The 115,343-nt window shown below is 34.8% G+C and carries 105 protein-coding genes, 1 tRNA gene, 1 other RNA gene, 1 pseudogene and 1 CRISPR repeat array (2 of these 109 running past the window's edge); of the genes and pseudogenes, 65 read left to right on the top strand and 43 right to left on the bottom strand.

The window, feature by feature from the left end; all coding sequences use genetic code 11:
* On the top strand, positions 1-95 hold the end of the coding sequence (locus KGI96_RS04290) for an IS256 family transposase (RefSeq protein ID WP_211598189.1). It extends 1,114 nt beyond the left edge of the window; the window shows 95 of its 1,209 coding nt (coding positions 1,115-1,209); its start codon lies off the left edge, out of view; the stop codon is at positions 93-95.
* A 104-nt stretch (positions 96-199) separates the two neighbouring features.
* Here KGI96_RS04290 and KGI96_RS04285 read toward each other — a convergent pair whose 3' ends face one another.
* The 3 genes from KGI96_RS04285 to gyrB form a co-directional block, all read right to left on the bottom strand.
* The gene (locus KGI96_RS04285) at positions 200-565 is read right to left on the bottom strand and encodes a hypothetical protein (protein WP_211598187.1); all 366 of its coding nucleotides are present in this window, start codon (positions 563-565) and stop codon (positions 200-202) included.
* Between the two features lie 63 nt (positions 566-628).
* Entirely contained in the window at positions 629-1,357 is a 729-nt protein-coding gene (locus KGI96_RS04280) for a hypothetical protein (RefSeq protein ID WP_211598184.1), read from the bottom strand.
* An 80-nt stretch (positions 1,358-1,437) separates the two neighbouring features.
* Positions 1,438-3,867, bottom strand: coding sequence for a DNA topoisomerase (ATP-hydrolyzing) subunit B (gyrB, locus tag KGI96_RS04275; RefSeq protein ID WP_211598180.1), 2,430 nt, complete (start codon positions 3,865-3,867; stop codon positions 1,438-1,440).
* A 337-nt stretch (positions 3,868-4,204) separates the two neighbouring features.
* Here gyrB and KGI96_RS04270 point away from each other — a divergent pair, with 337 nt between their 5' ends.
* The 3 genes from KGI96_RS04270 to KGI96_RS04260 all read left to right on the top strand — a co-directional run bounded on the left by KGI96_RS04270 (position 4,205) and on the right by KGI96_RS04260 (position 6,600).
* Positions 4,205-4,432 (top strand): hypothetical protein, encoded by a 228-nt coding sequence (locus KGI96_RS04270; protein WP_211598177.1) that lies wholly within the window; start codon positions 4,205-4,207, stop codon positions 4,430-4,432.
* Between the two features lie 215 nt (positions 4,433-4,647).
* A complete protein-coding gene (gene mazG, locus KGI96_RS04265) occupies positions 4,648-5,430 on the top strand; it encodes a nucleoside triphosphate pyrophosphohydrolase (RefSeq protein ID WP_211598175.1) in 783 nt (260 codons plus the stop codon).
* A gap of 36 nt (positions 5,431-5,466) precedes the next feature.
* Entirely contained in the window at positions 5,467-6,600 is a 1,134-nt protein-coding gene (locus KGI96_RS04260; protein ID WP_211598172.1) for an RNA-guided endonuclease InsQ/TnpB family protein, read from the top strand.
* A gap of 146 nt (positions 6,601-6,746) precedes the next feature.
* Here KGI96_RS04260 and KGI96_RS04255 read toward each other — a convergent pair whose 3' ends face one another.
* From KGI96_RS04255 to yjgA, 7 genes are all read right to left on the bottom strand, one after another.
* Positions 6,747-7,982 (bottom strand): multifunctional CCA addition/repair protein, encoded by a 1,236-nt coding sequence (locus KGI96_RS04255; protein WP_211598169.1) that lies wholly within the window; start codon positions 7,980-7,982, stop codon positions 6,747-6,749.
* Positions 7,983-8,074: 92 nt separating this feature from the next.
* A complete protein-coding gene (locus KGI96_RS04250) occupies positions 8,075-8,566 on the bottom strand; it encodes a peptidylprolyl isomerase (RefSeq protein ID WP_090921019.1) in 492 nt (163 codons plus the stop codon).
* A gap of 88 nt (positions 8,567-8,654) precedes the next feature.
* Positions 8,655-9,182: a primosomal replication protein PriC gene (priC, locus tag KGI96_RS04245; protein ID WP_211598166.1), complete on the bottom strand. Its 528-nt coding sequence runs from the start codon at positions 9,180-9,182 to the stop codon at positions 8,655-8,657.
* A gap of 124 nt (positions 9,183-9,306) precedes the next feature.
* On the bottom strand, positions 9,307-10,101 hold the full coding sequence (locus tag KGI96_RS04240) for a YdcF family protein (protein WP_211598163.1): 795 nt from the start codon (positions 10,099-10,101) through the stop codon (positions 9,307-9,309).
* Between the two features lie 177 nt (positions 10,102-10,278).
* A complete protein-coding gene (pta, locus tag KGI96_RS04235; protein WP_211598160.1) occupies positions 10,279-12,423 on the bottom strand; it encodes a phosphate acetyltransferase in 2,145 nt (714 codons plus the stop codon).
* 63 nt (positions 12,424-12,486) lie between these two features.
* Positions 12,487-13,686, bottom strand: a complete 1,200-nt coding sequence (locus KGI96_RS04230) for an acetate kinase (RefSeq protein ID WP_211598158.1) — start codon at positions 13,684-13,686, stop codon at positions 12,487-12,489.
* 275 nt (positions 13,687-13,961) lie between these two features.
* Positions 13,962-14,489 carry a ribosome biogenesis factor YjgA gene (gene yjgA, locus KGI96_RS04225; RefSeq protein ID WP_211598155.1) on the bottom strand — a complete coding sequence of 176 codons (528 nt, stop codon included), beginning with the start codon at positions 14,487-14,489 and terminating at the stop codon, positions 13,962-13,964.
* Between the two features lie 255 nt (positions 14,490-14,744).
* Here yjgA and KGI96_RS04220 point away from each other — a divergent pair, with 255 nt between their 5' ends.
* The 6 genes from KGI96_RS04220 to KGI96_RS04195 all read left to right on the top strand — a co-directional run bounded on the left by KGI96_RS04220 (position 14,745) and on the right by KGI96_RS04195 (position 20,888).
* The gene (locus KGI96_RS04220) at positions 14,745-15,047 is read left to right on the top strand and encodes a type II toxin-antitoxin system RelE/ParE family toxin (protein WP_211598152.1); all 303 of its coding nucleotides are present in this window, start codon (positions 14,745-14,747) and stop codon (positions 15,045-15,047) included.
* A gap of 2 nt (positions 15,048-15,049) precedes the next feature.
* A complete protein-coding gene (locus KGI96_RS04215) occupies positions 15,050-15,346 on the top strand; it encodes an addiction module antidote protein (RefSeq protein ID WP_211598149.1) in 297 nt (98 codons plus the stop codon).
* 15 nt (positions 15,347-15,361) lie between these two features.
* Positions 15,362-16,711, top strand: a complete 1,350-nt coding sequence (pmbA, locus tag KGI96_RS04210) for a metalloprotease PmbA (protein ID WP_211598147.1) — start codon at positions 15,362-15,364, stop codon at positions 16,709-16,711.
* A 141-nt stretch (positions 16,712-16,852) separates the two neighbouring features.
* Positions 16,853-17,515, top strand: a complete 663-nt coding sequence (locus KGI96_RS04205; RefSeq protein WP_211598120.1) for a Fic family protein — start codon at positions 16,853-16,855, stop codon at positions 17,513-17,515.
* Positions 17,516-17,739: 224 nt separating this feature from the next.
* On the top strand, positions 17,740-20,385 hold the full coding sequence (topA, locus tag KGI96_RS04200) for a type I DNA topoisomerase (RefSeq protein ID WP_211598118.1): 2,646 nt from the start codon (positions 17,740-17,742) through the stop codon (positions 20,383-20,385).
* Positions 20,386-20,462: 77 nt separating this feature from the next.
* Positions 20,463-20,888: a GAF domain-containing protein gene (locus tag KGI96_RS04195; protein ID WP_211598116.1), complete on the top strand. Its 426-nt coding sequence runs from the start codon at positions 20,463-20,465 to the stop codon at positions 20,886-20,888.
* Between the two features lie 145 nt (positions 20,889-21,033).
* Here the strand turns inward: KGI96_RS04195 and KGI96_RS04190 are convergent, their stop codons facing one another.
* On the bottom strand, positions 21,034-22,224 hold the full coding sequence (locus tag KGI96_RS04190) for an amino acid aminotransferase (RefSeq protein WP_211598113.1): 1,191 nt from the start codon (positions 22,222-22,224) through the stop codon (positions 21,034-21,036).
* Positions 22,225-22,574: 350 nt separating this feature from the next.
* Here KGI96_RS04190 and KGI96_RS04185 point away from each other — a divergent pair, with 350 nt between their 5' ends.
* From KGI96_RS04185 to KGI96_RS04150, 8 genes are all read left to right on the top strand, one after another.
* Positions 22,575-23,090, top strand: a complete 516-nt coding sequence (locus tag KGI96_RS04185) for an isoprenylcysteine carboxyl methyltransferase family protein (RefSeq protein ID WP_211598111.1) — start codon at positions 22,575-22,577, stop codon at positions 23,088-23,090.
* 454 nt (positions 23,091-23,544) lie between these two features.
* On the top strand, positions 23,545-28,587 hold the full coding sequence (locus KGI96_RS04180; protein ID WP_211598109.1) for a YadA-like family protein: 5,043 nt from the start codon (positions 23,545-23,547) through the stop codon (positions 28,585-28,587).
* Positions 28,588-29,018: 431 nt separating this feature from the next.
* Positions 29,019-29,427: RNase P RNA component class A (gene rnpB / locus KGI96_RS04175), an RNA gene on the top strand.
* Between the two features lie 79 nt (positions 29,428-29,506).
* Positions 29,507-30,406 carry a 4-hydroxy-tetrahydrodipicolinate synthase gene (gene dapA / locus KGI96_RS04170; RefSeq protein ID WP_211598244.1) on the top strand — a complete coding sequence of 300 codons (900 nt, stop codon included), beginning with the start codon at positions 29,507-29,509 and terminating at the stop codon, positions 30,404-30,406.
* A 504-nt stretch (positions 30,407-30,910) separates the two neighbouring features.
* Positions 30,911-32,167, top strand: a complete 1,257-nt coding sequence (locus KGI96_RS04165; protein ID WP_211599440.1) for an ATP-binding protein — start codon at positions 30,911-30,913, stop codon at positions 32,165-32,167.
* 49 nt (positions 32,168-32,216) lie between these two features.
* Positions 32,217-32,417: a hypothetical protein gene (locus KGI96_RS04160; RefSeq protein WP_211599439.1), complete on the top strand. Its 201-nt coding sequence runs from the start codon at positions 32,217-32,219 to the stop codon at positions 32,415-32,417.
* Positions 32,418-32,477: 60 nt separating this feature from the next.
* Positions 32,478-33,065: a histidine phosphatase family protein gene (locus KGI96_RS04155; protein WP_211599438.1), complete on the top strand. Its 588-nt coding sequence runs from the start codon at positions 32,478-32,480 to the stop codon at positions 33,063-33,065.
* Positions 33,066-33,086: 21 nt separating this feature from the next.
* Positions 33,087-33,506, top strand: coding sequence for a hypothetical protein (locus tag KGI96_RS04150; protein WP_211599437.1), 420 nt, complete (start codon positions 33,087-33,089; stop codon positions 33,504-33,506).
* Positions 33,507-33,657: 151 nt separating this feature from the next.
* On the opposite strand, the gene ptsG is transcribed toward KGI96_RS04150, so the two are convergent.
* Positions 33,658-35,094 carry a PTS glucose transporter subunit IIBC gene (ptsG, locus tag KGI96_RS04145; protein WP_211599436.1) on the bottom strand — a complete coding sequence of 479 codons (1,437 nt, stop codon included), beginning with the start codon at positions 35,092-35,094 and terminating at the stop codon, positions 33,658-33,660.
* 251 nt (positions 35,095-35,345) lie between these two features.
* Positions 35,346-35,570 (bottom strand): annotated as a pseudogene (locus tag KGI96_RS04140) (ISAs1 family transposase); the annotation flags it as partial.
* Between the two features lie 504 nt (positions 35,571-36,074).
* On the opposite strand from KGI96_RS04140, the gene KGI96_RS04135 reads away from it, so the two are divergent.
* The 7 genes from KGI96_RS04135 (at position 36,075) to KGI96_RS04105 (ending at position 45,914) form a co-directional block, all read left to right on the top strand.
* On the top strand, positions 36,075-38,084 hold the full coding sequence (locus KGI96_RS04135; protein ID WP_213156397.1) for an autotransporter domain-containing protein: 2,010 nt from the start codon (positions 36,075-36,077) through the stop codon (positions 38,082-38,084).
* Between the two features lie 308 nt (positions 38,085-38,392).
* Complete coding sequence (locus tag KGI96_RS04130) at positions 38,393-39,517, top strand: anhydro-N-acetylmuramic acid kinase (RefSeq protein WP_211599449.1); 1,125 nt, start codon at positions 38,393-38,395, stop codon at positions 39,515-39,517.
* 145 nt (positions 39,518-39,662) lie between these two features.
* The gene (locus tag KGI96_RS04125; protein ID WP_211599448.1) at positions 39,663-40,514 is read left to right on the top strand and encodes a BRO family protein; all 852 of its coding nucleotides are present in this window, start codon (positions 39,663-39,665) and stop codon (positions 40,512-40,514) included.
* Between the two features lie 54 nt (positions 40,515-40,568).
* Positions 40,569-41,486 (top strand): N-acetylmuramic acid 6-phosphate etherase, encoded by a 918-nt coding sequence (murQ, locus tag KGI96_RS04120; protein ID WP_211599447.1) that lies wholly within the window; start codon positions 40,569-40,571, stop codon positions 41,484-41,486.
* A 71-nt stretch (positions 41,487-41,557) separates the two neighbouring features.
* Positions 41,558-42,766, top strand: a complete 1,209-nt coding sequence (locus KGI96_RS04115; RefSeq protein WP_213156564.1) for an IS256 family transposase — start codon at positions 41,558-41,560, stop codon at positions 42,764-42,766.
* Positions 42,767-43,191: 425 nt separating this feature from the next.
* Positions 43,192-44,610 carry a tryptophanase gene (gene tnaA / locus KGI96_RS04110; RefSeq protein WP_211597003.1) on the top strand — a complete coding sequence of 473 codons (1,419 nt, stop codon included), beginning with the start codon at positions 43,192-43,194 and terminating at the stop codon, positions 44,608-44,610.
* A gap of 74 nt (positions 44,611-44,684) precedes the next feature.
* The gene (locus KGI96_RS04105) at positions 44,685-45,914 is read left to right on the top strand and encodes an aromatic amino acid transporter (RefSeq protein ID WP_211597002.1); all 1,230 of its coding nucleotides are present in this window, start codon (positions 44,685-44,687) and stop codon (positions 45,912-45,914) included.
* Positions 45,915-46,060: 146 nt separating this feature from the next.
* Here the strand turns inward: KGI96_RS04105 and nth are convergent, their stop codons facing one another.
* Positions 46,061-46,696: an endonuclease III gene (gene nth, locus KGI96_RS04100; RefSeq protein WP_090921343.1), complete on the bottom strand. Its 636-nt coding sequence runs from the start codon at positions 46,694-46,696 to the stop codon at positions 46,061-46,063.
* 9 nt (positions 46,697-46,705) lie between these two features.
* Positions 46,706-47,470, bottom strand: a complete 765-nt coding sequence (locus tag KGI96_RS04095) for a TSUP family transporter (RefSeq protein ID WP_211597001.1) — start codon at positions 47,468-47,470, stop codon at positions 46,706-46,708.
* 142 nt (positions 47,471-47,612) lie between these two features.
* On the opposite strand from KGI96_RS04095, the gene folA reads away from it, so the two are divergent.
* From folA to serC, 3 genes are all read left to right on the top strand, one after another.
* Positions 47,613-48,098 (top strand): type 3 dihydrofolate reductase, encoded by a 486-nt coding sequence (folA, locus tag KGI96_RS04090; protein WP_211597000.1) that lies wholly within the window; start codon positions 47,613-47,615, stop codon positions 48,096-48,098.
* 18 nt (positions 48,099-48,116) lie between these two features.
* Positions 48,117-49,481: an L-serine ammonia-lyase gene (locus KGI96_RS04085; protein ID WP_211596999.1), complete on the top strand. Its 1,365-nt coding sequence runs from the start codon at positions 48,117-48,119 to the stop codon at positions 49,479-49,481.
* Positions 49,482-49,876: 395 nt separating this feature from the next.
* A complete protein-coding gene (gene serC, locus KGI96_RS04080; protein ID WP_211596998.1) occupies positions 49,877-50,959 on the top strand; it encodes a 3-phosphoserine/phosphohydroxythreonine transaminase in 1,083 nt (360 codons plus the stop codon).
* Positions 50,960-51,233: 274 nt separating this feature from the next.
* On the opposite strand, the gene KGI96_RS04075 is transcribed toward serC, so the two are convergent.
* The gene (locus KGI96_RS04075) at positions 51,234-52,016 is read right to left on the bottom strand and encodes a 2OG-Fe(II) oxygenase (RefSeq protein ID WP_211596997.1); all 783 of its coding nucleotides are present in this window, start codon (positions 52,014-52,016) and stop codon (positions 51,234-51,236) included.
* Between the two features lie 172 nt (positions 52,017-52,188).
* Here KGI96_RS04075 and KGI96_RS04070 point away from each other — a divergent pair, with 172 nt between their 5' ends.
* The 10 genes from KGI96_RS04070 to KGI96_RS04025 all read left to right on the top strand — a co-directional run bounded on the left by KGI96_RS04070 (position 52,189) and on the right by KGI96_RS04025 (position 63,958).
* On the top strand, positions 52,189-52,446 hold the full coding sequence (locus tag KGI96_RS04070; protein WP_211596996.1) for a hypothetical protein: 258 nt from the start codon (positions 52,189-52,191) through the stop codon (positions 52,444-52,446).
* 32 nt (positions 52,447-52,478) lie between these two features.
* Positions 52,479-52,904, top strand: a complete 426-nt coding sequence (locus KGI96_RS04065) for a hypothetical protein (RefSeq protein WP_213156563.1) — start codon at positions 52,479-52,481, stop codon at positions 52,902-52,904.
* Between the two features lie 219 nt (positions 52,905-53,123).
* Positions 53,124-54,329, top strand: a complete 1,206-nt coding sequence (locus KGI96_RS04060) for an ATP-binding protein (protein WP_211596994.1) — start codon at positions 53,124-53,126, stop codon at positions 54,327-54,329.
* Between the two features lie 728 nt (positions 54,330-55,057).
* Positions 55,058-55,762 carry a Sir2 family NAD+-dependent deacetylase gene (gene cobB, locus KGI96_RS04055; RefSeq protein WP_211596993.1) on the top strand — a complete coding sequence of 235 codons (705 nt, stop codon included), beginning with the start codon at positions 55,058-55,060 and terminating at the stop codon, positions 55,760-55,762.
* A 511-nt stretch (positions 55,763-56,273) separates the two neighbouring features.
* Positions 56,274-57,494: a serine/threonine transporter SstT gene (gene sstT / locus KGI96_RS04050; RefSeq protein ID WP_211596992.1), complete on the top strand. Its 1,221-nt coding sequence runs from the start codon at positions 56,274-56,276 to the stop codon at positions 57,492-57,494.
* 436 nt (positions 57,495-57,930) lie between these two features.
* The gene (locus KGI96_RS04045) at positions 57,931-59,556 is read left to right on the top strand and encodes a phospho-sugar mutase (protein ID WP_211596991.1); all 1,626 of its coding nucleotides are present in this window, start codon (positions 57,931-57,933) and stop codon (positions 59,554-59,556) included.
* Between the two features lie 451 nt (positions 59,557-60,007).
* Positions 60,008-61,075, top strand: coding sequence for a rod shape-determining protein (locus tag KGI96_RS04040; protein WP_211596990.1), 1,068 nt, complete (start codon positions 60,008-60,010; stop codon positions 61,073-61,075).
* 75 nt (positions 61,076-61,150) lie between these two features.
* Positions 61,151-62,143 (top strand): rod shape-determining protein MreC, encoded by a 993-nt coding sequence (mreC, locus tag KGI96_RS04035; protein WP_211596989.1) that lies wholly within the window; start codon positions 61,151-61,153, stop codon positions 62,141-62,143.
* Positions 62,133-62,624 carry a rod shape-determining protein MreD gene (mreD, locus tag KGI96_RS04030; RefSeq protein ID WP_211596988.1) on the top strand — a complete coding sequence of 164 codons (492 nt, stop codon included), beginning with the start codon at positions 62,133-62,135 and terminating at the stop codon, positions 62,622-62,624. The genes mreC and mreD overlap by 11 nt, the downstream gene beginning before the upstream one ends.
* A complete protein-coding gene (locus KGI96_RS04025) occupies positions 62,621-63,958 on the top strand; it encodes a replication-associated recombination protein A (protein WP_211596987.1) in 1,338 nt (445 codons plus the stop codon). Before mreD ends, KGI96_RS04025 begins: the two co-directional genes overlap by 4 nt.
* A 96-nt stretch (positions 63,959-64,054) precedes the next feature.
* On the opposite strand, the gene plsB is transcribed toward KGI96_RS04025, so the two are convergent.
* Complete coding sequence (plsB, locus tag KGI96_RS04020) at positions 64,055-66,472, bottom strand: glycerol-3-phosphate 1-O-acyltransferase PlsB (protein WP_211596986.1); 2,418 nt, start codon at positions 66,470-66,472, stop codon at positions 64,055-64,057.
* 147 nt (positions 66,473-66,619) lie between these two features.
* Between plsB and lexA the strand changes: the two genes are divergently transcribed.
* Positions 66,620-67,252 carry a transcriptional repressor LexA gene (lexA, locus tag KGI96_RS04015; protein WP_211596985.1) on the top strand — a complete coding sequence of 211 codons (633 nt, stop codon included), beginning with the start codon at positions 66,620-66,622 and terminating at the stop codon, positions 67,250-67,252.
* Between the two features lie 79 nt (positions 67,253-67,331).
* Here the strand turns inward: lexA and rpe are convergent, their stop codons facing one another.
* The 3 genes from rpe to KGI96_RS04000 are packed head-to-tail and all read right to left on the bottom strand — an operon-like array spanning position 67,332 to position 69,058.
* The gene (gene rpe, locus KGI96_RS04010) at positions 67,332-68,006 is read right to left on the bottom strand and encodes a ribulose-phosphate 3-epimerase (protein WP_211596984.1); all 675 of its coding nucleotides are present in this window, start codon (positions 68,004-68,006) and stop codon (positions 67,332-67,334) included.
* A gap of 55 nt (positions 68,007-68,061) precedes the next feature.
* Positions 68,062-68,535 (bottom strand): transcription elongation factor GreB, encoded by a 474-nt coding sequence (gene greB / locus KGI96_RS04005; protein ID WP_211596983.1) that lies wholly within the window; start codon positions 68,533-68,535, stop codon positions 68,062-68,064.
* Complete coding sequence (locus tag KGI96_RS04000) at positions 68,507-69,058, bottom strand: hypothetical protein (protein ID WP_213156562.1); 552 nt, start codon at positions 69,056-69,058, stop codon at positions 68,507-68,509. Before KGI96_RS04000 ends, greB begins: the two co-directional genes overlap by 29 nt.
* Positions 69,059-69,285: 227 nt before the next feature.
* On the opposite strand from KGI96_RS04000, the gene KGI96_RS03995 reads away from it, so the two are divergent.
* On the top strand, positions 69,286-69,681 hold the full coding sequence (locus KGI96_RS03995) for a DUF2251 domain-containing protein (RefSeq protein ID WP_211596981.1): 396 nt from the start codon (positions 69,286-69,288) through the stop codon (positions 69,679-69,681).
* Here KGI96_RS03995 and rsmA read toward each other — a convergent pair.
* The 7 genes from rsmA to KGI96_RS03960 all read right to left on the bottom strand — a co-directional run bounded on the left by rsmA (position 69,671) and on the right by KGI96_RS03960 (position 75,783).
* Positions 69,671-70,510, bottom strand: coding sequence for a 16S rRNA (adenine(1518)-N(6)/adenine(1519)-N(6))-dimethyltransferase RsmA (rsmA, locus tag KGI96_RS03990; protein WP_213156585.1), 840 nt, complete (start codon positions 70,508-70,510; stop codon positions 69,671-69,673). The genes KGI96_RS03995 and rsmA overlap by 11 nt on opposite strands.
* Before the next feature lie 162 nt (positions 70,511-70,672).
* Positions 70,673-70,963 carry an HU family DNA-binding protein gene (locus tag KGI96_RS03985; protein ID WP_306344741.1) on the bottom strand — a complete coding sequence of 97 codons (291 nt, stop codon included), beginning with the start codon at positions 70,961-70,963 and terminating at the stop codon, positions 70,673-70,675.
* Between the two features lie 132 nt (positions 70,964-71,095).
* Positions 71,096-71,701 (bottom strand): YjaG family protein, encoded by a 606-nt coding sequence (locus tag KGI96_RS03980; protein ID WP_211596979.1) that lies wholly within the window; start codon positions 71,699-71,701, stop codon positions 71,096-71,098.
* A gap of 16 nt (positions 71,702-71,717) precedes the next feature.
* Positions 71,718-72,782 (bottom strand): uroporphyrinogen decarboxylase, encoded by a 1,065-nt coding sequence (gene hemE, locus KGI96_RS03975; RefSeq protein WP_211596978.1) that lies wholly within the window; start codon positions 72,780-72,782, stop codon positions 71,718-71,720.
* Positions 72,783-72,804: 22 nt separating this feature from the next.
* Positions 72,805-73,761 carry a thioredoxin-disulfide reductase gene (gene trxB / locus KGI96_RS03970; protein ID WP_211596977.1) on the bottom strand — a complete coding sequence of 319 codons (957 nt, stop codon included), beginning with the start codon at positions 73,759-73,761 and terminating at the stop codon, positions 72,805-72,807.
* A gap of 183 nt (positions 73,762-73,944) precedes the next feature.
* Positions 73,945-74,997 carry an AI-2E family transporter gene (locus KGI96_RS03965; RefSeq protein WP_211596976.1) on the bottom strand — a complete coding sequence of 351 codons (1,053 nt, stop codon included), beginning with the start codon at positions 74,995-74,997 and terminating at the stop codon, positions 73,945-73,947.
* 21 nt (positions 74,998-75,018) lie between these two features.
* A complete protein-coding gene (locus KGI96_RS03960) occupies positions 75,019-75,783 on the bottom strand; it encodes a class I SAM-dependent methyltransferase (protein ID WP_211596975.1) in 765 nt (254 codons plus the stop codon).
* 300 nt (positions 75,784-76,083) lie between these two features.
* Between KGI96_RS03960 and KGI96_RS03955 the strand changes: the two genes are divergently transcribed.
* Positions 76,084-76,299: a ribosome alternative rescue factor ArfA gene (locus KGI96_RS03955; RefSeq protein ID WP_211596974.1), complete on the top strand. Its 216-nt coding sequence runs from the start codon at positions 76,084-76,086 to the stop codon at positions 76,297-76,299.
* Positions 76,300-76,313: 14 nt separating this feature from the next.
* Here the strand turns inward: KGI96_RS03955 and KGI96_RS03950 are convergent, their stop codons facing one another.
* On the bottom strand, positions 76,314-77,075 hold the full coding sequence (locus KGI96_RS03950) for a class I SAM-dependent methyltransferase (RefSeq protein ID WP_211596973.1): 762 nt from the start codon (positions 77,073-77,075) through the stop codon (positions 76,314-76,316).
* A gap of 232 nt (positions 77,076-77,307) precedes the next feature.
* Here KGI96_RS03950 and rdgB point away from each other — a divergent pair, with 232 nt between their 5' ends.
* The 4 genes from rdgB (at position 77,308) to mutS (ending at position 81,482) form a co-directional block, all read left to right on the top strand.
* A complete protein-coding gene (gene rdgB, locus KGI96_RS03945; protein WP_211596972.1) occupies positions 77,308-77,907 on the top strand; it encodes an RdgB/HAM1 family non-canonical purine NTP pyrophosphatase in 600 nt (199 codons plus the stop codon).
* A gap of 59 nt (positions 77,908-77,966) precedes the next feature.
* The gene (locus KGI96_RS03940) at positions 77,967-78,410 is read left to right on the top strand and encodes a YcgN family cysteine cluster protein (RefSeq protein ID WP_306344740.1); all 444 of its coding nucleotides are present in this window, start codon (positions 77,967-77,969) and stop codon (positions 78,408-78,410) included.
* A gap of 20 nt (positions 78,411-78,430) precedes the next feature.
* Positions 78,431-78,676, top strand: coding sequence for a YrhK family protein (locus KGI96_RS03935; protein ID WP_211596970.1), 246 nt, complete (start codon positions 78,431-78,433; stop codon positions 78,674-78,676).
* A 235-nt stretch (positions 78,677-78,911) separates the two neighbouring features.
* Positions 78,912-81,482 carry a DNA mismatch repair protein MutS gene (mutS, locus tag KGI96_RS03930; protein WP_211596969.1) on the top strand — a complete coding sequence of 857 codons (2,571 nt, stop codon included), beginning with the start codon at positions 78,912-78,914 and terminating at the stop codon, positions 81,480-81,482.
* 55 nt (positions 81,483-81,537) lie between these two features.
* On the opposite strand, the gene KGI96_RS03925 is transcribed toward mutS, so the two are convergent.
* Genes KGI96_RS03925 through prmB form a run of 3 tightly spaced genes read right to left on the bottom strand, consistent with a single transcriptional unit; the run spans position 81,538 to position 83,914 of the window.
* Positions 81,538-82,356 carry an SDR family NAD(P)-dependent oxidoreductase gene (locus KGI96_RS03925; protein ID WP_211597023.1) on the bottom strand — a complete coding sequence of 273 codons (819 nt, stop codon included), beginning with the start codon at positions 82,354-82,356 and terminating at the stop codon, positions 81,538-81,540.
* The gene (locus tag KGI96_RS03920; protein ID WP_211596968.1) at positions 82,356-82,919 is read right to left on the bottom strand and encodes a nitroreductase family protein; all 564 of its coding nucleotides are present in this window, start codon (positions 82,917-82,919) and stop codon (positions 82,356-82,358) included. The genes KGI96_RS03925 and KGI96_RS03920 overlap by 1 nt, the downstream gene beginning before the upstream one ends.
* Before the next feature lie 41 nt (positions 82,920-82,960).
* Positions 82,961-83,914 (bottom strand): 50S ribosomal protein L3 N(5)-glutamine methyltransferase, encoded by a 954-nt coding sequence (prmB, locus tag KGI96_RS03915; protein WP_211596967.1) that lies wholly within the window; start codon positions 83,912-83,914, stop codon positions 82,961-82,963.
* Between the two features lie 87 nt (positions 83,915-84,001).
* On the opposite strand from prmB, the gene smrB reads away from it, so the two are divergent.
* The 5 genes from smrB to KGI96_RS03890 all read left to right on the top strand — a co-directional run bounded on the left by smrB (position 84,002) and on the right by KGI96_RS03890 (position 88,309).
* Positions 84,002-84,544 carry an endonuclease SmrB gene (gene smrB, locus KGI96_RS03910; RefSeq protein ID WP_211596966.1) on the top strand — a complete coding sequence of 181 codons (543 nt, stop codon included), beginning with the start codon at positions 84,002-84,004 and terminating at the stop codon, positions 84,542-84,544.
* Positions 84,545-84,603: 59 nt separating this feature from the next.
* Positions 84,604-85,824, top strand: a complete 1,221-nt coding sequence (locus tag KGI96_RS03905; protein ID WP_211596965.1) for a DUF711 family protein — start codon at positions 84,604-84,606, stop codon at positions 85,822-85,824.
* A gap of 166 nt (positions 85,825-85,990) precedes the next feature.
* Positions 85,991-86,662 (top strand): pyrimidine 5'-nucleotidase, encoded by a 672-nt coding sequence (gene yjjG / locus KGI96_RS03900; RefSeq protein WP_211596964.1) that lies wholly within the window; start codon positions 85,991-85,993, stop codon positions 86,660-86,662.
* A 15-nt stretch (positions 86,663-86,677) separates the two neighbouring features.
* Positions 86,678-87,661 (top strand): HTH-type transcriptional regulator CysB, encoded by a 984-nt coding sequence (cysB, locus tag KGI96_RS03895; RefSeq protein WP_211596963.1) that lies wholly within the window; start codon positions 86,678-86,680, stop codon positions 87,659-87,661.
* Positions 87,662-88,309, top strand: coding sequence for a hypothetical protein (locus tag KGI96_RS03890; RefSeq protein ID WP_211596962.1), 648 nt, complete (start codon positions 87,662-87,664; stop codon positions 88,307-88,309). It abuts the gene before it with no gap.
* Positions 88,310-88,393: 84 nt separating this feature from the next.
* Here the strand turns inward: KGI96_RS03890 and KGI96_RS03885 are convergent, their stop codons facing one another.
* From KGI96_RS03885 to icd, 5 genes are all read right to left on the bottom strand, one after another.
* Positions 88,394-89,158 carry a glycosyltransferase family 2 protein gene (locus tag KGI96_RS03885; protein WP_211596961.1) on the bottom strand — a complete coding sequence of 255 codons (765 nt, stop codon included), beginning with the start codon at positions 89,156-89,158 and terminating at the stop codon, positions 88,394-88,396.
* Between the two features lie 37 nt (positions 89,159-89,195).
* Positions 89,196-89,816 (bottom strand): guanylate kinase, encoded by a 621-nt coding sequence (gene gmk / locus KGI96_RS03880; protein WP_211596960.1) that lies wholly within the window; start codon positions 89,814-89,816, stop codon positions 89,196-89,198.
* 75 nt (positions 89,817-89,891) lie between these two features.
* Positions 89,892-90,356 carry a xanthine phosphoribosyltransferase gene (gene gpt, locus KGI96_RS03875; protein WP_211596959.1) on the bottom strand — a complete coding sequence of 155 codons (465 nt, stop codon included), beginning with the start codon at positions 90,354-90,356 and terminating at the stop codon, positions 89,892-89,894.
* 235 nt (positions 90,357-90,591) lie between these two features.
* A CRISPR array of direct repeats spans positions 90,592-90,860; the repeat unit is 29 nt; unit sequence ATTTCTAAGCCATCTACACGATGGTTAAC.
* A gap of 249 nt (positions 90,861-91,109) precedes the next feature.
* A complete protein-coding gene (gene acnB, locus KGI96_RS03870) occupies positions 91,110-93,716 on the bottom strand; it encodes a bifunctional aconitate hydratase 2/2-methylisocitrate dehydratase (protein ID WP_213156561.1) in 2,607 nt (868 codons plus the stop codon).
* Between the two features lie 107 nt (positions 93,717-93,823).
* Positions 93,824-95,074: an NADP-dependent isocitrate dehydrogenase gene (gene icd, locus KGI96_RS03865; RefSeq protein ID WP_211596957.1), complete on the bottom strand. Its 1,251-nt coding sequence runs from the start codon at positions 95,072-95,074 to the stop codon at positions 93,824-93,826.
* 235 nt (positions 95,075-95,309) lie between these two features.
* Between icd and KGI96_RS03860 the strand changes: the two genes are divergently transcribed.
* Complete coding sequence (locus KGI96_RS03860) at positions 95,310-96,602, top strand: citrate synthase (RefSeq protein WP_211596956.1); 1,293 nt, start codon at positions 95,310-95,312, stop codon at positions 96,600-96,602.
* Between the two features lie 443 nt (positions 96,603-97,045).
* Here the strand turns inward: KGI96_RS03860 and leuD are convergent, their stop codons facing one another.
* The 6 genes from leuD to mltA form a co-directional block, all read right to left on the bottom strand.
* Entirely contained in the window at positions 97,046-97,651 is a 606-nt protein-coding gene (gene leuD / locus KGI96_RS03855) for a 3-isopropylmalate dehydratase small subunit (RefSeq protein WP_211596955.1), read from the bottom strand.
* A gap of 32 nt (positions 97,652-97,683) precedes the next feature.
* A complete protein-coding gene (gene leuC, locus KGI96_RS03850; protein ID WP_211596954.1) occupies positions 97,684-99,102 on the bottom strand; it encodes a 3-isopropylmalate dehydratase large subunit in 1,419 nt (472 codons plus the stop codon).
* Between the two features lie 42 nt (positions 99,103-99,144).
* Entirely contained in the window at positions 99,145-100,224 is a 1,080-nt protein-coding gene (gene leuB, locus KGI96_RS03845; protein WP_213156560.1) for a 3-isopropylmalate dehydrogenase, read from the bottom strand.
* Between the two features lie 2 nt (positions 100,225-100,226).
* Positions 100,227-101,789, bottom strand: coding sequence for a 2-isopropylmalate synthase (gene leuA / locus KGI96_RS03840; protein WP_213156559.1), 1,563 nt, complete (start codon positions 101,787-101,789; stop codon positions 100,227-100,229).
* A 360-nt stretch (positions 101,790-102,149) separates the two neighbouring features.
* Positions 102,150-102,821, bottom strand: a complete 672-nt coding sequence (gene can, locus KGI96_RS03835; RefSeq protein ID WP_211596951.1) for a carbonate dehydratase — start codon at positions 102,819-102,821, stop codon at positions 102,150-102,152.
* A gap of 172 nt (positions 102,822-102,993) precedes the next feature.
* A complete protein-coding gene (mltA, locus tag KGI96_RS03830; RefSeq protein ID WP_211596950.1) occupies positions 102,994-104,091 on the bottom strand; it encodes a murein transglycosylase A in 1,098 nt (365 codons plus the stop codon).
* A gap of 178 nt (positions 104,092-104,269) precedes the next feature.
* On the opposite strand from mltA, the gene KGI96_RS03825 reads away from it, so the two are divergent.
* The 6 genes from KGI96_RS03825 (at position 104,270) to rlmM (ending at position 108,332) form a co-directional block, all read left to right on the top strand.
* Positions 104,270-104,346 (top strand) — tRNA-Met (locus KGI96_RS03825).
* Between the two features lie 204 nt (positions 104,347-104,550).
* Positions 104,551-105,420, top strand: coding sequence for a VirK/YbjX family protein (locus KGI96_RS03820; RefSeq protein WP_211596949.1), 870 nt, complete (start codon positions 104,551-104,553; stop codon positions 105,418-105,420).
* 10 nt (positions 105,421-105,430) lie between these two features.
* A complete protein-coding gene (locus KGI96_RS03815; RefSeq protein WP_211597025.1) occupies positions 105,431-105,568 on the top strand; it encodes a hypothetical protein in 138 nt (45 codons plus the stop codon).
* 58 nt (positions 105,569-105,626) lie between these two features.
* Positions 105,627-106,775, top strand: coding sequence for a tRNA guanosine(34) transglycosylase Tgt (gene tgt / locus KGI96_RS03810; RefSeq protein WP_211596948.1), 1,149 nt, complete (start codon positions 105,627-105,629; stop codon positions 106,773-106,775).
* Positions 106,776-106,832: 57 nt separating this feature from the next.
* Complete coding sequence (locus KGI96_RS03805) at positions 106,833-107,057, top strand: hypothetical protein (protein ID WP_090922220.1); 225 nt, start codon at positions 106,833-106,835, stop codon at positions 107,055-107,057.
* Between the two features lie 159 nt (positions 107,058-107,216).
* Positions 107,217-108,332: a 23S rRNA (cytidine(2498)-2'-O)-methyltransferase RlmM gene (gene rlmM / locus KGI96_RS03800; protein WP_211596947.1), complete on the top strand. Its 1,116-nt coding sequence runs from the start codon at positions 107,217-107,219 to the stop codon at positions 108,330-108,332.
* A 129-nt stretch (positions 108,333-108,461) separates the two neighbouring features.
* Here the strand turns inward: rlmM and KGI96_RS03795 are convergent, their stop codons facing one another.
* Positions 108,462-109,334, bottom strand: a complete 873-nt coding sequence (locus tag KGI96_RS03795) for a LysR family transcriptional regulator (RefSeq protein WP_211596946.1) — start codon at positions 109,332-109,334, stop codon at positions 108,462-108,464.
* Between the two features lie 187 nt (positions 109,335-109,521).
* Between KGI96_RS03795 and KGI96_RS03790 the strand changes: the two genes are divergently transcribed.
* The 8 genes from KGI96_RS03790 to KGI96_RS03755 all read left to right on the top strand — a co-directional run.
* Entirely contained in the window at positions 109,522-110,631 is a 1,110-nt protein-coding gene (locus KGI96_RS03790) for an S-(hydroxymethyl)glutathione dehydrogenase/class III alcohol dehydrogenase (RefSeq protein WP_213156558.1), read from the top strand.
* Positions 110,632-110,739: 108 nt separating this feature from the next.
* On the top strand, positions 110,740-111,579 hold the full coding sequence (fghA, locus tag KGI96_RS03785; RefSeq protein WP_211596944.1) for an S-formylglutathione hydrolase: 840 nt from the start codon (positions 110,740-110,742) through the stop codon (positions 111,577-111,579).
* Positions 111,580-111,801: 222 nt separating this feature from the next.
* Positions 111,802-112,110 carry a MazG nucleotide pyrophosphohydrolase domain-containing protein gene (locus KGI96_RS03780; RefSeq protein ID WP_211596943.1) on the top strand — a complete coding sequence of 103 codons (309 nt, stop codon included), beginning with the start codon at positions 111,802-111,804 and terminating at the stop codon, positions 112,108-112,110.
* 3 nt (positions 112,111-112,113) lie between these two features.
* Positions 112,114-112,677 carry an LOG family protein gene (locus KGI96_RS03775; protein WP_211596942.1) on the top strand — a complete coding sequence of 188 codons (564 nt, stop codon included), beginning with the start codon at positions 112,114-112,116 and terminating at the stop codon, positions 112,675-112,677.
* A gap of 101 nt (positions 112,678-112,778) precedes the next feature.
* Complete coding sequence (locus tag KGI96_RS03770; RefSeq protein ID WP_211596941.1) at positions 112,779-113,411, top strand: hypothetical protein; 633 nt, start codon at positions 112,779-112,781, stop codon at positions 113,409-113,411.
* 20 nt (positions 113,412-113,431) lie between these two features.
* Positions 113,432-113,905 (top strand): hypothetical protein, encoded by a 474-nt coding sequence (locus KGI96_RS03765; RefSeq protein WP_211596940.1) that lies wholly within the window; start codon positions 113,432-113,434, stop codon positions 113,903-113,905.
* Positions 113,906-114,019: 114 nt separating this feature from the next.
* Positions 114,020-114,469 (top strand): hypothetical protein, encoded by a 450-nt coding sequence (locus KGI96_RS03760; protein ID WP_211596939.1) that lies wholly within the window; start codon positions 114,020-114,022, stop codon positions 114,467-114,469.
* Positions 114,470-114,511: 42 nt separating this feature from the next.
* Positions 114,512-115,343: the 5' portion of a hypothetical protein gene (locus KGI96_RS03755; protein ID WP_211596938.1), read on the top strand. The gene runs 14 nt beyond the window's last position; 832 of the gene's 846 nt are visible here — the first part of the coding sequence; its start codon is at positions 114,512-114,514; its stop codon lies beyond the right edge, outside the window.

Genomic DNA, 115,343 nt, shown 5'->3' with positions numbered 1-115,343 from the left:
CCTCTAAAAAATGGACAATGCCAATTAGGGACTGGAAATTAGCACTCAATAAGTTTATGATTGAGTTTGATGATCGCTTAGCTGATTATCTTTAACTAAAGTGCAGTTACACAGTTTAAGAGACAGTCTCGAGAAAGGAAATAATGAAGCAGATACACAGTTATTTTTATAGTCTCAGTCTCCGCTATAATCATCCTTATTATTTTAAATTTACTGCTTTATCCTTAAATTGTAGTTTTTCAATACCTGATAATGTATTTGAGCCATCTCTAGCTGAAACTTTATCCTCAACAATAATTTTACTTTTATTTTTAATAATTTTATATTCTGCAAATTTTCCTGAAAAAATGACTACATTATTTCCAGCATTGCCAGTAATATCATTATCTAATTCATTTACAGTAACACTATTATCATTCTTACCTAATAAAGTAACATCTTTTAAGTATCTTGAATGGTGTGTATAAGGTTTTGAAGGATCAAATTTTAATGAAAAATTCCCCTTTAAATTTTCATCTATACGAGCATTATAAGTTAAATAAGGGTGGAAAAATTGCTTATTCATTAACGCATAGCCCATTGGATCTTTTGATTTAATATCTTCTCGTGTTTTTGCAGTATAAATTCCCTACATTCCACCTTTACCCTCTTTCCAAGCACCCCATAAACCATAATAACTATCCACAATTGAAGCTAAATATTCCTGAGTTAAACTATTTTCATTCGCTAATTCTTTCACCCAATTTTTATTTTCTGATCCTCTTCCCCATAAGTTTTTCGCTAATCCATTTTTTTGTGCTGTTCTAATGTTAGCTTGATACTTTGGTAACACTCCTAAAAAGTCATCATTGCCATCAACACCGATACCATTATCGTGTATAAAATGTAAAATTTCTTCAAAGGTGGCATCTCTATGATCATAATTTTGGTTCATATACCAATCGCTACCTTCAACTTGTATTTCATTTTGATATAAAGGTTGCCCTGTTACTTCTTTACCAACAGGATTACTACCATCATCTTGCCCATTTAACAGTACTAAAATCGCATTATTTTCTGCCATTTTATTAGCTACTGCTGATTTATCTGAACCATATTTTGAGCCTTTATAATCTGTTAAATAATGCTGTAATACATTTCGACAGCGAATAATCTGCTCATCAGTTAAATGAGACTGTGCAACAATATGAATGCTTCCACCATTTGGGGTGGTGACTTTTGTATAACGATTAAAGTTTTTTGAGTTATAAATATTGCCCAAATTATCAGGAATAGTTGTTGTTATTCCATTATTGGCAAAAATGCTGGTTGATATCATTAATACAAATAAACTAAGTGATAATGTAAATTTATTCATAGTTTCTCCAATTTAGTTTTATAAAAAAAACCACAGATCATATTGTTACAATCTGTGGTCTTATTCATTACTTAATAAGGTTAAATATCGATATTCGCATTTAACGCATTATCTTCAATAAACTTACGACGTGGTTCTACGTCATCGCCCATCAAAGTGGTAAAGAGTTTATCTGCTGCAATGGCATCTGTTACTGAAACTTGTAACATTTTACGTGCCACAGGATCCATTGTAGTTTCCCATAATTGTTCTGGATTCATCTCTCCTAACCCTTTGTAACGCTGAACTGTTAAGCCTTTGCGAGATTCTTTTACTAACCAATCAATGGCTTGTTCAAAGGTTTCAACTGGCATTTTACGCTCACCACGTTGGACATAAGCCGTCGGCTCTAATAAATCTCTTAACTGACGACCTAATTTCATAATACGGTTATATTCTGTACCTGAAATAAAATTGAAATCGAGAGTATAGGTTGTATCCATTCCGTGTGTTGTTACAATGATTTGCGGTTCATAAATTTTACGCTCAGGATTATAAACCACTGTTGCACTGTAACTACTACCATCCGTTCCTTTTTCAAAAATGACTTCAATTAATTTATTCACCCAAGCGGTCACATTTGCTTCATTTTTTGCAAATTCTTCCGTTAAATCTGGTTGATAAATTAACTCATCTAAAATAGCTTTTGGATAACGTCTTGCTAAACGCCCAATCATTCCTTGAACATTATTAAATTCTTTAATTAAACTTTCTAATGCCACACCATTAATAGCTGGCGCATTTTCACTTACATAAACAGCGGCACCACTTAATGCAAGCTCTAATTCATATTGTGTCATTTCACCATCATCTTGAATATAGGTTTCTTGTTTACCTTTTTTCACTTTATACAATGGTGGTTGAGCAATATAGATATAACCATTTTCAATTAAATCTGGCATTTGACGATAGAAAAAGGTTAATAATAAGGTACGAATATGTGCACCATCGACGTCCGCATCGGTCATTATGATAATTTTATGATAACGTAATTTTTCAAGATTATAATCATCACGACCAATCCCTGTTCCTAATGCCGTAATCAGGGTTGCCACTTCTTGTGAAGATAACATTTTATCAAAACGTGCTTTTTCTACGTTTAAGATTTTACCTTTAAGGGGTAAGATGGCTTGATTTTTACGATCACGCCCCTGTTTTGCTGATCCACCCGCAGAGTCTCCCTCCACAAGGTATAATTCAGATAACGCAGGATCTTTTTCTTGGCAATCGGCTAATTTACCCGGTAATCCACCTAAATCCATTGCTCCTTTACGACGTGTCATTTCACGAGCTTTACGAGCTGCATCTCTGGCACGTGCAGCATCAACAATTTTAGTGACAATATTTTGGGCGTCTTGTGGATTTTCTAATAAGTATTCGGCTAAACGTTCATTCATTGAACTTTCAACCGCACTTCTTACTTCTGATGAAACTAATTTATCTTTAGTTTGTGATGAGAATTTAGGGTCTGGCACTTTTACAGAAATAACAGCCACTAACCCTTCACGAGCATCATCACCAGAAGCATCAACATTGGCATTTTTCTTACTTTTAACATTCTTTTCCATATAGTTTTTCAAGGCACGAGTTAAAGCACCACGAAAACCGGCTAAGTGAGTACCACCATCACGTTGCGGAATATTATTGGTAAAACAGAACACATTTTCACTATAACTATCATTCCACTGCATTGAGACTTCTACACCAATACCATCTTTCTCAGTGGTTAAATAGAAAGGGGTTGAGTGAATAGGATTTTTAGCTTCACTTAAATATTCCACATAGGCTTGAATACCGCCTTCATATTTAAAGTGATCTTCCTTACCATCACGCTCATCAATCAATTTAATTGAAACACCTGAATTTAAGAAAGAAAGTTCACGTAAACGTTTTGATAGGATCGCATATTCAAAATCCGTTTTATTTTTAAATACTTCATAACTTGGCCAAAAACGAACCATTGTCCCTGTTTTTTCTGTATCACCAATTACAGCTAAAGGTGCTTGTGGCACACCCATTGAGTAAAATTGTTCGTGAACATGACCATCACGGCGAATCGTTAATTGTAATTTTTCTGATAATGCATTTACAACCGACACACCCACACCGTGTAAACCACCTGATACTTTATAAGAGTTATCATCAAATTTACCGCCAGCGTGAAGTACTGTCATAATGACTTCTGCGGCTGAAACGCCTTCTTCATCGTGAATGCCCACAGGGATACCACGACCATCATCTTGCACCGACACTGAATTATCAGAATGGATGGTGACAATAATATCATTACAGTAATTTGCTAATGCTTCATCGATCGCATTATCCACAACTTCAAACACCATATGATGCAACCCTGTACCATCATCTGTATCACCAATATACATACCTGGGCGTTTACGCACCGCATCTAATCCACGTAACACTCGGATACTGGAAGAATCATAACTGTTTGTTTGACTTTGTTCAGACATTGTTATTCCTTTGTTTCTCTACATAAAAACGGCTTATTAAAAGCCGATAAAATTAATATAATTATACCAGAAAAAGTTAAAAAAGTATTATAAAATAAAGCCGGATTTAACATATTAAGTAAGGTCAAATTATACTTGGGTAAAAATCAATCAAACCGCTTTAACTTAATATATGAATACATTGATAGTATCTCTAACAGAAATATGGTAAATATCAAAATATGATTTTACCCAGATATGTTAAAAAACTTACTGATATTTTATAGAAAAGCCTTGTTTAAAGAACTTGTTTTTTTCCTTTCCAAACACTATAATTAAAAAAATTAAGAGAGAAAAAATGTCAGAATTAGATGAAGCAAAAGAAAGGTTAGCTTACAAAAAGTTTTGGTTAGGTGTTGTTATAGCAATATTTGTTTCTGTCGGTGGTTGGTTTGTTACAAACCTTGATAGCGAGCGTCATTTTTTACTTATAGCATCTATTTTTATAGAAATTATTATGATAATCAGTATTTATTGGCTGAATAATAGAATTATCAAATTAATAAAACATATTAAAAAACTTTAAAAGCATACAGGAGGATATATGATTGAATTTATTGGAACGGTAGTCATATTATTTGGCTTTTTATTTATTGGCTATACAGCGATTAAACAGGATTAAAATATGAAAAGGAGGCTTATAAACAGCCTCCTTTTTTCTTTTTCGGATTAAGCAGTTTTTGTAGAATAAATTGCTATAAGTTATAAATAATTTTGATTGAATCATTGAAAGGAAGAAAAATGCCAAATATTAAACGACTTATTGAAATTACCGCCCAACTCCGCCACCCTGAAACAGGTTGCCCTTGGGATATTAAACAAAACTTTGAGACAATGCTCCCTTGTTTACTTGAAGAAACCTATGAAGTAGCAGAGGCAATCCATACCAAAGATAAAATTTCTCTACGAGAAGAATTGGGGGACTTGCTCCTTCAAGTGGTTTTTTTAAGTCGTTTAGCGGAAGAAGAAGGCTCCTTTGATTTTAATGATGTACTAAATGATCTAATTGAAAAACTAGTTTTTCGTCACCCTCACGTTTTTGGTGATAAACTAGCTCAAAGTAGTGATGATGCTTTAAAACATTGGGATGAAATGAAAGCCCAACAAAAACAAGCCAAACAACATACCTCAATTTTAGACGATCTTCCTTTTGCTCTCCCTGCCCTTACTCGAGCCAATAAGCTCCAAAAACGTTGTGCCAAAGTGGGTTTTGATTGGGATAATCCAACTGATGTATTTAATAAAGTGAAAGAAGAAGTACTAGAAGTAGAACAAGAGCTTAATCACCAACCACAAAATCACGATAAAATTGCAGAAGAACTAGGAGATTTATTATTTGCGACTGTCAATATTTGTCGCCATCAGAAGCTCGATCCTGAAACCGTATTACGCAATGCAAACCTAAAATTTGAAAACCGATTTAGACAAGTAGAAAAAATCGTACTAAAACAGCGTAAAAAACTAGAAGAATGTACCCTTAAAGAGTTAGACAAAATTTGGGATAATATAAAAGAAAAAGAGTAGTTTTACGGCGAAACAGCGAAGTTGTATAATTTTCCCATGATAATCCGCAAAGCCTTTAAATATAGAATTAAACCAAATGGCGAACAACAGCGTAAAATTAAGCAATTTTGTGGTTGTTCTCGTTTTGTATTTAATCGCGGATTAGCTTGGCAAAATGAACAATATGAAGAGGATAATAATTTTAAATTTAGCTATACCAAAATCGCAAATTTACTTCCAAGCTGGAAAAAAGAGCTGACTTGGCTTAAAGAATGCCACTCACAAGTTTTACAGCAATCCTTAAAAGATTTAGATAAAGCCTTTAAAAACTTTTTTGCCAAGCGGTCAGATTTTCCTAAGTTTAAGCGAAAAGGAGTAAAAGAAAGTTTTCGTTTTCCACAAGGTTGCAAAATTGAGCAAGAAAATAACCGCCTGTATTTGCCTAAAATAGGTTGGATAAAATATATCAATTCTCGCCCACTTTTAGGTGAGATAAAGAATGTCACAGTCAATGAAAAATGCGGACAATTTTTTGTGAGTATTCAAACAGAATTTGAACAAGAAATCCCTCAACATCAAGGTGATGAAATAGGTATTGATATGGGGGTCGTGCGTTTTGCCACGCTTTCAAATGGGCAATATTTTGAACCTCTTAACGCATTTAAAACCTATAAAGGTAAACTGGCGAAGTTACAACGTCAGCTGAAAAATAAAGTGAAATTCAGTAAAAATTGGCAGAAACTGAAATACAGAATATCAAAACTTCATCATAAAATCGCTAATTGTCGCAAAGACTACTTACATAAAGTTTCAACAGAAATATGCAAAAACCACGCTTACATCTATGTTGAAGACTTGCAAGTAGCGAATATGTCAAAATCAGCCAAAGGCACAGCAGAAAAACACGGTAAAATGGTTAAACAAAAATCAGGATTAAACCGTGCGATTTTAGACCAAAGTTGGTTTGAGTTTAAACGTCAGTTGGAATACAAATCGGCGTGGCTTGGTGGGTTTGTACAAGCAGTACCACCAAAAAACACGAGCCGAACGTGTCCCTGTTGTAATTACATAGCTAAAAAAAATCGTCAAACACAGGCAAATTTTGAGTGTGTAGAATGTGGTTACACAGAAAATGCAGACGTGGTTGGAGCGATTAATGTATTAACTCGTGGACGAGAGGTTCATGCATAAATAAATCAGGGCAGGGCTTGTCCGTAGCGCTTGTGAAGTGAATGACATTAGTCGTCAGCAACAAGAACCCACCGAGAGTAACTGACCGCAAGGTAGGAGCTAGTAGGAATCCCCACACTTTAGGGTGGGGAGGATGTCAAAGAAAACTACTGGCAATTTTTATATTCAAAAATTGCCCTTTGACGTCTTTTATTTAATTCTTCACGAATAGCTTGTTTTTCAAAACCATCAGTAATGACTTGTTGAACATTCACTTGGTTTGCTATTAAATAAAGCTGTTTGGCATAGTCTCGTTGAGGGTATTCTCTATCCTCAAAGCCTAGACGTCCTTTGCTGTCAGCTTCACAAACCAGTAAAAAATCAAAAAAACGTTCTGGTTTTCGCCATACATCAAATTTATTAAACACTTTCATTACCGTTTTAGGTTTTAATTCCATTATTTTATGGCAATGAGTGTGGTATTCGGCAGTTAATTTAGCAAAATCTTTTAAATGGGTTGGGACTTTTAGACGATTAGCGAGAGCCATTGAAAGTCCTACACCTCGTTTTTCGTGTCCGTAATGATGGGGTAAAATTGCCTTATCTGTGGTGCCTTTGCCGAGATCGTGACATAACGCACCAAATAACATCATTTCAGGCTCATTGGCTTGTGTACTTAATTTTTTAGCTTGTTCTAACACCATTAAAGCGTGAATGCCGCAGTCGATTTCAGGGTGATGTTTCTCAGGTTGAATAATGCCAAAGAGTTGATTAATTTCAGGAAATAATACTTTTAATGCACCCACCTCTTTTAATACGTTAAAATAGATATGTGGTGATGGGGTATTAAATGCTTTGCGGGTTTCTAACCAAACTCGTTCAGGAGTGAGATGATCTAATTCACCACAAGCGGTAAGATCTTTCATTAAATTTACCGTTTCTTCTGCAATGCTAAAGCCTAAATGATGGAATCGAGCAGCAAAACGAGCCACTCGAAGTACTCTCAAAGGATCTTCTGCAAAAGCAGGGGAGATATGACGGAGAATTTTGTTGTTTAAATCTGCGATACCATTAAACGGGTCAAATAATTTGCCATTGAGATCTTGTGCAATCGCATTAATGGTTAAATCTCGACGGATTAAATCTTGTTCTAATGTGATTTCAGGAGAGAAATCACAAATAAACCCATTATAGCCCTTACCACTTTTGCGTTCTGTACGAGCTAATGCGTACTCTTCATTAGTTTTGGGGTGTAAAAAAACAGGAAAATCATTTCCTACTTGTTGAAAACCTTGCTCTAATAGGCGTTCAGGTGTTTCACCCACCACAAGCCAATCACGATCTTTAACAGAGAGGTTTAATAATTGATCACGGATTGCACCGCCGACAAGGTAAATTTGCATAGATAATATACGTAGAAACAAGGTATGCCTTGTTTATTAAAATAAAAATAACATAAGACAGGGTATGCCCTGTCTCTACGGTATTCGAATGATTATTCAACAGTGACTGATGTAATCACCACTTCTTCTTTTGGTACATCTTGGTGGAAACCACGATTACCCGTTTTTACACCTTTGATTTTATCCACAACATCCATACCTTCAACCACTTCAGCAAATACCGCATAGCCCCAGCCTTGCATTGTTTCCGACTTATGATCTAAGAAAGTGTTATCTGCGACGTTGATAAAAAATTGTGCAGAAGCAGAGTGTGGTTCTGAAGTACGAGCCATTGCTAGCGTACCACGTTTATTACTTAAACCATTATTTGCTTCATTTTTGATGGTTGCTTTGGTTTGCTTCTCAATAAAACCACTTTCCATTCCACCGCCTTGAATCATAAAGCCATCAATAACACGGTGAAAGATGGTGTTATCATAAAAACCTTCTTTACAATAATCTTCAAAGTTTTTAGCTGAGATAGGTGCTTTGTCAAAATTTAATTCAACTTTGATATCGCCAAAGTTTGTATGTAATATAATCATTTTGTATCCTTTTATTAAAATATATAAGCGGTATTATTCTCTCATTTTTTTGCAAAAAGTGAAAGTAATGTTACCGCTTGTGATTATCTTATCTACTTTTTAATAACTCTTCTTCTGTTTTTTCAATGGCATCTAAACATTTTTGTTTGCGAAAATCGGTTTCTTGTAATTTAATCTGCCAGTAAGTTTTATCATCCATTGTTTGAGCATCATAGCCTTGTTCAATAATCCAACTGATTTTATCATTAAGTAAACGCAATGCTTTTTTATATTCTTCTAAACGTTTTGACGGTCGCATTGCGTGAATATTTTTAGGGAAGCGGTATGATGATTGAAACTTTTTACGCATTTTTTCATTTTGATGAGTTTTATTTTTTAATCGTTCAATCCCTTTCTGTAAGGTACGATATTGTAAAATAAGCCTATCTGAATAAAATTCAGCCATATCATTTTGAGTGAGTTTAGAGAGTATTTGAGCGGTTTGTTCAATCTCGTTTACAAACTGTTGGACAGTTTGTGTTTGTTGTGAAAAACAATGAGTATAGATCGTTATAGATTGTGCCAAGTAAGGCTCAAAAATTGCTAACTCGTGATGAATTGAATTGTTGAATGTCATAGTTTTAATATATCGCTAAAAAATGGTAAATTTTAAGCAAAATCTTACCGCTTATACTCTTAATTTACAACTGGTTATCTTTATAAAAGCAACTTACAATAAATGTCTTATTTATACCAGGTTTTTAATATTCTCTGAGTAGCCAACCACTAATAAATGCAAAATATTCCCGAAACCACGCATTAAAACGAATAGATAAAGGGGTAGTGCTTGCTACGGTAATAACATTATTATAGCCTTGCTTTTGGGCAATAGCTTTTGCTCGAATAGTATGGAAATCATTAGTCACAATAGCAATTTTATCTGTATTTGGACTAATCCCTTTGTTTATTAAAATCGGCTGGCTAAATAATAAATTTTCCTCAGTACTTTGGCTTTTGTTTTCTTGATTAATCACTTTTATGGGAATACGATGCTGTTCCTGTAGGTATTTTGCCATAACGTATGCTTCACTCACATCACGTCCAAAATCAACACCTCCTGCTGTAATAATTGTAGGCAGAGTAGGTTGTTGATGAATAATTTGTACAGCCTTATCTAATCGACTAGCAAGAGTTGGGGTTGGTTTATCACCGTTTACACCAGCACCTAAAATAATCACTGCTTGTATCTTTGTTGCAGGAGGTTGTGAGTTAATTTGTTTCACAAGAGCGAGTACAAAAATCACGAAACTAATCAACCAAATAATAAACAAGCTCCACAGTAGATACCACACTCTTTTTTTCCATTTATTTTGAGTGATAAAAGCCTGAATTTTTTCCCAAAAAATAGCGTGAGTAACAAAAATTACGCCAATTAAAAAAGGAACAACTGTGCCAAAATTGAATTTTAGAAATAAAAATAATATAGAGCAGTCAATTACCAGTATCATACCGATAATGAGCAAAATGATACGTCCAGTTTTAAGAAATAAACTCATTATATTTTATAAATTTGTGGGATTATCTTAATGAGTATTCAGTATAACAAATAAATAGGTAGGAAGGGATATTATTAACCCTTTTTAAACTCAAAAACAGGGTAATGCCCCCTCCCTAGCCCTCCCTCCGCTTGTGGTACATACCATTGCGGGGGGAGGTTAGGAGGGGGGAAAAAACTAACCTTGTGTTGCTTGAATTGCAGTTAATGCGATTGTATAAACAATATCATCAACTAATGCTCCACGAGATAAGTCGTTCACTGGTTTACGCATACCTTGTAACATTGGACCAATAGAAATAAGATCCGCAGAACGTTGTACCGCTTTATAAGTTGTATTACCTGTATTTAAGTCAGGGAATACAAAGACGGTTGCCTTACCCGCTACAGGTGAATTTGGTGCTTTTGAGCGAGCCACATCTTCCATAATCGCTGCATCGTATTGTAATGGACCATCGATGATTAAATCAGGGCGTTTTTCTTGTGCGATACGGGTTGCTTCTTTCACTTTTTCAACATCTGCACCAGACCCTGATGTACCTGTTGAGTAAGAGATCATCGCAACACGAGGTTCAACACCGAATGCTTTTGCTGATTCCGCAGATTGAATAGCAATTTCGGCTAATTGTTCTGCATTTGGATCTGGGTTTACTGCACAGTCACCATAAACCAATACTTGATCTGGCAATAACATAAAGAAGATTGAAGAAACAATTGAGCTACCCGGTGCAGTTTTGATAATTTGCATAGGTGGACGGATTGTATTTGCTGTAGTGTGTACGGCACCTGATACTAAACCATCTACTTCTTCTGCTTCTAACATCATTGTACCAAGAACAACATTATCTAATAATTGCTCACGAGCAACAACTTCAGTCATTCCTTTGTTTTTACGCAGTTCAACTAAACGATCGACATAGTTGTCACGGATAGTCGCAGGATCAATAATCGTTACACCTTTACCAAGTTGAACCCCTTGAGCTTCAGCGACTCGTTGTACATCTGCAGCTGGTGCTAATAAAATACAGTCTGCAATACCACGTTCAGCACATAATGCTGCTGCTTTTACAGTACGAGGTTCATCACCTTCTGGTAGTACAATACGTTTTTTAGCTGCACGAGCAAATTCAGTTAATTGATAACGGAATGCGGCAGGGGAAAGATGTCTAGTACGTGCTGTATCGTTAGTAATCTGAGTAATAAACTCACTAGAAAGTTGTTCTGATACATATTGTTTGATTTTTTCAATACGCACTTTATCATCAATAGGAACTTCTAAACTGAAACTTTGTAAACTAAGGGCTGTTTGCCACGTATTTCCTTCGATACGGAAAATAGGCACACCTTTTTCAAAAGCTTGTTGACACAGATTTCTTACACCTAAATCTAATTTGTATCCACCTGTAAGTAGAATTGCACCAATTTCGATACCGTTCATAATAGAAAGTGCGGCGGCAATAATCACATCAGGACGATCGGCAGAAGTCACTAATAATGACCCCGCTTTCATATGTTCGATCATATTTGGTAAGCTTCTTGCACAGAAAGTAACACCACGAATACGACGAGTATGTAATTCACCCTCTTGAATAATGGTTGCACTTAAGTGTTTTGCAATATCAATAGCACGTGTTTCAATTAATTCAGGTTTCCACTCTACACAAGCGAGTAGTTTCACTTGGCTTTTTGCAAATAAACGATGTAATTCTTTTATATTTATATTGCGATTTAAATGTTGGAATGAATCAAAAATTTCTGTTAAATCAGGACGAGTTCGTCCCGTTTCATCAACAGGCGCATTAAATTTATTAATAATTACCCCTAATAAATTAGGATTATTACGTCCACCAAACTCAGAGGCAGCGACATCAACACGTTCTTTTAATTGTTCTGGAGTATCTGTTCCAGGGGTTGCCACTAAAATAATTTCAGCATCTAAGGTTTGTGCAATCTCATAATTGATATGGTTTGCATAAGCACTTCTACGTGTAGGAATGACCCCTTCAACCACAATAATTTCATTATCTTTAGCAATTTTTTGATGATGTTCAACAATTTTTTCTAGTAACACATCGGTTTGGTTTTCACCAATTAATGTTTCTGCATCACTTAACATTATTGAAGCACCCACCTCAACGGTTTGTGATGTTCTGATGATGCTAGTTGAACGATCTAATTCGTCATTTCCATTTGATGGTTGAGAAATAGGTTTTAAAAAACCCACTTTAGCCCCTTTTTGTTCAAGAGAATGAACAAATCCTAAACTCACACTGGTTAAACCCACTCCAGCAGTAGTTGGAATAAGGATAATAGTTCTAGACATTGTATAGTTCCTATGGTCAATAAAAAGAAAAAACCTACTTCTAGGTAGGTTTTAATAATTAAATTATGCGGTTAGTTTAGCCGTATCTCTTGCAATCACAAGTTCTTCATTTGTTGGAAGAACAATAGATACTGGAGTACCTTCTTTTGTGATGACACCAGCTTTACCAAAACGTGCTGCTAGGTTTTTCTCTTCATCTATTTGATAACCAAATAGTTTCAAATGATTTAAGGTTAATTCACGAACTAATGAAGAGTTTTCACCAATTCCACCTGTAAAGACAATTGCATCTAAACGATCACCAATTACCGCCATATAAGAACCAATATATTTCGCTAGTTTATAACAAAATACATCTAATGCACGTTTGGCTGGTGCTTCTTTATCATAATTATCTTCTGCGTAACGACAATCACTAGTAACTTCAGTTAAACCTAACAATCCAGATTTTTTGGTTAATGTTTCATCAATCTCTGCCATACTCATACCTAAAGTATTGTACATATAGAAAAGAATAGCAGGATCTAAATCACCACTACGGGTACCCATCACTAAACCTTCTAAAGGTGTTAAACCCATTGATGTGTCAATACATTTACCATCACGAACAACGGCAACAGATGCCCCATTACCTAAATGGCAAGTAATCACATTAATTTTGTCTTCAGCAATATTTAATGTTTTTGCTGCTTCACGGCTCACAAAATAGTGGCTTGTACCGTGAGCACCGTAACGACGAACACCATTTTCTTTATACATTGCATAAGGAATAGCATATAAATAAGCTTCTTCTGGCATTGTTTGGTGGAATGCTGTATCAAAAACAGCAACGTTATGTTCTTTTAATTCAGGGAAAATTCTAAATGCTTCTTTAATTCCAATTAAATGAGCAGGGTTGTGAAGAGGTGCAAATTCAACCGCATCTTCAATACCTTTGATAACTTCATCGGTGATAACAGCAGATTCAGTGAATTTTTCTCCACCGTGAACAATACGATGACCGATCGCTGCAATACTCTGTTTTAATTCATCGGTTAAAATATTTTTTGCAAGGAAATCCAACGCTTGTGTGTGTGCAGCACCTGCACCTAAATCAGCACTTCCTTTTTCACCATTTAACTTCCATTTAATGCGAGCATCTTCAAGATGAAACGCTTCAGCAAGACCTGATAAGGTTTCATCACCCGTAACAGGATCAAGTACTGCAAATTTTAAAGATGAACTACCGCAGTTAAGGATAAGAATTAAATTTTTATTAGACATAAAATAGACCTATTTTAATTATTTATAAGTGGATAAAATTACACAATAAAATGTGCATTATAAATTCTTGCATAGGATACACTTTTTAGCAGTCAAAATAAATTGTTATATCTTGATTATTATCAAAATTTTCAAAAAAAGTTTATTTTTTAAAATAAAGTTGAGTGTTACTACTTTAATGATGAATAGATCATAGCGGTAACTTGTATTAAAAAATTTGCAAATTTTTCATATAATGTCACCGCTTGTTTTTATAATATATTGTTTTATAAGAATTAATTTAACATTATTCCTTTCAGATATTGGTAGATTTCACGAAAATTCTTTGGTGGTTTATTATTTTCTCTTTCTTTTAGAACACCACGAATCAAGCTACGTAATTTTTGACGATCTAGCGTAGGGTAGTCCGTCATTAAATGATTAATTGTAGCATCACCCTGTTCGATTAATTGTTCACGGATAATTTCAATTTTGTGTAATATTGCTTGCTGTTGTTTATGGGTATTATTCAGTTTGTCTAGGGCGTCTTGAATGGGTTCAATATCACATTGACGCAACAGTTTTCCAATATATTGAATTTGACGGCGACGAGCCTCCATTTTTAAACGTTGTGCTAATGTAATCGCCTCTTTTAATTTTTCACTAAGAGGTACAGTATCTAGTTTAGGGATTGATAATTCAACCAGTTCAGCGCCCAGTTTTTTTAAATCTTCCGCATCTCGTTTTATCTCACTTTTACTGACCCAGATGATCTCTTCTTCATCATCTGTCCAATCTATTTCATTATGCTTTTTCTTAGCCATATTCATTCTCTATATCTATTAAATAGAGATAGTGTAACAAAATTTGCAAAAAATAGGGAAAATTGTACTACTTATTTTTATAATACCACTTCACTTTTATAGTAATTATGTAACTAAAGGGAGTTTTATTGCTTGGTTAATAAGACTTCGAATAATTGTGTCTAACTTTTTAAAGAATACGCCATAAAATAAAACTTGTTTTTGTGTTACTTAAGGGTTACACTTTTATCAAATCTACCAAAACAAACTTTAGAAATGAAAAAAATCAGTGTTAGAACCACTCCTATTTTTGATAAGTGGCTAGATAGCTTAAAAGATTTTAGAGCAGTAGCAAGAATATCAGCACGAATTGATCGTTTAAAAATGGGTAATTTAGGTGATCATAAATCAGTTGGTCGTGGTATATTTGAATTACGTATTCCTGAAGGAAAAGGCTACAGAGTATATTTTAAAAATTATAATGGTGTATTAGTTATTTTACTATGTGGTGGAGATAAAACAACGCAATCTAAAGACATTAAACAGGCAAATAAAATAGCGAAAGAATTAGGAGTTTAAAGATGAAGCTTGATGATTTAAAAGAATTTGATGCATCTAAATATTTAGTGGATGAAGAATCTATTGCAATTTATGTAAATGAAATGCTTGAAAGTGGTGATTTAAAAGCGTTACCACTTGCATTAGGGACTGTTTCAAAAGCACGTAATATGAGTGAACTTTCTCGTAAAACAGGGATTAGTCGTAAAGGGTTATATCAAGCATTATCAGAAGATGGCAACCCTAGTTTTGATACCGTTTTAAAAGTAATGCAAGCGTTAAATTTGACTTTTGAAATTAAACAAAAACAAGTTATATAAAGATTAGGAAAAATAATGGCACTAAATAAAAAAGAAGAATTACAACAACAAAAAGAAACATTACAACAAGCGGTTAGTTTTGCATTAAATATTGCAAAAAAAGCAGGAGCAGAGGCAGAAGTTGCGGTCACTAAGGTAACAGGACTATCAATTTCTACTCGTTTAGAACAAACAGAAAATATCGAATTTAACAACGATGGGTCACTTGGAATTTCGGTTTATCTGGGCAAAAGAAAAGGCAACGCTTCTACCTCAGATTTACAACCAAACGCTATACAACAAGCGGTGGAATCTGCGTTGGCTATTGCAAAATATACCTCAGAAGATGAATGTGCAGGTTTAGCAGATAAAGAATTATTAGCCTTTGATCCCCCTGATTTAGAGTTATATCATCAAGCAGACATCAATGTGGATCAAGCTGTTGAAATGGCAATTCAAGCTGAACATAGTGCGTTAAATTTTGATAAACGAATTGTAAACAGTGAAGGAGCCAGCTTTAATTCACACAGTGGTGTGAGAATGTATGGTAATACACACGGAATGTTGCAAGGTTATCTTTCAAGCCGCTATTCACTTTCTACCAGTGTGATTGCCGCTTATAACGATCAATTAGAGCGTGATTATGCTTATACGATTTCACGTGAATTTAATCAGTTACAATCACCACAGTGGGTAGGTGAACAGTCAGCAATGAGAGCCGTAAAATGCTTAAATCCTCAAAAATTAAGTACTAGAGAAGTCCCTGTGATTTTTGCCAATGAAGTGGCAACGGGTTTAATTAGTCATTTAGCAACGGCGATCAGCGGCGGTACGTTATATCGTAAAGCGAGCTTTATGCAAGATAAACTCGGTGAACAAATCTTACCAAACTGGTTTGAGATTTCAGAACACCCACATTTATTACGCCAATTAGCTTCATCACCATTTGATAGCGAAGGAGTACGCACCCAAGATCGAGAAATTATTAAAGCAGGTATTTTAGAAACCTACCTTGTTACCAGTTATAGTGGACGCAAATTAGGATTAAAATCCACAGGACACGCAGGTGGCATTCATAACTGGATCGTGAAACCAAATCGAACAGGCGGATTAGAAACTTTACTCAAAGAAATGGGAACGGGTTTACTTGTAACGGAAATGATGGGCAGTGCCATTAACGGTGTAACAGGGGAATATTCTCGTGGTGCATCAGGTTTTTGGGTAGAAAACGGCGAAATTCAATATCCTGTTGCGGAAATTACTATTGCAGGTCGATTACAAGATATGTACCAAAATGTAGTGGCAGTGAGTGATGATATGGAGTTGCGATCGAATATTCAAACAGGAGCGATTTTGTTGGAAGGATTGAAAGTTTCTGGGGAGTAGGCGGTCACATTTTAATAGAATTTGCAAAATAATATATAGTGTAGAGACGTAGTATACGTCTCCACAAATATATTTTAAAGCTCAAACTATTTTAATTTAAAGCTCAAATATGCCATAAAAACTTAGCTAATGAGCTTAAAAATGGTAAATCCAAAAGAGCAACAAATAATAGACTTTATTAGTCAGCATACAGAATGCTCATCAAAAGAGATTTTTGATGGGCTTTCTTTATCTGTAAGTTATGCGACGTTAAAACGTACCTTATCAACGCTGATTTCAAATCATTATCTTATTGCTGTTGGAAAAGGTCGAGCAAAAAAATATAGCGTATCACCTGTTTTTAAACTTATTCAGCCTATTGATTTAAAAGAGTATTATAATAAAGATATTGATGAAAGAGATATTAAAGAGCAGTTTGATTTTTCAGTTATTAATGAAGTACTTGCAAAATATTGTGTATTTACAGCACAGGAATTATCTGTATTAAATAGATTGCAGGAAACCTTTATCAATAATATTTCTCAACTTTCTGAATTTCAATATAAAAAAGAGTTTGAACGTTTAGCTATTGATCTGAGCTGGAAATCATCACAAATTGAGGGAAATACCTATTCTTTACTAGAAACAGAGCGATTATTAAAAGAAAGAGAAACCGCATCTGGCAAGACACAAGAAGAAGCGATGATGTTATTAAACCATAAGGAAACCCTTGATTTTATTTTGGATAATTCTACTTATTTAGATAACTTAACTGTCGCTAAAATTAAAAATATTCATAGTATTAGAGATATTTATCAATCTTAAATAAAGGAATAATTGTTCTCATCCTTAATGATTAATTATTCAAACGAAAGTAGGCAATATTAGAACATATAGCTCATTTTTTTAAGAAAAACACGATCTTATCCTGATATTTTTATTGTATTTTTTAAAAAGCCTTGCTATCTTAAAATAATAATTATAGACCATAGGAAGAAAAATGCTTTTTTCCTATGGTTTTTCAGATATTTTAACTTTAGGTATATTTAATGGCAAAATCATTAGTAATTGTGGAGTCTCCAGCAAAAGCCAAAACAATCAATAAATATTTAGGCAAAGACTACGTGGTGAAATCAAGTGTAGGGCATATTCGTGATTTACCCACCACTGGCAGTAGCTCTGGTGAAAAAGCAAAAGCGATTTCAACGAAAGGAATGACCGCCGAGCAGAAAGCAAAAATTAAAGCAGAAAAAGACCGTAAAGCATTAGTCAAACGAATGGGGATTGACCCTTATCACGATTGGGAACCGAATTATCAGGTTTTACCGGGTAAAGAAAAGGTCGTTTCAGATTTACAAGCCCAAGCCAAAAAAGCCGATCATATCTATCTCGCAACCGATTTGGATAGAGAAGGGGAAGCCATTGCGTGGCATTTACGTGAAGTGATCGGCGGTGATGATAGTCGTTTTAGTCGAGTGGTGTTTAATGAAATTACACGTAATGCTATTCAGAAAGCCTTTGAGACCCCTAAACATTTAAATATGGATCGCGTCTATGCACAACAAACAAGACGTTTCTTAGACCGTGTGGTGGGCTTTATGGTGTCTCCATTACTATGGAAAAAAGTCGCCAGAGGATTATCGGCTGGACGAGTGCAATCTGTTGCCGTAAAACTTTTAGTTGAGCGTGAACGTGAAATTAAAGCCTTTTTACCTGAAGAATTTTGGGAAGTGGCTACACAAAATACCGCAAAAAATGGGGCAATCACTTTAGATTTAACCCATTTTAAAGGTAAAAAATGGTCAGCGAAGAATAAACAAGAAGCAGACCAAACGGTTAAAGCATTACAATCTAGTGCTTTTGTGGTGAGTAAAGTGGATAAAAAGCCGACTTCATCAAAAGCAAAACCGCCTTTTATTACGTCAACCTTACAACAAAGTGCCAGTACACGTTTAGGTTTTGGGGTAAAGAAAACAATGATGTTAGCTCAGCGTTTATATGAAGCAGGGTATATCACCTATATGCGTACCGACTCCACGAGTTTAAGTCAAGATGCGTTAACGATGGCTCGTGGTTATATTGAAAGTAAATTTGGTACGGATTATTTGCCTGAAAAACCAAATATTTATTCCAGTAAAGGCAATGCTCAAGAGGCTCACGAAGCGATACGTCCGTCAAATGTAGCAACAAAATCCAGTGACCTAGTGGCAATAGATAAAGATGCAGTACGTTTATATGAGTTAATTTGGCGACAATTTTTAGCCTGTCAAATGACAGCAGCAAAATATGATTCTACAAGCTTAACCATTACTGCAGGGGAGTATGAACTAAAAGCCAAAGGACGAGTATTACGTTTTGATGGTTGGACAAAAGTACAACCTTTATTAGGTAAATCAGCAGAAGATCAAGTTTTACCCGAATTAACCCTAAATGAAGTATTAACTTTAAACAAAGTCATACCAACACAACATTTTACCAAACCGCCTGCACGTTTTAGCGAGGCAGCATTAGTAAAAGAATTAGAGAAAAAAGGGATTGGTCGTCCTTCAACTTACGCAGCGATTATTTCCACCATTCAAGAGCGTGGTTATGTTCGTGTAGAAAATCGTCGTTTTTATGCAGAGAAAATGGGCGAAATTGTGATTGATCGTTTAGATGAATCATTCAGCGAATTGATGAATTATGATTTTACGGCAAATATGGAAGATACCCTTGATCAAATTGCCTCAGGAAATAGCAATTGGAAGCAGGAATTAGACCGTTTCTTTAAAGATTTTTCAGAAAAACTCACTAAAGCAGAACTAGATGAATTAGAAGGCGGAATGCGTCCGAATAATATCGTCGAAATTGATGTGGCTTGCCCTGATTGTCAGCGTAATATGTCTATTCGTACCGCAAGTACAGGGGTTTTCTTAGGTTGTACAGGTTATGCATTGCCACCGAAAGAGCGTTGTAAAAAAACAATCAATTTAATTCCAGAAGCGGAATTATTGAACGTATTAGATGAAGATTCAGAAACTAACGCATTATTACACCGTAAACGTTGCCCGAAATGTGATACCGCAATGGATAGCTACTTAGTGGATCCTGAACGTAAATTACATATTTGTGGTAATAATCCCAATTGTGATGGTTATATGATTGAACAAGGTTCATTTAAAATTAAAGGCTATGAGGGTCCGATTGTTGAGTGTGATAAGTGTGATGCGGAAATGCACCTAAAATTAGGGCGTTTTGGTAAATATATGGCGTGTACCAAATGTGAAAATACCCGTAAAATTCTTAAAAATGGTGAAGTGGCGCCTCCTCGTGAAGAACCAACCCATTTCCCAGAATTAAAATGTGAAAAATCGGATGCGTATTTTGTACTGCGTGATGGGGCGAGTGGTGTATTTATGTCGGCACATAATTTCCCTAAATCTCGTGAAAGTCGCTCACCAAAGGTGGCAGAATTAGCACAGTTTAAAGATCGATTACCTGAAAAATTACGTTATCTAGCAGACGCACCTCAAAAAGATCCTGAGGGTAACGAAGCCATTATTCGCTTCAGCCGTAAAGAAAAACGTCAATATGTGACTTCTGAAAAAGAGGGCAAAGCCACTAAATGGCTGGTGGACTATATTGACGGTAAGTGGGTGGAAAGAGTAACTAAAACAAAAGCTAAAGTAAAAACTACCACGAAGAAAAAGAAATAATTTTTTATCAATATTCCTCGTAAATTTCACGATTTACGAGGTTTTTTTACATTAAAATTAGTTAATGAGGAATTAGAATGGATATTAAACAATTAGAAGCAATTCTTGGTGATGAAGAAGATATTATTTCCAGAATGGCAAATATTAGTGCATTTTTATATGAAACTGTTCCCAATATTAATTGGGTAGGATTTTATATTGTACGTGGTGATGTATTAAAAGTAGGACCTTTTCAAGGAAAAGTTGCTTGTTCTAATATTCCAAAAGGGAAAGGGGTTTGTGGTACGGCGTGGGAGCGTTTGGAAACTATTGTTGTACCTGACACTCATCAATTTGAAGGACATATTGCTTGTGATGTAGCCTCTCGTTCTGAAGTAGTTATTCCTATCCTAGATGAAAAGGGTGAAATGGTTGCAGAGCTTGATGTTGATAGCCCATTGTTAGATCGTTTTTCGGATAAAGATGTGGAATTTCTAACCGCTTGTGCGGCTCTTGTCTTATAAGATACAGTTTACACCGTAGGGTCAGGGTATGCCCTGACCCTAATGATACGAGAATAGGGTAAATAAACAAAGCAAATAGACAAAGCAAATAGACAAGGCATGCCTTGTCTCTACAGTATTCTGACCAGCCCCTCTTTATAATAAATTAGAGAACTTTTACAATCGCTTCACACAAATCATCAATATTCGCAGCCGTGATACCCGCCACATTGATACGTCCTGAACGTACAGCATAAACCGCAAATTCATCTTTAAGGCGATCAACTTGTTCTGCGGTTAAGCCACTAAAAGAGAACATACCATTTTGTTCAAGGATAAAATCAAAGTTTTGAGTAACCCCTTTTTGCTTTAATCGAGCAACAAATTGATGACGCATTTCTTTAATACGTTCACGCATTTCTGTGAGTTCAGCAATCCAACTCGCTTTTAATTCACTGTCGGCTAATACTGTTGCAACAGTGCTTGCACCGTGTGAAGCTGGGTTAGAGTAGAGCACTCGAATAATCTGTTTGATCTGACTAAGTGCATTGTTGGCAATGGTTTCATTTTCCGCAACTAAAGTGAATGCCCCTACACGCTCTTTATATAAACCAAAGTTTTTAGAATATGAACTGGCAACCAGTAATTCATTATGGTTTTTCGCAAAAGTACGTAACGCATAGGCATCTTCTTCTAAGCCATTTGCAAAACCTTGATAAGCAAAGTCAAAGAGTGGTAGCCATTTTTTCTCTTGTGACATTTTGGCTAAAGCATCCCATTGTTCAGGGGTTGGGTCAATACCTGTTGGGTTATGACAACAACCGTGAAATAACACCACATCACCAGCATTTGCTTGGTCTAAATCAGCAATTAAATTATCCCAGTCTAGTCCTTTAGTCTCTTCATTGTAATAACGATAATGTTTAATATTAAGCCCAACATTACTAAAAATGGCATTGTGATTTGGCCACGTTGGTGCAGAGATCCAAATATTTTGTGCAGAAGTTTGTGATTTAATAAACTCACCCGCAACACGTAATGCACCTGTACCCCCCAACGTTTGAGCTGTTTTTGCTCGTTTTTGCGTAATCACTTCTGCATTTTCACCAAAGAGCAATTGTTGAGTATAAGCGTTATATTCTGCTACTCCGTCGATAGGTAAATAATTTTTATTGTTTTCAGTTTCAAATAAACGACGCTCAGCCTCTTTTACCGCTTTAATAATCGGCGTTTTTCCTTCAGCATTGGCATAAACGCCAATACCTAAATTAATTTTATTAGTACGAGTTTCTGTTTTAAAAGCTTCGCCCAACCCTAAAATAGGATCAGCAGGTGCGACTTGGATATGTTTAAACATAGTTTTTCCTTTTAATATTGTGTTGCAAAACCACGATTATACGAGGATTTTTTTAAATTGATAAGAGCAAGCGGGTAGATTTGTGAAGTTTTTTGCAAATTTGTAAAATTTTTGGCTTTTTCAAATAATAAAGAAAATATTATTTGAGAAAGGGTAATAACTCAGCGAAAAAACTTAAAGGGAAAGTATTATGTGACTCCCATTGGTATTTTAATTCTGATTTTACTTAAATTTGCTATTTTTTATAATAATGTGACCGCTAATAAAATAGACATTGAGTATTGAATTTTAGCTAAAGTAATTTGTCATAAGGGGGCTATTTTAGCAATTTATTATACATAAGGAACAATATGTTTATCATTAATTTAATTTTTATCTCTATTTTAGGGATTCGTTTTTACAGTCTATTTATTTCAATTCAACACGAAAAATACTTAATTAAAAGAGGAGCAATACAATACGGTAAAAAAAACTCACTATTGTTATCTGTCACTCATATTGTTTTTTATATTGCGTCCATCATAGAAAGTAACATTAATAATACTGCTTTCAACGGAGTTTCACAAATTGGGTTAGCTATTTTAGTTTTTTCGATTGTAATGTTGTTTTATGTTATTTATGAGTTGAAAGAGATTTGGACAGTTAAAATCTATGTGTTACCCGATCATCAAATCAATCACTCTTTTCTATTTAAATATATTAAACATCCTAATTATTTTCTAAATATCATTCCAGAACTTGTTGGCTTAAGTTTACTATGTCAATCTAAATATACTGCAATAATTGGGATACCCATTTATTTGGCAATTTTAACCGTGCGAATTAAGCAAGAAGAGAGAGCAATGCAACATTTGTTTAAGTCTTAATTCGGTTCAAAAAAGCCGACAAATTCTGTCGGCTTTAATCGGGGGGCATTTTCTCGATAAATTCTTGATTCATCTTCTTTAAAAATTACATCAAACACCCAGTGTGAACTGTTTTCAATACTCCAATGACTTCTTATTGCTTTTGCTCCCCTCTCAGGTGCAACAGGCAAAAAACGTATATAATCAGGACAAGATCACACTTTTATTTTTACAAATTTAATTCACTATAAATCCCTCCTATTTCCATCATAAAAAAAGCCATAAAAACCTCAGTAACGTCTGTTTTTTAGTCAAATCATTTCTAGTGTAAAAATTAACCTGTTGTTTTTTTTTATTTATTTTATACTAGAGTCAGTTTATTTCTAATAAATTAAAATTTCAAATGACAATAAATGGATTTATTATCTCAACACCTCTAGGATGGATATACTAATTAAATTAAGAGAAGTATATTATGAATAAAGTTTACAAAGTTGTATTTAACCGCAGTCTCCAAGTCTTTACTGTGGTATCAGAACTAGCCAAAGGCAGAACAAAAAACCAATCAACTATCCTTAGTTCTCAAAACAAACACAAAAAACACGCCTCTATTTTCTGTTTATCAAAAATAGCATTAATTTTATCGACTATTTTTAGTTATGGTACTGCAATGGCTGCTTTTCAGGTATCGGGAGGAGGAGATTGTGCTTTTCATGAGGATGTACACGGAAATAAAACTATACTTATTTGTGGTGATTCCACAACAAAAGTAAAGGTGGGAAGTTCTGGTGATGCTGCTCAACATTCAATTGCTGTAGGGAGGGGAACTGTGGCAGTGGGAACCGGAGCAATTGCGATGGGGTCGGCTGCTAAAGCCTTAAACTCAGGAGCAATTGCAATGGGGATGCAAGCAACAGCAGGTGAATGGGGAACGGCAATCGGAGGGAACGCAAATTCAGGAGAATTTGGAGTTGCAGCTGGGGCTGGTGCAAGGGCAATACAAAATGGTGTTGCATTGGGGAAAGAAACAATGGCAGGAGAAAACGGTATTGCACTGGGGCCGTCAGCAAATTCAGATTATTTTGCTATTGCAGTGGGTTCTGGAGCATCAGCCGCGCACAAAGGGGTGGCAATGGGGAATGAAGCAAGTGCAGAGAGCTTTGGTATTGCACTGGGTAGTAACGCATCTGCCGCAGGGGGTTCAGTGGCACTGGGGGAAAACGCAAGTGCAGTGAAGCAAGGTGTTGCGCTGGGTGTTGGCTCACGCGCTGGCGGTCAACTTGGAAAGGCATTGGGACCTGGTGCAAGCGCAACGGGGGGCTGGTCAGTGTCTATAGGGACGGGGGAAGTTACCGGTTTGAATGCTGTGGGTTTGGGGCATAATGTTTCTGCTAGCGGGATATCCTCGACATCAATAGGGGAATGGACAAACTCTTCGGAAAGATTCTCATTAGCAATGGGAGTGGGGACAAAATCTTCGGGAGAATCTTCATTTGCAGTAGGGGCATTAGCAACAGCATCAGGTACTACATCAGTAGCAATGGGAGGGGGCTCAAAAGCTTTAGGTGTGGGTTCATTCGCTGTGGGGGGAGCTCAGCTTTATGATGCATCAATTTGGATGGGTGTAGGTGGAATAAAAGGCGGTTTCAGCTCTTTACTAGAGGGTGCAACGGCACATTCAAGAGGTTCAATTGCTATTGGTAGTGCAACAGTAGCAGGTCAAAGTGGTGGTGAACAACAAGCGGCAGCAATCGGTTATGGAGCAAGGGCTACGGAAAATAACACGTTAGCACTTGGTTTTGACGCTGTTGCCAATCACGAAAACTCCGTTGCCTTAGGCTCAGAAGCAGAAACCAGAGAGGATGCACAAGTCAATGAAACAGCGGTGATAAATGGTCTTAAATACAAGGAGTTTTCAGGTTTTGCAGATGGTGTCGTGTCGGTGGGTAAAGCCTATCACGAAAAACAAATTATTAATGTTGCTCCGGGTGAAATTGCTCAAACTTCAACGGATGCCATTAACGGCTCACAACTGTTTGCCACTAATACCGTGTTAGGTAATGTTGCGCAATCAGTTAAAAACAACTTTGGTGGTAATGCGGCAATAGATGAAGATGGGAATATTACTTTCACTAATATTGGTGGTACAGGTAAAAATACTATTAATGAAGCAATTGCGAAAATAAAAACGCTCAATTCTGGTGCAAAAGCAGATAAAAATGCAGATAATTTAGGAACAACAGAAGTAAATGCTTGGACAACCAAGTTAAATACAGGTGCAAATATCACCACGCCAACAGGCAAGTTAGTGACTGATACACAAGTCAACACTGCACTTAACACAAAACTGGATGCGGATGACATCATCAGCACAGATAAGACTGTAGGTATTACAACGGCGGCAGGCAAAGTTGACTTAAAAGTGAACCTTAATGAGGCGTCTTTTGGTACAACCGTAGATGGAAAAATTACCCTAATAGATGACGCGGTGAGAGAGCATAATATTTTAAACGGTAGTGTGACAAAAGCGAAGTTAGCAGGAGATGTCACTAATATTCTGGATAAAGTTGGAACAGGTGCAGTTGAAACAGGTAATCAAAAAACTGTGACAGGTGGAGCCGTTAAAACTTACGTTGATACAGCAACAGCAGGCAAACTGAACAAAGCTGACCTAAATGTGATTGAAAGTGAGGATATCACAGTAAGTAACAGTGGAGATTTAACCAAAGGTAAAGTTAAATTAAGCCTTAAAGCGGATAAAGTAAAAGCGTTAGCAGGTACAACAAACCTTGCGACCACGTATTTAAAAGCAGACGGTACAAATATTGCAGGTAATAAAGTGACCTTTGGAGGCAATGTTGGTACAGCAACTTTAGCGAATACGACTGAGTTAGCACAAATCAAAGCGGTGAAAGCGGTAGATGATAAAGTGGCAGTTAATACTCAAAGTATTACTAACTTAGGAGACCAAATCACTAACGTAGGCAAAACCTCGAAAGAAGAAGTGGCGATTGTTCAAAACAGTGGTTTAACACTGGCGAAAACAGTGGAAACGGCGAATAAAGGAGCGGTGTATACGTTAGGCTTAGATGCGGTGAAAGTGAAAGAGGTTGCAGGAACGACAACTCTTGCAGCAGATTTAGCAGCGAAAGCGAATAAAGATGCGAGTAATTTAACAGACCCTGCAGATGTAGGTAAATGGAAGAAAAAACTGGGCATTGATGGTTTAGCGACTAACGCGAATATTGCCAGCAAGCTTGAAGCGGATGACATCATCAGCACAGATAAGACTGTAGGTATTGATACAGCTACGACGGCAGGCAAAGTTGACTTAAAAGTGAACCTTGATGGAACGACTTTAACTAAAGACGGAAATGGAGTAATCAGTCTAGCAGACAACGCAGTGACAAAAGCGAAGTTAGCGGGAGAGGTGACAACGATTCTGAATAAAGTTGGAACAGGCGCAGTTGAAACAGGTAATCAAAAAACTGTGACAGGTGGAGCCGTTAAAACTTACGTTGATACAGCAACAGCAGGCAAACTGAACAAAGCTGACCTAAATGTGATTGAAAGTGAGGATATCACAGTAAGTAACAGTGGAGATTTAACCAAAGGTAAAGTTAAATTAAGCCTTAAAGCGGATAAAGTAAAAGCGTTAGCAGGTACAACAAACCTTGCGACCACGTACTTAAAAGCAGACGGTACAAATATTGCAGGTAATAAAGTGACCTTTGGAGGCAATGTTGGTACAGCAACTTTAGCGAATACGACTGAGTTAGCACAAATCAAAGCGGTGAAAGCGGTAGATGATAAAGTGGCAGGTAATACTCAAAGTATTACTAACTTAGGAGGTCAAATCACCAATTTAGGTAACACTATCACTAACGTAGGCAAGACCTCGAAAGAAGAAGTGGCGATTGTTCAAAACAGTGGTTTAACACTGGCGAAAACAGTGGCAACGGCGAATAAAGGAGCGGTGTATACGTTAGGCTTAGATGCGGTGAAAGTGAAAGAGGTTGCAGGAACGACAACCCTTGCAGCAGATTTAGCGGCGAAAGCGAACAAAGATGCAAGTAACTTAACAGACCCTGCAGATGTAGGTAAATGGAAGAAAAAACTGGGCATTGATGGTTTAGCGACTAACGCGAATATTGCAAGTAAACTGGAAGTGGATGACATCATCAGCACAGATAAGACTGTAGGTATTGATACAACTACGACGGCAGGTAAAGTTGACTTAAAAGTGAATCTTGATGGAACGACTTTAACTAAAGACGGAAATGGAGTAATCAGTCTAGCAGACAACGCAGTGACAAAAGCGAAGTTAGCGGGAGAGGTGACAACGATTCTGAATAAAGTTGGAACAGGCACAATTACAGATGGTAATAACAATACCGTAACAGGTGGAGCCGTTAAAATCTATGTTGATGCCGTTGATACTAAAGTGATTAATCTAGCAGGAAAAGCAGAAGGAATTAATGTAACTGTTTGGCAAAACCAATTGTTACCAACTATTTCTTTCTTAAGTGGAGGGCAAGATGCGGGGAAAATTAAACTCTCTGATGACTTTGCCTTTGATTTTGGAGATGGATTAAAAGTACAAACTAAAGGGGATAAAGCCATTGTTTCACTTGATAAAGACGCGATAAAAAATGACCCTGATTTTAAATTAAATAGTGGTACTGCAGGTACAAAAGGAAAAGATGGACAATCCGCCTTTGATCTTTGGAAAGAGCAACCTGGAAATACAGGAAAATCAAAAGGTGATTTCCTTGCATCATTAAAGGGTGAAAGAGGAAAAGATGGAACTAACATTAAATTTGACTTAGTAGACAATGACACAGATGCAAGCAAACTGGAAAATGGAGAAACAGCTGTTGGAAACAGTGGAAAAATTCAACCAGATGCAAATGGCAACTTAAAACTCAACTTTGGTAAAAACCTAGATGCAAAAGTGGAGACAGATGGAAGCTTAACACTCTCTGCAGCAACGGTTGCGAAAGTTGATCTTAAGGATGCAGATAAGATTGAAATCAACAATACCACAATCGACAACAAAGGTATCACCATTAATAAAGGTGCTAATATTAATGTAAATAATGGTTCAGAAATTAGCATTAATAAAGGCGGAAATCTCCACCTCCAAGAAGGATCTAAGGTAACGGTTGAGAAAAATGTTGACATCAATATGGGTGGAAACCAAATCCATGGTATCGCAGCAGGAACAAAACCAACGGATGCGGTTAATCTTGCTCAGTTAAATAAAGGATTAAAGGGAGTCAGAAAAGAGGCGAACAGTGGCACATCAAGTGCGATGGCGGCAGCAAGCTTACCACAGGCTTATAAACCGGGACATAGTATGGTCTCTTTAGCTGGAGCTAACTATGATAAAGCTGTTTCAATTGCAATTGGACTTTCATCGATTTTTGATAATGGTAAATGGATTATCAAAGGAAATCTGAATGCAAACACGGAAGGAAAAGTTGGCGTTGGCATAGGTGCAGGCTATCAGTGGTAAGATTAAGATTTAAGAATAGAAATTAAAGATTAATCTAAAATAAAATGCCCTCTTCATTTGAAGAGGGCATTTTTTATTATTAGGTATGGAATTTGTAAATTTCTGAATAAATGCAACCGCTATGTTTTATAGATAGCGGGTAGATTAAATCAAAAATTAACGAATTTAATTCTTTACGTAGCGATAAGGAATGATTATTCGATGCAATATGTTTATATATCAATGAGTTATATCAAGCATTGATAAAGTATAGCGGTGGCGTCCAGTTCAAAATTTACTATTTTTATGCTCGTTTTTCTTAATGGTATCTACATAATAATTCTTAATTTCTAAAAATCAATAGGTAAAAGTTTACGGTTGCTTTGTATTTCTCCAGCTTTTCCCCTGATTTTTATTTGCAAAAACATAAAAATCTTTTATACTCCCTAACCTGAGTTGGTCAGACAATCGCTGGTTTATTGAAGCCCTAAAGTGTTTTATTTAGTAATAAATAAAACGACCTAGTGGGACAAATAGACGAGAGGAAAGTCCGGGCTACAAAGGGCAGAGTGCCAGATAACATCTGGGAGGCGTGAGCTTACGACAAGTGCAGCAGAGAGAAGACCGCCGATGGCTTTCTTTTTAAGAAAGATCAGGTAAGGGTGAAAGGGTGTGGTAAGAGCATACCGTATGTATGGTAACATTTCATAGCAAGGTAAACTCCACTCGTAGCAAGACCAAATAGGAACTCAATGGGTGGCCCGCTCAGAGTTCGGGTAGGTTGCTTGAGCGTATGTGTGAATATACGCCTAGAGGAATGATTGTCCACGACAGAACTCGGCTTATCGACCAACTCAGACTTTTTCCCTTCATAAATTACAAATCATTCGTAGAAATAGGGCATTCCCTGTCTCTGCAATATATGAAAAAAGCAGGAGTAGTGATAATGAACACCCCTTTATTTTATGGAAGCATTGTAGCATTAGTAACACCAATGACAGCAGATGGTGAAATTGATTTTGATAATTTACAAAGATTAGTTGAATATCATATTAAATCAGGAACAGATGCAATTGTTGCTGTTGGTACAACAGGTGAATCCCCAACTTTAAATATAAATGAACACATTGAAGTTATAAAGAAAACCGTTGAGTTTGCCAATGGACGAATTCCTGTTATTGCAGGATCTGGTTCAAACTGTACTAGAGATGCAATTAAAACCACAAAATTACTGGAAAATTTAGATATAGCAGGTTGTTTGAGTGTGGTACCTTATTATAACAAGCCAACCCAAGAAGGGATGTATCAACATTACAAAGCAATTGCACAAAGTACCGCATTTCCTCAAATTTTATATAACGTACCAGGTAGAACAAGTAGTGATCTTTTGCCTGAAACTGTAGGGCGTTTAGCTGAAATACCGAATATCGTGGGAATAAAAGAGGCTTCTGGTGATATCACAAGAGTTGCACAAATTAAAGAAGCAGCAGGGCAAGATTTTATTTTCCTAAGTGGGGATGACGCTACAGGGTTTGAAACAATGAAACTCGGTGGACAAGGCGTGATTTCAGTTACAAATAATGTGGCAGCAAAAGATATGGCAGTGATGTGTGAATTAGTTCGTCAAGGACGAATTGCAGAAGCAGAAGTTATTAATCAACGTTTAATGCCATTACATAAAAATCTTTTTATTGAATCAAATCCAGTACCCGTAAAATGGGCTGCTTATAAGCTTGGGTTAATTGATGATCCTAGCTTACGTTTACCATTGACCTCTCTATCAAAAGAGGGGCAGACCATTGTGTTAAACTCTCTTAAACAATCAGGATTAATTAGTTAGGTTATTCATCATTGTGTATTTATTTTAGAACCATTACATATAGTATGTAGTGGTTTTTTTATTTAGAATTTGTAAAAATTAGTGTAGTAAACAAAAATGTTACCACTTTAATTATTTGCAACAGATAAGCCAGTCTATTTGGATTATGATAAGGTGAATATTCAGTACAAAACGGCGCTTATCCGTGTTAATAAGGGTTATAAGACAGGTTTTATAGATAAACAAGGTAATAGGATAATTTATGATATCGCAACGGGTAAGGCGTTATATACTAATGAGAAATTACAAGATCAAAACCTAAATCCATAAATTATTAATTATGGATTATTTGGAATATATTTATGGATAATATGGAATATATTTATGGATAATATGGAATATATTTATGGATAATATGGAATATATTTATGGATAATATGGAATATATTTATGGATAATATGGAAAAAAGTGTTGGATAATTCGGAAAAAGGCAGTATGATTTAACTTTATAAGGGAGAAATCATATGATAAATAGAAAGATTGAAGAGACAATTTTAAGTATGTTAAAAATATTTAGAATTGTTGCAATTAATGGACCTAGACAATCTGGAAAAACGACGTTACAGAAAGAAATTGCAAAAAAATTAAATATGCAATATTACACTTTTGATCAGGCAAAAACCTATGATATTGCCAGTGCAAATCCAGAGGATTTTATTGAATATATTAGTGAAGATAAAAATGTAGCAATAGATGAAGTACAAATGATTCCTGAAATTGTACCTGCGATAAAAATGAGTGCTGATGAGTTAAATAGAAAAGGAATGTTTTTGCTCACAGGCTCATCAGATATGTTTAAAAATTCTAAAATAAAAGAATCATTAGCAGGCAGAATGGTGAGTTTTAATCTTTTTCCTTTATCTTATGCTGAAATCAATAATAAAAATATCAATATTATTGATAAATTATTTAGTGATGATTTTTATAAATTCAACACAGATTTTTCTGTAATTCCAAGAGAAGACTTGATTAATGCAGTCGTTAATGGCGGTTATCCTGAAGTTTATCAGTTAGGCTCAAAAGAAAGGGGATTTTGGTTTGATTTTTATATAAAAGCAAGAATTACTAAAGATATCGCAAATTTTGAAAATGTACATTTGGATAAAATCTCACAGCTGGATAAACTCCTTAAAATTTTAGCTACTCAAACAAGTTCATTGGTTAATTTCTCAAATATTGCGAAAAATATGGGCAATATAGATGCTAAAACGGTACAAAAATATATACAGATATTAGAAGCTTTATACATCATTAAATTAGTGCCCGCTTATTCAAACAATGGACTTAAACGCGTAGTTAAAACACCAAAAGTACACTTTATTGATACTGGACTTGTGAGCCATCTATTAAATATCAATGCTAAAAATTTATTAGAGAAAAAAAGTGAGTATATCGGTAATTTAGTGGAATGCTTTGTTTATACTGAGCTCATTAAACATCAGAGCTACGCACAAATTGATACCCAAATTTACCATTTTAGAGATCCATATCAAAAAGAAGTAGATTTTGTGCTGGAGTCAAAAGAGGGTGATATATTAGCCTTAGAAATTAAATCAGGTTCAACGATAAAAAAAGAACATTTTAATGGTTTGATCGCTCTTGCAAAAACGATGAAAAATAGAAATTTTAAAGGTGTTATTCTATATGGTGGAAACGAGATTTTACCTTATTCCATTGATGAATTTAGATTTTGGTTAATTCCTTTAAAAATTTTTATATAAATATGCTATTCCTAAAATGCAATGGTAAGAGTGTCACGCTGGATTATGTGTGCTAAGTACCTCGAGTTATTCAGATGTAGATTTACCTGCAGAAAAAATAGAAAAATTGCATAAATTGGATAAGGAAAATCTAGGATTAGGTTTAAGTTTTGATATGTCAGGCATTTATGATTATTTAGGTAAAACTATCAAGCAACAAGAGTATATCAAAAATTTTAAAGTAGAAATTGCTATTACACAAAGTCCTTGATATTAATGTAAAAAACAAGCGGTAACATATTATCAAAAATTTGCAAAAGGATAATGTTTTATGATTATTTTAGTCAGACACGCAACGCCTTTAATTGATTATGGTAGGTGTCCGTATAGAATTGCAAAGGAAAGGTTAATTGACTATAACAGGACGACAAATATACAACAAAATGAAATCGATCTTCTTTTAAAAAGTCCGCTTTCTAAAGAAATTATAGCCAACAAAGAAAAGTATATAGGGCTGGTCTCCTCTCTGCCTCGAGCGAGAAAAACAGCACAAATAATTTTTGGTTTTTATGCTCTTTCTTATCAAGAAAGTGATTTATTTCGAGAGTTTGAATTATCAATAGTGAATATTCCTCTTATTAAATTAAAAACAAAAAACTGGTTTGTTATTTCACGAATTTTATGGTTTTTAGGCTTTAATAAAGGCGTTGAATTATTTAAAACCTCCAAATTAAGAGTGAATAAAATTATTACACTATTAAATAACCATCACAAGAAAGAGCAATCTACGATTTTAGTTGCCCACGGATTATTAAATAAATTTCTAGAAAAACAGTTAGTTAAAGATAATTGGGTAATGATAGACAAACAGAAAAAAGGTTGTTTTGAGTATGTGGTGTACGATAAATATAAGGGTTAATTTGATATAGAGAAGTTAAAAATGATAAATATAGAGATTATAGAAAATAGCCCAAAAGAGCATAATGATTTATTGTTTGAAATACCAGAATTGATAGGAAAGAAAATATTAGATAGCTATTATTTGATCTTAGCTTCTGAGGGAAAACGAAAAAGAGGGAATGTAAAATACACTCTCGTTCAATTATTGACGTTCTGGTATCAAAAAATTACCCAATTAAAAGAAGGACAAATTATTTATCTCCCCATTGATTTTAATGATGAATATACTGCTGGGTTAAAAGTAGAGAAAGATCAGGATTTAATTTTAAGTTACGGCTATAGCCTAAAAATGTGTGGATATAATGTTAATCCTTTAGATCCTAGTGATTATTATAATAAAGCCACTGATTTCCAAGCAGAAAATGAAAATATTCTGATTGTTAAACAACAAGATTTTTAAGAGGGGTTGAAAGAGTTGATTGATAGATTGGAAAGGTGAAATTGTATTGTAAGCTTTTAATCGGTAGTAGCCACAGAGTATAACGTTATATTATTGCTAATAAAAAGCCGATAACTTTTCAGCTATCAGCTTTTTCAATTATAGAACGAGATTAGTGTGCTTTAATCCAATCATCCATTTCAGTTTTAAGAATATCTGATTTTGTACCAAAGATAGCTTGAACACCACCTTTAACCACAATAACACCTGCTGCACCTAGCTCTTTTAAGCGAGCTTGATCAACAGTTTCAATATCTTTTACAGAAACACGTAAACGAGTAATACACGCATCTAGGTTAGCAATATTATCTTTACCACCAAAGGCTTTAACAAGCTCTTGAGCCATTAAAGAATGCTCAACGTGTTCAACTTTAGCTTCATCAGCTTCGTCTTCACGACCAGGTGTTTTTAAGTTTAATGCTTTGATTAATACTCTGAATACAGTGTAGTAAATAGCGGCATAAATTAAACCAACACCTACTAATAATAAGATTTTGTGTGAGTTTGAAGATAGTACCGTAAAGTCAATGAAACCGTGTGAGAATGTCATTCCGTGTACGATGCCTAAAGCATTAGTAACAAAATATGCACTTGCTGCAAGGAAAGCGTGAACCACATAAAGAACTGGAGCAACGAATAAGAATGCAAATTCAATTGGTTCAGTAATACCAGTTAAAAATGAAGTTAATGCAGCTGAAAGCATTAAACCACCGACTTTAACACGATTTTCAGGTTTGGCGCTGTGCCAAATTGCAATTGCTGCTGCAGGAAGACCAAACATTTTAAATAGATAACCACCTGCCATTTGGCCAAAATAGCTCATTTCAGCGGTACGACTTGCTGCATCCGCAGAAACAAAACAAGTAACAATACCATTTTGCACTGCACCAGCGTTATCTACACAAGTTCCAGCTTCAAAGAAGAATGGTACATTCCAAATATGATGTAAACCAAATGGAATTAATGAACGTTCAACAAAGCCATAGATAGCAAATGCTGTTTCAGGGTTTTGTACCGCAGCCCAATGAGAAAATGATTCAATACCATTACCAATTGGTGGCCAGATGAATGCAAGAGCAACACCTAAAAAGATAGTTAAGAACCCTGTAATAATTGGAACTGCACGTTTACCAGCAAAGAAACCGAGATATGCAGGTAATTGAATACGGAAGAAACGATTGAAAGACCACGCAGCTATAGAACCTGATAAAATACCACCCAATACACCAGTATCGATACCTTCAATGCCTATAAAACCTGCCATTACTTTAAGAGTTGCAACATAAATACCATAACCAACAACAGCAGCTAGTGCAGATACACCATCATTATTAGTAAAACCAAGTGCCACACCAATAGCAAAAAGAAGTGGCATTTGGCCAAATACTGAACCACCAGCCTGCTCCATCAAATTTGAAATAATTTCTGGCATCCAAGAGAAGTGTGCGGCACCAACACCGAGTAAAATACCTGCAACAGGTAATACTGATACAGGTAGCATCAGTGCTTTACCAATTTTTTGTAAATTGGCAAAAAGATTGTTAAACATACGATTTTCCTTACTTTAACTTTAAAAATAACTGATAAACTGTTTAACGTTTTGTTAAACAATTACAATAATATGTTAAAAAATGGTCGCTTGCAAAGTATTATTACTTTTTTTAGTGTAACTATTAAAATAATTTAAAATCAAAAGTAATAAAATGTATATCAAATTGAAATACTAAAAACTGAAAACATCCAAACTCATTTTCTAAATAGAGCAAAATCATACTTGAACAATAATTAACCAAACATAAGTTACTCTCTTATTTTATCTGACCATCCAGCTCGTTGTAGTTTACTCTTCATACTATCTTTGATTGGGCTTAAACGAGCTAAATTTATTGCAAATCGCCTAAATGTTGCCATATTTTCAGGTGCATTTTCTCGACGAATTCTTGATTCATCTTCTTTAAATATTACATCAAGCACTTAGTGTAAGCTATTTTCGATACTCCAGTGACTTATTATTGCCTTCGCCACCATCTCAGTTGCAACAGGTCCTTGTATTGTCTTATTGCAAGCAGTCGTATTTATTATTGTTTTAGTAGTAACTAAGATTAAAGCGTCAACAGTTGAAAAACAAGTAACACAATAAATAGTACAGGTACACTTATGAAGTTTATATAAGAATTTAATTAGAACAAGATAGCACTTAAAACCTAATAAAAATTTTTACAAAATATTATGGGTATAAATCTAGCGGGTAGATTAAATCGAAAATTTACAAAATTCAATTCCTTATTTTGTAAATTTCTGTTTCTTTTTTGAGTCATAAGGCGATATAATGTAAACAGTTAGATTGAATTTTAACTAGTTTTTTTTATTTTTTTCTTCTTGCTATAAGGAAACTTGCAATGAATACTCTAAACAAACAAACAAACAAACAAACAAACAAATAAACAAACAAACAAATAAACAAACAAACAAATAAACAAACAAACAAACAAACAAACAAAGCTAAAATTTGCCTATCTTAGTTCCTTTGTGCTTTTCTCTTTAAATCCTTTTTTCTTTTCACCAGCTTTTGCAGATGCTCAACCTATTATTGCTCAAAAAATAAATTTAGGAGTGAATCTAGCTGGAAGGTCTAAGGTTGATTGTTTTAGTGGTGATAACACTGTTGTGGGGGTTACGGTTTATAACTCTAGTACTAGGCTTTTAAAATCCTTTATTTTATCAGGTCCAAATTGGACAAAACAAACTAAATTAGGGACATTTAACCCAGATAATAGTGGATTATCTAAAGTCCACTATTTAAATGATGATGGCACTGTTGCGACGGGTGTTGCGAAGAATGATAATGAACGAGATCCTAGAGGGCGAGGCATCATTTGGTCAGGTCCAAATTGGGCAACTAAAACAGAGTTAGGTTCATTAAGAGCAGATAATACGGGAATTTCTGATGTTGCGGGCTTAAGCAGTGATGGTACTATTGCGGTGGGGGATACTAAAAAAGATGGTGAGAATAAATTTAGGGCGATCGTTTGGTCAGGACCAAACTGGGCAACAAAAACAGATTTAGGAACATTAAAAAGAGATAATAGAGGATACTCAGGTGCCACTGGTTTAAGTCGTGATGGTACTATTATAGCGGGTTCTGCTTTCAATGATAATAATAAAGAAAGAGGCATTGTTTGGTCGGGACCAAGTTGGGGTACAAAAACGGACTTAGGCACATTAAAAACCGATAATAGTGGAGAATCTTGGGTAAGTACTTTGATTGGTGATGGTATGGTTGTAGGTGGAGCGGCTCTAAATGATAATAATGAAAAGAGAGCCATCCTTTGGTCAGGACCGAATTGGACTACCAAAACTGACTTAGGTACATTAAAAGCCGATAATATTGGAGGAGCTTGGGTTTGGGCTTTAAATGATGATGGTACTATTGCTGGAGGCAGGGCTCCAAATGATAATAATGAAAAGAGAGCCACCCTTTGGTCAGGACCAAATTGGACAACCAAAACTGACTTAGGCACATTAAAAGCGGATAATAGTGGAAATTCTAGCGTTACTGCTTTAAGTCGTGATGGCCGTTTTGCGGGAGGGACTGCTGAAGATGAGAATGGTGTTTCTAGAGCAACCGTTTGGAAAGTGAAAAACATAAATAATCTAACAAAAATAGATATTGAACACACCAAATTAAGTATGGTGTATTTGGGTAATGATGCACTTGGTGTCACTTCTTTACAAACGCATATCTTACAACGCTTACAACAAAGTCGCTATTTTAAAAAAGGTAAAATAGGTTACAGCATTCGTCAAGATGTAGCAGGTCAAAAAGGTAATAAAACAGCCAGTGTTGGGTTGGGTTTATCTTATGGTTTTGGAAAGGGCATAACAGCAGGAATTAACTTTGATAAAAGTTTATCACGCCAATTACCAGAAAGTTATAAAACAGACGGAAATACAGGATTAGGGCTGTTTGCTAACTGGAAAAATAATCATTGGTTTATTGAAACAGCAGCAGCGTGGCAAAGAGACAGAGTAAAAGTGAAACGCCCATTATTGCCAAATACAGAAGAGGGAAGTAACAAAACCACAATGAAAGGTTCTGCATTTTCTTTCACAACTGGATATGATTTTGGCAAAATATCGGTTTATAGTTCATTGCGTTATAACCACATTACTCGTGATGCTTATGTAGAAAAGAATGCTGAATTTGCGGCGAGTTTTGAAAAAATTAACTATACAGATACTGCTTTGGCATTAGGGGTTGAAGGCAGATTGCCATTAACACATAAACTAAGTTTATTAGCCAGTGCGGAAGTAGAGCAGCAATTAACAGGAGATAACCCAACCTATACAGTTTCAATGCCTTTTGTGGGAGGATTTAGCAAGACAGCCAAAATCACTAAAACACGTGGACGAGTACAAACAGGGTTAAGCTATAATATCAACCCTGCTCTTTCAGTGAGTTTTATGCCTTATTATGAACGAACTGCTTTTGGTTACAATGGCTGGGGAACATCGTTACAGTTAAAAGGAACGTTTTAATTTAATTGTTAATTAAAATTAATCTGCACTCAATTGGGTGCAGATTTTTTTATGAATTTTTTACAGAAATAAATCTAATTTTTCTTGACTAAGTTTTAGGTAAAACATCATTGGATGGTTCAGTTTTTCTACGCTGAGAAATTAAGTGGATTGAATATCTTTAAATTCATTGTGTTCCCCCTCTGATATCAAAACCAGAATGCCCTCCTAGTAGCCCTTATTTTCTAAAGTAATAAATTTTATTCTATTTTGAAAAAGAGAAATACTATTCTATAATTCAGAAAATAAAAATATAGAGATAAAATTATATGCAACCTAAATATTATCTTGGCGTAATGTCTGGTACCAGCTTAGATGGGGTGGATTTGGCATTGGTCGATTTTTCTACCTCACAGTCTGTTTTAAAAGCAAGTCATTTTGTCACCATACCAGAAGTATTACGTCAGTCACTTTTAACTTTGTGTTTACAAGGAGAAACCTCATTACAGCAATTAGGGGAGTTAGACCATCGTTTGGGTATGTTGTATGCGGATGCAATCAATCAATTTTTAAATCTTAATCATTTGAAAGCTGAGCAGATTGAAGCCGTGGGTTGTCACGGTCAAACCGTTTGGCATTCGCCACAAACCGCTTATCCTTTTACCACTCAAATTGGTGACGCTAATATTATTGCTGCAAAAACAGGGATTACGACTGTTGCTGATTTTCGACGTAAAGATATGGCATTTGGTGGACAAGGTGCACCACTGGTTCCTGCCTTTCACCAAGCGGTCTTTTTTGATCCAAAATTTGCAACGGTCGTTTTAAATATTGGTGGAATTAGTAATATTTCTGTTTTAATCCCTGATCAAGAGGTGATTGGCTACGATACAGGCGTAGGTAATCTTTTATTAGATATTTGGATCAATAAATATCTTAACAAACCTTATGATAAAAATGGTGAATGGGCGAAAACAGGGCAAGTGAATCAATCGTTGTTAGCCACTTTGTTAGATGAGCCATTTTTTAAACAAATCCCACCAAAAAGCACAGGACGAGAGCGGTTTAACTTACAATGGTTAGAGCAAAAAATTGCAAATTTTGAACAACATCATACCGCTTGTTTACCTCAAGATATTCAACGTACATTAGTTGAATTTACTATTCAAAGTACCGTTCAAGAATTATTAAAGTTAGAAATCAAATCGTTACCCTGTCGCTTATTAGTATGTGGAGGAGGGGCAAAAAATCCTCTTATTATGCAAGGTTTCAAAGAATTATTACCGCAATGGAATGTTGGCACGACAACGAATTATGGTTTAGATATTGATTATGTGGAAGCTGTCGCTTTTGCGTGGTTAGCTTATCAACGCATACACAATTTGCCCTCTAATATGCCAAGTGTAACAGGGGCAACAAAGGCGGTGAGTTTAGGGGTGATTTATCCTAAGTGATTTTGTGAGTTGGATCGAGTTTTTAAGTATTGTATGTGGGGGCTGATAGATCTAGTGTCTATAATATGAAAACAAATTTGAGTTGTCGACAATTTATCGACGTGTGATCTAACTTATGGAAAGAAAAATAGAAGGAAAGTGATTAATGAATGAAATTAAATTATTTGAAGACAGTCAGATCCGTTCAGTGTGGGATGAAGAAAAAGAAGAATGGTTCTTTTCTATTGTTGATGTTGTTCAGGTATTAACGGAAAGTAAAGATCCAAAGCAATATATTAAAAAACTAAGAAGTAGAGACAGTGAACTTAATTTAAAGTGGGGTACAATTTGTACCCCACTTCAGATGATAGCATTAGATGGAAAAAAAAGAAAAATTCAATCTGCTAGTGTGCAAGGAATTTTTAGAATTATTCAATCTATACCTTCCCCAAAAGCAGAGCCATTTAAAATGTGGCTAGCAAAGGTTGGAAAAGAAAGAATTGATGAAATTATCGATCCTGAATTAGCGATAGATCGAGCATTACAAACCTATTTAAAAAAAGGGTATAGCAAAGAATGGATCAATCAACGTCTTCAAGCAATACAAGTCAGAAAGGAATTAACTGATACTTGGCAAGAGCATAACGTTCAAGCAGGGAGGGAGTTTGCAATTTTAACAAATGAAATCTCAAAAGCTTGGTCTGGAATGACTACAAGAGAATATAAAGAGTTTAAAAATCTCAAAAAAGAAAATTTAAGAGATAATATGTCGACCTTAGAATTAGTGTTAAATATGTTAGCAGAAGCCACTACTACAGAACTGACTAATATCCACAATCCTATTGGTTTAGATGAAAATAAAAAAGTGGCAAAACGAGGGGGCAATATTGCAGGTAATGCTCGTAAAGAAATTGAAAAAGACAGTGGAAAACCTGTAATTACCTCTAAAAATGCACTTGATTTTGCAAAGTTGATTAATGATGTTGTGGAAATTACAGACAAAGATAATAAATCATAAAATTGCAAATTATTAAAAAAATCATACCGCTTATTTTACTATAGAGAGAACAAAATGACACAACAAAACCTTTTAAATTCACTGGCTCAGATGATAACCGAGCAACGTAATCCAAATTCACACAATATTGACCAGTTTTCAGCACTGGAAATTGTGACAATTATCAATAATGAAGATAAAAAAGTGCCTGTAGCGATAGAAAAATCTTTGCCACAGATTGCGTTAGCTGTCGAAAAAATTGTGAATGCTTTCCAAAAAGGAGGGCGATTAATTTATATTGGTGCAGGGACAAGTGGGCGTTTAGGTGTGCTTGACGCTTCTGAATGTCCTCCTACTTTTGGGGTTTCTTCGGAAATGGTTAAAGGTATTATTGCAGGTGGTGAGCGTGCTATTTGTAATGCAGTTGAAGGAGCAGAGGATAGTCAAATAGCCAGTATTGAAGATTTACAGCATATTCAATTTTCAGCAAATGATATTTTAGTTGGCATAGCCGCAAGTGGTCGAACGCCTTATGTGGTAAGTGCTTTAGCCTATGCAAAACAATTAGACGCAACAACAGTGGCAATTGTGAGTAATCCAAACAGTAAAATGGCAGAAGTATCTGATGTTACGATTGAAACCATAGTGGGAGCAGAAGTGTTAACGGGTTCTAGCCGAATGAAATCAGGTACCGCACAAAAATTAGTGTTAAATATGCTTACAACAGCCAGTATGGTATTAATGGGTAAATGTTATCAAAATCTAATGGTAGATGTGCAAGCAACTAATGAAAAACTAAGAGCAAGGGCAATACGAATTGTAATGCAAGCCACAGAATGTGAAAAAGAGCAGGCTGAACAAGTCTTAAAAGAGGCAGATAATCATTCCAAATTAGCTATTATGATGATTTTAAGTGGTTTATCAAAAGATCAAGCAAAATTATTGTTAGAAAATAATCAAGGTAGGTTAAGACAAGCGATGGCTTCTTTATGATTTTTAATAGAGACTATAAAAATAACTGTGTATCTGCTTTAATATAGAAAAACATTAAGGTGGATACCAACATGAAAAAAACAAATATAACCGACCAAATTGAAGCCCTGCTTGAGCAACTAGACTCTCAAGAAGATATCGCAAAAGCAACACAACTTTTGCACAAACGTTTCTTTGAGAAATCACTCAATGCTGAATTAGATGAACATCTTGGCTATCAAAAGAATGGTATACGTAAAGGTAGCAATAGCAGAAATGGGGTGACATCCAAAACAGTCTATACCGAAGAAGGTAAATTTTCTATCGATACTCCGCGTGATAGAGAAGGGACTTTTGAACCTGAAATCATCAAAAAACGACAAACAAGAGTACCGACACTCGACTCAAAAATTATCTATTTATATTCACAAGGAATGAGTACCCGAGAAATCACTGAAACCGTGTCAGACCTGTATGGGACTGAAATCTCACCTACACTGGTATCACGTGTGACAGATGCACTATTAGATGATGTTATCGAGTGGCAATCTCGTCCCCTTGATGATGTCTATCCCATTGTTTATTTAGACTGTATCGTTGTTAAAATTCGTCAAGATAAACGTGTGATTAACAAGGCAATTTACCTTGCTTTAGGCATTAATATGCAGGGACAAAAGGAGCTTCTAGGGTTGTGGATATCTGAAAATGAAGGAGCTAAATTTTGGTTAGGGGTGCTGACAGAATTACAAAATCGTGGTGTAAAAGATATCCTTATTACTTGTGTTGATGGATTAACGGGCTTTCCTGATGCGATTAATGCTGTTTATCCAAAAACTAAGATACAGCTTTGTATCGTCCATATGGTGCGTAATTCTATGAAATATGTGCCTTATAAGGACTATAAAGCAGTTGCTCGAGATTTAAAGAAAATTTATCAATCTGCGACAGAAGATGAAGCCTTGCAGGAATTAGAGAATTTTGCGAATACTTATGATGATAAATATCCGCAAATATCACGGTCTTGGTATAAACACTGGGATAACCTGAATACCTTGTTTAACTACCCACAGGACATCAGAAAAGCCATTTATACGACGAATGCTATTGAGTCTGTCAATAGTGTTATTCGCAAAGTCATCAATAAAAGAAAATTATTCCCAACAGATGACTCAGCAAAAAAAGTTGTTTATCTGGCTATTCAAAATGCCTCTAAAAAATGGACAATGCCAATTAGAGACTGGAAATTAGCTCTCAATAAGTTTATGATTGAGTTTGATGATCGCTTAGCTGATTATCTTTAACTAAATTGCAGTTACACAGTTTAGGAGACAGTCTCTTTTAATAGTCTCAATTTCGGTATAGCTATCTGTGTATTCAACCAATCCTCTTGTTAGTTGAGGAATAGCATACAAACACTTGAAATTGATTTAATCGATTTATGTGAAAGAGATCACAAAATTAATGTTGCTCAAATGACACTGCAGGAATTTTATACTAATCTTAATCCGCCTTTGTTTAAAAGGTAACTAAATTTAAATTCTACCAAGAGGATAAATTTATGCGATTACTTTTATTGTATCTAAAATCGTGGTTTGTGATCGACCCTAGAATGCTCCTTTGTTTCCCATAATTTACTTTTCTTTTTTCAAATTTTTTCTATTTTTAATTTTTTTCTATTTCTACAGACAAAATGTGTTGTAGTTCGTATCTATATGAGGATTTTATTATGAATACGTTTAAACATTTACCAGAACCATTCCGTATCCGTGTTATTGAACCAGTAAAAAGAACAACACGTGAACATCGTGATCAAGCTATTTTAAAAGCAGGAATGAATCCATTTTTATTAGATAGTGAAGATATTTTTATTGATTTATTAACCGACAGTGGAACGGGTGCAATTACCCAAGATATGCAAGCTGCAATGTTCCGAGGCGATGAAGCGTATAGTGGTAGCCGTAGTTACTATGCATTAGCAGATGCGGTAAAAGATATTTTTGGCTATGAATTTACAATCCCAACCCATCAAGGTCGTGGAGCAGAGCAAATTTATATCCCAATTTTAATTAAAAAACGTGAGCAAGAAAAAGGTTTAGAGCGTGACAAAATGGTTGTATTCTCAAACTATTTCTTTGATACCACACAAGGTCACTCTCAATTAAATGGTGCAACAGTGAATAACGTTTACATTAAAGAGGCCTTTGATACTGGTGTTGAACACGACTTTAAAGGGAACTTTAACCTTGAAGCATTAGAAGAAGGCATTCAAAGAGTAGGGGCAAAAAATGTACCTTATATTGTAGCAACTATTACTTGTAACTCCGCAGGTGGTCAGCCAGTTTCTCTTGCTAATTTAAGAGCGGTGTATGAAATTGCTCGTAAATATGATATTCCTGTTGTGATGGACTCTGCACGTTTTGCTGAAAATGCCTATTTTATTAAACAACGTGAAGAAGAATGCAAAGATTGGTCTATTGAGAAAATCACTTATGAGTGCTACCAATATGCTGATGCATTAGCAATGTCTGCTAAGAAAGATGCAATGGTACCAATGGGGGGATTACTCTGTTTCAAAAATAAAGAAATGGAAGATGTATATCACGAGTGTCGTACACTTTGTGTGGTACAAGAAGGTTTCCCAACCTATGGTGGTTTAGAAGGCGGAGCAATGGAACGTTTAGCTGTTGGTTTATACGATGGTATGCGTGAAGATTGGTTAGCTTATCGTATTCGTCAAATTGAATATTTAGTTGATGGATTAGAGAAAATTGGTGTGGTTTGTCAGCAACCAGGTGGACACGCAGCCTTCGTTGATGCAGGTAAATTATTACCACATATTCCAGCTGATCAATTCCCTGCACAGGCACTTGCTTGTGAACTTTATAAAGTAGCAGGTATTCGTGCTGTAGAAATTGGTTCATTCCTATTAGGACGTGATCCAAAAACAGGTAAACAGTTACCTTGTCCTGCGGAATTGCTACGTTTAACTATTCCACGTGCGACTTATACACAAAGTCATATGGATTTCATTATTGAAGCATTCCAAAAAGTGAAAGAAAACGCAGCGAATATTAAAGGATTAACCTTTAGTTATGAACCTAAAGTATTGCGTCATTTTACAGCACGCTTAAAAGAAGTGGAATAAACACTTGCAAATAGAAAGCTGTACTAGTATAGTAGTGCAACTTTCTAAAAATTAATAATAAAAGGAGTCTTATTATGAAAAAAACTACCCCCTCTATATTTGGAGGTGCTTGTATTATAGCCAGTGTCTGTGTGGGTGCTGGAATGCTTGCTATTCCAATAAAAGGTGCTGGTGCTTGGATAATATATTCAACAATTGCATTAATTTTTACAATGTTGATGATGACTCTTTCAGGTTGGCTCTTATTGGAAGCATATAAAAAATATGAATTTAGCGTCTCATTTAGTACCGTCACAAAAGATCTTTTAGGAAGTGAAATTAATGTAATCAATAATTTAGCAGTATATTTTGTTGGAGGTATTTTACTTTATGCCTACACAACAGTTGCAGGGCGTACCTTAAATGGACTTTTTGATAATACATTTGGTGAATATTCTCAAGGAATTTGGTCAATTATTTTTGTATTTGTTTTTTCTGGATTAGTATGGCATTCAACCAAATCAGTTGATCGCATTTCAGTTTTGCTTATTTTAGTGATGGTATTTACTTTTATTTTCGGTATATCAGGACTAGCAACCCATATTGATCTGAAAGTTTTATTTGATACAGGTAATGGAAATGGAGATTATACACTGTTTGCTGCGGCAATGTTGCCCGTTGCATTAACTTCATTTGGCTATCACCATAGCGTTGCTTCAATGCGTTTGTATTATAAATCTGAAACTAAAGCAAAATATGCGATTTTAGGAGGAACAACGATCGCCTTAGTTCTTTATTTACTTTGGACATTCAGTATTTTTGGTAATCTTCCTCGTTCAGAATTTAAACAAGTCTTTGAAAATGGCGGTGAATGGCAAGCTCTGCTTGGTGCATTAGGTCAAGTTGTTGAATCTAAAACTGTTGAAAATATTATTAATGCCTTCTCAATGGCGGCAGTATTATCTTCATTCATTGGTGTTGGTTTAGGGGTATTTGATTATTTAGCTGATTTCTTCAAATTTGATGATACCAAAATTGGACGAACCAAATCTTGGGCAGTGACATTCTTACCACCACTTATTTTATCTGTATGGTTCCCATTTGGCTTCGTAACAGCAATTGGGTATGCAGGAGCGGTTGCGACAATTTGGACTTGTATTATTCCAGCATTGTTAGTGAAAAAAGCACGTGAGAGAAATGGTATAGAAGGGTTTCATATTGGTGGCGGAAATATACTGTTAGGTATTTTAATTCTATTTGGAATGAGTGTTGCTATTATTCACTTCCTTGATATGTTTGGTTTATTGCCAACTTTTAAAGGATAATTTATAAATATATTACGGATAGACAGTTACCTTGTCTATCCTATATTGTTACAACTTAACAATTAATACAAAGCAATGCTTTTTTAACTTACATACTTTAAGGTATAGAGTCATATATTCTGTGAGATTATTTATTTAAAAAATAGTTAAACTTCCGTTTTATCTTTATATTCACAAAGATCTTCAATAATACACGAACCGCAACGAGGTTTTCGGGCGATACAGGTATAGCGACCGTGTAAAATCAGCCAATGATGGACATCAACTTTAAATTCATTGGGAACAACTTTCAATAACTTTTCTTCAACTTTGACAACATCTTTTCCCATCGCAAATTTAGTACGATTACTTACCCTAAAAATGTGGGTGTCAACGGCAATAGTTGGGTGTCCAAAAGCAGTGTTAAGTACTACATTGGCGGTTTTTCGCCCTACTCCTGCCAGTGCTTCTAAGGCTTCTCTGCTTTCAGGAACAATACCATTATGTTTTTCAATTAAATCACGACAGGTTTTAATCACATTATTTGCTTTACTATTAAATAGTCCAATAGTTTTAATATACTCTTTTAAGCCCTCTACACCTAAATCTAAAATTTTTTGAGGTGTATTGGCAATAGGAAATAATTTAGCCGTTGCTTTATTTACACCAACATCAGTGGCTTGAGCAGATAAAATTACGGCAATCAATAACTCAAAAGGTGAATTATAATTCAGCTCTGTTGTTGGATGCGGATTTTGATCTCGTAATCGAGTTAAAATTTCAATACGTTTTGTTTTATTCATAATGGTTTTTTAATAAAAATAACCTTGATCATAAAGCATTTTTATCACCATAGTAAATGACATTATCACGATCATTGGTCGAATTAATTTTTGTCCTCGTGTGACGACCATTCTTGCACCTAAATGACCACCAATAAACTGACCGATCATCATAAATAATCCTACTTTCCAAAGTACGGCACCACCTAAAACAAAAAAGAGTAATGCAGCAGAATTAGACGTAAAGTTTAGTACTTTTGCGTGAGCAACCGATTTAGAAAGATTAAAACCCAGTAAAGAAACAAAAGCCAGTGTAAAAAATGATCCTGCTCCAGGTCCTAAAAAACCATCATAAAAACCAATTCCTATGGCAGCTGTTACACCAAATAAAGTAAGACTGATACGTTGTATAACATCTTTTTTACCTAAATTAGGGCTAAATAAAAAATACAATCCAACAATAAAAATAAGAAAAGGAATAATCACTTTAAGGGAGGCTGCATCCATTAGTTGGATTAAAATAGTCCCAATGGAAGAGCCTAAAAAAGTCAATATAATCAACCATTTTATTTCTTTTAAATTAACTGTTTTTTGTCGTATAAAATAAAGAGAAGCAGCGAAAGAACCTCCGCTACCTTGCAGTTTATTGGTACCTAATGCTAAAGTGGGGGGAATTCCGACAGCCAGTAGAGCAGGAACGGTAATTAGTCCGCCTCCACCAGCGATAGCATCAATAAAACCAGCGACCATCGCTACAAGAAATAGCAGTGCTAAAATATCAAAATTAAAATCCATAAAATTCCTTATAAGCGGTATGATGTTGATCATTTTTTGCAAAATTTATTACGTATAGATTATCATTTATTCAATTTTTCTTAAATAATAAAAGGTAAAAAATTATCTATTTTGATAGAATGAAAATAAAAGGAGAAAAGCGATGAAAATCAGTTTAATTGTTGCACGAACTAAAAATAACGTGATAGGTAAAGATAATCAAATGCCGTGGCATTTACCTGTTGATTTAGCGTGGTTTAAGAAAAACACGATAAATAAACCCGTCATTATGGGAAGAAAAACCTATGAATCTATTGGGCGTTTATTACCAAATCGTCCTAATATTATTTTATCTCGTTCTGATTTTGAAGTAGAAGGTGCGTGGTATGCTTCTAGCCTAGAGCAAGGGTTACAAATAGCCAGTGAATTAGCTAATGTTGAAGAAGTAATGATTATAGGGGGCGGAGAATTGTTTAAACAAGCATTGCCATTAGCAGATAGATTATATTTGACAGAAATTCAGGCAGAAATTGAGGGGGATACTTTTTTTGAATTTGATCAATCAAAGTGGCAGTTAAAACAAGAAACCTTATCTGAAATTGATGAAAAAAATAATTATCCTTGCCGTTTTATGGTATGGGAAAAATAAATATGTAAAGGACAGAGTATGATTAGTGTTTTTGATATGTTTAAAATAGGTGTGGGACCTTCTAGCTCTCATACAGTTGGGCCAATGAAGGCTGGGAAAGAATTTGTCGATACACTTATTCAAAATAATCAGTTAAATGGCATAACAAAATTATATGTTGATGTTTATGGCTCACTTTCTATGACAGGAAAAGGACATAATACTGATATTGCCATTATTATGGGGTTAGCAGGTTATTTACCTCATAATGTTGATATTGATGCTATTCCGTCATTTATATTAGAAGTGAAACAAACAGCTAAATTATCCGTTGCTAAAGGTGAGCATATTGTTGATTTTGATTTTGACAAAAATATGACTTTTCATAGCAGTTTCCTTTCATTGCACGAAAATGGAATGCGAATTACCGCATTAAATGGTGAAGAAACAGTATATCAACAAACCTATTATTCAATAGGTGGGGGATTTATTGTTGATGAAGCTCATTTTGGTGTTGAAGAAGAACAGCCAATACAAGTGCCTTTTCCTTATAAAAATACGAATGATGTGATTGAACATTGTGAAGATAATGGCTTGTCTATTTCTAGTTTTATGCTACAGAATGAATTAGCATTACACACAAAAGAAGAGTTAGAAAACCATTTATTATTAGTATGGGATACGATGAAAGCTTGTATAAATAAAGGTATTCATACGGAAGGTGTATTACCTGGTCCATTGAAGGTGCCTCGTCGTGCAGGTATGTTGTATCGTCATCTTAAATCAAACAGTAATTTACTTAATGATCCAATGCGAGTAATAGATTGGGTTAATTTATTTGCTTTAGGGGTGAATGAAGAGAATGCAGCAGGTGGTCGAGTAGTGACTGCACCAACTAATGGTGCTTGTGGTATCGTGCCTGCGGTCTTAGCTTATTATGAAAAGTTTATTACAACATTGACACCTGAAATTATTGAACGCTATTTGTTAGCCTGTGGGGTAGTGGGCTCGTTATATAAAATGAATGCTTCTATTTCTGGAGCTGAAGTAGGCTGTCAAGGTGAGGTTGGCGTTGCTTGTTCAATGGCTGCAGCAGGTTTAACAGAAATATTAGGTGGAAGCCCTGATCAAGTGTTTATTGCTGCAGAAGTTGCAATGGAGCATAATCTAGGTTTAACCTGTGACCCTGTGGGTGGACAAGTTCAAGTGCCTTGTATTGAACGCAATGCAATCGCATCAGTAAAAGCAATTAATGCAAGCCGAATGGCATTGTTGAGAACAACAAAACCTAAAGTAAGTTTGGATAAAGTTATCGAAACAATGTATGAAACAGGTAAAGATATGAATACCAAATACCGTGAAACTTCACAAGGTGGTTTAGCAATTAAAATATTGTGTAGTTAATTAGGAATGTTAAATAGAGTTTAATAGTTATCCTTATAGCCTCAAACACGGGGATAACCTGAATACTTTGTTAACTACCCTGAGGACATAAGAAAAGCCATTTATACAACCATTGTAACCTTGCCTTATGTGTATCAATTAGAAGAAGCGATTGGACGATTAGAGCGATTTTTGAAAAACTATCGTCAGTCGTAAATATAGCATTGAGAATAGCGGTCACTTGTTTATTAAAATTTGCAAAAATCAATGAAGCGTGACTGCTATTTTATTTTTATAGGTAATCAAAATTTTGAGGATTATTTAAAATGAAAAAATATATTGTGTTATTTTGTTAATACTGCGTTATATTTATCATAATAAATAACCTCTGAAATAACAAAACAAAGAGAGCAAATATGACACAAGTTTATAATTTTAGTGCAGGCCCTGCAATGATCCCTCAAGCGGTTTTACAACAAGCACAGCAAGAGTTGATGAATTGGAATAATTTAGGAGTTTCTGTAATGGAAGTGAGCCATCGAGGAAAACCTTTTATTGAGTTGGCAGAGCAGTCTGATAAAGATTTAAGGACTTTATATGGTATTCCAGAGAATTACTCAATTCTTTTCTTACAAGGTGGTGCAAAAGGGCAATTTTCGGCTATTCCGATGAATTTAACCCAAAAAGGTAAGGCGTTATATTTAACCAGTGGTCATTGGTCGAAAATGGCAGCAGCAGAAGGGCGTAAATATACGCAAGTCACAGAGGTTGATATTTTAGACCCACAGAGTCAAAAAACAGCGGTAACAGAGTTAGATTTTGAAAATGTGGCAGAGCAGTATGACTATGTACATTATTGCCCTAATGAAACTATCAGCGGTGTAGAAATTTTTGACGTACCAAAAGTAGGGAATGGCGTGTTAGTGGCAGATATGTCTTCTACTATTCTTTCTCGTCAAATTGATATTTCTAAATTTGGCGTTATTTATGCAGGGGCTCAAAAGAATTTAGGTCCATCAGGCATTACCATTGTGATTATACGCAATGATTTGATTAGCACAGCAATGCCTAACACTCCACAAGTTTGGGATTATGCGGTTCAGCAAAAAGCAGACTCAATGATTAATACCCCACCGACTTTTGCGTGGTATCTCTGTTCATTAGTGTTTAAACATTTATTAGCACTAGGTGGTGTAGCAGAGGTCGAAAAACAAAATATTGCTAAGGCTCAAAAACTTTATGATTTTATTGATCAAAGTAAATTATTTTCAAATGTGGTATCACTTCAAAACCGTTCTAGAATGAACGTGACATTTGTCACGGGCAATCCTGAGTTAGACACAAAATTTGTGGCTGAAGCATTGGAAAATAACTTACAAGCGTTGAAAGGACATAAAGTGCTAGGTGGAATGCGAGCCTCTATCTATAACGCAATGCCAATGGAAGGGATTGATGCGTTGATTAGCTTTATGAAAAAGTTTGAAGAGCGTTATAGCTAATTAGCGTAGGGGCGTGATTAGCAAACGCAGTTTGCGTATATCCGCCCGTTGCTCGACATAAAAGTACCTCAACGTATAATTAGACTAAAACATAGCGGTGACATCAACTTAAAAATTTGCAAATTGATCATAAAATGCTGTAAATAAATGGATGGAGCATTTGATTTTATAACAATATTTAAAATTGGTGCGTTGCGGGTGGATATACGCAAACTGCGTTTGCTCATCACACCCCTACAAAATAACCATTACAAATCAATAAATTATTCAGTTCTTAACCTAAACGCCCATAAAAAGTCATTCTTGCTGATTCGGATAATGCGACATCTGGAGCATTATTATAAGCAAGTACCGATAGCATTCGAGTTTTATCGCCAACAGTAGGTATAACCCTATGTATTGAATTACGCCCACGAAATAGTACTAATGTGCCTGCTTCTGGCGAGATTGATTTTGCTGGAATTTTGCCATCCACAATTTTTTCTGCTAATTCAAAGCCCATTTCACCAGCATCTGCATCACGGACATCACGCACATACTCAAATTCGCCACCGCCTTTGGGTTTGGCAATTAGCAGGGTAATGGCAAAAGAGGAGTTATCAAAGTGCCAACCTAATCCTTGTCCGTCACTGGCATAGTGTATATTAACGGAAGAGAGAGGATCGACATAAGGATATAACTGTTTTTCTCCCAGTACATAACATAAAAATGACTTAAATAATTCGTTGTTATATAACACTTTAAGCGGAGAGTTGACTGAAATAAGATCATCCGTTATACAGCCTTTTTCTGTGCTAATAAGACGATTGCGGATATGATCTTCAGAAAAATTATCATCACTAGGTACAAGATAAATATTATGTTTACTCGTAGTGTAAAATGCTAAATGTTGCTTTTTCTTCCCCTCTTGAGCAATCTCTTCAAGAACCGTATTATTGATAAAATCAGGTAATACCACGATCCCGTTATCATCAAGGCTTTTTTTACACTCTTGTAAAAAAGCCTCATCATTTAAGGTATATTTTTTATTAACAATAGCTTGCAACTTTTTCATCATTATTACTCCTTTCACTTTACCTAGATGACCAAATTGGTATAACTTTCGAGCATAACGCAATCTTAACTAAATCACAATAAAATAAAATACCACCAAGATTAACAATTTGTTAAGATGAAAGCAGTTAAATTTACAACAATAATGGTTTAAAGATAAACCAGTAGAGTATTAAATGAATAAAATTTATAAAAATATCTCAATAGTTTTAACAATATTGACAGCAGTCTATATGATGTCGATGATCTTTTTAGGGATTTCATTAATTGGTTTTTGGACGGATATTATCTGTTTAATGCTTCTTGTTTATTTTACTTTTAAAGAACGATACAAAATTGAAACAGGTGTTGTTAAAGGCACTGTCTGTTTTATTAACACCTTGTATTTGCTGATTATTTTGGTTTATCATTCACGCCTTACATCTCCGCCCTAAAGGATGAAGTTTTACGGTATGAATGATAAATGATGAAAAAATATCTCATTATCATAATGACACTTATCGGTATGGGCGAAGTTTTTGCTCAAACAAAACAGGATATCTATATCGCATCAAAACGCATTAATGAAAGTTTTGCAGAAGACCACTCAACCGAGTACATTGCCGACTTTTTACAAGCAGACAGCATTAGTATTATTATCAGACATTCACTGACGAACAAAAAAGAAACACTGCAACTCACAGCTGACAAGAAATACGATTTTTTTAACAAGCCACAATTATTTAGCACTGCCACACGCAGAAAGTCGGAGTATTTTACCGTTGATGACAATTGCTATCAGTTTTTTAACGAAGGTATTTCACACAATTCGTGGTATCTTGAAAAACTATGTTATATCAATACGCCACACAAAATGCAGCTATCGGAAATCTATATATTAGACGGCGATTAAGATGAAGAAATATCTGTTACACATTATTGGGATAGTAAGCGATTTTCTTTTGAAATTGATGCGAGGAAGAAAACCGTTTATGCACCTAATGAATTTAGTGAATACTGTAATGCCTCCTATGTCTGCTAAATGACAATCTTTAAACGCTTTCTTATTGACGAAAATTTATCTTTGTGCTAATTTTCGTCAATAAGAAGAATTTAAAGGGATTACACCACGATGATTAATAGAGACGTATATTTACAAAAGATAAGAAAAATCAAAGATCAGCATATTATCAAGGTTATTACTGGCATTCGTCGAAGTGGTAAATCTACCCTTCTAGAAATATTTAAGAATGAGCTTCTTGAAGCAGCTGTCCCAAGTGAAAATATTATTTTTATAAATTTTGAGGAACGAGAAAATATTAGCTATTCCTCGTGGACAGTATTGTACGATGAAATTGTTTCCAAAATGGATAATACAGCAATGTATTATATTTTCCTTGATGAAGTACAGTTAATTGATGATTTTGAAAAACTCGTTAATAGTTTATTTACCAAAAAAAATGTTGATTTATATGTGACAGGCTCAAATGCTTATTTACTCTCTAGTGAATTGGCAACACTGTTAACAGGAAGATATATCGCTATCAATATTCAACCGTATTCGTTCAAAGAGTATATGCTCTCACATACTGATGAAGCAAATAAAGACCGTCTTTTTCATCAATATCTCAATGATAGTTGTTTTCCAGAAGCCGTTAATCTCTCAAAAGTCAGTGAAGAATTAGTTAATGATTATTTACAATCTATTTATGATACGGTTATTATTAAGGATATTGCCCAACGTCATAAGTTAAGAAATATAAATAATCTTCACCGTATTGTGAGTTTTTTATTTGATTCCATCGGGTCATATATTTCTGCTACCAATATTGCTACACAACTCAATAAAAATTCTCAAAAAAGCATTTCCCATAATACTATTCTGAAATATTTAGACTTTTTAACGCAATCGTATATTTTGTACAAAGTACCGCGCTATGATTTAAAGGGTAAAGAATTACTGAGTACTCACGAAAAATATTATGTAGTGGATTTAGGGCTGAGAAATATCACAACGACCAACCACCAACATACCGATTTAGGTCATAAGCTAGAAAATGTTGTTTATTTTGAACTGTTGCGGCGTGGAGGAAAAGTATATGTGGGTAAGCATAAAAATAACGAAATTGATTTTGTCGTGCAAAAACCAAATAATCAACGAGAGTATTATCAAGTAGCCTACACCGTTAATAGTGAACAAACATTTAACCGAGAAATGTCGGTATTTAATACGCTCAAAGACCATTATCCAAAATATCTTTTAACACTTGATTATGGAAATGAAACGATTAATGGGGTGAAAAAATTAAATGTTGTGGATTGGCTACTGGCTGATTAGACTAAATGGCAGCGTTCCTCTGTTTTTTACAAAAAAATACAGCTATTGGAAATTTATATATTAGATGGGATTAAAATGAAGAAATACTTTGCAATTATTATGTTAATGGCATAAATATATCGACAGATACGGAGGGGAGTTTTCAATACCTAAAGGGACTATTATTCAATTTACTTGTGATGAAAAAGATACTTGGTATTGGTTTGATGATAACCAAGATCTTGAATTTAAAGAACGATTTTGTTGTTTTGCTACCAGTACAGATGGTTCGATGTGTGGTTTGTGGAGATCAGACACTAATGAAATCAAGATAGTTCATATAGGTTCAGGCTCTACATTACTTTGTATTTTGGCAAATAATATGTTGGATTTTATTAGGTTTTTAGCAATCGGATATTCAGAGATTTGTTGGGAAGAGGAGTTTAGCACTTCACCTTATGAAGAAGACTCAAATTTAGAAAGAAATACATATTTTGAGAATAAAATCATGTATTGCAGAATGCTCCGTTAATAAGAGGTACGATAAAAATGAAAAAATACACTCTTCCCATAATCTTATATATATTGCGTTTAGCACTGTCTAATCTCTTTGGCTTTTCTTATCTTATTAAATGGTTATTTTGTGGGTGATGTTTTTAGTACAGAAAAAATACTAAGAAGCTAAAGATGGGGAGATGGTGTGTTTTTCAATTAAAAAGTGTGAGTTAAAGTAGGAATAGGGAAAGAATATGAAAGTCGTCGTATTAACAGGTGCTGGAATTTCAGCGGAATCAGGTATTCAAACCTTTAGAACCAGTGATGGGTTGTGGGAAAATCATCGGATAGATGATGTGGCAACCCCTGAGGGATTTTTGCGTGATCCTAAATTGGTACAACAGTTTTATAATCAGCGTCGTGAGAAGTTATTTGATCCTCAAATTCAACCTAATGCAGCCCATTTTGCACTGGCTAAATTGGAGCAGAAATTAGGTAAAGATTTTCTGCTCGTTACTCAAAATGTGGATAATCTACACGAACGAGCTGGCTCCAAAAATTTGATCCATATGCACGGTGAGTTGTTAAAAGTACGTTGTGTTAAATCAGGAAAGGTATATCACTGGGAAAAAGCTATCACTTCTGATGATAAGTGCAGTTGTTGTAATACGCCACAAGTTTTACGCCCTCATATTGTGTGGTTTGGTGAAATGCCGTTAGAAATGGAGCGAATTTATAAAAGGTTGCAAGAGTGTGATTGTTTCATTGCGATAGGGACGTCGGGTAATGTTTATCCTGCGGCAGGTTTTGTACAAGAAGCAAATTATGCAAGGGCAAATACCGTTGAATTAAATTTAGAACCAAGTAAAACCCATTCTGTTTTTAAACAAGGTTATTATGGATTAGCGAGCCAGATTGTGCCTGAGTTTGTTGATAAACTATTGGGAAAAGTAATTTAAGCGGTGACATTATGATTAAAATTTGCAAAACGGAAAAAGTAAGTATGAAAAAAATGATTGGTTATTTATATTGTCATTTGTGGCGTGGAGCATTATTGCTTTATTGCCGTCTTTTGATTTAACAAGGCAGGTGGCGACGATTACAACACTGATGTTGGTGCTAGGTGAGATATTTTTTGGATATCAACTGTTTTTTAAGGCAGACATTTGTGAGTAAAATAAAAAGTTTTTTCATAAAAATAACAGAAAAAATAACCATAAATATAACTAAGTCATAAAGATAATTTAAAGAGTTTGATAGCGGATAAGTAGTGATAGTAATTAAGGGTAAAATTTACAATAAAAATAAGGATTTCTGATCTTCTAAGTTTAAAAAAATATTTTTCACTATTTCATTTCGATTAATTTTTCGTTATCCTATCGGCTTGACAATATTATAAGTCATATTTTAGTTTATATTTACAAACACAAACTTTAATTGTTTTAATTTTACAGGGAGAATGAAAAATTTATGAGTAATTCATTATCATCAAAACTACTCAATGGTAATCTCGTATTACGTATTGCTGTTGGTTTAGTTCTTGGCGTACTTCTCGCCTTTTTTAGTCCAGAACTTGCTAAAGATGTCGGCGTATTAGGTCAATTTTTTGTACGTTCGTTACGTTCAATCGCACCTATTCTTGTGTTTGTTCTAGTGCTTTCAGCTATTGCAAATAAAGAAGTTGGCTCAAACAGTGCATTAAAACCAGTTATTGTGCTTTATTTACTTGGTACTTTCTTAGCTGCATTAACAGCAGTTGTATTAAGTTTTATGTTCCCAACACAGTTAGAGTTAGTCGCAAGTCCAAATAATATTGCACCACCACAAGGCGTGGGTGAAATTTTAAAAACATTAGTATTTAATGTGGTTGATAATCCATTTAGTGCTTTAACTAGTGGTAACTTTATTGGGATTTTAGCTTGGGCAATTGGATTAGGTATTTCATTGCGTCACGCATCACAAAGTACAAAAATGTTTCTTGTTGATATATCAGAAGCTGTTTCTTTTGTGGTAAAAGTTGTGATTGCACTTGCACCAATAGGTATTTTTGGTTTAGTTTCAGATACTATTGCAACTAACGGTCCAGATGCGTTCTTAGGCTATATTCGCTTACTTACAGTATTATTGGGAGCAATGGGAATTGTTGCTTTTGTACTTAATCCATTGTTAGTGTATTGGAAAATTCGTCGTAATCCTTATCCATTAGTATTTACGTGTTTACGTGAAAGTGGAGTAACAGCGTTCTTTACACGTAGTTCAGCTGCAAATATTCCAGTAAATATGGGATTAGCAGAGCGTTTAGGCGTGAGAGAGAGTATTTATTCTGTTTCTATTCCATTAGGTGCAACCATCAATATGGCAGGTGCAGCGATTACTGTAACAGTGCTTACGTTGGCAGCAGCATATACTCAAGGAATTACACCAGATTTTAGTACCGCATTGTTGTTAAGCCTTGTAGCCTCTGTTTGTGCTTGTGGTGCATCTGGTGTTGCTGGTGGTTCACTATTACTTATTCCTCTTGCGTGTAGCTTATTTGATATTCCAGTAGATATTTCAGCACAGGTTATTGGTGTTGGTTTTATTATTGGGGTTATTCAAGATTCAGCAGAAACGGCATTAAATTCATCAACTGATGTATTATTTACTACAGCGGTAAGTATTGCAGAGGATAACAAAGAACTAAATAGTTAATGGTTCTATCGAAGTTTACGACTTAAGCTTGCATTTTTAATTTATTGAATTTGTGGCAGAGTAGACAAAAGGGTTGGTTTTTATATTCTAAATGATTACCAACTCTTTTTTTTTAAAACCTTTATAAACATAATTTTATGCTATTTTGTTAATCTATTATAATGAGATAGTTTTTATTTAAATTACTTCAAATAAACTGTGGTGATATTTGTTTTTTGCATTTAATTATAGGATGTTTTTCAAACATTTTATTTCATTTTTTAATCTAAATAAGTAAAAATGTATTGAAATTTACTATAAAAGTCTTTATTTTAAGGCAAACGCTTTCTTATGACTAAAATCAAAATACGCCAAAATAAGAGTACAAACACATAAGTTTTCGTTTATAATTCAGTACACTTCTTAATTACATTTTTTAATAAAAAGGGAAAACAATATGAAAGATTTTATGAGTATTGCACAACAATGGTTAGCTCAAGATCCTGATGCGGAAACTCGTGCAGAGTTGCAGGAAATTATTGATCAAAATGATGTTAAAGAGTTGGAAGCTCGTTTTTCAGATCGTTTACAATTTGGTACGGCAGGATTACGTGGTCGTTTACAAGCGGGTTCAATGGGAATGAACCGAGTATTGGTTTGTCAAGCTGCCGCTGGTTTAGCGCGTTTCTTGTTGAAAAAAGAAAAAAATCCAACAATTGTGATTGGTTATGATGGTCGTAAAAATTCATTGCGTTTTGCACAAGATACCGCTGAAATTATGCAGGCAGCAGGCATTGAGGCTCAACTTATGCCAAGTTTACGTCCAACGCCAGTTTTAGCGTTCTCTGTTCGTCGCTTAAAAGCAAGTGCGGGTGTAATGGTAACCGCAAGCCATAACCCACCAGAAGATAACGGTTATAAAGTTTATTTAGGTGGCGAAGACGACGGTGCTCAAATTATTTCTCCTAACGATAAGTTAATTGCAGAAGAAATTCAATGGGTTGCGGATAATCAACGTGTAAATGATATTCCACGTGATACCAATTATAAAATGATCGATCAAGCAATTATTGATGAATTTATTGAGCGTACGGCAAAATTAGCGACTGCTCCAGCAACGGATTTAAGTTATGTTTATACTGCAATGCATGGTGTGGGTAAAGAAACTTTATTAAGTGTGTTAGAAAAAGCAGGCTTAGCAAAACCAACTTTAGTGGCAGAGCAGTGTGAACCAGACGGTACATTCCCAACGGTTGCATTCCCTAATCCAGAAGAAAAAGGGGCATTAGATTTAGCGATTGAAAAAGCAAAAGAAGTAAATGCAGAGTTTATCGTCGCAAATGACCCTGATGCAGACCGTTTAGCTGTTGCTGTTGCAGATGAAAATGGACAATGGGCTACGTTACACGGTAACGAATTGGGCTTATATTTAGGTTGGTTTATTGCACAACAAGCACAAGCTGAGGGTAAAAAAGGTGTATTAGCCTGTTCATTAGTATCTAGCCCATTACTTGGAAATATTGCGAAAGCGTGTGGAATGGAATATCAAGAAACATTAACAGGCTTTAAGTTTATCGGTCGTATTCCTGGTTTAATCTTTGGTTTTGAAGAAGCATTAGGCTATCTTGTAAACCCAACAGAAGCACACGATAAAGACGGTATTTCAGCAATTACCTGTTTCTTAAACTTAATTAATAGCTTAAAAGCACAAGGCAAAACATTTGCACAATATCGTCAAGAGTTTATGGAAAAGTTCGGAGCGGCAAACAGCGATCAATTAAGTATTCGTGTTGAAGATTTAAGCCGTATTCAGCGTATTCAACAAGCAGTGCGTGCTAATCCATTTAAAGAATTAGGTGGTGTAGCAGTTGAACAATATATTGATCATTTACAAACTGAAAAACAAAATGATATTTTAGTGTTCCATTTAGCTGGCGGACAACGTGTTATTTTCCGTCCATCAGGTACAGAACCTAAAATCAAAATGTATTTAGACACAACAGGCAAATCACTTGTTGAAGCAAAAGAAATTTGTGCAAATATTAAAGCAGATTTAGCCGCATTTGCGGATAGTGTTGCTTAATCGTTAATTTTCTCTCTCCTTCCCTCGCTTTTCTTCAAGCAGAGCGGTGAGGATGGATGACATAAGCTAAAAATTTCCTCTTTCGTCTGCGGGGAGGAAATTTTTGTTTTGTGTACTTTTTGAAATGTTATTACTCTTAATAGTAAAAAATCAATAGTTAAGAGTATACAGTTGTCCTAAATTAAGATTCAGAGCAAGATCATATTTTTAAACTTACAATATTTTAGTTGTTCACTGTATTTGTAAGATTGAATATTAAACAAAAACGGTTTGATTGATATTTGCTTATACTTGGAAGTTGAAAATAAATAGTTATTTTATTAGTGCGTATATTTTTGCTCTGAATTAAGCCTAATATAACACAATTATTTCATTGAATTTATAGTTAAATTTCTGTATATTTAGCAGGTTATTATTTACCTATTCTTATAATTAAAACGGATGCTAAAATATGTTAAACAAGTTTCGTGGATTATTTTCAAATGATCTTTCAATTGATTTGGGAACAGCAAATACCCTTATTTATGTAAAAGGACAAGGCATTGTTCTTAATGAACCATCAGTAGTTGCAGTACGTCAAGACAGAGCTATGTCAACTAAAAGCATTGCTGCAGTAGGTTCAAATGCAAAACTAATGTTAGGTCGTACACCCAAAAGTATTAATGCAATTAGACCAATGAAAGATGGTGTAATTGCAGATTTTGATGTGACTGAAAAAATGTTGCAGTATTTTATTAAGCAAGTACATAGTAATAATTTTTTACGTCCAAGTCCTCGTGTTGTAGTTTGTGTACCTGCGGGAGCAACGCAAGTAGAGCGTAAAGCAATTAAAGAGGCCACGATTAGAGCGGGAGCCAGAGAGGTTCATCTTATTGAAGAGCCTATGGCTGCAGCAATTGGAGCAGGATTACCTGTTCACGAAGCAACAGGTTCAATGGTTATTGATATTGGTGGTGGAACAACAGAAGTTGCGGTACTTTCATTAAATGGTATTGTTTTTTCTTCTTCAGTAAGAATTGGTGGAGATAAGTTTGATGATGCTATTATCGCTTATGTTCGTCGTAATTTTGGTTCTGCAATTGGTGAAACAACGGCTGAAAGAATTAAAAAAGAACTTGCAACGGCTTATATTATCAAAGATGAAGATGGTGGTTGTAGTCAAATCAGAACAACAGATGTTCACGGACATAATCTTGCTGAGGGAGCACCAAGAAAATTTGAATTAACCTCTAAAGATGTGCTTGAAGCGATTGAGCAGCCTTTAAATGGTATTGTTGATGCGGTGAAAGGCGTGTTAGAACGTTGCCCTCCAGAGCTTGCTGCAGATATTTTTGAACGAGGAATGGTATTAACTGGTGGTGGAGCATTGTTGAAAAACTTAGATATTTTACTTTCAGAAGCTTGCGGTGTCCCTGTTATTGTTGCTGAAGATCCTCTTATTTGTGTTGCACTTGGTGGTGGAAAAGCATTAGATATCATTGATATGCACGGTGGTGATATTTTCCTTGATGATAATTAAACTATTATTAACAGTAGTTGGTAGTGGAAAAATCGCCATTACCAACTCCTTTTATAATTTCATTTCTCTATTGTAATGAAGCTAATATTTTCCAAGTTGCCTTCACTAGGCGTTCGTTTATTTTTTGCCATTGTTTTTTCTATTGCGTTAATTGTATCTGATGGTCGTAGTAATATGATAATTCAAGTACGTAACGTGTTGGAAACAACAGTGAGTGTGTTGTATTATTTTGCAAATACCCCTCGAATTATTCTTGATGGAGTCAGTAATAATTTTATTGATAGTTCCAAATTACAGCTAGAAAATAAAATGTTAAAAGAACAACTTCGAGAGAAAAATGCGAGTTTATTACGTTTTGAACAATTAAAAGTTGAAAATCAACGTTTACGGTTACTCTTAAGCTCTCCGCTACGTCAAGATGAATACAAAAAAGTAGCTGAAGTGCTTACAGCTGAAATAGATACTTATCGTCAGCAAGTTGTGATTAATCAAGGGCGACAAAGTGGTGTATTTATAGGACAGCCTGTTATTGATGAGTTGGGTATTGTTGGGCAAGTGATTTCTGTAGGGGAAACGACTAGTCGAGTGTTATTGATTACCGATTCTTTACATTCAATTCCTGTACAGGTATTACGAAACGATGTGCGTACTATTATTAATGGTTCTGGGCAGAATAACGAACTATTCATTGATGCTTTACCTCGAACTGTAGATATAGTAAAAGGTGACATTTTAGTTACCTCAGGCTTAGGTGGACGTTTTCCAGAAGGGTATCCTGTTGCGGTGATTGAGTCAGTTTCAAATACAAGAAAAGCACATTTTGCTCGTATTGTTGCTCGTCCATTGGCTTCATTTAATCATTTGCGTCATTTATTACTCTTATGGCCAACAAACGAAGAGTTACGCAACATTAAAAAACTTTCTGCACAAGATGTGAGAAATGTAGTTAATGAACGTCGTACTTTTGCTAATCCATTATCTTATTCAAAACCAACAACAAAAATAAAAATACAGGTAAAATTACCAGAGCCAGAAAAAGGACAAGGAATAACGAATAATGAAAACTAATATTATTTTTAAGTTATCTGTATTGTTTATTATTTTTATCATAGCTTTTATTCTAGAAATAATGCCATGGCCAACAAATTTACAGGGGCTTAGACCTGCTTGGGTTGTGTTATTAACTATTTATTGGGTTCTTGCATTACCTCAAAAAATTAATATTGGTACTGCTTTTGTTATTGGCATTGTGTGGGATCTTGTTCTTGGTTCGGTACTTGGCATCCATGCTCTGGTACTTTCTATTGCCATTTATGTAATTGCAAAACACCATCTTATTCTACGGAATATGTCATTATTACTTCAAGCAATACTAGTAATGGGTTATGTGGCTCTTATTAAAATAATGATATTCTTTGTAGAATTAATTTTACATAATGTGAGTTTTCATTCTCAAGAGTTACTCGGTGCTGTTATTAGCGGTTTACTATGGCCGTGGATTTATCTTTTAATGCGACAAATTCGTCGAGGTCTTTGGTTAACAGAATGAGTAGTTTAGCGTTTGATTTTTCAGATGATTTTCGTCCTCTTTCCGCAAGAATGCGTCCTCGTGATTTAAGTGAATATATTGGACAATCTCATCTTATTAATAAAGATAAACCTTTATATAAAGCGATAGAAAAAGGGTATGCCCATTCTATGATCTTCTGGGGACCTCCGGGTACAGGAAAAACAACCTTAGCAGAAATTATAGCCCATCATTTAGATGCTGAAGTTGAAAGACTTTCTGCAGTAACCAGTGGTATAAAAGAAATTCGAGAAGCGATAGCAACAGCTAAAATAAATAAACAAACAGGTAGACAAACATTGCTCTTTGTTGATGAAGTTCATCGTTTTAATAAAAGTCAGCAAGACGCTTTTTTACCTCATATTGAAGATGGCACTATTATTTTTATTGGAGCAACTACTGAAAATCCTTCTTTCGAGCTAAATAATGCCTTGCTTTCACGTACTCGAATTTATATTCTAAAATCTCTTACGGATACAGAAATTCTACAAGTATTGACTACTGCTTTAAATGACAAAGAAAGAGGTTTAGGTGGGCAATCTTTTTTGATTAAAGATGACGTGCTTACTTTATTAGCTGATTATGTAAATGGAGATGCTCGTTTTGCATTGAATTGCTTAGAGTTAATGTCAGATATGGCAATACAGCAAGGCAAAGATAAAATTTTAGATAAAATATTGCTAACTGAAGTATTAGGAGAGCGACAGGCTCGTTTTGATAAAGGCGGTGATCGTTATTATGATTTAATTTCTGCACTCCATAAATCGATTCGAGGTTCATCACCGGATGCCGCTTTATATTGGTATGCCCGTATTTTAACAGTAGGCGGTGATCCTCTTTACGTCGCACGTCGATTATTGGCAATTGCTTCAGAGGATATTGGCAATGCAGATCCAAGAGCAATGCAAATTGCGATTAATGCTTGGGATTGTTATACTCGAGTGGGTGCTTATGAAGGTGAAAGAGCGATTGCTCAAGCGGTTATTTATTTAGCCGTTTCTGCAAAAAGTAATGCGGTTTATACTGCTTTTAATGAAGCAAAACGCCTTGTTGAAGAAACTAAAGATTATGATGTTCCTCCTCATTTACGTAATGCGCCAACAAAATTAATGGAAAATCTTGGTTATGGAGCAGAGTATCGTTATGTCCATAATGAACCTAATGCTTATGCAGCAGGTGAAAGCTATTTTCCTGTTGAGTTAAAAGACACACAATTTTACCACCCAACCGAGCGTGGTTTAGAAAAACAAATCAAGGAAAAACTAGACTGGTTGAATATACAGGATCAGCAAAGTAATGAAAAGCGTTATAAATAAGCGGTATCATTTCTAATTTAACTAATATTATAATACCGCTTGAACTATTTTTATTTACTCATATTCTCTTAGTCTCAAATAGAGTAAGAGAATTTTTTATTGATTATTTTCATCTAACTTAGCCATTGTTCCTTGAATAGAGAATTGAATTTCACTTGAAATGAGTCCTTGTAATAAAGTAATGGTTTCTTCAGCTTTATTAAAATTAGGTTTATTTTCATTATCAAAATATCCCTGTCTTTTTAAACTAGAAATAAAGGTTGAGAATAATGCTTTATCAAAAAATTCTGGGGCATTAATACCATGTAGCACAGATAAACGTTGTGCAATAGAACAACTTTTTGTTTCTAATTCAGAGCGACTAATTTCTGTTTGTTCCATCAATACTATTAAGCTAATATAGTAACGTTGTAATTGCTCTCGAATTCCAGCAGAATAAAGTTGTAATGTTCTGACTTGATGACGGTTAATCATTAACATATCACTTTCATTTCTTATCACACCCTGACGAGTAAATTCACTAATAATTGCTTCAACATAATGATTAAGAGATATTTTATCAAAGCGTAAAAATAGTTCTGCTTTTAAGAATGGATAAATACGCTTGATAATTTGAATAACAAGATCTTTAGATACAGCTTCGTGGTGTAATACGATATTAGCCACTAAAGAAGGTAATACAAATAAATGTTGAATATTATTACGATAGTAGGTCATCAATACGGCTGACTCACGATCGAGACGAAGGATATCTCCAAAACTATCTTTTTCAACTAAAATACCTGAACGAGGTAAACTAATTACGTGTTCTAATAACTCAGTCGCAGATTCTAAAGGAATAGTGATATCTGTTGAATAATGAGCATTTTGCAATAATTGTAAATAACTTTCTATTTGTTCTAGTAATTGCTCTTTGGTTAATGAACGCTGACGAGAGTTAAGTAATGCGGTTCCTACTAAATTTTTTGCATTAACAGCTGCAGCATTATTAATATGAGTCATTACGAGATCTGCAACATCAGTTACGGCACTATTGAACCACTGTGGACGTTCATTTCCAAACTCTTCTTTCCACTGTGGATGGTGATCATTGAGATAATGGTTAAGTTGAATAGGTTCACCAAAATTAACAAATCCTTGTCCCAAATTACGTAATTTTTTAATTACTCTAAATACTAAAGCTACATTTTCTTTTTCTTTTTTTGCACCTCTTAACTCTTTGGCATAAGTATCTACTTCGAGTACGTGTTCATAACCAATGTAAACAGGTACAATTGAGATAGGGCGAGTCGCACCTTGAACCGCTCTTAATGTCATTGCCATCATTCCAGTTTTTGGTGAAAGTAAGCGACCAGTACGAGATCGCCCTCCTTCAATAAAATATTCAACAGAGTAACCTCTATGGAATAATTCAGCTAAATATTCACGGAAAATAGTAGAATACAGTCGATTACCATTAAACGTTCGACGAATAAAGAATGCTCCCCAACTACGAAATAGTGGTCCAGCAGGCCAAAAGTTAAGATTAATACCAGAGGCAATATGCGGAGGGACCAAACCTTCGTGGTATAATAAATAAGAGAGTAGTAAATAGTCCATATGACTACGATGGCAAGGAATATACACAATTTCGTGTCCATCCAAGGCTAATTTACGCACACGATCGGCATTTTGCACAGTGATACCTTGATAAAGTTTATTCCACAGCCAACTTAAGAACCGATCTGCAGCTCGTAAACTGTTATAGTTTACTTTTGCCGCAATTTCATTCATTATTTTTTCTGCTTCTTTACGTGCTTTTTCAGGTGAACTTTTGGGTTTCTTTGCTTCTTCTTCAATTGCCGCTAAAATACTTGGTGTTTGCAATAATTTATTAAACATTGCCTGACGATTTGGTAGTTGAGGCCCTGTTGCAGAGTAACGTTGCTTAGCAAAATGCATTCTAGCTACACGAGAGAGCTTATGGGCAATTTTAGTATCAGAACCATGTTCATTAGCCATATAACGGAGTGAAACCGCTTGTGAAAAACGGATAAAGTTATCACGACCAAACCACAGCATTGCGTTTATACGTTGAAAGAAACTTAAAAAACGTAAATTTGCAGCATTTTCTTTACCTGGAGATCGTCCCCACAGTACTGAAGTTGGTAAAACTTGTACATCAAGTTCTTTATTATCTTGATGTAAAGTTAAGTATTGATTAAAAATAGCTTGAGTTTTCACATTTTCTTTATTTTTAAAAAATAGACAGCCTTGATCTAAAAAAACAAAACGAGGCAAAGATGAACCCATTAAATTATTATTTTGTAAGGGATCAGGAAGATTTAAACTTAAGCAATGCTTTTGTAAAATTAACAAATCAGTTTGAGAAGAATAGGGTAAAACATAAATAAATGGTTGTTCTAGGTTTAACCCTAGTTCCTTTATTGGATCTTCTGGAATTGCTCGAGATTTCACTAATAAAGAAAGAGGTAGTTGTAATACTTTACGATAAAGAGTGAATAATTTAGACATTCAGTCATCCTTTTTATATAAAAATAAATTCTGTAAATATTAGCATAAAAATTTATTTTGATCTGTAATTTCTTGGTTGCAAATATTATTATACTGTATATAATGCCAATATTATCTGTATATAAAAACAGTAGGGAGAAAACTAGTATGCAACGCCAACCCTTAACACAACGTCAACAACAAATTTTTGATTTTGTTAAATATCATATTGAAGAAACAGGAATGCCACCAACACGAGTAGAAATTGCTCGTGAGATTGGTTTTAAATCACCTAATGCTGCAGAGGAGCATTTGAAAGCTTTAGCTCGTAAGGGGTATGTTGAAATTTTATCAGGTACTTCAAGAGGTATTCGTTTATTAGTTGATGAAAAAGAGCAAGAAAGTGAAGAAATTGGATTACCTTTAATTGGAAAAGTGGCTGCTGGGGAACCTATTTTAGCTATTGAAAATATTGAAAATCATTATCCAGTTAATGGAGAAATGTTTTCACCTAGTGCGGATTACTTATTAAAAGTTAATGGTAATTCAATGGAAAATATTGGTATATTAGATGGTGATTTACTGGCTGTACATAAAACTAATACTGTCCGTAACGGTCAGGTTGTTGTGGCTAGAATTGATGATGAAGTTACCGTGAAACGGTTAGAAAAGAAAGGTAATATACTTTATTTGCATCCTGAAAATGATGAGCTTGAAACCATCGTTGTCGATCCTTCACAACAATATATTGAAATTGAAGGGCTAGCAGTAGGTATTATTCGTAATAATTCTTGGATGTAAAGTATTTGATCTTTTCTATTTTATTCATCTCTTCTAAATTATTCTTAGAAGAGATGATTTTTTAAGAAAAATAAATAGATTAAATGGTTGTCAGTTGCTGACGCATTTCATCAATAACAGTTTTATAATTAGGTTGGTCAAAAATAGCAGATCCAGCAACAAACATATCTGCTCCTGCTTTTGCTATTTCAGCAATATTATTAATTTTAACTCCACCGTCTACTTCTAAACGAATATCAAAGCCGCTTTCATCAATCATTTTACGAACTTGTTTTAATTTATCTAAGGTTGCAGGAATAAATGATTGACCTCCAAATCCCGGATTGACTGACATTAATAAAATAACGTCGACCTTATCCATTACATAATCTAAATAGCTTAGAGGAGTGGCTGGATTAAACACCAAGCCCGATTGACAGCCATTGTCTCTAATTAGTTGTAAGGTACGATCAATATGAACAGCCGCTTCTGGATGAAAGGTAATATAATTTGCTCCAGCCTGTGCAAACTCAGGAATTAAACGATCGACAGGGCTTACCATTAAATGGACATCAATTGGTGCTGTAATACCGTAATCACGTAATGCCTTACAAATTGCAGGTCCAAAGGTTAAGTTTGGCACAAAGTGATTATCCATTACATCAAAATGGATCACATCCGCCCCTGCATTTAAGACATCTTTTACATCATCACCTAAACGAGCCAGATCAGCTGAAAGAATTGAAGGTGCAATTAAAAAAGGTTTTTGGTTCATTTTTTTCTCCAAAATAATTAAACTGGAATTTAGGTAAAATAGTATTTATTAATACTTATTTATACCAAATTTTATTTACATAAAGGGTTACTTTTCCTGATGGTGTTTCAACTTGAACTTCATCATCAACCTGCTTACCAATTAAGGCTCGAGCAACAGGAGAATCTACTGAAATCCAATGTTTTGCAGGATCAAATTCATCACAGCCTACAATACGATATTGATTAATTTCACCGTCGTCATTTTCAAGTTCAATCCAAGCACCAAAAAAAATTTTACCTTCTTGAGAAGGGGAATAATCCACAATTTTTAATACATCTAAGCGTTTACTCAAAAATCTTACTCGGCGATCAATTTCACGTAGGCGACGTTTTCCATAAATATATTCTGCATTCTCACTACGATCTCCCAATGCAGCAGCATCAGATACCGCTTGAGTGACTTGAGGACGTTCCACTTTCCATAAGAATTTAAGTTCTTGATCTAAAGTATGCCACCCTTCACGAGTAATATAAGGGGATTTTGCCATTATAAATAGCCTTCTTCAATCTTTGTTTTCTTTTTTTGCTCAGGTTTTTATTCGTATCTAATTTATCTAAAAATTGATTGAATTTATCCATTTGCTTTTTTAATGGTTTGGTTACTTTATCGATATCAATTTCATTGATTTTATCAGTCAATTTTTCAGTCGCTTTAGCAACATCAATTTGATTAATTTTATCTGATAATTGTTTTGTGACTTGCTCCACTTTACTTTCCATCACATCTGCCAATTTATTTGCGGCATTCAGTGTTGCTTTTTTTGCCTCTTCCACTTTTTGGTAATAGTTCGGTGTTTTATTTTCAGTGGTTAAATCTGCAGGAGTTTGTTGTTTTTCAGTTTTTGCAAATTCTTGTTCAGAAGTGACCGCTTCTATTTTATCTTGTTTCTGAATGTGTGGTTGGGCTTGCTCAACTTTTGGTTGTTCAGTATTAACTGTACTTTTCTGTTCTTCATTACAAGCTACTAAGCTAAGGCTTAAAAGCAGTAATATTGCTAAATTATTTTTCACTATATATTCCTATTTTGAGGCTATGCTGGATACGATAAATACGGATTGATTTTAACATACTCCCATTGTTGTACAAAATGTAAAACTTTATTCTATTATGAAAACTTACACAGAATGATAAAGTTATCGATTGTAGAGTATGAAGTTATTTAATTTGATTATTGATGTTTGGTTATTAAGTGATAAACTATTCACCATTTATTACAAATCTCAAAACAGGAAAGAGGATGTTACATTTAGTACTTGAAGATAAACTATTTATTGGGCAAACCAAACAAGTTGGCGTGCATTCCACACAACACGACAACTTAGTGGTTATTTTTGAAGATGACGGTGAAACAGGTTATTTTTATGCTTTAAACCTAAATAATGTAACACAGCCAGTGGTAGATGCATTACATATTTATAATGTTGATGCTACAAAAGAAAGAGAGCAAGCAAGAAAACTCCAAATCTGCTGGGATGAAAGTGGTTATCAAGCCTACTTGTTCGTGAATGATTATCCGCACGCCAGTTTTGATTTTAATGGTTTAGTCGGATATAACCATAACAAATTCCCAGAGCCACAACCTGAAACAATGTGGACGCATAAAGAGATCACAGATTTAGATGTTAATATTTAATATCTTGGTTGTCATATAGCCAGTTTGCTAATGAAACATAGTCAGCAAGACTAAGGTTTTCAGCTCTTGCTTGTAAATTCATTCCTAGTGCTTCCAATTGATCCGCTGTAAAGAGTTGAGAAAGAGAATTTCGCAATGTTTTACGGCGTTGATTAAACGCTTGTGTCACCACTCGATTTAAATAACTAATATCTTTAACTGGGTAGGGAAGTATCGTATGAGGTACAAGACGGACTACCGCAGAATCAACTTTAGGTGCGGGTTTAAATGCGGATGGAGGCACTTCTAAAACAGGAATAATCTGGCAATAATATTGTGCCATTACCGTTAAACGTCCGTAAGTTTTACTATTCGGTGCTGCACATAGGCGTTTTACCACTTCTTTTTGCAACATAAAGTGCATATCTTGAATAAGATCGTGAAAGGTTAATAAATGAAAAATTAAAGGTGTTGAAATATTGTAAGGTAAATTTCCAAATATTCTAATGCCATTGTTTTCATTTAGATTTAAGGTTGCAAAATATTCACGAAAATTAAAATTTAAGGCATCTTGCTCAATAACAGTGAGTTTTTGATTCAGAAAGGGATGATGGCGTAAACGTTTGGCTAAGTCACGATCAAGCTCTATAACTGTTAATTTGTCAACTTGCTCAGCAACAGGTTCTGTTAACGCTCCTAAACCTGGTCCAATTTCTATTAAAAAATCACTATTTTGTGGATTAATCGCTGCAATAATATTATGAATAACATCTTGATCTTGCAAAAAGTTTTGACCAAAACGTTTACGAGCAGTATGCCCTAAGTGTTTTTTAGAATTTGATGACATTATGTACCTAAATTAGAATAAATAAAATATTAAAGACATTATAACGCAATCAATAAAAAATATCCTTACATTAACGTAATGAACTTCTCTTAATTCGACTTTTAAATATAAAAAAACCTAAAAACAAAGATATTGCTTTTAGGCTTAATTATTTTAGTATAAAACTTATTTTACTAATTCTTTTAATGATTTACCTGCAGTGAATGCTGGAACATTAGATGCTGCAATTTGGATAGCTTCTTTAGTTTTTGGGTTACGACCAGTACGTGCTTTACGATGGTTTACTTTAAAAGTACCAAAACCGATAAGTTGTACTGGTTCACCTTTTTTAAGGCTACCAGAAATCGCTTCTAAAGTTGCTTCTAGTGCTGCTTTAGCTTGTTTTTTATTTAGATCTGCACCGCTAGCGATAGCATCGACCAATTCACTTTTATTCATATGTGTATCCTCTTCAATTTGATTTTAAAAGAAAATCTAAGCTCATTTAAGTATTGGAGCTAGTAATTTTGCATAACTGCGATGCTTAGGATAATAGAAACTTAGCAATAATCAAAGTAAATAATGCAAAAAATATGATAAATATCACATTTACTGCTTAAATTTTAATCCAATGTTACTAATTCCACTCTCTCTAAGCTGATTTTTAAGCTCTAGTAGTAGATCAACGTCTCTTTTTTCGCATTCTTTCAACTCTCGATAAACCCACCACTGCAAATCTAATTCTTGTTCAATTTCAGGCAACGCCTTCAATTCTTGTTCATTAAATTCACAGTCTTCTAAGGTTTCTAAGTAAGAAATAATCGTTGAAATTGAAATTTGGCTCACTAAAATAGATTGTTCTAAATGTTCGCCAGCAATAATGCTATGCAATAATTCAGCCACCGCTTTACACGCATCTTCAGCAGGAAATACACCGTAAAAATCAAATTCATTCGTATCAGGAATAATTTCTTCCAATTTTTGAAGTTGATTTTCAAAGTTGATCTTTACCCCTTTAATGGTTAAATATTCCCACACAAGATTTAAAATATTTTGCAAAACTTTGGCATTATTTGACCGCTCATCATATTTGGGATATGCCACATCACAGAAAAGTTGAAAGTTCGGTAACATTCTTTCACAAATGCAAAGCATAAAAGTTAAATGTTGCCACGTTTCAAAACGTTCAATGCGTTTATGGATAGGATTTTTCATTTTATATTCCTAATGATTATTTATGGAATGGTTGCGAATATTGATGAATCGCATCAACGAATATTTTTGGACTTTCCACAGGTACATCTTGATGAATGCCGTGTCCAAGATTAAAAATATGTCCTGTACCTTGTCCAAAATCCGTTAAAATCTGTTTAACTTCTTGTTCAATACGCTGTGGGCTTGCGTAAAGCACGCTCGGATCCATATTGCCTTGTAAAGCGACTTTATGTCCTACTCTGGCACGAGCATCGCTTAAATTTATCGTCCAATCTAATCCAATTGCATCACAACCTGTTTCAGCAATCTTTTCTAACCATAATCCGCCCCCTTTGGTAAATAGGGTTACAGGTACTTTACGCCCCTCATTTTCACGGGTTAAACTATTTACGATTTGGTGCATATATTGTAATGAGAAGTCTTGATAATCACGATGAGCAAGCACACCGCCCCAAGTATCAAAAATCATCACAGATTGCGCCCCTGCTTTGATTTGAGCATTCAAATAAGCGGTCACATTTTCTGCTAATTTTGCAAGTAACAAGTGAAGTGTTTGTGGATCGCTATACAACATTTTCTTAATTTTAGTAAATGCTTTTGATGAACCGCCTTCCACCATATAAGTCGCTAACGTCCAAGGGCTACCTGAAAAGCCAATTAACGGTACATCGCCTTTTAATTCTTGACGAATTTTACGCACCGCATTCATCACATATTGCAACTCTACTTCGGGATCAACCACACCTAATTTTTCAACGTCAGATTTAGATTGCACAGGACGTTCAAATTTTTGACCTTCGCCTGCTTCAAAATATAAGCCTAATCCCATTGCATCTGGCACAGTTAAAATATCTGAGAATAAAATGGCGGCATCTAAATTATAACGGCGTAAAGGTTGTAAAGTAACTTCACACGCAAGCTCCGTATTACGACATAACGACATAAAATCGCCAGCTTGTGAACGAGTTTCTTTATATTCAGGTAAATAACGCCCTGCCTGACGCATCATCCACACTGGCGTCATATCTACTTCTTCTCTTAATAAGGCTCTCAGATAGCGATCATTTTTTAATTCAGTCATTGTTTATTCCTCTTATTTTTTATTATTTTATTTCTTGTGCATCTAAAAATCTTTCCGCATCTAATGCCGCCATACAGCCCGTTCCCGCAGATGTAATTGCTTGACGATATTGATGATCCATTACATCGCCTGCCGCAAATACCCCTTCCACGCTCGTTGCCGTCGCATTACCGTTTAAGCCTGAATTAACCACAATATAGCCGTTATTAAGTGCTAATTGATTTTCAAAAATAGCCGTATTTGGCGAATGTCCGATTGCAATAAAGAGACCGTCCACTTTCACTTCTTCTACGCTATCATCTTTGGTTGATTTAATTTTTGCCCCTGTTACGCCCATATTATCGCCTAGCACTTCTTCAAGGGTGCGATCGGTGTGTAAAATAACTTTGCCTTCTTCAACACGTTTCATTAAACGATCGACAAGGATTTTTTCACATCGGAATGAATCACGGCGATGAATTAAATGTACTTCTGAGGCAAGGTTAGATAAATACAACGCCTCTTCCACCGCCGCATTTCCGCCCCCTACAACCGCAACTGGCTTATTGCGATAGAAGAAACCATCACAAGTTGCACAAGCTGATACACCACGTCCTTTAAAGGCTTCTTCTGATTCTAAACCTAAATATTTTGCTGACGCCCCCGTTGCAATAATTAACGCATCACAAGTAAAGGTATTTGAATCCCCTTTTAAGTTAAAAGGACGTTTTGATAAATCAACGGTATGAATATAATCAAACACCACTTCTGTTTCAAATTTTTCAGCGTGAGCGAGCATTTTATTCATCAATTCCGTGCCAGTAATTTGCTCAAATTCCCCCGGCCAGTTTTCAATTTCGTCCGTTGTGGTTAATTGACCACCTTGTTGCATACCCGTTACTAAAACAGGGTTTAAGTTTGCACGAGCCGCATAAATTGCTGCTGTGTAGCCTGCTGGTCCTGATCCTAAAATCAATAATTTACAATGTTTTGTTGTCATAATTTGTCCTTATAATTCAGTTATAATTGTATTGTTTATTCTAGCGTATTTGTTATTTATTTGTAATGAAAATAGGTTTGAGTTTATTGTTGGAGTAGATGAATAATTATACATAAAGTATGTGATTACCTTGATTATTTGGTAACAAATGAGTATTACTTTTTTACTCATAAAAATGTTATGTCACTCAACCACTGGTAAAGCATTAATCACCGCTTTAATCAAGGTTGCTAAAGGAATAGCAAAAAAGACACCCCATAATCCCCATAATCCACCAAAAATAATGACAGCAATAATAATTGTTAACGGATGTAAATTGACGGCTTCTGAGAATAAGAAAGGAACCACAATATTTCCATCAAGTAGTTGACTAATTGCAAAAGCAAGCAGTAAGTAATAAAAATCAGGAGATAATCCAAATTGGAATAATGCTACTAATGCAATAGGAATAGTCACCAAAACAGCCCCAATATAAGGAACTAAAACAGATAGTCCTGCAGCAACGGAGAGTAATAGTGGATAACGTAATCCAAATGTAAGTAAAATAAAATAGGTGACAAAGGCAACAATTAAAATTTCAAGAAATTTTCCTCGAATATAATTGGCGATTTGTAATTGCATTTCTGTCCAAACACGAGCAGCAAGACTGCGATCTTTGGGCATAAAGCGAAGAAAAGATTGTACAAAAAGGTGTTTATCTTTGAGTAAGAAAAAGACCATTAAAGGGACTAAAAAAGAGTAAATGCCTATTCCTACAATGCTAATAATGGAGTTTAATGAAAGAGTAAGTAATGAGTCACCAAAACCTAAAATTTTCTGTTGTAATGATGTCATCAAAGAATCAAGCATCGCATAACTGATTAAATCAGGATAAAGCTCTGGTAACGTTTGTAACCATTCATTAAGAGAGTTTAGCATTGATGGTAAGTCTTTTAAGAATGTGGTTGTCTGATTCCACAAACTTGGTAGCAGTACCATAAAAAGAAAAACAGATAATGAAATGGAACTTCCGAGAACAATAATTAAACTAATTAGTCGGGGTAATTTTAAATTTTGCACCAAAAAGTGAATAGGCCATTCTAGTAAATATGCAAAGACGATAGCAACAAGTAGTGGCATTAATAAATTACTAAAGAAATAGATAATACCAAAACCTACAAACAAAATACCCAAAAGTACAGCAGTTTGAGGATCGGAAAACTTTTTTCTATACCAGTTCTGTAACAGGTCAAACATATTTACCTTCTCTTCTTTTGGTTATTTTTGACTACAAATTGCAATAAATTCGAGCTTATTTTCTGCATCTCGGAATGCTTTTAACATTTTAATAAAAGATTTATTATTTTTTGTTTTTAATGCATTACCAATAATCTTTAATACACCAGCAAAACCTTTGTAATCAATTAATCCTTTTGGAGAAAATAGTGAAATTTCTCCTGAAAATGTTTCTACATTACGAAATCCAGATTGTTTAAAGGTTTCTTTCCATTCAGATTTTGTTAAAGGTGCGATAGTGGCTTGAATCGCTTCTTCTAATTCCGTAATCACTTCTTCTGCTTCACTTTTTGTTGTTTCCAGCATAATATCGTGAGTGAGGAATAAACCATTTGGTTTTAGTACTCGCAAATACTCCTCTAATACTTGTTGTTTCATCTCTTTTGGTAACAGCGTTAGCATTAGATCGTTTGCAATAATATCAAATTGATTATTCTCAAAAGGTAATTTAAGAATATCTCCCTGAATAAGCGTAATTAAATCTGCAACCTTTTTACTTTCAGCGACATTTTTATGTGCTTTTTTTAGAATTTCTTCATCACAATCAATTGCAGTAATATGACAACCAAATTTTGATGCTAAATAGATTGCAGTTGATCCATTGTTACAGGCAATATTTAAGACTTTTTTGTCTTTATTAAAATCACCATTCGCCATTAACCATTCGTTTGCCACTCGACCACCAGGGTAGAAATGTGTTTTACCCAAACGAGTTAAAAAATCATATCCCATTTTTTCTTTGTCCATAAAAACCTCACATATTGTAAAATTTTGTTATTATCTCACCGCTTGTATATCGTATTATAAACGTTTTTATTATTGTTATATACTAGATTAAGGCATATTGTCAATTTTAATTCAGCTCAAACATAGACAATAAAATTTTATAAATATTTTTGATTTTTGTTCTATATTGAAACGTGAGTATTTAATTGTACAACTATTTTTTAAAATGTGTAAAAAAATAGAAAAATCATACCGCTTATAAAAATTTCTGGATATGATATACTGTATAAGTTAGTCAATGTGAAATAATAAGGAGTGAAAATGGCTAAAATAAGTTATGCTCATCAACGAGGTGAGATAAAAGAAAGCATAATTAAAGCAATGGTAAATGATCCATTATTTAGAACTCGCATAGTAAAAAGTAAGAAAGGCAAGGGGAGTTATCAGCGTAAACAAAAACACCGACAAGCATTCTCGAAAGGTGAAAGCCCATTTAAAAGTAATCTAAATAGACTATTTTCAAATGGGCTTTTTTAATTGATAATCTGTTGTTATTTAAGTTTTTGGCTACGAACAGCAATAAACCCTAATTTTTTATCAGGAGAATTGAATATTTTGAACATTTTTTTAAAGATAGCAAAATTTTCTCTTTTGAACGCATTACGAATAATTTTTAAAGTGCCTAAAATACCTTCATCATAAATTAATCCTTTAGGCGAGAGCAGTGTCATATCGCCAGAAAAAGAGTTAACTTGCTCGAAACCACAATTTTGGAAAAAATCCTCCCAATATTGCTGGGTAAGAGGGGTGACGGTAATGTTGATCGCATCACGTAATTCAGCAACAGTTTTTTCTGCATCATTTGTATTTAACATTACATCGTGAGTAAGGAGAATACCATTTGGTTTCAGTACTCTAAAATATTCACTGATCGCTTTTTTTTTTGCAGTAATAGGTAGCATCGTCAACATTGCTTCATTAATAACAATATCAAAGCTGTTATCCTCAAAAGGAAGTTTGGTTGCATTACCTCGCATTACTTTCACTAAATGTTCAACTTTTTCTGCAGTAATATTTTTGCGTGCTTTTTCTAACGCTGTTTCATCTAAGTCAACTCCAGTAATTTGACAACCATACTGTTTTGCTAACTGAATTGCGGTTGTTCCCATATTACAAGCAACTTCAAGCACTTTTTTATCTTTATTGAAATCTCCTTGTGCGATTAACCAATCTGTTGCGAGTTTACCACCCGGACGAAGACGAGTTTTACCTAGACGAGCTAAAAAATTGTGTCCAATTTCTTCTTTTTTCATATAAAGAGACCTTAATTGAATAATAAACAATCGCCTGATATTAACTGATTTTGAGAATTATTTGTAGTTATTTTTTGAGTTTTTGGATTTTACTATTTTTACGTTTACGTCTATTTGAAGTTAGGGATAATTTTTTATGAGAATAGCGGTATGATATAAGTTAAAATTTGCAAATATGCTTAATTATCTTCAAAATAGCCATAAATAACTAAATTTTTAGAGGAAGCTAAAGATGAAAAAAACAAAAATTGTATTATTAGCAACAGGTAATCTTGGTAAAGTTAAAGAAATGCAAGATGTGTTGAGTGAGTTTGGTTTTGAAGTTGTGGCTCAAAGTGAATTTGGTATAAGCTCACCTGAAGAAACGGGGCTTACTTTTGTTGAAAATGCAATTTTAAAAGCCCGCTATGCCAGTGAAAAAACAGGGTTACCTGCACTTGCAGATGATTCTGGTTTATCTGTTGAAGCGTTAAATGGAGCACCGGGTTTATATTCTTCTCGTTATGCTGGAGAAGAGGGCAATGATATTGCTAACCGTAAAAAATTAATCGAAGAGTTAGCGGATATTGAGGCGAATAAACGTGGGGCAAAATTTGTGAGTTGTATTGTGTTTTTACAACATCCTATGGATCCGACACCTAAAATTGCAATAGGGGAGTGTTTTGGTGAAATTTTACGAGAAGAGCGTGGCTCCCACGGATTTGGCTATGATCCGTTATTTTTCTATCCACCTAAAAATTGTACCTTTGCAGAGATGGAAAGTGTAGAAAAGAAAAAAATCTCCCATCGAGCAATGGCGTTGGCGTCGTTAAAAAAACAATTAGATAAATAAAGCGTTGTTTTTAAGACATCGTTTTATAAAGAACAGTTTTGGAGTAAAATTTGCAAAATATTGAAAGGATCGCACCGCTATTTTGGGAGCATAAAACGTTAACTGAAATGAATAATGCTGAATGGGAAGCATTATGTGATGGTTGCGGTAAGTGTTGTTATCGTAAGTATATTCAAGGACGAGGTAAACGAGAAAAACTCTATTTTACTCGGATCGCCTGTAATCAGCTTGATGTGGAAACAGGGCGATGTATGAATTATATGACACGTTTTCAATTAGAGGATGATTGCACGAAACTCACCAAAAAAAATCTGCCTGATTTTAAATGGTTACCCTCAACCTGTGCCTATCGCTTACTTTACGAGGGGAAATCGTTGTTTGATTGGCATCCTTTAATTTCTAATAATCCGCATTCAGTTAAAAATGCGGATATTTTCATTAAAAATGGTATTCACGAAAAAGATGTGATTGATTGGTTTGAGTTTGTGATTGATGAAGAATAAAACATAAAGGAAATAATTAAATGATGAATTTAGATTTAAAACAACAACATATCATTATTCAGCGACGATATGAAATATTAGGAGCAATTAACGATTTGTTTATTGCAATTTGGTTTTTAATTGGAAGTTTTTTCTTTTTATCCGATTCTTTGGTGACAAGTGGTACTTGGCTATTTATTGTGGGAAGTGCTCAATTATTGATTAAACCTACTTTAAAACTGATTAGTTTAATTCACGTGAAAAAAGTTTATGATAAATATGCATAATTATTCAACAGAGTATACCTTGTTTTTCTAAAAATACTGATGATGAAACGGTTGAAAAATTTGAAGAATATGGTGATAACTCAAATCTTAGGCAAGGAGATGCTATATTCTAACAAACTCACGTATCGTTGTGGGTTTTTATGTTATTATAGCGGTATTATTTTTCATATAATTTACCAATAAAAAATATTAACCTATTGAATTAAATAGGTTTAATTATAAATGGATACTCAAAATGACAAACTTAAACACTCATACGCCAATGATGAAACAATACTTCACATTAAAAGCAGAACATCCTGATGTGCTGTTATTTTATCGTATGGGGGATTTTTATGAGTTGTTTTTTGATGATGCAAAGAAAGCCTCAAAATTGTTAGGTATTTCACTGACCAAAAGAGGGAAATCGGCAGGCGAGCCAATTCCTATGGCAGGTGTGCCTTATCACGCAATTGAGGGTTATTTAGCAAAATTAGTACATCTTGGTGAATCTGTTGCTATTTGTGAGCAAGTGGGCGATCCTGCCACGAGTAAAGGACCGGTTGAGCGTAAAGTGGTGCGTATTGTGACACCTGGGACAGTCAGTGATGAAGCCTTGTTGCCAGAACGTCAAGATAATCTTATAGCAAGTGTTTATATAGAAAATGGAATTTATGCACTGGCATTATTGGATATGACATCAGGGCGTTTTTTGATCAATGAATTGCCAAGCCGTGAAAGTTTAAGTGCGGAGTTACAACGAGCCCAGCCTGTTGAAATTTTATACCCTGAAACCTTTTCTGAAATGGATTTGATTGAGCATTACAAGGGCTTACGTCGTCGTCCGATTTGGGAATTTGAATTAGTCACAGCGATAAATTTGCTAAACCGTCAATTTGGTACGCAAGATTTAAAAGGTTTTGGGGTAGAAAAATCTATTGTGGCGTTATGTGCCGCTGGCTGCGTGTTGCAATATGCCAAAGAAACCCAACGCATCGCATTGCCACATATCAATAGCATTCATTTAATTCAAAACAGTGACACCATTTTATTAGACGCAGCCACTCGCCGTAATTTAGAATTAACCCAAAATTTAGCTGGTGGCACGGATAATACCCTTGCTCACGTATTAGATCACTGCGTTACCCCGATGGGAAGCCGTTTGTTAAAACGTTGGATCCATCAGCCTATTCGTGATGTAGTAAAACTAAAAAACCGTCAGCAAAATATTCAGACGTTACTTGATCATAATTTGATTGAAACTTTACAGCCGTTACTACATCAAGTGGGTGATATGGAACGAATTTTGGCACGTGTTGCCCTGCGTTCAGCACGTCCACGAGATTTAACTCGTTTACGCACTGCGTTGGCTCAAATTCCAGAAATTGTAAATTTTACCCAAAATCTAACCGCTAGTTTAACTCAAAATATCAATCAAATTGCGGATTTTAGCGATCTTCATTTTTTATTGGAGAGAGCAATTGTTGAGGCTCCACCACAATTAGTGCGAGATGGCGGTGTGATAGCGACAGGCTATAATGAAGAGTTAGATGAATGGCGTTCCCTCGCTGATGGGGCAACACAATATCTTGATGATTTAGAAATTCGTGAGCGTGAGACGACAGGGATTGATACCTTAAAAATCGGTTTTAATGCGGTACACGGTTACTATATTCAGATCAACAAAGGGCAAAGTGACAACGCACCAATTCATTATGTCCGCCGTCAAACCTTAAAAAATGCCGAGCGTTATATTATCCCTGAATTAAAAACCTATGAAGATAAAGTGTTGAAAGCGAAAGGGGCATCTCTTGCGTTAGAAAAACGTCTTTATGAGGATTTGTTTGATCAACTGTTGCCACGCTTGGGCGAGTTACAGCTAGCGAGTATGATTTTAAGCGAATTAGATGTGCTAACCAACCTTGCCGAGCGAGCAGAAAGTTTAAATTATGTCGCACCGACTTTTACGGCTAATCGCACCATTAACATTAAACAAGGTCGCCACCCAGTGGTAGAAAATGTGCTAAAAGCCCCTTTTATTGCAAACCCAGTGTTTTTAAATGAGCAACGCCATTTACTTGTGGTCACTGGTCCAAATATGGGTGGTAAAAGCACCTATATGCGACAAATAGCCTTGATTACTTTAATGGCACATATCGGAAGTTTTGTCCCTGCTGAAAGTGCTGAAATTGGAATTATTGATCGTATTTTTACGCGTATTGGTGCGTCTGATGATCTTGCCTCTGGACGCTCGACTTTTATGGTAGAAATGACCGAAATGGCGAATATTCTTCATCAAGCAACGGCGAATAGTTTAGTGCTGATTGATGAAATTGGACGTGGTACTTCAACCTATGATGGCTTATCCCTCGCTTGGGCGTGTGCGGAATGGTTAGCACAAAAAACGCGTTCTTTAACCTTGTTTGCGACCCATTATTTTGAATTAACCAGCTTACCAGAGCAATTAAAAGGGGTGGCGAATGTGCATTTAGATGCACGTGAACATAATGATAATATTGTGTTTATGCACGCTGTACAAGAGGGGGCAGCAAGTAAAAGTTATGGTTTAGCGGTGGCTTCTTTGGCTGGCGTACCTAAACAAGTGGTTAAATTAGCCAAACAGAAATTAGCGACCTTAGAACAAATTTCATTTCAAACGACAGATTTAAATAAAAATCCACAAGAAAGTTTGTTTGAAGTGATAAATCATGAAGAAGAGCCACAAGCAATATCACCAGCAATAGAGATATTAAAGAGTGTTAATCCAGATGAATTAACACCTAAGCAAGCGTTAGAAATGTTATATCAGTTAAAGCAAGAGATATAATAAAGAACGTTGCTATACGCTATCATTCAGTTAATACTTACGTTAAGTATATTTTTTACTCCGCTGATTTTCTACAAATAAAATCAAATACAGATGTGGGTAAAATGCGTTTTAGTATCCAAAACAGTTTTGTTGGAAAAGTCACCCTATAGCGAGCTTTGGGTTTCTTGGTATTTAATATTTTTAAACATACTTCTGCACAAGCACTTGGTGGCAAAGCAAAAGGATTTTTATTTTCTTTCGTATTAAAGTATTTGATATGTTTTTTATAAGTTTTTTGATGCACTGAATTACTTACATCTAGTTTCTCAAACTGTTTTTTACTGTTTGAACGGAAATTACTTTGTATAGGACCGGGTTCAATAAGGCTTACAAAAATATCAGTATTTGCTAATTCTAAACGTAATGTATCTGCCATTCCCTCTACCGCAAACTTAGTGCTGTTATATGCTCCTCTAAACGGCATTGCAGCAAATCCTAAAATACTGCTGGTAATAATGATTTTACCGTATTTTTGTTGGTGAAATATTTTTAACGCCTCATTCATTACTTCCCAAACGCCAAATACATTGGTTTCAAAAATTGCTTGTAAATCTTGACGTGAGACATCTTCGACCATACTTGGTAGGCCGTAACCTGCATTGCAAAAAACTGCATCTAAGTGACCGCTTGTCTGAATGCTTTCAAAGGCACTATGAATTTGTTCAGAATTATTTACATCCAGTAATAAAGACTCAAACCCTTCTTGTTGTAGGCGAATAACATCTTCTTGCTTACGGCAACTTGCAAAGACTTTCCAGCCTTGTTGTTTGAGTAGTTTGGCTGTTTCATAACCGATACCAGAAGAGCAGCCTGTAATTAAAATTGTTTTCATCATTTGATATAACTCACAAAAGATTCAATGGCTTCACTTTGAGAAGTGGTCGAAATTTGCTCTTGTTCAGCAGACTTACCTATTCTGACTAATGCAATGATTTTATCTTTTTCGGTACAGCCAAATGCGTGACGTAATGCAGAACCTTCAACCCATTTATTGGTGATCCAGCAGGTTTCAAAACCTTGAGCATTAGCGGCAAGTTGCATAGCATAAGTTGCACATCCAGCAGTGAGCATTTGTTCCCATTCTGGAATAGGTTTCTTATCACTATATTTACACACAACGCCAATAATCATCGGTGTTGTACTGGTGATACTTTCTGCTGTATCTAAACAACTACTTCCCATATCAAACTCATTAACCGTTGCAATTAAATGCTGTTTTAATTGAGGCATTCCACTTTTATCAATCACAACAAAATGATAAGGTTTTAATAGACCGTGATCAGGGGCTCTTAAGGCTGCTTTTAAAATATGGTCAAGTTCTGCTTGGTTTGGTGCAACATCATTAAATTTTCTTGATGAGCGACGATGTTGAAGTAAGTGTAAAGTACTATTCATATTCTATATCCTTTAAAAATTTAACGCTATAGTAGTGCTAACTATTTTTGGAACGCTTCTTGGTGAGCTAATAATTGCTCTTTATTTAAACTAAACACACCTAATCCACCGTGTTCAAATTCAATCCAGTTAAATGGAACCTCTGGGTATTGTTCTATTAAATGAACCATAGAATTTCCGACTTCACAAACAAGTGAACCGTGATCGGCTAGGTAATTAGGTGCCGTGGCTAGGATACGTTTCACCAATGTTAAACCATCAACGCCAGAACCTAATGCTATTTCTGGTTCGTGATGATATTCTTCTGGCATATCTTCTAAATCTTCTTTATCTACATAAGGAGGATTGGTGATAATAAGATTATATTTATCTTGAGGTACATTATCGAACAGATCAGATTGAATAGGAATAACACGTTCACTCATTTTGTGGTATTCAATATTCATTTCTGCCACATTTAATGCCTCTGTAGATAAATCAACGGCATCAATATCCGCATTTGGAAATTGTTCTGCACAAGCAATAGCAATGCAGCCACTTCCCGTACACATATCTAAAATACGAAGAGGTTCAGAATGAAGAATTCCTGCAAAACGGTTTTGAATTAATTCTGCAATAGGGGATCTTGGCACGATCACTCGTTCATCAACATAAAATTCTAATCCAGCAAACCACGCACAATGAGTGAGATATGCAATAGGTTTACGCCAGCCTAAACGCTGTTTTACCATACTGATAATACGTGATTTTTCCGTTAATGTTAAACGAGTATCAAATAGTTTCTCTGGTATATCAGAAGGTAAATGTAATGCGGCTAAAATAAGTTGTTGAGCTTCATCCCAAGCATTATCATAACCGTGTCCATAATAAAGATCTGATGCATTAAAGCAACTGTATGCCCAACGCATAAAATCTAATGTAGTTTGTAGTTCATCCGCAACGTTTGATTGTTGAATTTCATCTAAAAGTTCAAGATTGTATTTATATTCTGACATTAATTTTTTCCCAATTTGAAATTTAATCTATTTATACCATATTTTGCTTTGTGTTAGAATGGTATAGTTAATTTAAAAGGAAATAAAATGTTAAATGATGATGAGTTATCTTTGTTTAAAGAAGCCGTAAAAGGTATCAAAAAAATTAAACAAGATACAGTAGTAATAAAAAAACAAACACCTCAAAAAGCAGTTGAATTAAAAGAACAAAAAGAGAAAGCGGATACATTATTTTATTTTTCTGATGAATATGAACCCTTGTTAACGGAAGAAAATGAAAAAGTAAAATATCGTCGTGAAGATGTTTATCCTTATTTGTTAAAGCAACTACGTCGTGGTGATTTTTCTCCTGAGCTTTTTTTAGATTTACACGGTTTGACCAGAAAACAAGCTAAAATGGAATTGGCCAGTCTTATTTTAGCCTGTGAGAAAGAAGGGGTGTTTTGTGCGAGTATTATGACAGGATACGGCACTTTTGCATTAAAAAGACAAATTCCTCGTTGGTTAGTGCAACACCCTAAAATAATGGCATTACATCAAGCCCCACGAGAATGGGGTGGCGATGCAGCTATTTTGATTTTAGTTGAGCAAAGCCATCAATTTTCACCATTTAAAAAAGATTTGAAATGATCCGCTACTGTATAAATGTTATACTGGTTTCTTTTGGATCATAACGGAAATAAAAATTAATGAATTATAAAAACAAATCACTATGCCGTGTACGAACAATTACGTTATTTTTATCCTTAACGCAAGATAAAAATCAATGGCAACAGGTTTTACAGGAAGCCAAACAAGAATTTAATTTATTGATCCCAAGTATTCAAAATGCAGGTTATGAAATCCAAACCATTCGTATCGTTACCAATGCTTTTGGTGAATATTTAGATACCACTAACATTGACACTGCTAAAGCAGATTTAAGTTATCTCAAACACCTGTTAAACCAACTTAATGACAGTGGTTTACGTATTCGATTTGCGATTGGAGAAGCAAAAACAGAGCGAGAGATTAACCTGTTACCTGAGCTTATCCAAAGTTATGGTGATTTATGCAATGCTTGTGTTAATGTGCCATTGGATAAAAATGGTGTATTAGATAACAACTTAATAGAACAATCAGCTCAGGCTGTGAAAAAAATTGCCCAAATAACTGAACGAGGTGAAGGCAACTTTAATTTTACGGTTAATTTTAACTGTGAACCATTTATCCCTTATTTTCCCGCTAGTTACCATTCTAGTCAATTACCAAATAGCTTTGTGATTGGTTTTGAAACACCTGATTTGTTGGTGGAAGTATTAGAAAGTTTATCAAAATCTGAACGTAATGATTTTTTTAATACTGCTTATGAAAAAATGTCACAGGCATTGCAATATCATATTGATGAAGTCTTAAATGCAGTGTCATCCACTGAACTTACTGGACGTTTTAAATTTGTAGGAATAGACAGTTCTGCAGCACCGTCTAAAAGTTGTAACTCAATGGCAACTGTGTATGAATTATTAGGCGTACCTTATTTTGGTGCAGCAGGAACAGTAGAAGCCTCAGCCCTTCTTACTCGAGTGTTTAAATCCGTTAAAAATGTGCCTCTTATTGGTTTCTCTGGATTAATGCTCGCATTAACAGAAGATACAGGTTTAGCTAAAGGTTCACAATTAGCACAATTTGATATTCGAGCATTACTTACATATAGTGCGGTATGTGGCATTGGATTAGATACCGTCCCTGTTGCAGGAGATGTGACCATTCCACAACTTAGTGCTTTAATGCGAGATACTGGCACAATGGCATTTCGTTTAAACAAGCCTCTCACTGTGCGAGTGTTTCCTATTCCCAATGCAAAAGCAGGCGATAGCACTCAGTTTGAAAGTGATGATTTGTGTAACAGTAAAATTTTAGCAATACCATAAAACAAGCGGTTACTTTATAATAAAATTTTGCATTTTATTGTAAAGTGTATAATGACCATATACTTTTAACTATTAATTTTTAAATATTAATTGCCCCCACCCTAACCCTCCCCCGTAAAAACGGAGGAGGGGATCTTAAGAGGGGAGGGGCGTCAAAGAGGTAACAATGAAATATAAATGGATTTTATTTGATGCAGATGAAACCTTGTTTTCTTTTAATTCTTATTTAGGATTAAAAGCAATGCTTAAGCGTTATGATATTGATTTTAGTCAGCAAGATTATGATGAATTTCAAGCAATCAATAAACCATTATGGGTGGCGTATCAAAATAAAGAAATTCAAGCAGAAGATATTCAAATTCGTCGCTTTCAAAAATTATCTGAGCAGACAGGACAACCGCCTTTAAGCTTAAATAAAGAATTAATGAATGAGATGGCAAAAGTGAGTCAGCCTTTAGAAAATGTTATCGAAATGCTTAATCATCTTTATGGACAAGTAAAAATGGGGATTGTCACCAATGGTTTTACGCAAATACAAGATGCTCGATTAACGAATACGAATACTAAACATTTTTTTGATTTACTTGTTGTCTCAGAAGAAGTGGGAATTGCAAAGCCTGATAGAAAAATATTTGAATATGCGTTATCTAAAATGAATGATGTTCAAAAATCGCAAGTATTAATGGTGGGCGATACGTTAGCCTCTGATATTTTAGGGGGGAATAATGCGGGGTTTGATACCTGTTGGTTTAATCCACATAATGATGATAACAATACTCAAATTCAAGCTACTTATGAAATCAATAATATGCGACAACTCATTGATATTATTAAGTAATAAGAGAGCATAAAAATGAAACTAATTCAGCTTCGGTATATTGTTGAAATTGTGAATCAAAATTTAAATATTTCAGATACTGCTAAGGTGCTTTATACTTCTCAACCCGGTATTAGCAAACAGGTACGACAACTTGAGCAAGAACTTGGTGTGAATATTTTTGAACGTAATGGAAAACATTTAAAAGGATTAACCGAAGAAGGTGAAAAAATTGTGAAAATAGCCAGAGAAATCTTGGTGAAAACACAAGGGATTAAGTTGATTGCAGAAGAGCAAACTCAACCTGATATTGGCATAATTCGTATTGCTGCACCTAACACACAAGCTCGTTATGTATTACCACAAGTGATTGACGTATTTAAAAAGAAATACCCCAATATTAGTATTCATCTTCATCAAGGATCTCCTGCTCAGATTTCTAATGCATTGCTCGAAGGAGAGGTAGATTTAGTGATCGTGACTGAAGCACAATCTCTTTTTGAAGGTGCAATTTTATTACCCTGTTATCTTTGGAATAGATCAGTTATTGTAAAAAAAGAGCATCCACTTGCAAAATTTGTGAACCAACCTACCGCTTTAACAGTCAAAGAACTCAGTAAGTATGATTTAATTACTTATACTTTTGGTTTTTCAGAAAATTCTGATCTTGATAATGCTTTTAGCCAAGCAGGAGTTTTACCTAAAGTTGTCTTTAGTGCCACAGATGCTGATGTGATAAAAACCTATGTACGTTTAGGACTGGGGGCAGGAATTATGGCATCAATGGCTTATACTGAATTTGATGATGATTTGATTAGAATAGATGCTAGACATCTTTTTCAATCAAGTATGACACAAATAGCATTTAGAAAGGGAATGTTTTTACGGCATTACCTTTATGATTTTATTACGGAGTTTGCACCACATTTAACTCGAACATTAGTAGAAACAGCAGAGCAATTACGTGATAATAACAGTATTGCTCGTTTGTTTGAACACACTCAATTAGAGGAAAAATAGATGAAGTTATGGACAAAAATTAAATATGTTGTACTGGGGAGTTTGGTATTAAGTAGTGCAGCATTAGCAGACAATTTTAATATAAAGTACAGTTCAAATTATTTGATGCCCGCTTATGTGCATTTCAAAAATGATGATAATAGCTATGAAATTAATGCCAAAATTAATATTCCACTGTATAAGATTGTTTTTTCATCAAAAGGAATAACCCATAAAGATGGCTTTAATATGACCAGTTATCAGGATTTACGTAATGATAAAATCTATTCAGTCAGTGAAATTAATGAAAATACGATTACCTATGGACGAGTAAAAAAAGGTAGGGAGTTAGAAACGGTGAAAATAAACACACCTGTTTTTGATTTATTTACAATGGCATACCAGTTAAGTTATTTTGATAAATTACCTAACAGTTTTCAAATAACAAATGGTAAAAAAATATACTTAATGAAAAATATTGCCGTAAAAAAAACAGTTAAGGCAGTAAAAAAGGATGGGAAAGCCTATAAACAAATTACCTATAAATTTAAAACAGCTCATAAAGATATTACTGTTAAAAAATATATTGGGGAGAAATTTCCTCGTTATATTTCTTATAATAAAGATGGCGATAATTATAAATTAGAGTTTGATGGTTTTGTTGAATAGCAAAAATTGAATAGTAAAATACAAATAAGCGGTAAGATAATCATAAAAATTTGCAAATTTTTGATTATATCTTACCGTTTTAATTTATTGTTTGTCTTTTGAACGTACCCATAAATCGGCATATTTCACAAAGGTAGAATGAGTAGAAAGCAGAGCAAGTAGTAAACCTTGTTTTCCATCTAAGAAACCTGCTTTTAAAATATACATTTTAACAAAGCATCCTAAGGCGTGTGTTATACCCTGTAATAAAGTTGCTTTTTTGCCAGCATTTTCTCTTTGTTCTGCCCAAGCCTTGGCATAACTTGCTGATTTGACTAAATAATGATGAATATCTTTATAAGTAAAGTGTAATAAATCACCTGCTAGTTTTACTACTTGAGTATCATTAGGGTAATGTACTTTTTCGTGAACAAGTTCATCACCATAATGAGCAAAATCAGTTTTATATAGGCGAACCACATAATCAGGATACCAACCACTATGACGGATTTCACGCCCAAATACTTCACTTAAACGTCCAATCTTATATACTGTATTGGGTTTATCCTCTTTGACTGCTTGAATAATAGATTGTTTTAATTCTGGGGTAACTCGCTCATCAGCATCAATCCAAAAGACATAATCGCTGGTGACATACTGCTGTGCTATCTGACGTTGTTTACCAAAACCTTGCCAATCCGTATGGCTATAAAATCTTGCCCCATATTTACTGGCAATTTGTTCTGTTTTGTCGGTACTGCCTGAATCTAAAATGACAATTTCATCCACCCAGTCTCTCACACTATCTAAACATTGGGCTAAATTTTCCTGTTCATTTTTTACGATCATCGCAATGCTAAGTGTTGGCATAATTTATTCCTATTTTAATATTGACTATTTTTAGGTTTTAAGCCAATAAATTTGCAAGAAGTTGTTTATAACGTACCGCTTGGGAGCTTTGTTGTAAACGTTCTGCGGTTAAAATACTTTTCAAATCATTTAGTGCAGTCTGAAAGTCATTATTTATAATTACGTAATCAAATTCATTGTAATGGCTCATTTCCGACACTGCTTGTGCCATCCGTTTAGCAATTACTTCTTCAGAATCTTGCCCTCGTGCGATTAAGCGTTTTTGTAATTCTTGTTTTGAAGGAGGGAGGATAAAAATAGTTTTTGCATTTGGTACTTTTTGCTTAATTTGTTTTGCACCTTGCCAATCGATATCTAAAAAAACATCAATACCTTGTTCAAGGCTTTTTTCTATCATTGGTAATGAAGTACCGTAGTAATTCCCAAAAACTTCAGCCCATTCTAAAAAATGTTGTCTCTCGATGAGATTTTTAAACTCTGCTTGAGTAGTGAAGTGGTAATGTACACCGTTTTCTTCACCTGGACGAAGAGTACGAGTGGTATGAGAAACAGAAAGCTGTACTTCACTACGAGGTAAATCAGTAAGTAATGCATTAATTAGTGAAGATTTTCCAGCACCACTTGGTGCAGATACAATATAGAGGTTGCCTAATGTCATAATAATTTTGTGTTCAATACGCAGAAACAGGGTAACCCTGTTTCTATATGTAAAATATTAAAAATGAAAAAATAATTATTTTCTCGCCAAAGGTGGAACAAAAGACAAACCTAAATCCCAAGGTTGTTCAATCCACGTATTCTGAGGAATATCAATCACATAATCGTCAACCAAAGTTGCTCCTGCAGGTTTTGCAAATACTGTAACAAAACGAGCTTTAGGATACATTTCACGGATTTTTCGAGCAGTATTTCCAGTATCAACCAAATCATCTACCACAATAAAACCCTCTCCATCACCTTCTGGTGCGTGTAGTACTCTTAACTCGTCACTTTGTTTATAGTGATCTTCATAACTTACAATACATACTGTTTCTACGTGTCTAAGTCCAAGTTCACGAGCAATAACTGCAGCAGGAAATAATCCGCCACGACTAACAGCAATAACACCTTTCCATTGTGATGCAGGGAGTAACCTTTCTGATAACTTGCGAGCGTGCATTTGGAACATATCCCAAGTGACGATGTACTTTTCACTCATAAAATCTCCTAGATGTAGATATGGGTAGTTTTATTAACACTACCATTAAAATAAAATTGGTGTAAGAATACCTGAAAATAGAGATTTTTTCTAGTGATGTTTTTAAGTTTTACTTGATAAATTTACAAATTTATCTTTCTTATTTTCTAAGCATAGAGATAAGATTTTTATGTATCCTCACTGTACAACGTACATATGGTTAACTATTACTTTTAAAGCGAGTTTGTTTACTAAGATTTCTAAGCCATCTACACGATGGTTAACGCGAGCCGTTTCAGTGGCAACTTCTGCAAGAATTTCTAAGCCATCTACACGATGGTTAACCCTCAATTACAGTTACTTTCTTGGGACAAAAATTTCTAAGCCATCTACACGATGGTTAACTGCGTGATGTTTCTAAGGTTTTTAGGGCTAAATTTCTAAGCCATCTACACGATGGTTAACTATATTTTCAAGTAAACGTGAAATACCATATTTTTCTAAGCCATCTACACGATGGTTAACTAGAGATTTTATTGATAAATCCCTTATTTTGCAATATCTGAAGTGAAAAAATAGTAAAAATACCCTTTTTTTGAGTGTGTTTATAACTTATTGATAATAAAGTGATTTTAAAATAGCTAAAAATAAAAGGTGTTTTTATGTTCTATAAAAATATTTTAATGATCAAGCGGTATGATTTTGTTTAGAATTTGCAACTATTTGAAATAGAAAGCCATATTTTATGAAAAATATGGCTTTTATTGAGAGAGATTATACTTCAGATTGGAAAATAACCGTATTTGATTTATCGGTATAACTGCTTATTTTATCAAAGTTTAAATAACGATAAGTATCTTCTTTATCATTATCTAAATTTGCTACATAAGATTGATATTCTTCAGGGGTTGGTAATTTACCTAAAATGGCGGCTACAGAAGCAAGTTCTGCAGAAGAGAGGTAAACATTTGCACCTTGTCCTAATCGGTTAGGGAAGTTACGTGTTGAAGTTGAAACTACCGTTGATTTTGCTTCTACACGAGCTTGGTTCCCCATACATAGCGAACAACCCGGCATTTCAATTCTTGCACCACTCTTACCATAAATATTGTAATAGCCTTCTTCTGTCAGTAGAGCTGCGTCCATTTTTGTTGGAGGAGCAATCCATAAGCGAGTTGGAATCACATCTTCAAATTGATTAAGAAGTTTACCTGCTGCACGGAAATGTCCAATATTTGTCATACAAGAACCGATAAAGACTTCATCAATACTGGTATTTTGTACTTCAGAGAGTAGGCGAGCATCATCAGGATCGTTAGGTACACAGAGAATAGGTTCCTTGATTTCATTTAAGTTAATATCAATCACAGCAGCGTATTCAGCATCTACATCAGCTTCCATTAATTCTGGATTAGCAAGCCATTTTTCCATTCCTTTGATACGACGTTCAAGGGTACGAACATCGCCATAGCCTTCTGAAATCATCCATTTGAGTAATACAATGTTTGAGTTTAAGTATTCAATGATTGGTTCTTTATCCAGTTTAATGGTACAAGCGGCTGCAGAGCGTTCTGCTGAGGCATCTGAAAGTTCAAAGGCTTGTTCAACTTTTAAGTGTTCTAAACCTTCAATTTCAAGAATACGCCCTGAGAAAATATTTTTCTTCCCTGCTTTTTCAACAGTTAATAATCCTTGTTGAATAGCATAATAAGGAATAGCGTGAACAAGGTCACGCAATGTAATGCCTTGTTGCATTTCTCCGCTGAAACGTACTAATACAGATTCAGGCATATCTAACGGCATTACCCCTGTTGCTGCAGCAAAAGCGACTAAACCAGAGCCAGCAGGAAATGAGATGCCAATAGGGAAACGAGTATGTGAATCACCGCCTGTTCCCACTGTGTCAGGGAGTAACATACGGTTTAACCATGAGTGAATAACGCCATCACCTGGGCGAAGTGAAACACCGCCTCGATTCATAATAAAATCAGGAAGGGTATGATGTGTGTTTACATCAATAGGTTTTGGATAGGCGGCGGTATGACAAAAAGATTGCATAACCAAATCTGCAGAAAAGCCTAAACAAGCTAAATCTTTTAATTCATCACGGGTCATTGGTCCTGTGGTATCTTGAGAACCGACAGATGTCATCATTGGTTCACAATATTGATTAGGGCGAATACCTTTTACACCACAGGCTTTTCCTACCATTTTTTGTGCAAGGGTAAAACCTTTTTTACTGCTTGCCACATCTTGTGGTTTTAGGAATACATCACTTTCAGGTAAACCTAATTCCATACGAGCTTTATGAGTTAAGCCACGCCCAATAATTAATGGAATACGTCCACCCGCACGCACTTCATCTAATAAAATTTGTGTTTTTAAGGTAAATTCAGCTAAGACTTCATCACTATTATGTTTACAAATTTTTCCTTCATAAGGATAAATATCAATAACATCACCCATCGCTAATTTACTGACATCTACTTCAATAGGTAATGCACCTGCATCTTCAAGGGTATTGAAGAAAATAGGGGCAATCTTACCGCCTAATACTACACCGCCAGCACGTTTATTTGGAATGTAAGGAATATCTTCTCCCATATGCCATAATACAGAATTGGTTGCTGATTTACGAGAAGATCCTGTTCCAACGACATCACCAACATAAGTCAGCGGAAAGCCTTTTTGTTTTAATTCTTCAATTAAGGTTAATGGTCCTATTTCCCCTTCCTTGTCTGCGGTAATGCCATCACGACTATTTTTTAACATTGCTTTAGCGTGCAGGGGAATATCAGGACGAGACCAAGCGTCTTGAGCAGGGGAGAGATCATCGGTATTAGTCTCCCCTGTGACTTTAAATACTGTCACAGTAATTTTTTCAGCTAATTTAGGACGAGATAAAAACCACTCTGCTTTTGCCCAAGATTCTAAAATTTGTTGTGCAAAAGTGTTACCTTTTTTTGTTCGTTCTGACACATCGTGAAAGGCATCAAACATTAACAGTGTAGAGGAAAGAGCCGTTGTTGCCACAGGAGCTAAAATCTCATTATCTAAAGCCTGTAATAACGGTTCAATATTATAACCTCCTTGCATTGTGCCTAATAATTTAACAGCATATTCTGCAGAAATAAGAGGCGAGGAAGTGGTATTATTAATGATAGCAGAAAGAAAAGAAGCTTTAACATAAGCTGCTTCATCTACACCTGCTGGAATACGATTTTCAAATAGTGAAAGTAAATATTCTTCTTTGCCTTGTGGTGGTTGTTTTAATAATTCAACTAATTGAGCGGTTTGTTCCGCATTCAATGGTTGGGGAACGATACCTTCTGCGGCTCGTTCATCAACGTGTTGTTGGTAGGTGTCTAAAAAACTTGTCATAAAAAAACTCCCTTGTTTTAGGGTTAAAAATAGATAATCAATTAAAATCAAGCAGTAAGATGATTTTTGCAAAAATTCCCACAGATCTTACCGCTTGTAAAAAGCTCTTACATATTAGTAATAATATCCTGAGCAAATTCAGAGGTTGAACGTAATGTTGCCTCTTCTAGCATTTCTGCAAAATCAAAAGTAACGGTTTTATTTACAATGGTTTGTGATACCGCTTTTACGACTAAATCCGCAGCTTCTGTCCAACCCAAATGACGTAACATCATTTCACCACTTAAAATAAGTGACCCAGGATTACCTTTGTTTTGTCCTGCAATGGCAGGGGCTGTACCGTGTGTTGCTTCAAAAATCGCCGATTCAAAACCAATATTGGCTCCTGGTGAAATCCCAATCCCTCCCACTTGTGCAGCAAGTGCATCAGAAATATAGTCACCGTTTAGGTTTAAGGTAGCAATCACATCATATTGCGTTGGGTGAAGTAAAATTTCTTGTAAAAATGCATCAGCAATACAATCTTTAATAATAATTTTTTTACCTGTTTTAGGGTTAATTAGGTATTGCCATTCGCCTGTTTCATCAAGTTTCACACCACCAAACTCTTTCGCAACTTCATATCCCCACTCTTTAAATGCCCCTTCAGTAAATTTCATAATATTACCTTTGTGAACAAGGGTTAAAGAATCACGATCATTATCAATCACATATTGTAATGCCGCTTTAACAAGACGTTGTGTACCTTGTTTAGAAACGGGTTTAATACCAATGCCACAGTCTTGAGTAAAACGAATTTTGGTGACCCCCATTTCATCTTGTAAAAATTTAATGACCTTATCTGCTTCACTTGAACCTGCTACCCATTCAACACCTGCGTAAATATCTTCTGAGTTTTCACGGAAGATAACCATATCTACTTTTTCAGGATGTTTTACAGGGCTTGGTGTACCGTCATAATAACGAATAGGGCGTAAGCAGTTGTATAAATCTAATCCTTGACGCATTGCAACATTTAAAGAACGAATACCACCACCCACAGGGGTCATCAAAGGTCCTTTAATGGCAACGTGATAATCACGAATAAGATCTAATGTTTCTTCTGGTAGCCAAGTATTTTCACCATAAACTTCATTTGCTTTTCCACCTGCATAAATTTCCATCCAAGAAATCTTACGCTCTCCACCATAAGCCTTTTGAACTGCCGCATCAATAACAGTTTGCATTGCAGGGGTTACATCAACGCCAATACCATCTCCTTCGATAAAAGGAATAATCGGATTATTAGGGACTTGTAATTTGCCTTGCGGAGTTAATTGAATTTTTTCACCTTGTGGAATAATTACTTTTGTTTGCATATTTTAGTGCCCTCATTAATAAAATTTAGTTTAATTAATAAACATTTCAACTTGAATTTAACATTTTTAACATTTTATTTCTTTACTTTTTCTTATTTTATTCTCTTTTTTTGTCATTTTTTTGAAGAATGTCTAGTTTTTAATAAAAAACCCTTTTTTATTTGTACAAATAATGATAGGTTAAAAATATTGCAACAATTTAATAACAATATGTAAACATATTACAGGGGGAGTGATGACAACAAAAAAAGCAGTATTATCGTTACCAGAAGGTAAAAGTTTTGAATTAGACATTCATAAGGGAACATTAGGTTATGAAGCAGTTGATGTACAATCATTAGTTAAAAATAAACTATTTACTTTTGACCCTGGCTTTATGTCTACCGCATCGTGTAAATCTGCAATTACTTATATTGATGGTGATAATGGCGTACTTTTACACCGAGGTTACCCAATTGATCAATTAGCAATGAATGGGGATTATTTAGAAGTTTCTTATTTATTATTATTTGGTGAACGACCAACTAAAGAGCAATATATTACGTTTCGTGATCAATTAAAAAATCACCATATTATTCACGAACAAATTTCACGCTTTTTTAATGGATTTCGTCGAGATGCTCATCCAATGGCGATTATGTGTGGTATCGTTGGTGGATTAGCTGCATTCTATCACGAATTAATGGATGTTTCTGATGAGGAGCATAGAGTGTTAACAGCAGTTCGATTATTGGCTAAAATGCCAACACTATCTGCAATGTGCTATAAATACTCTATTGGTCAGCCTTTTATGTATCCTAAAAATAGCCTTTCTTATGCTGGTAATTTTTTACATATGATGTTTGCCACACCTTGTGAAGAATATAAAGTTAACCCTGTCTTTGAAAAAGCATTAGATCGTATTTTTATTCTTCACGCCGATCACGAACAAAATGCCTCAACTTCGACTGTTCGAACAGCGGCATCTTCTGGTGCAAATCCATTTGCTTGTATTGCGGCAGGTATTGCATCATTATGGGGGCCTGCTCACGGCGGTGCCAATGAAGCTTGTATTAATATGTTGGAAGAAATTGGTACTGTAGATCGTATTCCTGAATATATTGCCAAAGCAAAAGATCGTAATGACCCATTCCGTTTGATGGGGTTCGGGCATCGTGTGTATAAGAGTTATGATCCTCGAGCTAAAGTAATGCGTCAAACTTGTCACGAAGTGTTAAGTGAACTTAATATTTCTACACCAATTTTAGATGTTGCGATGGAATTAGAGCGTATTGCCCTAGAAGATCCGTATTTTGTTGATCACAAGCTTTATCCAAATGTTGATTTTTATTCAGGCATTATCCTAAAAGCGATTGGTATTCCAACCTCAATGTTTACGGTAATGTTTGCATTAGCAAGAACGGTTGGTTGGATAGCACATTGGAAAGAAATGTATAAACAAGAAGATGGATTTAAAATTGTACGTCCTCGCCAAATTTATACAGGTGAAGTACAACGAGATTTTCCACCAATTGATAAAACAGAATAATAAAAAAGGTCGTCATAATGGCGACCTTTTTTTATTTCTAAGTCATCTATACGATGGTTAACTTCTGCGGTGCTAAAATAAACGCCCCGCCGTTTTTCTAAGCCATCTACACGATGGTTCACACATTTAAAATGCCCTCGCTTGTCTTTGTAATTTTCTAAGCCATCTACACGATGGTTCACCAAGAATTAAGCGTGATACAGTACTTTCACAATTTCTAAGCCATCTACACGATGGTTCACTAGAGATTTTATTCATAAAACCCTTATTTTGCAATATCTGAAGTGAAAAAATAGCAAAAATACCCTTTTTTTAGCTAGTTTTGTAACCTATTGATAATAAAGTAATTTTAAAACCATTAAAAATAAAGGGTATTTTGATAAATCAGAAATACAAGCGGTATGATGTTATCAAAAATTTGCAAATATTACTTTAAGTTGCTATTACCTTAAAAAACTAGGGATATTTTTTTCATATTCTTCAATTTTATCGTTATGCTGTAACGTTAAGCCAATGCTATCCAACCCACTAAGTAAACAGTGACGGTGGAAAGAGTCAATTTCAAAATGATAGAGTAGTGTTCCTGCTGTCACGGTTTGATTTTCTAGATCAACGGTAATTTTAGCATTTTTATTTTTAGTCACATAATTAAATAAATCATCGACTTCTTGATGGGTTAATTTAACGGGGAGCAGCTGATTATTTAGGCTGTTGCCATAAAAAATATCGGCAAAACTTGGAGCAATAATTACTCGGATACCGTAATCATCTAATGCCCAAGGAGCGTGTTCTCTTGATGAACCACAACCAAAATTTTCCCTTGCAAGTAAGATGGAAGCACCTTGATAACGAGGGAAGTTGAGCACAAAATCAGGGTTAGGGATTAATCCCTCTTCATCTAAAAAACGCCATTCGTGGAATAAGTTTTTACCAAATCCTGAACGAGTAACCCTTTGTAAAAATTGTTTTGGAATAATCGCATCGGTATCCACATTTGAAATATCAAGTGGTACCGCTAAACCAGTATGTTGTGTAAATTTTCTTGTCATTTTTCTTTTCCTATTAGTCTGTAGCCTGCTTATTATAATAATTCGATTTGGCGAATATCTATAAATTTACCATAAACTGCCGCCGCAGCTGCCATTGCAGGGCTAACAAGATGGGTGCGACCACCTCGTCCTTGTCGTCCCTCAAAGTTTCGATTACTGGTTGAAGCACAGCGTTCGCCAGCTTCTAAGCGGTCATTATTCATTGCTAAACACATTGAACAACCCGGCTCACGCCATTCAAACCCTGCATCTAAGAAGATTTTATCCAATCCCTCTTCTTGAGCTTGGGCTTTAACTAATCCTGACCCTGGAACGACCAATGCTGTGACGTTATTTGCTACTTTTCGCCCTTTTGCAACAGCAGCAGCAGCTCGTAAGTCTTCAATTCTTGCATTAGTACAAGAACCAATAAATACCTTATCAATATGAATCTCAGTCATTTTTTTACTATGAGGTAAATCCATATAAGATAAAGCTTTTTTTACCGATTGTTGTTCAACACTATTATTAATATCAGCAGGATTTGGAATCGTTTCTTCAATTCCAATAACTTGTCCTGGATTTGTTCCCCACGTCACTTGTGGTTGAATATCACAGGCTTGTAGTGTCACTACTTTATCAAATACGGCTTCTTTATCACTGTGTAATGTTTTCCAATATTCAACCGCCTCGTCCCACTCTTTGCCTTTTGGAGCAGAAGGACGACCTTTTAAGTAATTAAAGGTTGTTTCATCAGGTGCAATTAAACCTGATTTTGCCCCTAATTCAATTGCCATATTGCACACAGTCATTCGCCCTTCCATTGAAAGGCTTTCAATAGCTTCACCGCAAAATTCGACAACGTAGCCAGTGCCTCCTGCCATCGTTAATTTGCCGATAATGGCAAGTACGATATCTTTAGCCGTAATACCTTTATTTACCTGTCCGATAACCTCAATTTTCATTGTTTTAGCACGGGCTTGTTTAATGGTTTGTGTGGCTAAAACGTGTTCAACTTCTGATGTACCAATACCAAAGGCTAATGCACCAAATGCACCATGTGTTGCAGTATGAGAATCGCCACAGACAATGGTCATTCCAGGGAGAGTTAGCCCTTGTTCTGGTCCCATAACGTGTACAATGCCTTGATTAAGATGGTTGATATCATAAAGTGTTACCCCAAATTCTTGGCTATTTTTTTCAAGCTCAATCATTTGTAGATAGCCCATTTCGCCACTACCCATTAAATCTCGGCTATCCGTTGGCACATTATGATCCATTGTTGCCACTGTTTTAGAAGGCTGACGAACTTTACGCCCCATTGAGCGTAAGCCATCAAAAGCCTGTGGGCTAGTCACTTCGTGAACCAAATGACGGTTAATATAAATTAATGGTGTTTCACCCTCTACTTCACGCACCACGTGAGCATCAAAAAGTTTTTCATAAAGTGTTTTATATTGTGTGTTTGTCATATTTTTCCTTTATTTTGTAAATTCTTTTTAAAATCATACCGCTTATTTAATATTTTCAGCAATCAAATTACCCATTTCACTGGTCGAGATAGCGGTAGTATTATCCGCTAAATCTACAGTGCGATAGCCTTGTTGTAAAACATCTTGCACAGCGTTTTCAATAGTAGTTGCAGCGTCATTAAGGTTGAAACTATAACGTAGCATTAATGCTGCTGATAAAATTTGTGCGATAGGGTTGGCGATATTTTTTCCTGCAATATAAGGGGCAGAGCCTCCTGCGGGTTCATATAATCCAAAGCCTTTTTCATTTAAACTTGCTGATGGTAACATTCCCATTGAGCCTGTAATCATTGCACACTCATCGGAAATAATATCTCCAAAGATATTAGAGCAGAGAAGTACATCAAAAAAGTCAGGTTGTTTGATTAATTGCATTGTGGCGTTATCAATATAGATATGATCTAGGGTAACTTCAGGATATTCTTTGGAAATCTCAGTGACAACGTCACGCCACAACACGGAACTTGTCAAAACATTGGCTTTATAAACGGATGTTAAGTGTTTTTTCCTTTTCATTGCCGTTTCAAATCCAATACGGGTGATACGTTCAATTTCATAGCGGTAATAGACTTCAGTATCAAAGGCTTTTTCTTGTTGTCCTGTGCCTTCTCGTCCTTTGGGTTGTCCGAAATAAATTCCGCCTGTTAATTCTCGTACAGTAACAATATCAAAACCTCGTTGTGCAATATCGGCACGTAAAGGGCAGAAGTTTTCTAATCCTTTATATAAAGTGGCAGGACGTAAGTTACAAAACAGTTCAAAATGTTTACGTAAAGGGAGTAAGGCTCCTCTTTCAGGCTGTTGGTCAGGAGGTAAGTTTTCCCATTTTGGACCTCCAACAGAGCCAAATAAAATGGCATCACTGTTTTTACACCCTGCTAATGTTTCATCAGGTAACGGGGTCTTATGTTTATCAATGGCAATTCCGCCTACATCAAAAAATTGATAATTTAATTTAAAATTAAAGGTATTTTGAACCACATCTAATACTTTAATGGCTTCTTGCATCACTTCAGGACCAATGCCATCTCCACTTAATACTGCAACATTATAATTTGTCATTTTTATTTCTCCTGTAATTTAGTGGATTCAAGTTTTAAATCGGCGACTTGTTGAGAGCGGTAAATAGCATTAATAGCGTGAATTAAGGCTCTTGCTGAAGCTTCTACAATATCCGTAGCTAAACCGACACCGTGAAATTTGCGGTTATTATATTCTGCAATAATATCCACTTGCCCTAAGGCTTCCGCTCCTTCGCCTTTAGCGGTTAGATTATAACTTTTAACTGTTACATCTAATCCTGTAATTTTTAAAATAGTATTAAATACAGCATCAACAGGACCATCACCGCTATTAGATACATCACTGTATTTTTTACCATCCAATTCGAGCTGAACAAAAGCAGAAGCGGGGAGTTGGCTCATTGTTTGAGAGGTGATGACATCTAAATTTAAGCGATTTTCTTCCCCTTGTTGCATATCAATAAAGGCAAGGGCTTCTAAATCATAATCAAAAACTTGCCCTTTTTTGTCGGCTAATTTTAAGAATGCGGTATAAAGTTTATCTAAATCATATTCGTTTTCTGTATAGCCCATTATATCCATATAATTTTTAACCGCCGATCTACCTGAACGAGCTGTTAAATTTAATTTTTCTTTTTTTAAACCAATGGTTTGTGGTGACATAATTTCATAAGTATTTTTATGTTTAACCATTCCATCTTGATGGATTCCAGAGGAGTGTGCAAAGGCATTATCACCCACAATCGCTTTATTGGGCTGAATTGGCATATTACAAAGTTGGCTCACTAGCTGGCTAACACGATGAATTTCTTGTGTTTTTATATTGGTATCCGCTTTAAATAACGCCTGTCTTGTTTTGATTGCCATTACTACTTCTTCTAATGCTGTATTACCAGCACGTTCTCCAATACCATTAATGGTACATTCAATTTGTCTTGCTCCATTTTGCACCGCCGTTAAAGAATTGGCTGTTCCCATACCTAAATCATTATGACAATGCACCGAAATAATGGCTTTATCGATATTAGGCACACGATTCATTACATTTTTGATAATATCACCATATTCCATTGGCAAACAATAACCAACGGTATCCGGAATATTAATAGTGGTCGCTCCAGCATTAATGGCAGTTTCTACAATACGACAAATATTATCAATCCCTGTTCTACCGGCATCTTCACAAGAAAATTCCACATCATCGGTATATTTTCTGGCTCGTTTAACCGCATTTACTGCCATTTCAAGGACATCATCAAAAGAGCGACGTAATTTTGCTTCAACGTGTAAGGCTGAGGTGGCGATAAAAGTATGAATACGAAACACTTCAGCAACACTTAATGCTTCCGCTGCCACATCAATATCTTTATTTATTGCTCTTGATAATGCACAAACTCGGCTATTTTTTATATGTTTAGCGATAGTCTGTACCGATTCAAAATCCCCTTGCGATGAAACAGGAAATCCCACTTCCATTACATCAACGCCTAAACGCTCTAAAGCAAATGCAATTTGCAACTTTTCTTTTACCGTTAAACTGGCTTTTAACGCCTGCTCTCCATCTCGCAATGTCGTATCAAAAATAATGATGTTGTCTGTTTGCATATTATTATCCTTATTATTTATAAAGTACAAAGCCATAAAAAAGCCATAAAAAAACCCGCATTTTGTGCGGGTTTATTGAACTTTTGATTTGATAATTATTTTAGTGTTTTTTATCTACAGCCCAACCGCACATATAAAATGTGATAATAAGTAATAGACTGAGTAAAAACATAAAATGAAACATAAAATAAAAAATCCTTTGAATTAAAAACAACCTTAATGTTGCGTATTTGTAACCAGCTGTCAACTATTTTTTTACAAAATGATTGCATTTTAGCGGGGAATAGTGCAAATAATGTTTTTTAAGTGAGTCTATAGCGGTCAGTTCTTGATTAAAATTTGCAAATAAAACTACTATATTTATTCAATACCCTCACTCTCTTCTACTTCTACCATTAATTTAGCAATGGCATTGCGGTAAGTGATCTCTAAGGTTTCTGAGCTAGTTGCCATTACACCTTGATCATTTAAATAACCATCGTGAACGTCATACATCCAACCGTGTAATGATAATTTTTTACCTTGTTTCCACGCTGCACGAACCACAGAAGTACGTCCTAAATTATACACTTGTTCAGCCACGTTTAATTGTACTAACATATCTGCTCGTTTTTCAGTAGGAAGCTTGCCTAAAAGCGAACTATATTTAAAACGAATATCTTTAATATGTAATAACCAGTTATTCACTAAACCATAATCTTCATTATTTAAAGAGGCTTGAATACCTCCACAATTAGTGTGTCCACAAATAATGATATGTTCAATATCTAACACATCAACCGCATATTGCACGACAGATAAGCAGTTTAAATCGGTATGAATAACGAGATTGGCAATATTGCGGTGTACAAAGAGTTTTCCTGATTCTAATCCTGTTAGCTTTTCAGCGGGTACACGACTATCAGAACAACCAATCCACAATAAACGTGGTTTTTGCTGTTCTGAAATTGCTTCAAAATAATCAGGCTGCTTTTGTTTCATCTCAACGGCCCAATGGTGGTTTTGTTCAAAAATTTCTTCTACTGATTTCATAAGGTTACTCATAATATTGAAAATGAATTTTATAATAACATAAAAGTTGTCCAGTTTATTTTGTAAATTAATGCAGATATACTGGTTAGTTCATATTTTTGTAAGGAGCAAGAAAAAACCACCATCTATTTGATAGAATAGTGGCTTATGCATACGAGAATGACGTTATAGATTATTGTAAAATCCAAACTCGTCCATAGTGTTTCATTAATCCAGCTTTATGTCCTGCTTTCTTACCTATTCCCTGATAAATATCAAAATGTTGACCGTTTATTGCACCGCCTACATCTAAAGCAATCATCAATCGAATTTCGTGACGTCCAGTCCAGTTTCCATCATCATCAATAATTGGGGTTTCGACAAGTAGAGGAGTGCCAGAAGGAACGATGCGACGATCTGAAGCAACAGAAGCTAAGGCGATAAGTGGTACACCAGCAGAACCTTTTACTTTTCCTGAGGCATCATTTTTAAAGAAAACATAAGAGGGGTTTCTTTCTAATAATTCTTGAACACGATCAGGATAACGTTGCCCCCATTCTCTAATTGCTTGAATAGACATTTTTTCTTTTGGAATTTCGCCATCTTCAACCAGTAAACGCCCAATACTGACATATTTAAAGCCATTTTGACCCGCATAAGCAAAATAATTTAAACGCCCATAGCCAAAATCAACATAACCACTACCTTGCACACCTAATAAAAAATTTTCCAATAGTGAATCCGTATAAGCAAGTTCCAATCCTTTTCCTGCTAATACGCCATCGTAAATTTGTTTACGAGTAAACTGCTTTCTATAGCGAGGTTTTGCATAAATTGGATATTGAAATCTACCACTTCGAGTATGACGAGCTTTGATAACAGGAGAGTAATAGCCTGTCATTAATACATTTTGAAAACCCTCTTCACCGCTCATTTGTTGAATATTAATACCATAAGCACTTAAACGATGAATATTTGCACCCGAATAGACCCAAGAAGCGATTTTATTATAAGTATCTGAGTATTTTGTAGAGAGAGTAGTTGAATAATCTTTCACGTTAGCAAGTTGACGTAAGAAACTACGGCGATTTACAACGGGTTTACGTGTTGGAATAACGTCTCTTATTATATATGGAGCATAAGGAAAATATTGACGATTTTTATATTTAGCACCTAATTTCTCTTTTTCTGTATAATTTTGTGTTGATTGATGAGGCTTATTAGAACAACCAATTATAAACAACGAACAACTGATTAACACGATCCATTTTTTATGCACTTTATAAATCATAAATATCCTTTTAATTAAAAACAACGGATAAGAATAACAAAATTTTATTTAAAAAGGTATTAAAAATAATTTGAGAATAACATCTAACCAAGCAATGTATTAATTTTCATCAAACAAATAAAAAATATTTTTTTCTTATTGTAATCTTAAAAAATACGTGTACTATGCACATCTCAGACGCGGGGTGGAGCAGCTTGGTAGCTCGTCGGGCTCATAACCCGAAGGTCGTTGGTTCAAATCCAGCCCCCGCAACCATTTCTTCTAAACAGACATTTCAATTATCTTTCAAATTTAAAAATATAACATCTTTATCTAAAATGATAGCGGTATGATTTGTCATATTTTTTGCAAAATTAAATTTAATACCTAAACCCATATATTTTAACGAAAATAATTCAATGCTAAGTATACTGAAATTTAGTATAATGTTCAGATCTCAAATTAATGAAATAAATTATTATGCAAAATATATATCAATGGCCTTTGCCTCACGCAATTTATCCAGATAGACATAACAAATCTTATCGTTTAAAACGATTTCGTTATCAACTGCGTTCGTTGCTACATCGTTCGAAAATCAAAAAATTTGAAGAATTTGTTAATCAAAATCCTCATTTAATAGAAGTGCTGAATACATACCCAAACTATAGTTACCCTGTCGCGCATCGTTTTTTAGATAAGCGTTTTAATGCGACAGAGCGTTTAAATTCAATGTGTGAAAATCTAACTTTTTTACCGAACAAATTGTCAGAACTAGGGCATCGACCATTATGGGAAGAAGAAATTAATTTTGGTGAAGTGATTGCCGATTTTGATCTTCGCCTTAAAATTAATGAATTTCAACCAATGGAAGGTTATTGGAATTTAGAGCTATATCATAAACCAAGCGAACAATTAATTTACTTACTGACATTTGGTGAAATAAAACAAGGTTTATTGATTGGTGTTATTCAAGGACCAAACCAAGAAGGTTCAAAAGAAATTGTAAAACAATTAACCAAAAAATGTCATGGCTTAAGACCTGCCTATTTAATGGTAGATGCAATGAAACTATTCACTCAAGTACTGGGTTATCCGTCTTTATTTGGTATTCCTCAAAAATATCAAAATAAATCTCGTTTTGTTCGAAGTAAACGTTTTATTGTTGATTATGATGCTATTTTTAGAGAAAGTAATGGTGTTTTAAATGATTATTGGGAATTACCTCTCAACGTAGAAAGTAAAAATTTAGAAGACATTCCAAGTAAAAAACGCTCAATGTATCGTAAACGCTATGCAATGTTGCAACAATTACAATTATCAATGAAAGAGAAATTAACGCTCTCTTAAGGAAATCAAAATGATTAAAAAAATCTTATTTTTAGTTTTAGTCTTCACAACAGTTGCTTGTTCTTCAATATCAGGAACAGGCAGTGTAGGTGGTGGGTCTAATGGTGTTGGTGTCAGTTTAGGCATTGGTACTGGCATTAAATTTTAATTTAAAATAATTAACAATAAAAATTATATCTATAGACTGTTTATCTATAAGGAAAAAAATGAAGTATCAATTAAAAAAAACAAACGGTAATGCTCGCCGTGGTTGTATGACTTTTTCTCGCCCTAAAGGTGAGTTTCACGTAGAAACCCCAGCTTTTATGCCAGTGGGAACTTATGGCACAGTAAAAGGTATGACACCTGAAGAAGTGAAAGCCACAGGGGCTCAAATTTTATTAGGAAATACGTTTCACCTTTGGTTAAGACCAGGGCAAGAAGTAATGCGTAAACACGGTGATTTACACGATTTTATGCAATGGCACGCTCCAATTTTAACGGATTCAGGTGGTTTTCAGGTATTTAGCCTTGCGAAAATGCGTAAAATTACTGAAGAGGGCGTTAGTTTTCGTCACCCTATCAATGGCTCCAAGATCTTTTTATCTCCTGAAAAATCAATGGAAATTCAATATGATTTAGGATCTGACATTGTAATGATTTTTGATGAATGTGCCCCTTATCCCTCAACTTTTGATTATACTAAGCAATCAATGGAAATGTCAGTCCGCTGGGCACAGCGTAGCCGTCAGCGTTTTGATGAATTAGGCAATAAAAATGCGTTATTCGGTATTGTACAGGGTGGCGTATTTGAAGAGTTACGCAAAGTCTCTATTGATGAATTGGTTAAAATTGACTTTGATGGTTATGCAGTCGGAGGTTTAGCTGTTGGCGAACCTAAAGAAGATATGCACCGTATTTTAGAATATGTTTGCCCTCAACTACCAAAAGACAAACCTCGTTATTTAATGGGCGTAGGCAAGCCAGATGATTTAGTTGAAGGTGTGCGTCGTGGTATTGATATGTTTGACTGCGTAATGCCAACACGTAATGCCCGTAATGGTCATTTATTCGTTACAGATGGTGTGGTAAAAATCCGTAACGCAAAATACCGTGAAGATACAACCACGTTAGATCCACATTGTGATTGTTATACTTGCAAAAACTACACCAAAGCCTATTTATATCACTTAGATAAATGTGGCGAAATTTTAGGGGCGAGATTAAATACGATCCATAATTTACGTTATTATCAGCGTTTAATGGCAGAAATTCGTCAATCTATTGATGAAGATCGCTTTGATGATTTTGTGGTTGAATTTTATCAACGAATGGGCAGAGAAGTACCACCGTTGCAATCAGAATGTAAGGCGTAATCATTATTTGACAAGCTAATGCAATAAGTCTAATATGACTTATCAAGGAGTTTACCAATGTGGAATTTATTTAAAAAGCCGATTGAAAAATCATCATTTGAAGCGTGGTCGAAAATGTCCGATGATATAGCAAAAGTGGCAATTTTGGCTATACCTGTGATTATTTTTGGAAAATATACCATTGGGTTTAAAATATTAAATTCTATATTACTTTTTATTGCTATCTATTTATTTTTGATAGGTGGTAGATTATTTAGAAATAAAGTCAATGGAGGTAAATAATGGAGTATACATTTGGATTAATCGTCTTTGCATTAATGGGATTGGCATTTGCCTTAAGTGCAAATTACCTAACCAAAGACTAAAATTTGCAAAAAATTAATAAAAACTAACCGCTTGTAGCAATACAAGTGGTTTTTTATTACACAGAAAAGGAATAATATGAATAAACTTGCTCTTTATTGCCGAGCTGGATTTGAAAAAGAAGTGGCGGGTGAAATCTCAGATAAAGCCGTTGAACTCGGTGTTTATGGTTTTACAAAATTAAAAGAAAATACGGGCTATGTCATTTTTGAATGCTATCAGCAGGGAGATGCAGATAGATTAGCACAAGAACTACCACTTTCTGAATTGATCTTCGTTCGTCAAATGATTGTAGTAGGGAAGTTGCTAGAAAATTTACCTGAAAATGACCGTATTACCCCTATTTTAGAACAATATCTTGCTCAACAAGATCAAGGTATTGATTTTAAAAAGAGCAGTGATCTTGTAGTAGAAACACCAGATACCAATGAAGCAAAAGAACTTTCTAAATTTTGCCGTAAGTTTACTGTCCCATTGCGTAATACCTTAAAAAAACAAGGTTGGTTACATAGTGGCTCAAAACGTCAAAATAGCATTACATTACAAGTTCTCTTTGTTGGTTCAGGCTGTTGTTATGTAGGTTATGCCTATAATGATAACCGATCATCAAATCCAATGGGCATTATGCGATTAAAATTCCCAATGGAAGCCCCTAGTCGTTCAACCTTAAAATTAGAAGAAGCGATTTTAACCTTTATTCCAAAATCCGAAGAAAGCTGGCATTTTAATGAAAATGTAAAAGCGGTAGATCTCGGCGCTTGTACTGGAGGTTGGACATATCAATTAGTCAAACGAGATGTGTTTGTTTATTGTGTGGATCACGGCAAAATGGCAGACAGTTTACACAATACGGGTCGTATTGATCACTGCCCAGAAGACGGTTTTAAATTTAAACCACCCAAACGCACCACAATTGACTTATTGGTCTGTGATATGGTGGAACAACCAATGCGAATTAGTGAATTGATCACAAAATGGTTCGTGAATGGTTGGTGTAAAGAAAGTATTTTTAATCTTAAATTACCGATGAAAAAACGCTATCAAGAAGTGCAACGTTGCTTAAATTTTATTACAGAAACATTAACTAAAAAAGGGTTTCAATTCACCATTCAAGCTAAACATTTGTATCACGATAGGGAAGAGATCACGGTTTTTATTAAGGTGAAAAAACAATTTGGAAGCGGTGAGATGTAGCGAGTTTTTTGCAAATAGGTAAAGCCATATTGAATAAGTAGTCAGTATGGCTTTACTTTTATCGTATAGCTATTTTGCTAGGTAATTTTTTAAATACTTCAATTGCTAAAATATCAAGAGCTTAATGAATTAATTGACTTCTTTTATTAATAAATTAATAAATGTCCGTACTTTTGTTGATAGATGGTATTTATTTGAATAGACCGCCCAAATACCTTCATCGGCAGGTTCATACTCGGTTAATAAGGGAATAAGTTGTCCTTGATTGAGAGCATCTTGAACATAATATTCAGGCAGTTGAGCAATACCTAATCCTTGTATGCAGGCTTGTAATGTTGCTCGAGCATTGTTACTTACCCAGTTTGCATTGACTTTATATTGTAGCTTTTTGCTACGTTTATCAGAAAAAGTCCAAGTGGACGATGCACTTTTTAAACAGAGATGATTTTTTAATTCGTTTATTGTTTGTGGCGTACCATTTTGTGAAAGATAATTTGGGCTAGCACATAAAATGAGACGTCTTGAGCTAATTCGTTTTGCAAATAAAGCAGAATCTTTTAATGTACCAGTACGAATGGCTAGGTCATACCCTTCATTAATAATATCAATATTACGGTCAGAAAAATGTAGTTCTATTTTCACATCTTGATAAGTTTGCATATAACGAGCGGCAGCGTGAGTGACTTTAGTTTCACCGAATAATCCCGCAGTTGAAATTCGTAGTGTACCACGAGGTATCGCTTGCATTTTCATAATATTACAGAGAGTTTCATCTAGATTATAGATATTATCTTTAGTACTTTGATATAGGGTATCCCCCACTTCTGTAAGGTGTACACTTCGAGTATTACGTTGAAATAATTGCACGCCTAAACGCTCTTCTAATCTTGCAATTTGTCGGCTTACATTTGCTTTGGATGTTTTCATCATCTTAGCTGCAGAAGAAAAACTTTTTTGCTCAACAACGTGGATAAAAATAATCAACCCTTCTAATGATTGCATAATAAACGCTCCTAATTAATTGTTTCTGTATGGTAACACTGTTTTTCTTATAAATTACTTTTGTTTCATTATAAAGTAGTTACAATGTGCTTATTTTTTCAGAAACTTAACATATACTGAGTGAGTAAAATCATTGCAATATAGAATATGTTTTAGGTTAAATTATTTATTATTTGAGGACATTATTATGAAATCTCGCGCAGCCGTGGCTTTTGAGCCGAACAAACCTTTACAAATTGTCGAAATTGATGTTGAAGATCCAAAAGCTGGTGAAGTAATGGTGCGTATTACACATACTGCTCTTTGCCATACTGATGCTTATACTTTATCTGGTATTGATCCAGAAGGTATATTTCCTGCAGTTTTAGGACATGAAGGGGCTGGAATTGTGGTTAAAGTTGGGGAAGGGGTAACCAGTGTTAAAGAAGGTGATCACGTAATTCCTCTTTACACTGCTGAGTGTGGTAAATGTAAATTTTGTAAATCAGGCAAAACGAATTTATGTTCATCGGTGCGTGAAACACAAGGAAGAGGCTTAATGCCAGATGGAACTACTCGTTTTTCTTATCAAGGAAAACCGATTTATCACTATATGGGAACAAGTACTTTTTCAGAATATACAGTTTTATCTGAGTATTCAGTTGCAAAAGTCTCTGAAAATGCGAATCCAGAAAAAACGTGTTTATTAGGTTGTGGTGTAACGACCGGATTAGGTTCAGTAAAAAATGCTGCAAAAGTTGAAAAAGGCGATAATATTGCCGTATTTGGATTAGGTGCAATCGGCTTGGGTGTTATTCAAGGTGCAGTTAAAGCTGGTGCGAATAAAATTATTGCGGTTGATGTGAATGCGGATAAATTTGAACTTGCAAAACAAATGGGTGCAACGGATTTTATTAATCCATTAGAACTTGATAAACCAACAGAACAAGCAATTATTGAAATGACGGATGGAGGAGTGGAATACAGTTTTGCTTGTGTGGGTAATACGAATGTAATGCGTCAAGCTTTAGAATGTTGTCATAAAGGTTGGGGAGAAAGTGTGATTATTGGTGTTGCTGCAGGTGGTGAAGAAATTTCTACTCGACCATTTCAGTTGGTGACAGGGCGTGTATGGCGTGGTACAGCATTTGGTGGTGTGAAAGGACGTAGTGAATTACCAAAAATGGTTGAAGAATATATGAATGGTAAACTAGATTTAGATCCTTATGTGACCCATACGATGCCATTTGAAGAGATTAATTATGCTTTTGAATTACTTGAAAAAGGTGAGTCTATTCGTACAGTAATGCATTTTTAAGATGATTTACAAGTAAAAATCGAAACTTGTGGTAATGGCGTTAAAATAGCTGTTATCATAAGTTTTTTATTTCCAAGAATTTATTGTGTTATTTTAGAGGATATAAAAATGCAAAAAATAGAAAGTTTTTTTAGTTTTGGGGGCAAACAACAAATTTGGCAACATAATAGTGAAACGCTAAATTGTGCAATGAATGTGGCAGTTTATTTACCCCCACAAGTACTTAACAAGGAAAATCCTCAGGCTTGTCCTGTTATTTATTGGTTATCAGGTTTAACTTGTACTGAACGCAACTTTATAGAAAAATCAGGATTTCAACGCTATGCTGCTGAACTTGGCTTAATTATTGTTGCACCTGATACTTCCCCACGAGGTGAAAGTGTTTTTGATGATGAAAGTTATGATTTGGGACAGGGAGCCGGGTTTTATCTTAATGCTACTCAATCACCTTGGGATAAGCATTATCAGATGTACGATTATATAGTCCAAGAGTTACCTGATTTAATTAATAATCACTTTCCAACGAATGGTAAACAAAGTATTTGTGGACATTCAATGGGAGGACATGGTGCATTAATGATTGCATTAAAAAATCCTGAAACCTATAGTAGTGTATCGGCATTTTCTCCTATTGTTGCACCAAGCCAAGTGCCGTGGGGGAAAAAAGCATTGACGGCTTATTTAGGTGAAAATTGTGAAAATTGGCAACAATGGGATACCTGTGCTTTGTTGGAACAAGCAAAAAATCCTTTGCCAATGTTAATTGATCAAGGATTAGATGATAGTTTTTTAGAAAAAGAACTTAAACCCGAGTTACTAGAAAATGCTGCTAAATTGATGAAAGCTGATGTAATAATTAATCGTCGTAAAGGGTACGATCACAGCTATTATTTTATTGCAAGTTTTATTGGAGAGCATTTAGCTTATCATCATAAAATGCTTTCTTAAAGTCTCTCCCAAAAATCAAGTGGATAAGTTATAATCATCATAATGAAATACTTATTCTTGGTATGACCAAGAAAAACAAGAATATCGTAATCAAAGCTATTTGTTTTATGAATTACCAAAACCGAATTAAATATAGCAACCATAAAAACAGTTTTGAAGCGGTAAGATGCAGTCTGTTTTTTGCAAATTTTTAAGATTTATCTAAAATTAAGGAAACATAGAATGTTGATTAAATATCAAAAATGGGTAAAAAGTTTCTATCTCAAAAGAGGTTGGTATAATTTTAATTCCTCTATCCGATTGAATTTTCTAATGGAAGAGGTTGGGGAGTTATCGCAAGCAATTAGACGATATGAAATTGGTCGAGATAGACCTGATGAAGTAGAAAATAAAAACGAAAGCTTAGATCAAATTAAAGAAGAGTTGGGTGATGTATTAGATAATATAATGATATTAGTAGATAAATATGATTTTAACATCAATGATATTATTAATGAACATATAGAGAAAATTGAAAAAAGGTACAAATAAACTATGAATATTACCGTATATTGTGGTGCTAATTTTGGTAATCACAACATCTATAAAGAAAAAACTTATCAGTTAGGTAAATGGATTGCTACCAATGGTCATACGTTAGTCTATGGTGGTGGTAATCGAGGCTTAATGGGAACTATCGCTAATTCAGTGTTGGAACACGGTGGAAAAGTAATTGGTGTAATGCCTACTTTTTTAGCAGAAAGAGAGCTGGCTCATAAAGGACTATCAGAAATGATCCTTGTTGAAACAATGACCGAAAGAAAGTTAAAAATGATTGAATTAGGGGATTGTTATATCGCTTTACCAGGTGGAGCAGGCACCCTTGAAGAAATTGCTGAGGTGATTTCTTGGGCGAGAATTGGTCAAAATGATAACCCTTGTCTGTTTTTGAATATTGAAGGTTATTACGATAATTTAAGAAACTTTTACCATGATATGGTCAATAACGGTTTTTTAAGTCGTGATGATGAAAACAAGATTTTATTTACAGATTGCTTTGATGATATGAATCATTTTATTCAATTTTATGAGCCTCCGAGAATTAGAACCTATAAATAAAGTACTATAGCGGTAAGATATGGTTAGTTTTTTGCAAGGATAGTCATTACGATAAATAAAAAATCTCTCTAAACTATTTGTTTAGGAGGAATGGTATTAAAATGGAAGAAAATTCTAAACAAGAAAATGGTGTAGAAAAAGCAGTGAAAACCGTTGCGATACCCGCTACAATCCTGGCGGTAATTGTTCCAAGTTTTCCTGCAATATTGATTTTTTTAGTTATATTGTTTTTTATTGGTTACTTTTACTTTCCGAGTGTACTTAATCTCATTGTTACTGCTCTAATTATTTTTGCCATTAAGAGAAAGGTAAATCAAAAGTTATGGCTTATTCCTTTATTTTTTATAGTTTCTTTTCTGCTTACTGTCAATGTTAGATTACCTAGTCTAATTTCAGATTGGATAATGCCGAAATCAACGATGGAAATATCTCTAAAAAAATTAACATTAGCAGATAAAACAAAAATAAAATTTACTAGCAATGTAGAGCTAGAATATAAATATGACCCATTGGAGGCAGTAACTAAATCAGGGTTCATTGATTCAGGGATATATTTTAAAGAACCTACAATTATTAAAGAAGAGATCGATAAAACTTTATTACAAATGGGGCTAATTCTTAGTGATAAAGCAGATATTGAAATTAAAGTTATAGGAAAAACAGATAGTTACGTGACTAATATGACAGCTACTATATTAGAAAACAAAAAACTAATTGCTCAAAAAAAGAAATAATCACTTTAACCCCAAAATCTATGGATTCTATCAATGATCCAAAAGAGAGATTTTCACTAGATAGACAAGGTAATTTCAGTAATCAGAAAAATGTTTGGTGCAATAATCCTGATTTAAAAATCAATAAATATAATCAGAAATTTAATATTTTAGAAATAAATTATAAAAATAATAGTTGGGGACTCCCATTAGAATATTCACCAAATGCCATTTTTTGTTATGAAGATAAAATGTATGTTTATACCTACTCTCATAATTATTTGAATAAGAAAGATATTTATACTTTTTATATTTATGATTACAGCGGAAATAATTTAGCCAATTTTGAGTACGCCATTGATATTACAAAAAATAGTAATAAGACTTTGGAATATTTCGAAGTACAGAAAGATCGTTTTTTAATAGGTTTAAATACCTATTCTTGGTATGACCAAGAAAAACAAGAATATCGTAATCAAAGTTATTTGTTTTATGAATTACCAAAATCGAATTAAATATAGCAGCTACAAAAACAGTTTTAAAGCGGTAATATGTAGTGTGTTTTTTACAAATTATCTTTAAAATAAGATTGGTTTATGGCATTTAAAAATCAATTAAAGGTGTAGAATATGGAAGAAAAATCTGAAATTGAACAAGCTATCAAAGGGATTATTTTATTTGTATTAGCTAGTCTTGTTGGAATTCCTCTATTACTTATAGCTATACCAGTGCTGTATTTAATTGCACTTTTCCAGATGCCAAGCATTGTGAATATTATCATTACTTCACTATTTGCTTTTCTTTTACGCAAAAAAATAAAAAGAAAGTTATCCCGTTTCCTCACCTTTATTTTTATTTCTTTCTTATTAGGCATAAATATTAGACTACCAAGTGTGATAAATGATATTTATTTATCAAGAATGACCTCAGAAAAAATAGTTAGTAAATTGGATTTACCTTATGGAACAAAAGTTAAATTGAATAGCAATATCACTCTCATTTATAAATCAGAGCCATTAGAAAGTAGTGTAACATTAGGTGGTAATGAAGGTTGTATGTGTACTTATTATTTAAGTTAAAAATCTATTATTAGAGAAGATATCGCAAACACATTATCAGATATGGGATTAATATTAAGTGAACAAGCTAATGTTGAAATTAATATTTCAGGGAAAACTGATGGCTATATTATATACGTAACCGTAACAATATTAGATCATAAAAAACTTATTGCAGAAAAAGAATTTAGAATTAGAAATAAATTTTGGGGAGATATAACTGATGTTAAAAGAAATGGAAATTATAAAACTCAGCTTATATTTTTAACTCAAGATACATTCTGGAATAATGTTTTAGAATTAACAGGCGTTGTAAAACCACAATACAAATTAATAGAACATTTTATTAAAGAACAAATCAATGTGATTATTTTTAAGCAAAAACAAACGGTTTTTAAGGCAAAACTAATAAAACAGCCTAATATTCTTCATTTATCTGCGATTACTAAAGGTGAGTACGGTAATTCGTGGTGTAATGATGCAGAGTTTAATTATAGAGATGATTTGTTAGAAACATCAAATGTTTTGTATAAAAAAATCTCTTCAAAAAATACAGGCTTTATTCCGATTGAAAGAGTAAGTCGATCAGAAAAATTACTTTGTTCACGTAATTATATTTATCAATTCAGTTTTTATTACCCACCAACTAACTTTAATCAAGAGCCAAAGGAGCAAGGATATTATCAAATAATGATTTATGATAAAAAAGGTAAAAATTTAGCCAATTTTAAATATATTATTCCTACTCGATGTTGGTTTGGAAAAAATATTTTGAGATATTTTAATGTCCGTAAACAAGATATTATTATCGGAATAGAAGAAAAAATAGAGAATGAAGGGGTTCAAAAATTACCAGCTACAACACTTAGAAATCGTTATTTATTTTATAAATTAC

The organism is Phocoenobacter atlanticus subsp. cyclopteri (genome assembly GCF_018343795.1).
Taxonomy (GTDB): Bacteria; Pseudomonadota; Gammaproteobacteria; order Enterobacterales; family Pasteurellaceae; genus Phocoenobacter; species Phocoenobacter atlanticus.
The sequence above is the reverse complement of the archived record's forward strand: the minus strand, read 5'-3'. Positions and strand labels throughout refer to the sequence as shown.

Coding starts and splice junctions, on each gene's coding strand:
- trxB (WP_211596977.1), bottom strand. CDS start 73,761: ATGACAACAAAACATTGTAAATTATTGATTTTAGGATCAGGACCAGCA.
- ptsG (WP_211599436.1), bottom strand. CDS start 35,094: ATGTTTAACAATCTTTTTGCCAATTTACAAAAAATTGGTAAAGCACTG.
- rlmM (WP_211596947.1), top strand. CDS start 107,217: ATGAATAAACTTGCTCTTTATTGCCGAGCTGGATTTGAAAAAGAAGTG.
- KGI96_RS03950 (WP_211596973.1), bottom strand. CDS start 77,075: ATGAAAAAAGAAGAAATTGGACACAATTTTTTAGCTCGTCTAGGTAAA.
- mutS (WP_211596969.1), top strand. CDS start 78,912: ATGACAAACTTAAACACTCATACGCCAATGATGAAACAATACTTCACA.
- KGI96_RS03815 (WP_211597025.1), top strand. CDS start 105,431: ATGATTAAAAAAATCTTATTTTTAGTTTTAGTCTTCACAACAGTTGCT.
- leuD (WP_211596955.1), bottom strand. CDS start 97,651: ATGACAAGAAAATTTACACAACATACTGGTTTAGCGGTACCACTTGAT.
- KGI96_RS03925 (WP_211597023.1), bottom strand. CDS start 82,356: ATGAAAACAATTTTAATTACAGGCTGCTCTTCTGGTATCGGTTATGAA.
- KGI96_RS03795 (WP_211596946.1), bottom strand. CDS start 109,334: ATGCAATCATTAGAAGGGTTGATTATTTTTATCCACGTTGTTGAGCAA.
- mreC (WP_211596989.1), top strand. CDS start 61,151: ATGAAGCTAATATTTTCCAAGTTGCCTTCACTAGGCGTTCGTTTATTT.
- serC (WP_211596998.1), top strand. CDS start 49,877: ATGACACAAGTTTATAATTTTAGTGCAGGCCCTGCAATGATCCCTCAA.
- rdgB (WP_211596972.1), top strand. CDS start 77,308: ATGAAAAAAACAAAAATTGTATTATTAGCAACAGGTAATCTTGGTAAA.
- KGI96_RS03935 (WP_211596970.1), top strand. CDS start 78,431: ATGATGAATTTAGATTTAAAACAACAACATATCATTATTCAGCGACGA.
- KGI96_RS04195 (WP_211598116.1), top strand. CDS start 20,463: ATGGATATTAAACAATTAGAAGCAATTCTTGGTGATGAAGAAGATATT.
- tgt (WP_211596948.1), top strand. CDS start 105,627: ATGAAGTATCAATTAAAAAAAACAAACGGTAATGCTCGCCGTGGTTGT.
- pmbA (WP_211598147.1), top strand. CDS start 15,362: ATGGCACTAAATAAAAAAGAAGAATTACAACAACAAAAAGAAACATTA.
- KGI96_RS03780 (WP_211596943.1), top strand. CDS start 111,802: ATGTTGATTAAATATCAAAAATGGGTAAAAAGTTTCTATCTCAAAAGA.
- sstT (WP_211596992.1), top strand. CDS start 56,274: ATGAGTAATTCATTATCATCAAAACTACTCAATGGTAATCTCGTATTA.
- leuB (WP_213156560.1), bottom strand. CDS start 100,224: ATGACAAATTATAATGTTGCAGTATTAAGTGGAGATGGCATTGGTCCT.
- acnB (WP_213156561.1), bottom strand. CDS start 93,716: ATGACAAGTTTTTTAGACACCTACCAACAACACGTTGATGAACGAGCC.
- KGI96_RS04130 (WP_211599449.1), top strand. CDS start 38,393: ATGCAACCTAAATATTATCTTGGCGTAATGTCTGGTACCAGCTTAGAT.
- KGI96_RS03905 (WP_211596965.1), top strand. CDS start 84,604: ATGAATTATAAAAACAAATCACTATGCCGTGTACGAACAATTACGTTA.
- KGI96_RS04075 (WP_211596997.1), bottom strand. CDS start 52,016: ATGATGAAAAAGTTGCAAGCTATTGTTAATAAAAAATATACCTTAAAT.
- cysB (WP_211596963.1), top strand. CDS start 86,678: ATGAAACTAATTCAGCTTCGGTATATTGTTGAAATTGTGAATCAAAAT.
- leuC (WP_211596954.1), bottom strand. CDS start 99,102: ATGACAAACACACAATATAAAACACTTTATGAAAAACTTTTTGATGCT.
- lexA (WP_211596985.1), top strand. CDS start 66,620: ATGCAACGCCAACCCTTAACACAACGTCAACAACAAATTTTTGATTTT.
- KGI96_RS03820 (WP_211596949.1), top strand. CDS start 104,551: ATGCAAAATATATATCAATGGCCTTTGCCTCACGCAATTTATCCAGAT.
- yjjG (WP_211596964.1), top strand. CDS start 85,991: ATGAAATATAAATGGATTTTATTTGATGCAGATGAAACCTTGTTTTCT.
- gyrB (WP_211598180.1), bottom strand. CDS start 3,867: ATGTCTGAACAAAGTCAAACAAACAGTTATGATTCTTCCAGTATCCGA.
- KGI96_RS03955 (WP_211596974.1), top strand. CDS start 76,084: ATGGCTAAAATAAGTTATGCTCATCAACGAGGTGAGATAAAAGAAAGC.
- KGI96_RS04155 (WP_211599438.1), top strand. CDS start 32,478: ATGATTATTTTAGTCAGACACGCAACGCCTTTAATTGATTATGGTAGG.
- KGI96_RS04205 (WP_211598120.1), top strand. CDS start 16,853: ATGGTAAATCCAAAAGAGCAACAAATAATAGACTTTATTAGTCAGCAT.
- smrB (WP_211596966.1), top strand. CDS start 84,002: ATGTTAAATGATGATGAGTTATCTTTGTTTAAAGAAGCCGTAAAAGGT.
- KGI96_RS03980 (WP_211596979.1), bottom strand. CDS start 71,701: ATGAAAAATCCTATCCATAAACGCATTGAACGTTTTGAAACGTGGCAA.
- KGI96_RS04255 (WP_211598169.1), bottom strand. CDS start 7,982: ATGCAAATTTACCTTGTCGGCGGTGCAATCCGTGATCAATTATTAAAC.
- KGI96_RS04270 (WP_211598177.1), top strand. CDS start 4,205: ATGTCAGAATTAGATGAAGCAAAAGAAAGGTTAGCTTACAAAAAGTTT.
- KGI96_RS03790 (WP_213156558.1), top strand. CDS start 109,522: ATGAAATCTCGCGCAGCCGTGGCTTTTGAGCCGAACAAACCTTTACAA.
- tnaA (WP_211597003.1), top strand. CDS start 43,192: ATGAATACGTTTAAACATTTACCAGAACCATTCCGTATCCGTGTTATT.
- mltA (WP_211596950.1), bottom strand. CDS start 104,091: ATGATTTATAAAGTGCATAAAAAATGGATCGTGTTAATCAGTTGTTCG.
- leuA (WP_213156559.1), bottom strand. CDS start 101,789: ATGCAAACAGACAACATCATTATTTTTGATACGACATTGCGAGATGGA.
- KGI96_RS04230 (WP_211598158.1), bottom strand. CDS start 13,686: ATGTCTAATAAAAATTTAATTCTTATCCTTAACTGCGGTAGTTCATCT.
- KGI96_RS04115 (WP_213156564.1), top strand. CDS start 41,558: ATGAAAAAAACAAATATAACCGACCAAATTGAAGCCCTGCTTGAGCAA.
- KGI96_RS03805 (WP_090922220.1), top strand. CDS start 106,833: ATGTGGAATTTATTTAAAAAGCCGATTGAAAAATCATCATTTGAAGCG.
- KGI96_RS04070 (WP_211596996.1), top strand. CDS start 52,189: ATGAATAAAATTTATAAAAATATCTCAATAGTTTTAACAATATTGACA.
- plsB (WP_211596986.1), bottom strand. CDS start 66,472: ATGTCTAAATTATTCACTCTTTATCGTAAAGTATTACAACTACCTCTT.
- nth (WP_090921343.1), bottom strand. CDS start 46,696: ATGAATAAAACAAAACGTATTGAAATTTTAACTCGATTACGAGATCAA.
- can (WP_211596951.1), bottom strand. CDS start 102,821: ATGAAATCAGTAGAAGAAATTTTTGAACAAAACCACCATTGGGCCGTT.
- KGI96_RS04190 (WP_211598113.1), bottom strand. CDS start 22,224: ATGTTTAAACATATCCAAGTCGCACCTGCTGATCCTATTTTAGGGTTG.
- KGI96_RS04185 (WP_211598111.1), top strand. CDS start 22,575: ATGTTTATCATTAATTTAATTTTTATCTCTATTTTAGGGATTCGTTTT.
- KGI96_RS04105 (WP_211597002.1), top strand. CDS start 44,685: ATGAAAAAAACTACCCCCTCTATATTTGGAGGTGCTTGTATTATAGCC.
- mreD (WP_211596988.1), top strand. CDS start 62,133: ATGAAAACTAATATTATTTTTAAGTTATCTGTATTGTTTATTATTTTT.
- KGI96_RS04240 (WP_211598163.1), bottom strand. CDS start 10,101: ATGAGTTTATTTCTTAAAACTGGACGTATCATTTTGCTCATTATCGGT.
- KGI96_RS03920 (WP_211596968.1), bottom strand. CDS start 82,919: ATGAATAGTACTTTACACTTACTTCAACATCGTCGCTCATCAAGAAAA.
- folA (WP_211597000.1), top strand. CDS start 47,613: ATGAAAATCAGTTTAATTGTTGCACGAACTAAAAATAACGTGATAGGT.
- KGI96_RS03760 (WP_211596939.1), top strand. CDS start 114,020: ATGGAAGAAAAATCTGAAATTGAACAAGCTATCAAAGGGATTATTTTA.
- KGI96_RS04250 (WP_090921019.1), bottom strand. CDS start 8,566: ATGATTATATTACATACAAACTTTGGCGATATCAAAGTTGAATTAAAT.
- yjgA (WP_211598155.1), bottom strand. CDS start 14,489: ATGGCTAAGAAAAAGCATAATGAAATAGATTGGACAGATGATGAAGAA.
- prmB (WP_211596967.1), bottom strand. CDS start 83,914: ATGTCAGAATATAAATACAATCTTGAACTTTTAGATGAAATTCAACAA.
- KGI96_RS04280 (WP_211598184.1), bottom strand. CDS start 1,357: ATGAATAAATTTACATTATCACTTAGTTTATTTGTATTAATGATATCA.
- KGI96_RS04065 (WP_213156563.1), top strand. CDS start 52,479: ATGAAAAAATATCTCATTATCATAATGACACTTATCGGTATGGGCGAA.
- KGI96_RS04085 (WP_211596999.1), top strand. CDS start 48,117: ATGATTAGTGTTTTTGATATGTTTAAAATAGGTGTGGGACCTTCTAGC.
- KGI96_RS04220 (WP_211598152.1), top strand. CDS start 14,745: ATGAAAAAAATCAGTGTTAGAACCACTCCTATTTTTGATAAGTGGCTA.
- KGI96_RS04165 (WP_211599440.1), top strand. CDS start 30,911: ATGATAAATAGAAAGATTGAAGAGACAATTTTAAGTATGTTAAAAATA.
- KGI96_RS03885 (WP_211596961.1), bottom strand. CDS start 89,158: ATGCCAACACTTAGCATTGCGATGATCGTAAAAAATGAACAGGAAAAT.
- KGI96_RS04025 (WP_211596987.1), top strand. CDS start 62,621: ATGAGTAGTTTAGCGTTTGATTTTTCAGATGATTTTCGTCCTCTTTCC.
- KGI96_RS04215 (WP_211598149.1), top strand. CDS start 15,050: ATGAAGCTTGATGATTTAAAAGAATTTGATGCATCTAAATATTTAGTG.
- KGI96_RS03770 (WP_211596941.1), top strand. CDS start 112,779: ATGGAAGAAAATTCTAAACAAGAAAATGGTGTAGAAAAAGCAGTGAAA.
- hemE (WP_211596978.1), bottom strand. CDS start 72,782: ATGACTGAATTAAAAAATGATCGCTATCTGAGAGCCTTATTAAGAGAA.
- icd (WP_211596957.1), bottom strand. CDS start 95,074: ATGCAAACAAAAGTAATTATTCCACAAGGTGAAAAAATTCAATTAACT.
- KGI96_RS03775 (WP_211596942.1), top strand. CDS start 112,114: ATGAATATTACCGTATATTGTGGTGCTAATTTTGGTAATCACAACATC.
- cobB (WP_211596993.1), top strand. CDS start 55,058: ATGAAAGTCGTCGTATTAACAGGTGCTGGAATTTCAGCGGAATCAGGT.
- KGI96_RS04260 (WP_211598172.1), top strand. CDS start 5,467: ATGATAATCCGCAAAGCCTTTAAATATAGAATTAAACCAAATGGCGAA.
- KGI96_RS03965 (WP_211596976.1), bottom strand. CDS start 74,997: ATGTTTGACCTGTTACAGAACTGGTATAGAAAAAAGTTTTCCGATCCT.
- mazG (WP_211598175.1), top strand. CDS start 4,648: ATGCCAAATATTAAACGACTTATTGAAATTACCGCCCAACTCCGCCAC.
- priC (WP_211598166.1), bottom strand. CDS start 9,182: ATGACATTCAACAATTCAATTCATCACGAGTTAGCAATTTTTGAGCCT.
- murQ (WP_211599447.1), top strand. CDS start 40,569: ATGACACAACAAAACCTTTTAAATTCACTGGCTCAGATGATAACCGAG.
- KGI96_RS04150 (WP_211599437.1), top strand. CDS start 33,087: ATGATAAATATAGAGATTATAGAAAATAGCCCAAAAGAGCATAATGAT.
- KGI96_RS03890 (WP_211596962.1), top strand. CDS start 87,662: ATGAAGTTATGGACAAAAATTAAATATGTTGTACTGGGGAGTTTGGTA.
- pta (WP_211598160.1), bottom strand. CDS start 12,423: ATGTCTAGAACTATTATCCTTATTCCAACTACTGCTGGAGTGGGTTTA.
- KGI96_RS03960 (WP_211596975.1), bottom strand. CDS start 75,783: ATGGACAAAGAAAAAATGGGATATGATTTTTTAACTCGTTTGGGTAAA.
- fghA (WP_211596944.1), top strand. CDS start 110,740: ATGCAAAAAATAGAAAGTTTTTTTAGTTTTGGGGGCAAACAACAAATT.
- gpt (WP_211596959.1), bottom strand. CDS start 90,356: ATGAGTGAAAAGTACATCGTCACTTGGGATATGTTCCAAATGCACGCT.
- KGI96_RS04285 (WP_211598187.1), bottom strand. CDS start 565: ATGAATAAGCAATTTTTCCACCCTTATTTAACTTATAATGCTCGTATA.
- KGI96_RS04040 (WP_211596990.1), top strand. CDS start 60,008: ATGTTAAACAAGTTTCGTGGATTATTTTCAAATGATCTTTCAATTGAT.
- KGI96_RS04125 (WP_211599448.1), top strand. CDS start 39,663: ATGAATGAAATTAAATTATTTGAAGACAGTCAGATCCGTTCAGTGTGG.
- KGI96_RS04045 (WP_211596991.1), top strand. CDS start 57,931: ATGAAAGATTTTATGAGTATTGCACAACAATGGTTAGCTCAAGATCCT.
- KGI96_RS04095 (WP_211597001.1), bottom strand. CDS start 47,470: ATGGATTTTAATTTTGATATTTTAGCACTGCTATTTCTTGTAGCGATG.
- KGI96_RS03995 (WP_211596981.1), top strand. CDS start 69,286: ATGTTACATTTAGTACTTGAAGATAAACTATTTATTGGGCAAACCAAA.
- rpe (WP_211596984.1), bottom strand. CDS start 68,006: ATGAACCAAAAACCTTTTTTAATTGCACCTTCAATTCTTTCAGCTGAT.
- KGI96_RS04180 (WP_211598109.1), top strand. CDS start 23,545: ATGAATAAAGTTTACAAAGTTGTATTTAACCGCAGTCTCCAAGTCTTT.
- greB (WP_211596983.1), bottom strand. CDS start 68,535: ATGGCAAAATCCCCTTATATTACTCGTGAAGGGTGGCATACTTTAGAT.
- KGI96_RS03860 (WP_211596956.1), top strand. CDS start 95,310: ATGACAACAAAAAAAGCAGTATTATCGTTACCAGAAGGTAAAAGTTTT.
- KGI96_RS04060 (WP_211596994.1), top strand. CDS start 53,124: ATGATTAATAGAGACGTATATTTACAAAAGATAAGAAAAATCAAAGAT.
- topA (WP_211598118.1), top strand. CDS start 17,740: ATGGCAAAATCATTAGTAATTGTGGAGTCTCCAGCAAAAGCCAAAACA.
- gmk (WP_211596960.1), bottom strand. CDS start 89,816: ATGACATTAGGCAACCTCTATATTGTATCTGCACCAAGTGGTGCTGGA.
- KGI96_RS03765 (WP_211596940.1), top strand. CDS start 113,432: ATGGATTCTATCAATGATCCAAAAGAGAGATTTTCACTAGATAGACAA.